Annotated in this window: 99 protein-coding genes, 1 tRNA gene, 2 pseudogenes and 1 riboswitch (1 of these 103 running past the window's edge); of the genes and pseudogenes, 60 read left to right on the forward strand and 42 right to left on the reverse strand. The window is 63.5% G+C overall.

Features of this window, described 5'->3' with window-relative positions; translation table 11 throughout:
- From AC56KW_RS19275 to AC56KW_RS19300, 6 genes are all read left to right on the forward strand, one after another.
- Positions 1 to 184 (forward strand): hypothetical protein (locus tag AC56KW_RS19275; protein WP_497172288.1); only part of this gene is annotated, 184 nt, incomplete at its 5' end.
- Between the two features lie 134 nt (positions 185 to 318).
- Positions 319 to 1,422, forward strand: a complete 1,104-nt coding sequence (locus AC56KW_RS19280; RefSeq protein WP_497172289.1) for a hypothetical protein — start codon at positions 319 to 321, stop codon at positions 1,420 to 1,422.
- A complete protein-coding gene (locus AC56KW_RS19285) occupies positions 1,419 to 2,045 on the forward strand; it encodes a hypothetical protein (protein WP_497172290.1) in 627 nt (208 codons plus the stop codon). Before AC56KW_RS19280 ends, AC56KW_RS19285 begins: the two co-directional genes overlap by 4 nt.
- Entirely contained in the window at positions 2,042 to 3,397 is a 1,356-nt protein-coding gene (locus tag AC56KW_RS19290) for a hypothetical protein (RefSeq protein WP_497172291.1), read from the forward strand. The genes AC56KW_RS19285 and AC56KW_RS19290 overlap by 4 nt, the downstream gene beginning before the upstream one ends.
- A gap of 665 nt (positions 3,398 to 4,062) precedes the next feature.
- Positions 4,063 to 4,542: a hypothetical protein gene (locus tag AC56KW_RS19295; RefSeq protein ID WP_497172292.1), complete on the forward strand. Its 480-nt coding sequence runs from the start codon at positions 4,063 to 4,065 to the stop codon at positions 4,540 to 4,542.
- Between the two features lie 110 nt (positions 4,543 to 4,652).
- Complete coding sequence (locus AC56KW_RS19300) at positions 4,653 to 5,411, forward strand: hypothetical protein (RefSeq protein ID WP_497172293.1); 759 nt, start codon at positions 4,653 to 4,655, stop codon at positions 5,409 to 5,411.
- A 380-nt stretch (positions 5,412 to 5,791) separates the two neighbouring features.
- Here the strand turns inward: AC56KW_RS19300 and AC56KW_RS19305 are convergent, their stop codons facing one another.
- A complete protein-coding gene (locus AC56KW_RS19305) occupies positions 5,792 to 6,280 on the reverse strand; it encodes a hypothetical protein (RefSeq protein ID WP_497172294.1) in 489 nt (162 codons plus the stop codon).
- Between AC56KW_RS19305 and AC56KW_RS19310 the strand changes: the two genes are divergently transcribed.
- The 5 genes from AC56KW_RS19310 to AC56KW_RS19330 all read left to right on the forward strand — a co-directional run bounded on the left by AC56KW_RS19310 (position 6,279) and on the right by AC56KW_RS19330 (position 11,529).
- Entirely contained in the window at positions 6,279 to 6,617 is a 339-nt protein-coding gene (locus tag AC56KW_RS19310) for a helix-turn-helix domain-containing protein (protein ID WP_497172295.1), read from the forward strand. The genes AC56KW_RS19305 and AC56KW_RS19310 overlap by 2 nt on opposite strands.
- 486 nt (positions 6,618 to 7,103) lie before the next feature.
- Positions 7,104 to 7,613, forward strand: a complete 510-nt coding sequence (locus tag AC56KW_RS19315; RefSeq protein ID WP_497172296.1) for a hypothetical protein — start codon at positions 7,104 to 7,106, stop codon at positions 7,611 to 7,613.
- A gap of 670 nt (positions 7,614 to 8,283) precedes the next feature.
- Positions 8,284 to 8,739, forward strand: coding sequence for a TadE/TadG family type IV pilus assembly protein (locus tag AC56KW_RS19320; RefSeq protein WP_497172297.1), 456 nt, complete (start codon positions 8,284 to 8,286; stop codon positions 8,737 to 8,739).
- 75 nt (positions 8,740 to 8,814) lie between these two features.
- A complete protein-coding gene (locus tag AC56KW_RS19325) occupies positions 8,815 to 9,114 on the forward strand; it encodes a TadE/TadG family type IV pilus assembly protein (RefSeq protein WP_497172392.1) in 300 nt (99 codons plus the stop codon).
- Positions 9,115 to 10,299: 1,185 nt separating this feature from the next.
- A complete protein-coding gene (locus AC56KW_RS19330) occupies positions 10,300 to 11,529 on the forward strand; it encodes a site-specific integrase (protein WP_497172298.1) in 1,230 nt (409 codons plus the stop codon).
- Between the two features lie 670 nt (positions 11,530 to 12,199).
- On the opposite strand, the gene AC56KW_RS19335 is transcribed toward AC56KW_RS19330, so the two are convergent.
- On the reverse strand, positions 12,200 to 12,424 hold the full coding sequence (locus AC56KW_RS19335) for a hypothetical protein (protein ID WP_497172299.1): 225 nt from the start codon (positions 12,422 to 12,424) through the stop codon (positions 12,200 to 12,202).
- Between the two features lie 465 nt (positions 12,425 to 12,889).
- On the opposite strand from AC56KW_RS19335, the gene AC56KW_RS19340 reads away from it, so the two are divergent.
- From AC56KW_RS19340 to AC56KW_RS19360, 5 genes are all read left to right on the forward strand, one after another.
- Positions 12,890 to 13,699: a hypothetical protein gene (locus AC56KW_RS19340; RefSeq protein WP_497172300.1), complete on the forward strand. Its 810-nt coding sequence runs from the start codon at positions 12,890 to 12,892 to the stop codon at positions 13,697 to 13,699.
- 587 nt (positions 13,700 to 14,286) lie between these two features.
- Positions 14,287 to 15,672, forward strand: a complete 1,386-nt coding sequence (gene dcm, locus AC56KW_RS19345; protein ID WP_497172301.1) for a DNA (cytosine-5-)-methyltransferase — start codon at positions 14,287 to 14,289, stop codon at positions 15,670 to 15,672.
- A gap of 171 nt (positions 15,673 to 15,843) precedes the next feature.
- Positions 15,844 to 16,350 (forward strand): very short patch repair endonuclease, encoded by a 507-nt coding sequence (locus tag AC56KW_RS19350; RefSeq protein WP_497172302.1) that lies wholly within the window; start codon positions 15,844 to 15,846, stop codon positions 16,348 to 16,350.
- 529 nt (positions 16,351 to 16,879) lie between these two features.
- On the forward strand, positions 16,880 to 17,227 hold the full coding sequence (locus tag AC56KW_RS19355; RefSeq protein ID WP_497172303.1) for a hypothetical protein: 348 nt from the start codon (positions 16,880 to 16,882) through the stop codon (positions 17,225 to 17,227).
- 137 nt (positions 17,228 to 17,364) lie between these two features.
- Entirely contained in the window at positions 17,365 to 18,534 is a 1,170-nt protein-coding gene (locus AC56KW_RS19360) for a hypothetical protein (RefSeq protein ID WP_497172304.1), read from the forward strand.
- Positions 18,535 to 18,750: 216 nt separating this feature from the next.
- On the opposite strand, the gene AC56KW_RS19365 is transcribed toward AC56KW_RS19360, so the two are convergent.
- On the reverse strand, positions 18,751 to 19,989 hold the full coding sequence (locus AC56KW_RS19365; protein ID WP_497172305.1) for a GTPase: 1,239 nt from the start codon (positions 19,987 to 19,989) through the stop codon (positions 18,751 to 18,753).
- A 38-nt stretch (positions 19,990 to 20,027) separates the two neighbouring features.
- Positions 20,028 to 20,393 carry a hypothetical protein gene (locus AC56KW_RS19370; RefSeq protein ID WP_497172306.1) on the reverse strand — a complete coding sequence of 122 codons (366 nt, stop codon included), beginning with the start codon at positions 20,391 to 20,393 and terminating at the stop codon, positions 20,028 to 20,030.
- A gap of 279 nt (positions 20,394 to 20,672) precedes the next feature.
- Between AC56KW_RS19370 and AC56KW_RS19375 the strand changes: the two genes are divergently transcribed.
- The 3 genes from AC56KW_RS19375 (at position 20,673) to AC56KW_RS19385 (ending at position 25,292) form a co-directional block, all read left to right on the forward strand.
- Positions 20,673 to 22,283, forward strand: a complete 1,611-nt coding sequence (locus tag AC56KW_RS19375) for a sigma 54-interacting transcriptional regulator (RefSeq protein WP_497172307.1) — start codon at positions 20,673 to 20,675, stop codon at positions 22,281 to 22,283.
- A gap of 213 nt (positions 22,284 to 22,496) precedes the next feature.
- Positions 22,497 to 23,132: a hypothetical protein gene (locus AC56KW_RS19380; RefSeq protein WP_497172308.1), complete on the forward strand. Its 636-nt coding sequence runs from the start codon at positions 22,497 to 22,499 to the stop codon at positions 23,130 to 23,132.
- A gap of 117 nt (positions 23,133 to 23,249) precedes the next feature.
- Entirely contained in the window at positions 23,250 to 25,292 is a 2,043-nt protein-coding gene (locus tag AC56KW_RS19385) for a Z1 domain-containing protein (protein ID WP_497172309.1), read from the forward strand.
- Between the two features lie 397 nt (positions 25,293 to 25,689).
- Here the strand turns inward: AC56KW_RS19385 and AC56KW_RS19390 are convergent, their stop codons facing one another.
- From AC56KW_RS19390 to AC56KW_RS19425, 8 genes and pseudogenes are all read right to left on the reverse strand, one after another.
- Positions 25,690 to 26,127, reverse strand: a complete 438-nt coding sequence (locus AC56KW_RS19390; protein ID WP_497172310.1) for an EcoRII N-terminal effector-binding domain-containing protein — start codon at positions 26,125 to 26,127, stop codon at positions 25,690 to 25,692.
- Complete coding sequence (locus AC56KW_RS19395) at positions 26,124 to 27,947, reverse strand: DEAD/DEAH box helicase (protein WP_497172311.1); 1,824 nt, start codon at positions 27,945 to 27,947, stop codon at positions 26,124 to 26,126. Before AC56KW_RS19395 ends, AC56KW_RS19390 begins: the two co-directional genes overlap by 4 nt.
- Positions 27,940 to 28,764 carry an HNH endonuclease gene (locus AC56KW_RS19400; protein ID WP_497172312.1) on the reverse strand — a complete coding sequence of 275 codons (825 nt, stop codon included), beginning with the start codon at positions 28,762 to 28,764 and terminating at the stop codon, positions 27,940 to 27,942. The genes AC56KW_RS19395 and AC56KW_RS19400 overlap by 8 nt, the downstream gene beginning before the upstream one ends.
- Position 28,765: 1 nt before the next feature.
- Entirely contained in the window at positions 28,766 to 30,397 is a 1,632-nt protein-coding gene (locus tag AC56KW_RS19405; RefSeq protein ID WP_497172313.1) for an ATP-binding protein, read from the reverse strand.
- Between the two features lie 1,217 nt (positions 30,398 to 31,614).
- Positions 31,615 to 33,492 carry a hypothetical protein gene (locus AC56KW_RS19410; RefSeq protein ID WP_497172314.1) on the reverse strand — a complete coding sequence of 626 codons (1,878 nt, stop codon included), beginning with the start codon at positions 33,490 to 33,492 and terminating at the stop codon, positions 31,615 to 31,617.
- Between the two features lie 18 nt (positions 33,493 to 33,510).
- Entirely contained in the window at positions 33,511 to 34,665 is a 1,155-nt protein-coding gene (locus tag AC56KW_RS19415) for a 3'-5' exonuclease (RefSeq protein WP_497172315.1), read from the reverse strand.
- Between the two features lies 1 nt (position 34,666).
- The gene (locus tag AC56KW_RS19420) at positions 34,667 to 37,687 is read right to left on the reverse strand and encodes an Hsp70 family protein (protein WP_497172316.1); all 3,021 of its coding nucleotides are present in this window, start codon (positions 37,685 to 37,687) and stop codon (positions 34,667 to 34,669) included.
- A gap of 1,071 nt (positions 37,688 to 38,758) precedes the next feature.
- Positions 38,759 to 39,738 (reverse strand): annotated as a pseudogene (locus AC56KW_RS19425) (IS3 family transposase); the annotation flags it as partial.
- Positions 39,739 to 40,072: 334 nt separating this feature from the next.
- On the opposite strand from AC56KW_RS19425, the gene AC56KW_RS19430 reads away from it, so the two are divergent.
- From AC56KW_RS19430 to AC56KW_RS19440, 3 genes are all read left to right on the forward strand, one after another.
- Positions 40,073 to 40,573, forward strand: coding sequence for a hypothetical protein (locus tag AC56KW_RS19430; protein ID WP_497172317.1), 501 nt, complete (start codon positions 40,073 to 40,075; stop codon positions 40,571 to 40,573).
- 123 nt (positions 40,574 to 40,696) lie between these two features.
- The gene (locus AC56KW_RS19435; protein ID WP_497172318.1) at positions 40,697 to 40,852 is read left to right on the forward strand and encodes a hypothetical protein; all 156 of its coding nucleotides are present in this window, start codon (positions 40,697 to 40,699) and stop codon (positions 40,850 to 40,852) included.
- An 87-nt stretch (positions 40,853 to 40,939) separates the two neighbouring features.
- Positions 40,940 to 42,097 (forward strand): hypothetical protein, encoded by a 1,158-nt coding sequence (locus tag AC56KW_RS19440; protein WP_497172319.1) that lies wholly within the window; start codon positions 40,940 to 40,942, stop codon positions 42,095 to 42,097.
- A 265-nt stretch (positions 42,098 to 42,362) separates the two neighbouring features.
- Here the strand turns inward: AC56KW_RS19440 and AC56KW_RS19445 are convergent, their stop codons facing one another.
- The 8 genes from AC56KW_RS19445 to petA form a co-directional block, all read right to left on the reverse strand.
- Positions 42,363 to 42,617, reverse strand: coding sequence for a hypothetical protein (locus AC56KW_RS19445; protein ID WP_497172320.1), 255 nt, complete (start codon positions 42,615 to 42,617; stop codon positions 42,363 to 42,365).
- An 8-nt stretch (positions 42,618 to 42,625) separates the two neighbouring features.
- Positions 42,626 to 43,252: a hypothetical protein gene (locus tag AC56KW_RS19450; RefSeq protein ID WP_497172321.1), complete on the reverse strand. Its 627-nt coding sequence runs from the start codon at positions 43,250 to 43,252 to the stop codon at positions 42,626 to 42,628.
- Positions 43,253 to 44,244: 992 nt separating this feature from the next.
- Positions 44,245 to 44,320: transfer RNA gene (locus AC56KW_RS19455), tRNA-Thr, on the reverse strand.
- Between the two features lie 26 nt (positions 44,321 to 44,346).
- Positions 44,347 to 44,835, reverse strand: coding sequence for a ClpXP protease specificity-enhancing factor (locus AC56KW_RS19460; RefSeq protein WP_497172322.1), 489 nt, complete (start codon positions 44,833 to 44,835; stop codon positions 44,347 to 44,349).
- A gap of 127 nt (positions 44,836 to 44,962) precedes the next feature.
- Positions 44,963 to 45,574 carry a glutathione S-transferase N-terminal domain-containing protein gene (locus AC56KW_RS19465; RefSeq protein WP_005663771.1) on the reverse strand — a complete coding sequence of 204 codons (612 nt, stop codon included), beginning with the start codon at positions 45,572 to 45,574 and terminating at the stop codon, positions 44,963 to 44,965.
- 98 nt (positions 45,575 to 45,672) lie between these two features.
- Complete coding sequence (locus AC56KW_RS19470) at positions 45,673 to 46,437, reverse strand: cytochrome c1 (protein WP_497172323.1); 765 nt, start codon at positions 46,435 to 46,437, stop codon at positions 45,673 to 45,675.
- Between the two features lie 28 nt (positions 46,438 to 46,465).
- Positions 46,466 to 47,878 carry a cytochrome b gene (locus AC56KW_RS19475; protein WP_497172324.1) on the reverse strand — a complete coding sequence of 471 codons (1,413 nt, stop codon included), beginning with the start codon at positions 47,876 to 47,878 and terminating at the stop codon, positions 46,466 to 46,468.
- A 2-nt stretch (positions 47,879 to 47,880) separates the two neighbouring features.
- Entirely contained in the window at positions 47,881 to 48,495 is a 615-nt protein-coding gene (gene petA, locus AC56KW_RS19480; RefSeq protein WP_497172325.1) for a ubiquinol-cytochrome c reductase iron-sulfur subunit, read from the reverse strand.
- Between the two features lie 225 nt (positions 48,496 to 48,720).
- Here petA and mscL point away from each other — a divergent pair, with 225 nt between their 5' ends.
- The 4 genes and pseudogenes from mscL to AC56KW_RS19500 all read left to right on the forward strand — a co-directional run bounded on the left by mscL (position 48,721) and on the right by AC56KW_RS19500 (position 51,442).
- The gene (mscL, locus tag AC56KW_RS19485) at positions 48,721 to 49,140 is read left to right on the forward strand and encodes a large conductance mechanosensitive channel protein MscL (RefSeq protein WP_497172326.1); all 420 of its coding nucleotides are present in this window, start codon (positions 48,721 to 48,723) and stop codon (positions 49,138 to 49,140) included.
- Complete coding sequence (locus AC56KW_RS19490; protein ID WP_497172327.1) at positions 49,137 to 50,327, forward strand: Do family serine endopeptidase; 1,191 nt, start codon at positions 49,137 to 49,139, stop codon at positions 50,325 to 50,327. Before mscL ends, AC56KW_RS19490 begins: the two co-directional genes overlap by 4 nt.
- Positions 50,328 to 50,355: 28 nt before the next feature.
- Positions 50,356 to 51,050 (forward strand): annotated as a pseudogene (locus AC56KW_RS19495) (DUF2461 domain-containing protein).
- 14 nt (positions 51,051 to 51,064) lie between these two features.
- Positions 51,065 to 51,442 (forward strand): cupin domain-containing protein, encoded by a 378-nt coding sequence (locus AC56KW_RS19500; RefSeq protein WP_497172328.1) that lies wholly within the window; start codon positions 51,065 to 51,067, stop codon positions 51,440 to 51,442.
- Between the two features lie 180 nt (positions 51,443 to 51,622).
- On the opposite strand, the gene AC56KW_RS19505 is transcribed toward AC56KW_RS19500, so the two are convergent.
- The 5 genes from AC56KW_RS19505 to AC56KW_RS19525 form a co-directional block, all read right to left on the reverse strand.
- Positions 51,623 to 52,654 (reverse strand): NAD(P)H-dependent glycerol-3-phosphate dehydrogenase, encoded by a 1,032-nt coding sequence (locus tag AC56KW_RS19505; protein WP_497172329.1) that lies wholly within the window; start codon positions 52,652 to 52,654, stop codon positions 51,623 to 51,625.
- 18 nt (positions 52,655 to 52,672) lie between these two features.
- The gene (locus AC56KW_RS19510) at positions 52,673 to 53,128 is read right to left on the reverse strand and encodes an SH3 domain-containing protein (protein ID WP_497172330.1); all 456 of its coding nucleotides are present in this window, start codon (positions 53,126 to 53,128) and stop codon (positions 52,673 to 52,675) included.
- Positions 53,129 to 53,208: 80 nt separating this feature from the next.
- Entirely contained in the window at positions 53,209 to 53,670 is a 462-nt protein-coding gene (secB, locus tag AC56KW_RS19515) for a protein-export chaperone SecB (protein ID WP_137172500.1), read from the reverse strand.
- A 135-nt stretch (positions 53,671 to 53,805) separates the two neighbouring features.
- The gene (gene grxC / locus AC56KW_RS19520) at positions 53,806 to 54,069 is read right to left on the reverse strand and encodes a glutaredoxin 3 (RefSeq protein ID WP_005663754.1); all 264 of its coding nucleotides are present in this window, start codon (positions 54,067 to 54,069) and stop codon (positions 53,806 to 53,808) included.
- 47 nt (positions 54,070 to 54,116) lie between these two features.
- A complete protein-coding gene (locus AC56KW_RS19525; RefSeq protein WP_497172331.1) occupies positions 54,117 to 54,518 on the reverse strand; it encodes a rhodanese-like domain-containing protein in 402 nt (133 codons plus the stop codon).
- Between the two features lie 86 nt (positions 54,519 to 54,604).
- On the opposite strand from AC56KW_RS19525, the gene gpmA reads away from it, so the two are divergent.
- From gpmA to AC56KW_RS19605, 16 genes are all read left to right on the forward strand, one after another.
- The gene (gpmA, locus tag AC56KW_RS19530; protein WP_497172332.1) at positions 54,605 to 55,351 is read left to right on the forward strand and encodes a 2,3-diphosphoglycerate-dependent phosphoglycerate mutase; all 747 of its coding nucleotides are present in this window, start codon (positions 54,605 to 54,607) and stop codon (positions 55,349 to 55,351) included.
- Between the two features lie 18 nt (positions 55,352 to 55,369).
- Positions 55,370 to 56,824 (forward strand): murein hydrolase activator EnvC family protein, encoded by a 1,455-nt coding sequence (locus tag AC56KW_RS19535; RefSeq protein ID WP_497172333.1) that lies wholly within the window; start codon positions 55,370 to 55,372, stop codon positions 56,822 to 56,824.
- Positions 56,825 to 56,847: 23 nt separating this feature from the next.
- Complete coding sequence (locus AC56KW_RS19540) at positions 56,848 to 58,320, forward strand: S41 family peptidase (RefSeq protein ID WP_497172334.1); 1,473 nt, start codon at positions 56,848 to 56,850, stop codon at positions 58,318 to 58,320.
- Positions 58,321 to 58,354: 34 nt separating this feature from the next.
- Positions 58,355 to 59,125: a HesA/MoeB/ThiF family protein gene (locus tag AC56KW_RS19545; RefSeq protein ID WP_497172335.1), complete on the forward strand. Its 771-nt coding sequence runs from the start codon at positions 58,355 to 58,357 to the stop codon at positions 59,123 to 59,125.
- Positions 59,126 to 59,319: 194 nt separating this feature from the next.
- Positions 59,320 to 59,757 (forward strand): type II secretion system major pseudopilin GspG, encoded by a 438-nt coding sequence (gspG, locus tag AC56KW_RS19550; RefSeq protein ID WP_497172336.1) that lies wholly within the window; start codon positions 59,320 to 59,322, stop codon positions 59,755 to 59,757.
- A gap of 8 nt (positions 59,758 to 59,765) precedes the next feature.
- Positions 59,766 to 60,245 (forward strand): GspH/FimT family pseudopilin, encoded by a 480-nt coding sequence (locus AC56KW_RS19555; protein WP_497172337.1) that lies wholly within the window; start codon positions 59,766 to 59,768, stop codon positions 60,243 to 60,245.
- Between the two features lie 11 nt (positions 60,246 to 60,256).
- On the forward strand, positions 60,257 to 60,649 hold the full coding sequence (gene gspI / locus AC56KW_RS19560; protein WP_497172338.1) for a type II secretion system minor pseudopilin GspI: 393 nt from the start codon (positions 60,257 to 60,259) through the stop codon (positions 60,647 to 60,649).
- The gene (locus tag AC56KW_RS19565; protein WP_497172339.1) at positions 60,646 to 61,305 is read left to right on the forward strand and encodes a PulJ/GspJ family protein; all 660 of its coding nucleotides are present in this window, start codon (positions 60,646 to 60,648) and stop codon (positions 61,303 to 61,305) included. Before gspI ends, AC56KW_RS19565 begins: the two co-directional genes overlap by 4 nt.
- On the forward strand, positions 61,305 to 62,294 hold the full coding sequence (gene gspK / locus AC56KW_RS19570; protein ID WP_497172340.1) for a type II secretion system minor pseudopilin GspK: 990 nt from the start codon (positions 61,305 to 61,307) through the stop codon (positions 62,292 to 62,294). Before AC56KW_RS19565 ends, gspK begins: the two co-directional genes overlap by 1 nt.
- Positions 62,295 to 62,310: 16 nt before the next feature.
- Complete coding sequence (gene gspL, locus AC56KW_RS19575; RefSeq protein ID WP_497172341.1) at positions 62,311 to 63,576, forward strand: type II secretion system protein GspL; 1,266 nt, start codon at positions 62,311 to 62,313, stop codon at positions 63,574 to 63,576.
- On the forward strand, positions 63,573 to 64,091 hold the full coding sequence (locus AC56KW_RS19580) for a type II secretion system protein M (RefSeq protein WP_497172342.1): 519 nt from the start codon (positions 63,573 to 63,575) through the stop codon (positions 64,089 to 64,091). Before gspL ends, AC56KW_RS19580 begins: the two co-directional genes overlap by 4 nt.
- Positions 64,088 to 64,861, forward strand: a complete 774-nt coding sequence (gspN, locus tag AC56KW_RS19585; RefSeq protein WP_497172343.1) for a type II secretion system protein N — start codon at positions 64,088 to 64,090, stop codon at positions 64,859 to 64,861. The genes AC56KW_RS19580 and gspN overlap by 4 nt, the downstream gene beginning before the upstream one ends.
- Positions 64,861 to 67,287, forward strand: a complete 2,427-nt coding sequence (gene gspD / locus AC56KW_RS19590) for a type II secretion system secretin GspD (RefSeq protein WP_497172344.1) — start codon at positions 64,861 to 64,863, stop codon at positions 67,285 to 67,287. Before gspN ends, gspD begins: the two co-directional genes overlap by 1 nt.
- A gap of 10 nt (positions 67,288 to 67,297) precedes the next feature.
- Positions 67,298 to 68,719 carry a type II secretion system ATPase GspE gene (gene gspE, locus AC56KW_RS19595; RefSeq protein ID WP_497172345.1) on the forward strand — a complete coding sequence of 474 codons (1,422 nt, stop codon included), beginning with the start codon at positions 67,298 to 67,300 and terminating at the stop codon, positions 68,717 to 68,719.
- Between the two features lie 31 nt (positions 68,720 to 68,750).
- The gene (gene gspF / locus AC56KW_RS19600) at positions 68,751 to 69,971 is read left to right on the forward strand and encodes a type II secretion system inner membrane protein GspF (protein WP_497172346.1); all 1,221 of its coding nucleotides are present in this window, start codon (positions 68,751 to 68,753) and stop codon (positions 69,969 to 69,971) included.
- Between the two features lie 19 nt (positions 69,972 to 69,990).
- Positions 69,991 to 70,716 (forward strand): hypothetical protein, encoded by a 726-nt coding sequence (locus AC56KW_RS19605; RefSeq protein WP_497172347.1) that lies wholly within the window; start codon positions 69,991 to 69,993, stop codon positions 70,714 to 70,716.
- A gap of 54 nt (positions 70,717 to 70,770) precedes the next feature.
- Here the strand turns inward: AC56KW_RS19605 and AC56KW_RS19610 are convergent, their stop codons facing one another.
- The 8 genes from AC56KW_RS19610 to AC56KW_RS19645 all read right to left on the reverse strand — a co-directional run bounded on the left by AC56KW_RS19610 (position 70,771) and on the right by AC56KW_RS19645 (position 78,344).
- Complete coding sequence (locus tag AC56KW_RS19610) at positions 70,771 to 71,502, reverse strand: helix-turn-helix domain-containing protein (RefSeq protein ID WP_497172348.1); 732 nt, start codon at positions 71,500 to 71,502, stop codon at positions 70,771 to 70,773.
- A gap of 148 nt (positions 71,503 to 71,650) precedes the next feature.
- On the reverse strand, positions 71,651 to 71,854 hold the full coding sequence (locus AC56KW_RS19615) for a hypothetical protein (protein ID WP_497172349.1): 204 nt from the start codon (positions 71,852 to 71,854) through the stop codon (positions 71,651 to 71,653).
- A 23-nt stretch (positions 71,855 to 71,877) separates the two neighbouring features.
- Entirely contained in the window at positions 71,878 to 73,218 is a 1,341-nt protein-coding gene (hslU, locus tag AC56KW_RS19620) for an ATP-dependent protease ATPase subunit HslU (protein WP_497172350.1), read from the reverse strand.
- 13 nt (positions 73,219 to 73,231) lie between these two features.
- Positions 73,232 to 73,768 carry an ATP-dependent protease subunit HslV gene (gene hslV, locus AC56KW_RS19625; RefSeq protein ID WP_482896899.1) on the reverse strand — a complete coding sequence of 179 codons (537 nt, stop codon included), beginning with the start codon at positions 73,766 to 73,768 and terminating at the stop codon, positions 73,232 to 73,234.
- 262 nt (positions 73,769 to 74,030) lie between these two features.
- The gene (locus tag AC56KW_RS19630; RefSeq protein ID WP_497172351.1) at positions 74,031 to 75,287 is read right to left on the reverse strand and encodes an STAS domain-containing protein; all 1,257 of its coding nucleotides are present in this window, start codon (positions 75,285 to 75,287) and stop codon (positions 74,031 to 74,033) included.
- Between the two features lie 213 nt (positions 75,288 to 75,500).
- Positions 75,501 to 75,950, reverse strand: a complete 450-nt coding sequence (gene dksA, locus AC56KW_RS19635; protein ID WP_497172352.1) for an RNA polymerase-binding protein DksA — start codon at positions 75,948 to 75,950, stop codon at positions 75,501 to 75,503.
- 262 nt (positions 75,951 to 76,212) lie between these two features.
- Complete coding sequence (locus tag AC56KW_RS19640; RefSeq protein ID WP_497172353.1) at positions 76,213 to 77,265, reverse strand: CobW family GTP-binding protein; 1,053 nt, start codon at positions 77,263 to 77,265, stop codon at positions 76,213 to 76,215.
- 173 nt (positions 77,266 to 77,438) lie between these two features.
- Positions 77,439 to 78,344: an alpha/beta fold hydrolase gene (locus AC56KW_RS19645; protein ID WP_497172354.1), complete on the reverse strand. Its 906-nt coding sequence runs from the start codon at positions 78,342 to 78,344 to the stop codon at positions 77,439 to 77,441.
- 154 nt (positions 78,345 to 78,498) lie between these two features.
- Here AC56KW_RS19645 and AC56KW_RS19650 point away from each other — a divergent pair, with 154 nt between their 5' ends.
- Positions 78,499 to 78,972: an autoinducer binding domain-containing protein gene (locus tag AC56KW_RS19650; RefSeq protein WP_497172355.1), complete on the forward strand. Its 474-nt coding sequence runs from the start codon at positions 78,499 to 78,501 to the stop codon at positions 78,970 to 78,972.
- Positions 78,973 to 79,011: 39 nt separating this feature from the next.
- Positions 79,012 to 79,200, forward strand: coding sequence for a LuxR C-terminal-related transcriptional regulator (locus AC56KW_RS19655; protein WP_497172356.1), 189 nt, complete (start codon positions 79,012 to 79,014; stop codon positions 79,198 to 79,200).
- A 10-nt stretch (positions 79,201 to 79,210) separates the two neighbouring features.
- Here the strand turns inward: AC56KW_RS19655 and xerC are convergent, their stop codons facing one another.
- From xerC to AC56KW_RS19675, 4 genes are all read right to left on the reverse strand, one after another.
- Positions 79,211 to 80,179, reverse strand: a complete 969-nt coding sequence (xerC, locus tag AC56KW_RS19660) for a tyrosine recombinase XerC (RefSeq protein WP_497172357.1) — start codon at positions 80,177 to 80,179, stop codon at positions 79,211 to 79,213.
- Between the two features lie 10 nt (positions 80,180 to 80,189).
- Positions 80,190 to 80,855, reverse strand: a complete 666-nt coding sequence (locus AC56KW_RS19665) for a DUF484 family protein (protein ID WP_497172358.1) — start codon at positions 80,853 to 80,855, stop codon at positions 80,190 to 80,192.
- Positions 80,856 to 80,974: 119 nt separating this feature from the next.
- Positions 80,975 to 82,255: a porin gene (locus AC56KW_RS19670; RefSeq protein ID WP_497172359.1), complete on the reverse strand. Its 1,281-nt coding sequence runs from the start codon at positions 82,253 to 82,255 to the stop codon at positions 80,975 to 80,977.
- A 218-nt stretch (positions 82,256 to 82,473) separates the two neighbouring features.
- The gene (locus AC56KW_RS19675; protein ID WP_497172360.1) at positions 82,474 to 83,523 is read right to left on the reverse strand and encodes a porin; all 1,050 of its coding nucleotides are present in this window, start codon (positions 83,521 to 83,523) and stop codon (positions 82,474 to 82,476) included.
- Positions 83,524 to 84,043: 520 nt separating this feature from the next.
- Here AC56KW_RS19675 and AC56KW_RS19680 point away from each other — a divergent pair.
- On the forward strand, positions 84,044 to 85,708 hold the full coding sequence (locus AC56KW_RS19680; protein ID WP_497172361.1) for a tetratricopeptide repeat protein: 1,665 nt from the start codon (positions 84,044 to 84,046) through the stop codon (positions 85,706 to 85,708).
- Between the two features lie 225 nt (positions 85,709 to 85,933).
- On the opposite strand, the gene dapF is transcribed toward AC56KW_RS19680, so the two are convergent.
- From dapF to AC56KW_RS19695, 3 genes are read right to left on the reverse strand one after another with little or no spacing between them, the layout of a single operon-like run.
- Complete coding sequence (dapF, locus tag AC56KW_RS19685; RefSeq protein WP_497172362.1) at positions 85,934 to 86,794, reverse strand: diaminopimelate epimerase; 861 nt, start codon at positions 86,792 to 86,794, stop codon at positions 85,934 to 85,936.
- Between the two features lie 3 nt (positions 86,795 to 86,797).
- Positions 86,798 to 87,661, reverse strand: a complete 864-nt coding sequence (locus AC56KW_RS19690; RefSeq protein ID WP_497172363.1) for an LpxL/LpxP family acyltransferase — start codon at positions 87,659 to 87,661, stop codon at positions 86,798 to 86,800.
- The gene (locus AC56KW_RS19695; protein ID WP_497172364.1) at positions 87,658 to 88,755 is read right to left on the reverse strand and encodes a lysophospholipid acyltransferase family protein; all 1,098 of its coding nucleotides are present in this window, start codon (positions 88,753 to 88,755) and stop codon (positions 87,658 to 87,660) included. The genes AC56KW_RS19690 and AC56KW_RS19695 overlap by 4 nt, the downstream gene beginning before the upstream one ends.
- Here AC56KW_RS19695 and metK point away from each other — a divergent pair.
- From metK to metF, 4 genes are all read left to right on the forward strand, one after another.
- Positions 88,708 to 89,874 carry a methionine adenosyltransferase gene (metK, locus tag AC56KW_RS19700; protein ID WP_497172365.1) on the forward strand — a complete coding sequence of 389 codons (1,167 nt, stop codon included), beginning with the start codon at positions 88,708 to 88,710 and terminating at the stop codon, positions 89,872 to 89,874. The two genes, AC56KW_RS19695 and metK, sit on opposite strands and share 48 nt — an antisense overlap.
- Positions 89,875 to 90,097: 223 nt before the next feature.
- A riboswitch (S-adenosyl-L-homocysteine riboswitch) is annotated at positions 90,098 to 90,170 on the forward strand.
- 29 nt (positions 90,171 to 90,199) lie between these two features.
- Positions 90,200 to 91,612: an adenosylhomocysteinase gene (gene ahcY, locus AC56KW_RS19705; protein WP_497172366.1), complete on the forward strand. Its 1,413-nt coding sequence runs from the start codon at positions 90,200 to 90,202 to the stop codon at positions 91,610 to 91,612.
- A gap of 113 nt (positions 91,613 to 91,725) precedes the next feature.
- Positions 91,726 to 92,082, forward strand: a complete 357-nt coding sequence (locus AC56KW_RS19710; RefSeq protein ID WP_497172367.1) for a phage holin family protein — start codon at positions 91,726 to 91,728, stop codon at positions 92,080 to 92,082.
- Entirely contained in the window at positions 92,069 to 92,899 is an 831-nt protein-coding gene (gene metF, locus AC56KW_RS19715; protein ID WP_497172368.1) for a methylenetetrahydrofolate reductase [NAD(P)H], read from the forward strand. The genes AC56KW_RS19710 and metF overlap by 14 nt, the downstream gene beginning before the upstream one ends.
- Positions 92,900 to 92,929: 30 nt before the next feature.
- On the opposite strand, the gene AC56KW_RS19720 is transcribed toward metF, so the two are convergent.
- The gene (locus tag AC56KW_RS19720) at positions 92,930 to 93,538 is read right to left on the reverse strand and encodes a 5-formyltetrahydrofolate cyclo-ligase (RefSeq protein WP_497172369.1); all 609 of its coding nucleotides are present in this window, start codon (positions 93,536 to 93,538) and stop codon (positions 92,930 to 92,932) included.
- Positions 93,539 to 93,570: 32 nt separating this feature from the next.
- On the opposite strand from AC56KW_RS19720, the gene AC56KW_RS19725 reads away from it, so the two are divergent.
- The 6 genes from AC56KW_RS19725 (at position 93,571) to AC56KW_RS19750 (ending at position 100,875) form a co-directional block, all read left to right on the forward strand.
- Positions 93,571 to 95,640 carry a lytic transglycosylase domain-containing protein gene (locus AC56KW_RS19725; protein ID WP_497172370.1) on the forward strand — a complete coding sequence of 690 codons (2,070 nt, stop codon included), beginning with the start codon at positions 93,571 to 93,573 and terminating at the stop codon, positions 95,638 to 95,640.
- Position 95,641: 1 nt separating this feature from the next.
- Positions 95,642 to 96,622, forward strand: coding sequence for a complex I NDUFA9 subunit family protein (locus AC56KW_RS19730; RefSeq protein WP_497172371.1), 981 nt, complete (start codon positions 95,642 to 95,644; stop codon positions 96,620 to 96,622).
- Between the two features lie 16 nt (positions 96,623 to 96,638).
- Positions 96,639 to 97,358, forward strand: a complete 720-nt coding sequence (locus tag AC56KW_RS19735) for a glutathione S-transferase family protein (protein WP_497172372.1) — start codon at positions 96,639 to 96,641, stop codon at positions 97,356 to 97,358.
- 2 nt (positions 97,359 to 97,360) lie between these two features.
- Complete coding sequence (locus AC56KW_RS19740) at positions 97,361 to 98,464, forward strand: tRNA nucleotidyltransferase/poly(A) polymerase-related protein (RefSeq protein WP_497172393.1); 1,104 nt, start codon at positions 97,361 to 97,363, stop codon at positions 98,462 to 98,464.
- A 107-nt stretch (positions 98,465 to 98,571) separates the two neighbouring features.
- Positions 98,572 to 100,191 (forward strand): diguanylate cyclase, encoded by a 1,620-nt coding sequence (locus AC56KW_RS19745; protein ID WP_497172373.1) that lies wholly within the window; start codon positions 98,572 to 98,574, stop codon positions 100,189 to 100,191.
- A gap of 33 nt (positions 100,192 to 100,224) precedes the next feature.
- The gene (locus tag AC56KW_RS19750; protein WP_497172394.1) at positions 100,225 to 100,875 is read left to right on the forward strand and encodes a GNAT family N-acetyltransferase; all 651 of its coding nucleotides are present in this window, start codon (positions 100,225 to 100,227) and stop codon (positions 100,873 to 100,875) included.
- 55 nt (positions 100,876 to 100,930) lie between these two features.
- On the opposite strand, the gene AC56KW_RS19755 is transcribed toward AC56KW_RS19750, so the two are convergent.
- Complete coding sequence (locus AC56KW_RS19755) at positions 100,931 to 101,440, reverse strand: Lrp/AsnC family transcriptional regulator (RefSeq protein WP_497172374.1); 510 nt, start codon at positions 101,438 to 101,440, stop codon at positions 100,931 to 100,933.
- A gap of 171 nt (positions 101,441 to 101,611) precedes the next feature.
- Here AC56KW_RS19755 and AC56KW_RS19760 point away from each other — a divergent pair, with 171 nt between their 5' ends.
- The 5 genes from AC56KW_RS19760 to AC56KW_RS19780 all read left to right on the forward strand — a co-directional run.
- On the forward strand, positions 101,612 to 105,187 hold the full coding sequence (locus tag AC56KW_RS19760) for an indolepyruvate ferredoxin oxidoreductase family protein (RefSeq protein ID WP_497172375.1): 3,576 nt from the start codon (positions 101,612 to 101,614) through the stop codon (positions 105,185 to 105,187).
- A 132-nt stretch (positions 105,188 to 105,319) separates the two neighbouring features.
- Entirely contained in the window at positions 105,320 to 106,942 is a 1,623-nt protein-coding gene (locus AC56KW_RS19765) for a S41 family peptidase (RefSeq protein ID WP_497172376.1), read from the forward strand.
- A 143-nt stretch (positions 106,943 to 107,085) separates the two neighbouring features.
- Positions 107,086 to 108,846 carry a M14 family metallopeptidase gene (locus AC56KW_RS19770; protein ID WP_497172377.1) on the forward strand — a complete coding sequence of 587 codons (1,761 nt, stop codon included), beginning with the start codon at positions 107,086 to 107,088 and terminating at the stop codon, positions 108,844 to 108,846.
- Between the two features lie 216 nt (positions 108,847 to 109,062).
- Positions 109,063 to 110,706 (forward strand): hypothetical protein, encoded by a 1,644-nt coding sequence (locus AC56KW_RS19775; RefSeq protein WP_497172378.1) that lies wholly within the window; start codon positions 109,063 to 109,065, stop codon positions 110,704 to 110,706.
- Between the two features lie 21 nt (positions 110,707 to 110,727).
- Positions 110,728 to 115,343 carry the 5' portion of a hypothetical protein gene (locus AC56KW_RS19780; protein WP_497172379.1) on the forward strand. It continues 889 nt past the right edge of the window, so 4,616 of the gene's 5,505 nt are visible here — the first part of the coding sequence; the start codon lies at positions 110,728 to 110,730; its stop codon lies off the right edge, out of view.

The following is a 115,343-nucleotide window of genomic DNA, read 5'->3' on the forward strand; positions in this document are numbered from 1 at the left end:
GAACGGGTACGCTGCTTTCTGTTTTTTGGGCTTCTTGGTGGTCATCACTTCGGTCATGGAACAGTCCTTTCGGCATTATTTCATGACCCCGTTCCACACAGAAAATCTGACAGGCTCACAGCGCACGTTCCCCGCAGATGCAGAAGCACTGACCAAGGTCCGTCGCGGCGGCACGCGACGCTAGCGCCGTCTACCCGGAAATTCAGCTTTCTGAAGCTCGAAAAATCTTGGTGGAAGCATTTCGAGCGCTTGTCTACAGTAAGCCCAACTCAACCGTAGCGCCTGTACTGCCGGCGCTTCATCCGAAAGGGCTTGCAAATGGAATCACTGTTCTCTAACTTTTTCTCTGCCGTGTCGGGCGTTTGCGGACACGAAGCGACATTGCATGCCAACTTCATGCATCAGCTGCTGCGTGCAGGTGTCCCAGGCCCCTGCATTGAGCGGGAACACCCGATTGGTGACAAGCGGGTCGATCTCGTCGTATCGGCGGTGTGTCACCACGGTACCTGGTCTGCCAGCGACGAGGTCGCCATGGCTTTTGAATTCAAGGGTGGAGCCTACAACGTGCGCAACGCATTGTCCGATGAGATCGGTGCGGACGGATATTGCGCCGACCTCGACAAGCTGGCACCGCTCGCAGTGCTTGGAGTGGAATGCTGGTTCGTGTGCACGGACATGGCCGAGCTCGGAATCGCGCTCTCGTCGGCCGCCACCCTGCGCGTCGCGGCCCAATGCGCTCGGCGCAAGATCCACTTCGCCTATCACGCTCAGGGCGAGGCTCACTGCCTTATCGCGCGCGCTGGCACCAATCCGGTACGCGTCCCGCTGACACACCCGGCACCAGCGACGCCAGCCGCATCGAGCTGGCGCGAGTGCCTGCCGCGCCTGGCGCCACTGCTGCGCCAGGCGCGCTTCACCGAAGACACCGCGACCGGCTTCGTGTATCACGCACTGCAGCAGGCCGGACTCGGGGCGACGCAGCTGTCGCTGGAGACGTATTTCCGCTGTGCGACGGGCGTGGGTCGCATGCAGAAACGCCCGGACATCTGCGTTTTCGATAACCGGGTGGCCGGACGCTTCAACCTGTACCGGGGCGGCGACCGAACTCGGTCGAACGACGGCATCAAGATCGGCAATCTGCGCGCGCTGATCGAAATCAAGGGCAGCAACGGTGCCAGCCGCGCCAGCGCACAGTCCTTCGCGTCGCAAATCGCGGCCGACATCGACAAGCTCGCCCAGTGGCGCGACCGATTCAGCGCAAGCGGTTATTTGCCGGGTGGCAGCTCGGCAGTGCATCCCGACTACGTTATGATTGCTTTTGATAATAGGAAGGTACCGTTGGCAGCGGTAGCGCTGGACGAGCTACGCGCCCATGCGGACAGGCACGCGGTCGATTTCCACTACATGAGGATTGCCCCATGATGCGCAAGCCCGAAACGCTGACGTCGCTGGAGGAACTGGGACGCATTCGCCTGTCGCGTTCGTTTTACATGCGCGAGTTCCTGTATAGCGAGATCGCGGCCATGCACGGCCTGGCGAATGTGCCCGACGATCCGGAATTGGCCGTCCACGTTGGCAGGTCGCTGTGCGAAAACCTGCTCGAGCCGCTGCAGGAACGCTTCGGCAGGATCGTAATCCGGTCCGCCTACCGTTCGTGTGCCGTCAACGAGTTCGGCAACAGCAAGGGACTGAACTGCGCTTCGAACGCCAGCAATTATGCGCGTCACATATGGGACCGCCCGGACGCGCACGGCCGCCACGGCGCCATGGCCTGCATCGTCGTTCCCTGGTTTGCCGATCGCTACGCAGAGGGCGAGGACTGGCGCGCGTTGGCCTGGTGGATCCATGACCACCTGCCATATTCGTCGCTGTACTTCTTTCCCAGGCTGGCGGCGTTCAACATCGGCTGGCATGAGGTGCCGGAACGACGTATCGACAGTTACGTCGCGCCGCGCGGTTGCCTGACCCGGCCGGGAATGCCCGGGCACGAAGGTAGTCATCGCGCGCTGTATGCGAATCTACTGGCCATGCGGGAAGCCACATGACCGGATTCGTCGAAACGTTGACCGACCCCATTCCCTTCTGGACTAAAGCCTGGCGTGACCACCTTGCGCGCAACCCCAGCGTCAGAGGTGCGACCAGCCTGGCACTGCTCAAGGAACACGCCCGAGAAAAGCTGGGCAAGGTCGACCGCGAGCGGCTGGCCTTGGGCCTGCACGCCGAAAGCGTGCGGCTGGCCGGGGCGTCCGCGCTGCGGCGAGCGTTCAGTAATGCGGAGTGGATGCGGGCAGCGCAGTTGGCTGACGAACCGGCCAACCCGACCAAACGCCTTGGTGACTACCTGCTGCGGCCGTACGGCGAAGTGAGTCCGGGCCGCTGGGATCCGGACATCTGGGAGCTGCGGGCAAGCAAACTTAACGCCAGCGCGCGCAATTTTGCGCTGCTCATCGATGCACTGCGCGAGTTCACCACTGAGGAACATGAACAGGTGTGCCGCCGCATCTTTGCCGGTACCTCCTTCGCTGCGACCGCCGCCGAAACCGCACGCCACGAGCGTCTGGCCGCCCGCCTAGACACCCTGGTCCGGCAGACCGACAAGCTGGTCGAGCGCGTGCTGTCGGGAACAAGCCTGGAGCATCTCTTTGCCCGCACCGCCGAGCTGAAGGAAAGGGCGTTGCGCGCGGGTCAGGTTTCTGCATGGTGGCCCTATTTCGACCGCAATGAAGCGCTTGCCAGCGACGCTCCGCTTCCTGATTCCTACTGGGATGTTCATTTCGACGGGCCTGCAACGACGTTGGATCCGGAAAACCCGGGCTATCGCTTCATGTCGTATCCGCCACTCAATTGGCTCGACGCCTTGGTTCATTTACCCCGCGCTTATCTGGGATGTGCAGCCTGGCTGCCATCGTGGGTAGGCGACCCAAGCACGGAGATTGAGAAGGTTGGACGGCTGATGTCCGAGCTGTTTCAGAACCAATCCACGCTCATCGAGGAGCGTGACCTGGCAGCGCGGGAAACCCGTATTGCAGCACGTGCGCTGCGGCAGACGCGGCCGGCAGCTGGCACAGTCGAAGAACATGGGCTGGACTACCGCTTTCCGGATGAAGAAGGGCACTGCTGGCTCGTGATCTACCCGGCTCAGGATCGCAGGGGGCTGTGTCCCATGCTTTACTGGAGCCACGGGGAGGGCGGTGTGCATGTCTGCAGCCTAGACCGTCATAGCATGCATGTCGCGTCACAGGTGCATCTACCCTATGAGCACGGCATCATGACGCTCGCAGACCGTGTCGAGCAGTTACTCGACGATCCGCGCCGACTGCTGGCCACGGAGTGGGCTCGGACGGCCTTCGACCTGCAGGACAATCCGGTTCTCGCTCGCGAGCGACTGGACCGGTAGGCCTTGCTCGACCATATCGAATGCGCTGGACCACTGCGCGAGGCATTTGAACAGCCATGACACCGACATGCACAGGTATCGCTGCCATTTTTGTTGGGAAATTATCCTGTGGCCAAGGCGCGCTGATATCATGAGCCACCTGGGATCGGTGCAGAATTATGATCACATTTCTAGTTCATAACTCGCTGACGCTCGGATCCGGCGCACGCGCTGCGGCCTACGCCGCCGCTTCACTTTTTTACATTTCACTCCATGCCCTTAAAAAAGTCGACTGACGGCAACTGCCCCTGCTGCAAGAGCACTGACTGGAAGACTTTGGAGGCGCTGGCGCTAATCCAGCGCACCCGATCCGAATCGACGACGACCGGAGTCCGTACGCAACAGCGGCGTGAGACTACGGGATCGACCACCACCGAGGCCGCCGCGCTGCATGCGCCGCCGCTGCGCCCTGCTAATTACCATCTGCTCGACATCTACCGCAAGAGCTGCAACAGCAACGTTGCGGCTGCCAAGAAGCGCTTGGCCGAGATCGACGCGGCCTCGGGCCAGTTTAAGGAAATGCTACCCGGCCTGTTGCGATCGAGCCCGGAGTCATACGAAAGCTCGTTCAAGCGCGACGCAGGCAAGCTTACAGCATTGCTCGAGTACGATGCCGAGCTGGCGGGATGGAAGGCTACGCGTATCTGCATGCGCTGCGCTGCGGCATTCATCGACAGCCGCGCCAGCATACCGACGCCGCCGGTCATGGCTTTTCGCTTTGCGGGCCAGGAGCGCCGTTGCCCGCATTGCCAGTCCTATTCTGGAAAGACCCTGCGGCGGTTGCCGACGGGCGCGAAGCGCAGGCCGAAGAGGCGCTGGCGCGCGCCAAGGAGCTGCTGCGTAATGCCGAGGAAACCGCAGCAAATACCGCCGCCGCGCCGCCCCCGACCGGCATCTTTAAACGCCTGGCCGCTTTCCTTACGCCGGCGCTGATCAGTCCCGAGCAGGCCCGAGATAATCTAAAGCATGCTGAGATGAGCTATCGCCGCGCGCTGCTCGGCATCCTCGACCTGCGGGCGCAGTTCGAAGGTCACGGCGACATGCGCTGGTGCGCCGGGTGTAAAGCTGTTTATCCTCCCATATTCGCGACGGCCGAACCTTGCTGACTGATGCAAGTACAGCATGGGCGCACAGGCGCTCGGGACTACAGTCGCGCCTTGTAAGCGCGACACACATCCCGGCGTGACATTACCAATCATTAAACAACCGAATAAACATGGAATATGTGCCACCCGCGCCTTGTGTCGACGTCACGGCGCCATTGATCTACATGTGGGAGATCCACGATCTGTCCGGCCAGCTGCTAGGCCGTTACATTGGCAAGGCCAACGGCGGAGAAAAGCGTCCGACGCAACATTACCCACGCAATGTCAAAAAATTAAGGCAGGGACTGCCATACAAGAACGGCAAGAATTACCGTCGAGTCCATTACGCCATGGCGGACGCGGTCGAGGCCGGTCACCGCATTTCCCTGACCTACCTTTGTAACGTGTCCGATGTCGAGGACATCTTCAAGGTGGAATCGCAATACATCAAGGAATACGGTTGCAATGCCGATGATGGTATCGGCCTCAACGGCAGATGGAAAGGCATGCCGCGGGAAGTTGTCGTGACGCAGCAGGTTATGCGGTCCCGCGCTGGTGCGGACGTGGACAAAGGGCGTGACGCGAACGCTGGCGGCGCGCCGTTGCCAATCGATCTGGACGACTTTCTCGAATATTTCGAAGACAAGCCTCGACAGGCGCTCGAGATCGTCGTCAACGGCAAAAGCTGTTCTGTGTGGAGCGACGGAAAGCGCATTTTGCGTGCAAAGCAAGACAGACCCGGTGCCAAGATTTGGATCAAGCTAGTTCAGAGCTCGTGGCAAACTAAGACGGTCGAGCTTGCGTGGGACGGAAGCGACAGCCAGATTGAACGAGCACTTGAGGCGGAGCGTACGGTACTCCGTGCCCGGGGCGGGGATCCCAAGTTCTAAAATGACATCGCGAACTTTATTTACTTCCAGCAACTTAATCGCCATGGCGTATGTAGGCACTCGAGAGCCGCTGAAGATAGTGCTTTGATCCGCTTAGATACCTGACGACCTTCATCGCCACCTTCATATCCTTGGGCGGGAGTGGAAGTTTGCTAAAGGTCGCTCCCACATCGAAACATCCCCGGGCTGGCTTCTTTTCGCCACGGGTATCGCTCTTGCGTGATCTGCTGTAGACGAAGAGCCATTGACGGCCCTTGTACACAGCTCCATCCTTTGTTCAGCAGCCCGCTCGTCCGATCCTCTTCGAGGCGCGCTGAGTGGAGTAGTCGCGTCAGTGAAGCTTTCGACGGCGAAGACTACACGTTTCCCGGCGCCGCAGGTCAAGCAAGATCACGGCGGGCCTTGTAGATCAATTTCATTTTCTGCTTTGTCTCTTCTGGAGTTAGCCCTACTGCTTCACCAGCATCAGTGATGTATACAGGATGTTCTGCAGAACCCTCCTCATAGAAACGAACTTCTGAGACCTTTGTCCAACGCCATGCTTGCTTTTTATCTCTTCTGAAGGGCTCCAGCAGACATACCTCCACTATTTTTACCGATTTATCGTTCTTAAAACGGCGGAAAAATTGGAGCACATCGTTACTATCCCAGAGGATTGATGTCTGATAAAACCAACTGCGGCCGTCCTTTTTGCCGAAATTGACAAAGACATACGGCATGCCGAAGGTAAGGGTGACAGTGCGCCAGGTTGCGAATCCAGACCCCATTGAGAACATCGGCGCCTCATGCGACTCATGCGTCGTAATCATTTGCTTCCCCAAAAAAATTAAAATGAACACTATAGATTGTAGTCCTAAAGTGTTCGTCATGAGTACATCGTATCTTTTGTCGGAGGTACGTGTGGTGTTGCTTAAGCGATTTGGGGTGGGGTTGCAGAGAGCACGGAAGAGTCGCGAACTTACTCAAGAAGACTTCTCGGTTGTGTCGAGTCGAACATATCTCAGCAGCTTGGAGCGCGGGATGAAAGCGCCGACGATCACAAAGGTTGACGAAATTGCCACAGTGATTGGAGTACATCCACTATCGCTGATAGCGTACGCTTACCTTCCATCTGACTCGGCTGAACGAGTTCAGTTTTGGGCAAGAATTGCTGCCGAAATAGAATCGTTTGATTACGCCCCAGTTGCTGCGGGCAAGACGCGCTGAAGGTTCGTCGGACTAGCTGCTGAATGCGGCAACCTATCCTCGTGTCATCGGCTGGTTTTAGCGCAGGGAGTAGCCGAGCCGAGGCCCACCGATTGGCACCACATTTTTCGAGTTGGAGCAGACCACCAAAACCTCGAGCTCAACCGTGATTTGTCGCTCGAGTTTTAATGCTGCAAGTTGCCTTGGTTCGTATGTGCCGTCTCGTTGGAGACAGCTCCCCAGGCAGCCAGTCAGGCGCGCCCACGTCTGCGCGGTGCACATGCCCCGGACGGGCGGCGAGGCGTCGTATCCGTCTCTCATCAAGAACAATGCGCACCCATCCCGCAACCGCGCTCATCCATAACCGCAAGGTGGAGATGCAAAACGCGGCCAATGCGGTAGCCCTAGCCGCGGCACTGAACTCAACGGTACGCAGACGGGGCTCACTAGAGCGAGTCAGAAAGCAGCTGAGCGCTTGTTACCCTGCCAGGAACTGTCGTTGGCGGGATGTCCTATCAATACTCGACCAGGACGATTGAGTGGTCAGACGAGGCCATCGAGTTTGGTTCAACTCTCAACGGCGCGTGGGTGAGATCCGGCACCGCGTTCATGCAGCCGGACAGGATGCTGTACGTCAGAGTAGATACACGCGGGCTTAACCCAGAGTATGGCGAAGTGCGCACCTTGCTCATCCATATCCTTAACCCGGATAACGCTCTTGTATCGGTCAGTGGACGGGCGGTCGCCGGGCCTTCCGCCATCAAGGTTACGCCATTCGGCGTCTGCGCCATGCGCCCAGAGGCAGACCGCGACCATGGCGGGGAGCTGGAAGAGTACGGTTTTCGACGTGGTGTCGCGTACGACCTGATGCGGCTCAATCCGGAAGCGACTACGCTTGCTCGTTCCTACCTGATCAATCCTTTTGTTCCACCCGGAGCAACCGGCGTGATCCAGTCCGCAGGGGTTCTTCGGTCAGGCCATTCATCTGCACGGGGACCATGGCCATGTCGAGGGTAACCGTGGGCGATATCGCAGTTGTACAGTCACCTTTCCCCCTGAGTAATCTGCACGGCAATTTCAACTCCTAGTTTGACACATATACAGCTCCTTGCAGGCCGGAAACAGCTCCGCCTGACGCCAATGTAAAAAAGTACACCTATAACGATACGACGGCTATTCCTTGGATAAATGGAGCGGTTGCTGGACAGGCTGCAGCTGAATCTCTCGCCGACGACAAGCTCTGGACGATAGCCGGTCCTGACCAAACCCCGACGGACGCGACCGCGGCGAAGTTTGGACCATTATGGTCATATGCGAAAGCAGCAAAGTACGCATCATACCTGGCGATGGGCGTCCCAGAGCCGGGCGCGGGCTATAGCACCTTTACCAAAAACGACTGGGACTCGTTGTATAACCCTGGAAAACCGAAAAATAAAAACTACCCGGCGACAACGCCGTAAGCACCAAATTCCGGCGCGAACTTCGAGAAACCGAACAATACAGGGGTGCGAGGTCAACGCGTACTCAACATTCCCTCGCTTGCCTGCCCAGTAAACGGCAACCGTGCACGAGTCCTAGCTGTCGGCAAATTTTTTATGACAGTACCGGCAAACGACACAGCGCTAGTCGGAGAATTTGCCAGACTGGCACCTGAACAATCCCTTGGTTCGCAAATGAAGATTTACCCATGAAAACACCACCGCTCACAGTTGCATCACCAAGGGAGCGGGGAGCCATCGCCGTCGAAATGGCGATCATTCTCCCGATCCAAGTTTTGCTTATAACCGTCCTGGTCTTGTTCGCCCAGATCTTCTTGTATTACGGCGCTATGCAAAAAGCAACCTATAACGCAGCCAGGATCCTGTCGACCGCGACACAGATTGAGATGACTACGCCCGGAGCGGGAAATGCGCCTGCTGCTGTCGCTCAACTTGCCAAAGCTATAGCTGAAGCAGAAACATCGATGATGGATCATATTGCAGAACTCAAGTTCATTGACATTCAATGCGATTTCCGTACCTGTGGGGCCAGCGTTCCGGCAACCATGCGCGTCTCCATCCAGATGCGAATGCCTTTCGCCATTCTCGGAGGACAGTCCTTGTTACTAACTACTGACGTTACGATGCGCTATGCAGGAAAATAACTCATTTTCGCGCGACCGCTTTCGGTTGCGAAATCAGACTGGTGCAGCTGCCGTCGAGTTCTCTTCGTTGCGATAATATTCTTCACACTATTTTTCGGAGTGGTCGAAATTGCGCGCGCTATCTATATCTGCAATACATTGCAGGAAGTCACGCGTCGCGCGCCGAATTGGCCACGAACACGGACTTTACTAGAGACGATGCCATTCAGGACATACGGGAAGCCGCAATCTTTAGATCGTCACCGGGGTTATTGGCCTTTGCTGAACCAGTTAGCGACGCCCACATCAAGATCGACTATATGTCAATCTCGCGTGATGGTGGCGCACTGGTGGTGGCGCCTATTCCAACGGGTTCCTTGCCATCCAGTCCTTTGAATAACCAAGAAATCTGTATGAGTGATCCGAATGATGCGAGGTGCATCCGCTTGGTGCGTGTTCGCGTATGCCAACCGGGCGGTAGCAATCAGTGTGATCCCGTCCCGTATCAGTCGCTCGTGTCACTAATCCCGATCCCGTTTCCGTTGCCGATATCGACAACGGTAAGTCTCGCCGAGACACTGGGAAGGCTTGCGGGGCTGCCACCGTGACACTGGTACCACCTGATAGCGCATCATTCACCCGCCCATGCGATCGGAAGTTCTTTAGCGAACGTCGGGACACTCGTCAACCGACAGAGCTTGCTTGTCTCCCGTGACGCACAGGACAAGGGCAGAGGACGACTGGTAAGGGGCAGGGCTTCCCATTTGCAACTTATGGTTGACTTTCGGCAACTGCTTAGGCATGATGATACCGTCGCCATGCGGCATATTTGGACCCTAAAATTTTTTCAGTTCCGCCGGAATTGAAAAGATTTCTGTTACCGCTTTTGCGGAACTCATTTGAAGCCGCTAGTTCAAACTGGCGCGATCTAAAGTCGTCAGTGCAAGCTGGCGCAATGCAATCATTCCCGTCATTCGATAGTGCAGCCTGGTGGCTGTTTTTTTTGTTCTATCGCTCTGAATCACGGTTGGATACAGAGTGTCGAGAAAACCCGATAACCATGCGGGTTTGCCGGCATTCCTGAACACAGCAATCCCACAGAACCGAAAGTACATTGGCCAAACGACGCCTGGCGTGATCGTCGGCCGCGCGCTTTCGACCATCCTGGCGTACCACGCCTCTACAACTGTACGGGAAAAAAGCAGACTCCGGCACCGACCGGACACAGGATGCGCTGGACCAACTGGCCCGGGCTACTGCTGACCTCTGAGCGCGTCTACGGGCGTGAAAAAACAATCATATCGGGTGCTAGCGCCGCCCAGAACTCGCCGAGATGGCGGGGAGCGCTACGCAAGAAACTGCGTCAATGTTCGAGTCCTGGCAGCGTCATGTCAGGCGATCGGTAGCCGGAAGGCGCTGGCGTGTTGTCGAAAGCCAATGAAGGCGGCAACGCGAAATCATTCTTCTTACGTTAGGGCCCTTCACCCCTGGCACACATCCGATTTGCCCCACGCCATTCTTAAGAACGTGGAGCGTGACGCAATAGGGCGTCGATCAACTTAGAAAGATGGAGTAATAAATATGGAAATTATCGTCCTACTAAACATTATCTTGGCCGCACACGCACATACGCGTGTGAATGGAAAGGTGGCGAGTGAGCGTACCGTTCAAGCAGCGGGCGAAGCTTTGCGCGCTATCTTCCGTCTGTTGGTGAAGTTGGGCTATAGGCTGGAAGACCCTAGAAATATTAACGAGAAACATATCAAGGCTCTCTGCGCCGAGTGGCACAGGCTTGAGCGATCGCCAAAAACGATTCAGGGCTACCTGTCGCAGCTGCGTACTTTTTGCGGTTGGATAGGGAAAAAAGGACTGGTAAAAGATGTTTATTACTACTTACCGAACGTGCCGAAAGGCGAACTGCGCGTAAAAACGGTCGCTATGAAAAGCAAAAGCTGGGCAGAAGTGGGAATCGACGTTGGTGCCAAGGCTTCTGAGGCGATGGCATTAGATTGGCGCTTCGGTTTGATGATCATGGCCCAAGCCGCGTTCGGGTTGCGCCGGATGGAAGTCTTGCAAATGCAGCCATGGAAAAACGATAAAGGGCACAAGTTCGCCGCTTATGCAACCAAAGGAGGCCGTCCACGCGACATCGATATCGACACGCCGGTCCAGCGTGCGGTATTGGACTTGATCAAGTCGAAGATCGGTAGGAAGGATCATTTAGGCTGGTCAATGAAGGCAGATGGTAGTGCCGGCTCACTGAAATATTCGAAGCGTCGCTACAATTATTTAATGGAAAGTATCGGAATCAACAAAGTGATGGCAGAGGTAACTGGTCATGGCCTGCGCGCGCAATTTGCTGAAAACGCAGCTTTGCTGAAAGGGCTTATTCCGCCAACATTGGGAGGCACACCAGGGCAAATGCCACGCGAGGATATTGACCATGCCCGGGAACAGGTTAGCGAGAAGCTAGGCCATTCGCGTATATCGATTACACCTCCGTATTATGGGAGTTTCGGTCGCGAAACGACATTGGACGGGCCAGGACGGGCCAAGGAAATGATCGAACAATGCTTTGCAACGATTGGGTCGGATCAGATGCGCTCGATCGCCCAAGACCGCCTAACGCACTGCGCCTGTCTCAATGCCGAGCTAATGGGTATTCAGGTTTACGACGATCCTAGAAAAGTCCAAGTTTTGTGGGGACACCACAGTCGGCGCCACGGTGTCGAATGGATACCTCCGACGTCCGACTGCAACTTGGCAGCGCTCGAGGCGGCGGCTATCTCCATTTTCCGTGCTGCGGGTTGACTTGCGCGACGCAGAACCGCGGATATGGTATTATTTAGTAGCATCAATAAAACGGTTAATTGAATAAAAATTCTTCATTTCTTGAACAACGTAAAAGAATCCTAGCCGTCGATACCAAGCTGCTCTTTGAGCCATATGTCTCTGTAGGCCGGGCAATTCGCTCGGCCTATACATTCATCAAACATAAAATTTCCGAGGGATTCAAATAGTCGTTAGACAAACAGAATGATCTGCACGGGTCATAGATGCTGCCGTGTGTTTCGCCGTGAGCGCTAGGAATGGTGAGGCGGGGTTTCCGGACAGAGCGATGCGCGTGCAGGTCGCGGGTCGGTCTTTTCCAGTATGGGATCGGTCAGTCAGTCGAACTTGTCCCGCACGCAATGGGTCGAGTCGGCCTTCACGCGAAAGCGGTTTTCGTTGCTGTTGACGATGCCGACTATACCAGTGGGGACCCTCTGCAAGGGTGCGGAAGAGACGTCCGGAAGGGCGACGTTGGAGTAGCTCACCCCGCCAGATGAGGATCTGGCTAAGGTCAGGTTTGCGCGACTGATCTTCGAGTTTTGAAAGCTATGCAGAGGGAAGGGCGACGGCCAATAGGCGCTTGAGCGGATCATCACCGAGACGCCGTAGGTCTTACATGCGGTCGATGCTCCGTTTTCGTGGGTAGCTCTTAGTAAGGTTTTGCACGTTCCTGCTTGAACGCTCGAACTGCAAACCTGAAAGGCTCAAAATAGAGGACCGTATCTTGGCGCGCCAGCTCTTTCAGGTGAGCCGCAAAGCTGGTGCGCTCAGGATCATAGACTGGCATCACCGTCTCGGTCTTCCACGAAAAGAACCCTCTGAGCGGCGCGGTTGCCAAGCGGCCGATGCGAATCAGTCTAGAAGTTAGGGACATGTTTCCTCCAATGCATGTGACTATTCTACCATCGAAAAACTGCATTTTATCGGCACCGAGCAGTGACCAAGGTTCCCTATCATCAGCAATTTTCACTAACTTGCGTAGCGCTGCCATGCGCTTGAGGTAGAAGGGGCGCGGTGTCGATAATCGAGCGAGCTGGACTGCATCACGGCACCGGTTCGCCTGCGCAGCTACGTCCGAGTTGGCACGATCTGTTGCAGCGTGCGACGACGGACGTTGCGCTCCGACGCATGCTACGCATTGTCAACTCAACAGTATTTAGTAGCTGTGATGGCGCTGGCGACGGGGCGTGCACGTTTCGCCCGCTCCTGTTAACCGACATAGAAGGACTAAAAGGCGTTTAGTAAAAGAGATTAAAAGTATGGTGTCGCTCCCGCTGTGTTGCTACTATTGTTGCTTTCCTAAATGCAAGAATTTAAGCGTACAGCGCGCTCCCCTCAAATGACCAATCGCCACCACGACCCGATCCATATCCGTACACTCCAGCTCACTAAAGCGGAGTCGCGATGGATGGGCAGGGGCCTGTGGCTTACGCTGACGCTGTTGTTGTGCGCGACGAACATCCTGACCTTGCTTGACGACGGGTTCCGAAGAAATGCGTACGAGGCGGTTACCCGCATCGCTCGCCCGGCCCTCGACGGGATCGGAATGGCCTCGAGCGCAAGGATTCTCATCGAGAACAGCCCGGCCGCCCTAGAAAAGAAGGCGGTTGAACGGGCAACCGCAGAGCTGGCAGCGCGCAGCGCGCTGCTTTTGCGGGACGTCCAGTTGCTCACGCAAGAACGCGACGGTCTTGTCGCGCAACGCACGAAGCTCGACAAGCAGCTACGCGCCAGCCAAGCAGTCGTCGCCAAGCATAAAGCCCGCGTATCGCAGCTCGGTAAAGCAGTGCTCGGCAGGGCTGCACGGAGCGTGATCAGGCACTTGGGCGCGCTGCCAGGACACGCATTACCCGTGCTCAGTGCAACCGTGGCAGTTGGCAGCGTAGTTTTCGATATCCGAGATGCCTGCGACAGCATTAAAGAGCTTGATGAGCTTAACCAAAGCGTTGGTTTGCCGCCAGCTGATCGATCACAGGTATGCGGACGCACCGTGCCCAGCGCACAGGAGCTGCTTGCCGGTGCGCGGGGCAATTGGGAAGCAATTTACCGAAACTCGGCTGCTGCTCTTAATACCGGCGCCACGATGATTCCGCAGACGCCACCGATCTCGGTGCAATCCGCGCGCAACTGGTTGTCCGGAATCTTTTAGCGATAGCCGGCGTCCCTTTCCTGCGCGAGCGACCGTCGTGCGAAGCTAGGTCAGCCACCAGGACGCAGGTCACCGCGCCAGCCCCGTCTGCTTCTTTCTTGTTACGTCCGCAGTGGCACCCGCTTTTCACAGGGGAAGCAGCCTGAAGGTTCCGTGTGACACCCTCCCGCCATACGGCCGTGCAGCCGGAAACAGCGGGGTGGCGGAGGACGCCGCCCGGGCAGCACCGGCGGTGCGTTGCGGAACGGTGGTTCTGTTGCCGGACCGAAGACGCATAAAAACGCCGGCCCCGGACTCCCGACTGCATTTCGCCACGGGAATTCCTGTACCATGTGCGCGTCAAGGCAGCCGGGGCTGCCCGGCGTTTGCATATGTGAAGCTGCATTGCTCCGGTCGCTGGACGGCAGCGCTGACAGGTCCATGTCTGCGCTGTCTGCTGACGTATATCATCCCCCGTTTCCGTTTTCAGGGTTGTACAGCATAGGCCCTGCCAGTGCTGTAGAGACTGTGTTAACATCCAGTATAATGTTGAGTTTTCGTCCGCCCGCCATCGATGCGGCTGCCGCCCGCCAGGAATCGAGCTTCAAATGTCCGAACTGAATACCTCGTCGCCCGAACGCGACAACCTGCGTCTTCTCAGAAAGACGCTGGAAAGCTATGAGCCGAAATTCGTAGCCGAACATCTCAACGGGGTTTCACCCGGTGCTTGGACACGCGAGCTCCTGAAGCGCTGTCTCGAAGGAAAACAGTCGCTCAAGTTCAGCGATGCGGAATTCCGTCACCTGCAGGCCCTTCTTCCGGAGGCACCACCTCCTGACCGGACGTACGACTTTGACTTTATTGACCTGTTTGCCGGCATTGGTGGCATCCGCAGGGGCTTCGAACAGGCGGGGGGACGCTGCGTGTTTACGAGCGAATGGAATCCGTTTGCAGTCCGCACCTACAAGGCGAACCACCATTCCGACGACAGCGTCCATACCTTCAACGAGGACATCCGTGAAGTGACACTGAGTGCGCGGCCGGAGGTTTCCGACGAAGATGCGTACCGCCATATCAACGAAAAGATCCCCGATCACGACGTGCTGCTGGCAGGGTTTCCATGCCAGCCGTTTTCGATCGCGGGCGTTTCCAAGAAGAACTCCCTTGGCCGCAAGCACGGGTTCGAGTGCGATACCCAAGGGACGCTGTTCTTTGACGTCGCCCGCATCATTGCTGCCAAGCGCCCGGTCGCGTTTGTGCTCGAGAACGTCAAAAACCTGAAAAGCCATGACAACGGCAAGACGTTCAGGATCATCATGGCCGCGCTCGAGGAACTGGGTTACTGGGTCTCCGATGCGAATGCAAGCGGGGTGCCGGACCCGAAGATCATCGATGGCGCGCATTTCGTTCCGCAGCACCGCGAGCGGATCGTGCTGGTCGGGTTCCGCAGGGACCTGAATGTGCATGAAGGGTTCACGCTCCGAAACATTGCACGGGAATTTCCCGAGAAAAGGCCTTCGCTGGGCGACATCCTCGACCAGGAAGTCGATCCATGCTATGTGCTGACACCAAAGCTGTGGGAGTACCTCTTCAATTACTCCATCAGGCACAAGGCAAAGGGCAACGGGTTCGGCTATGGTCTGGTCGGCGCCGGCCACGTGACGCGGACCCTCTCGGCGCGCTATCACAAGGACGGTTCCGAGATTCTCGTCGACCGGGGATTCGATCCCTCCCTGGAGCTTCACCACGAGCAGAACATAACCAACCGTCCGCGGCGGCTGACGCCGCGCGAGTGCGCGCGCCTGATGGGCTACGACGGACCGGGCGAGTCCGCTTTCCGCATCCCGGTGTCGGACACACAGGCGTACCGGCAGTTCGGCAACTCGGTCGTGGTGCCGGTATTTGCGGCAGTGGCACGTCTGATGAAGGACAGGATCGTTACCGGCAGACGCATTGCACGTGAGCAGGCTTCGCGGGGCAGACTGGCGGCCTGATTCCTGCCCGTGTCAGCAGGGGCGACCGGCGGACACCGCAGCTCCTTGCGGAATGGTCCGTGAACCGCGGACAGTGCCGCCTTCATGGGGGCAAAGACATGTGTGGCCATTCCTGCGCCCCCTGTTGCGGGGGCAGCGTATGATGGAGCAGTCCTGTTTCTGAAGCAGCCAATGGCCGATATCGTAGACAGCGCGACGCGCAGCCGCATGATGTCCGGCATCCGCAGCCGCGACACCAAACCGGAAAAGCTGGTCCGCAGTCTCCTGCACCGACGCGGGTTCCGGTTCCGTGTCAACCACCCTGACCTTCCTGGCAAGCCGGACATCGTGTTCCCCGGACTGCGCGCGGTCGTGTTCGTGCACGGATGTTTCTGGCATGGCCACGACTGTCCGCTGTTCCGCCTGCCCGGAACGCGCACGGAATTCTGGGCCACGAAAATAGGCAGGAACCGGGCCAACGACATGAAGGTGACGCAGGCTCTGCGTGATGCGGGCTGGCGCACTGCGACTGTCTGGGAATGCGCACTGCGGGGTCGCAACCGGGACATTCCTGGCACTGTTGACGCGCTGGCGCACTGGCTGCGCAGTAACCTTTCTGCCATCGAGCTGCGCTGTCCCGTCATCACCTCTGTCGTCCCGGACCGCGGAGACCCGCAGCCTGTTCCGGCCGCACTGTAGCAGGCATGCGGAAACCACGGACGGAAATACCCCGGTCCGGACCGGTGGCGGACTCAGGGAAGACCTGAAGGCGCGGCGGTCTTCCGGTACGTGCGGCGTTATCCTGGCATTCGGACAGACGGCGCGCGCTGGCATCCCCGCGCGTGCCATACACGCGCGAATTATTCCGTCAGCACAGGATGACGGTCAGCCTAGCAGGCAAAACCGGTGGTCCGCGGGTCCGGCACCTGCTCCCTGATGACACCCCGCATCGTTTCGACGGCGCCGGGCCCGGATGGCCGGGATCCAGCCGTGCCAGAACTGTCGTGTCGTGATAATGTACGTATTTCTTTCCATACTTCATCAGGTATCCTGTGCACGCTAGGCGGCCAATCCCGAAAGATGCTCCGTGCCCGGAAGGCCGGGATGGAGTACGGGAACCGCCGGTCAGATCCGATCAGCCAGCAGGAAGACAGAAATGGGTTTTTTACGGGACATAAGACGTACTCATGTATATCAGAATCAGGCGCGGACGCGGAGTTCCACCCACGTGATGCACCCGTTCCTGAACATGAAGGGGCCGAATCGCGACCATTATGAGGTCCTGCGCAGGCTGGCGCCGAAGCAGAAAAAATCTGCCCATGTGACCTACGCGGAACTTGCCGAAATGTTCGCGCACGGGTGTTTCGAAGAGTTCAACATCAGGCTGCGGATGAAGCCGGGTGACGGCGTCTATCCGGGCAGCCCGCCCGCGCTGCATCCAAGTGACGATGACATTGTTCCGGGATCCGTTTTTGCGGCTGCGGTGGTACAGGTCGATACACGCGCTCCCCTTTCGCCCGGCGTATGCGGCGTGCTGCGCCAGCTTGGTGTCGCGGCCGGGCCGGCCGGAACATAGGTCCGTCCGGACGGTACCCCGTCCGTCCCGCTTTTCACCTTCCTTCTCTGTCGCACCGGTTGGCGCTTGGTGCCGGGGAGGGATAACCCCGGGCATGCAGGCCCCGCGGCACAGCCGCAACGTACGCACCAGAGACCATGACAGCAGAAAAAGAAGGCCTGCTTCCGGGCAGCGCAGGGCAGCCGGAGCCCACGGATGACGCTACGGACTGCCCGCACGGCTGCGTCGTCATTGGCGACCAGCCCGGGAGGCCGGCAATCACCATCCAGCCCAGCACGGCGTTTTCAGACTATGGGGCCGGGCAGCGCAGGGACCCGGCGGATAATGCGCTGGGACGTCTTGGAGCGGTCCTGCAGTCAGTACCTTCACTGCTGGTGGCAGGCGAAGCGCACGGCAGGCAGCTGTACGAGGTCGTGATTAACGGAGAACTCGTGCGGGCTGCAGACGGGAACGGGCTGCGTGCATTTACCATGGGACCGAAAGGGATCCAGGAGCATGCGCGGCTGTTTGAAAATGGCAGACTCCAGAACATGATCAATGCTGCCGCCGTCTGGCAGGTCGCGTCGGTCGTGGTGGCACAGAAGCATCTTGCCGACATCAGCCGCAAACTTGACCGCATCGCCGAAGGGGTGTCAGCCATCTCTGGTTTCCTCGACAGCGAACGCGAGGCCAGAATTGCGGCTGCGTGGCGCTATCTCGGACAGGCGAAAGGGGTGCTCGCGGCGGGGGAGCTCCCGGTCAGCATGCGTGGGCAGCTTGAACAGTGTGAAAGGGACCTGATTGGCATGCAGCTCCATCTGCACAGGGAGTTCATACAGATCCTCGAAAAACCCGTGGTCCGTACGGAAACGCTCGGAACCGAAGCGCTGGCGCGGGACATTTCACAGAAGGTAACGACGCTTGGATCCGTCCTCGGGAGTCTCGAGCTCTGTCTGCAGACACGGATCGCCGCATGGCATGTGCTGTCCCTCTTTCCTGGCGAGCCCGGGCTGAAGGAAATCCGTCACCGCGACATCCAGCAGGCGGTCTACGACCTGGGCGCACTGGTACCCGTCTTCGACAGGGAAATGGACCGGGAAATCGGCGCGGTCGCCTCGTTCTTTACTCCCGGATCAAGGATCAGGCAGCGGCGCGACCTGCTGACCGAGGCGGCGGATGCGCTGGCAGGCCGGATTTCCGACGCCTGGTCGACGACTGACAGGGGCCTTCGCCACGCGGCGCGCCTGCTGCGCCGGCATGATGAGCCCGTGCGCCTGCTTCTGTGCTACGAAAACGGCAGGCTGGAGGAGATGAGACAGGCATTCTGACGCCGCAGGCGTCGCGCCATCCGCTGTCGCGCCGGCGGGGCGGGCCGCCGGTGGTGCGGACGCCTCGCGCCCGGCAATGCCTGCGCGGCTGCGCGCACCGTGCAGGGGCCGGTGGCATTGCCCTGATCCCGGTATTTCCCGCGGCGCCGCCGGCACGCCGGCCGGCGGAACCGGGTCACCATGACCGCTCTCCCGCCGCCAGCCATCCGCTTTCCTTCAGCCGTCGCGGCGCTTCGGGAGCGCGTCGGGATCCTTGCCTTCCCTGCGCATGCAGTCGGCGATCCAGCCGTACACCTCTTCGCACCCGATGTATTCCCCGCCGAGACGGTGATCCGGATCGAAAGCGGTCTCGATGATCGGATAGCCCTCGAGGCGCTCCTCGGCGGCGCGCAGGAGCTTTGCCCGGTCCGTCCCGCTGCGCGCTAGGTCGACCTTGTTCAGGCAGATCAGGATGTTGTTGCTGAAGCGCTTGATGTTTTCGAGGATCCGGGTTTCGGTGGCACTGATGCCACGCGACGAGTCCACAACCATTACGAACACGTCGGTATGGCGCAGATACTCGTCGATGTGCTGGTTGACTTCTGCGCGGTAATCATTGAATCCGGGGTAGTTCACGATCTGCGCATTGCCATGTTCGCCGATCGGGTAGATCATCGCTTCCTTCGTCGACCCCGATACCGGATCAATGTTGCTGTCCAGACCAAAGACGGCGTGGATCATCGAATCCTTGCCCGAAGAGCCGTCGCCCACCACGCCGATGGTGATGCGTTTCCTGATCATCTGGCGCAGCATGGCAACGTGTACGACCGCAGGCACGGTCTTGCGGAATGCCGGTCCCGCAAGATCGATCGCCAGCCACAGGCCACTGGCGATCCAGCCGATCGGACCGAGCATCACCCCGACCGAACGGGTCAGGGTCGCATTTGTGGCAAATGCCAAGCCATGTCCGAGCAGGGCCCGTGACACCATGTTGGCTACCACCAGTGACGTCCTGTATACGGCAAAACCGGAGTAGTTGCCGACGAGCTGGGCAACGATCGCCGCTGCCGAACCGGTAGGAAACTCCTTTTCCTTCAGGCCCATCGACTTGAACAGTTCGCGCTTCTCCCGGTCAGACATCTTTTCCAGGGCGCCTTCGAACATCTTGAAGAGAATCTGCTCCTCGTTTTTCTGCGTGCTGTAGTTGCTCTGGACCTTGGCCCTGAGCTTTCTGCCGACGTCGAGCACCACCTCGTTGTACGCGACGCCGTCACCGCGGAACAGTGTTGCGATATCGTTGCTGCCCATTTTCCGCAGATGGTCAGCCACCTTCACCGAAGCCTTCAGCAGTCCGCTGTCAGGCACGCCGAGCGTGGTTACGTCCATGTCCAGATACTTCAGCAGCGGCAGGACGTCCTCGCGGGAATACTGGGCGCTGCGGTAAATGATGTCGGTCAGATCAAGTGTTTTTGTCATGATGTTGGTAAGTGTGAATGTTGTCGTGCTACTTGACATTAAGCAATAGTAACCGTAGTGCCACCACCGGCGCCAGCTGGACTGATCATAATGGTGACGTGCGCCGCCGCGTAACCGGCAGCGGCACCAGCGAAGCCGGCGGCAATCAGTGGCCATATCGGAAGGCATGCGACCAGTCCCGCAGCCACTCCACAAGCGGCGCCTGCCGCCGTGCAGGCTGCCAGCTTTGCGCCATCCGGCTGCGTGAACTGCACGCGGATCTTCTTTTCCTTTGCCCATTTTCCGACGCGTTCGATCAGCTCGTGGAGGAGGCCTTCCCCAACACTGAAATTTCCCTTTGCGCCGACGGCCAGGAAGGCGAGCAGTTTTTCGATGTCGGCAATGCGGTTGATGCTGATGGTCATGGTGTCTCCTGTTGTACCGCGATGGTGCGGCTTTTTCCCTATAGCGAAGATCGTGCCAGCATTGCCATAGTGAAAAATGTCCCATGTTTTCAGTAGGTTACGGCGTGCTGATAAAATTAACAGATCGCAACAAATTTGCACTAGAATGCAGTTCTGTTCAGAAACTTTCAGATAGGTGTAGAATTGTCCGGTTTCAGGTCGATATCGCTGTGTGGTGTCCCTTCCGACAGGGCATGTTTCGATACCGGCTACGTCGCCGGAGCGGCATCCGGTGGCGCGTTGAATCCCGTCCTAACCGGCTCGTTCTGGCGCAACGCGCATGATCTGGCCGTGGAACGCGAGTGGGGCAGGGTGGTCGAGCGGCTGCTGGACGGGGATGGGAAGGGCCTGCGCAGTGCCCTGTACGGCTGGCTTGTCGAACAGGGGCCTGCCGGCATTCTGGGAAGCGATGGTCCCGGCAGCGGCCCGGGCGCAGCGCCACTGGCAGCACTCATGCCGCGCCTGAAACGCGGTGCGCAGGAAATCGTGGCGCGCCGCACGGTCTTTCTGCTGCCTGAAAAGGAGTCAGACCTCGGCCGCCTCGCCAGACACTTCGGAACGGGAACGCCGGAGCTCGTGAAAAAGCTTGCCGAGCAGCTCTACCAGCTGCTGGAACACGGACAGGCCGGCCAGTTCACGTTTGTCAGGGTCGGTCGTGCCAGTCCGGGAGAGGGCGTGCTGGACAGGATGATCGAATACCTGCACAGCAGGCTGACCGCCGGCATCCTGGACCAGGCCAGAATTGGCCGTGAAGGGCCGGTACTTTTTGTCGGTCCCACCGGGACGGGAAAGTCGTACGGCGCCCGCCTGCTGGCCAACATGATGGGCAGGCCGTATTTTCCGGTCAACCTGTCGGCGGTCGTCGAAACCATGCTCGAGTCACGCATTCATGGTTACGCTCCCGGCGCGTTCACCGGGGCCAGCCGGAATGGAAGCCCGGGCTGGTTCGAACTGGCCAGCGAAGGAATTCTTTTCCTTGACGAATTCCAGTCGGTACCCGTGGCTTACCAGACCCAGCTGCTTGACCTGCTTCATGCGGTCAGCGACAGGGTGGCCGTCGCGCGCATCGGCGACGATGGCCGGCGCACGCCATGGAATGTCAAGGTCATTCTGGCCGTGAACGAGGATGTTGGCGGACTGCTCCAGACAGGCAGGCTGCGTACCGACCTGTTCTACCGCATGAGGCATCTCGTACACTTCCCGTCGCTGCACGAGCGTCTGGCCGACCCGGAGAAGGGCCGTCTTACGCTGGCGATCCTGCTCAGGACGTACCGGTGGCGTCTTGCCCCGGTCATCGCGCAGGCTGCGGCCGTGCAGGATGACGCTATGGCGCCGGCCACGGACGAGCTGACAAAGGCGAGGCTGCGTTCCATGTATGCCGAGCTCGAGGAAGCCGCTACGGCGCGGCTGCTGGAACACCGGTGGCCGGGCAACCTGCGCGAGCTGGAGCGGGTCGCGAGCGACCTGTTCTGTGACTGTGACGGTACCGATGACCCGGTCATCCGCAGGGCTGCGGTGGACCAGGCCATCGGCCTGTTTTCGGTACCGGGGATGCCGCCGGCGGCGCCTGCCGGTGACGTGCGCGGTAATTCGCGCACCCTGCTGGCGGATGTCGAGGATGCGCTGCGAACGAGCGGATACGTGATCGAGCACACGATCGGCCGTCTGAAACGGTCGCATCCGATGTACAGGCTGCATTCGAGGCGGTCGCTGCGCCTGTTCCTTAGGCAGCACCGGGAAAGGCTGAGCGAGGATGTCCGCAGCAACCGGAGACTGGTCCGTTTTATGCAGGCCGAAGAGATGCCGGCTGGCGCGGCAGGCGCCGCCGGAGGATCCGCCGGCATGGCCTAAGGCAGTTTCCATTACGACGGATACTGTCGCCATCCTCACGCATACTCGACGTTACAGGCACGCCACGGCCAGCCGGATTGAATCCCCCGCCAGCTATGAAGCCCTTATATAGTTAATTTCTTACAGTCAATATTTTCAGGCGATTTCCGGTAGCGGCCGATACTGCATCCGGGATTCCCGTGACTTTTTCCGAAAGGCCTGTCGTGTCCGAATTTGATCAATCCCCAGTATGATCCTTACCGGAATCTCATTGACCGCATGCGCCGTGACCGGTGTGACTGGGACACGGTGGCTGCGGGTGACGTCCCCCCGGGTGAGCTCGACGGCATGCTGACGATGTCGGGGCAGTTCCTGAAATGGCCGAGTCTTGGCGATTCCGCCGCCACCCGCCGCGCGGTCTGGCCGGACATCGTGGCGGCCAAGCGGACGGCGGAGGAGGCGGCCGAATCGGTGACTGGTCCGGTTGTCGTGATTGGCGCTGAGGAAACCGAGCCGGACATCCAGGTTCCGGCCGACCAGTACTCGTCGTGGCAGCTTTACAGAAACCATCTGCTGGGCCAGCACTGGAACGCTGCGGCGGTTGGCAGCATCGAAACCTCGTCCCTGAAAATCCTCCGCCATCTGCGCAAAAACACCCAGGGGCAGCCGGCCGTGCGCGGGCTGGTGGTCGGGCACGTGCAGTCGCGAAAAACGGCGAGCATGGCGGGCCTGATGGCGATGGTGGCCGACCAAGGCTGGAACATGTTCATTGTCCTGAGCGGCACGCTGGAGAACCTGCGCAGGCAGACTAAAAAACGCCTGCTTGGCGACCTCAACCATAATGGCAACCTGCATTGGCGTGCCATCTAGCACCCCTTCGGAGACAGCACCGAAGGCGATCGCGCCCAGGATTACCATTTCAGCGCCGGCCACAGGGGACGGTATTTCACGGTATGCCTGAAAAACCCGTCCCGTTTGGACGGACTGGTGAACTGGATCACGGCCGACCGGCGCAGCCTCGACCAGATGCGGATCCTCGTCATCGATGACGAGGCCGACCAGGGCGGCATCAATACGGCCCGCATGTCGGACCAGGAGCGGACACGCATCAACCAGCTGATCATCAGTCTGACGAAGGTCCGGGCCTGCAGCGTCAACTACGTCGCCTACACGGCCACACCGGCCGCCAACTTCCTCAACGAGGGTCCGGGCGATGGACTCTATCCGGAAGACTTCATCGTCGCGCTACCCCAGTCCAGCGAACATTTCGGGCCGGTCCAGATCTTCGGCCTGCCGGAGGCTGAAAAGGACGCGCTTGACATCGTCAGGACCGTCAGTAAAAAGGACCAGGAAGCCGTGGCGGCACTGCACGACGACGGCCGTGCCCCGGTTCCCGACTCGCTCGAGGAAGCCGTACTCTGGTTTCTCTGCTGTACGGCCGCCATGCGGCATGCCGGTTTTGCCAGACCGGTGACGATGCTCATCCATACCAGCCAGCGCCAGGGGCACCACGAGAACATGGACGCGGCAGTGAAATCCCTGCTGGCGCGGGTCGGCAGGGATTTCAGGAAGCTCAGGAAAAAATGCGAGCAGATGTGGAACCGGGTCACGGCGGATCTGGACCTCGCAGCCTCCCGGGAGCGATTCCCGTCGTATGGCCGTCTCGACTCGGTCAGCGATTTCCCGGACTTCGGCGACTTCGCGGAAGGGCTGCGCGAGCTGGTTTCCGACGTCTCGTCGATCCGCCTCGACGAGGAAGGTGCACTGACCTACGGGCGGGGTATCCACCTGTGCGTCGACAACTGTGCCAACAACGGCGTCAACGACGAAAACGAGGTACGCCGGCTGTTCTATCCTGTCGCCGGCGAAGCGGACAGCCCGGATTTTGCGACCGCCTTCATCGTCATCGGCGGCAGCACGCTGGCGCGCGGACTGACACTGGAGAACCTCGTCAGCACGTATTTTTTCCGTGCATCGGCAGAGGCTGACTCCCTCATGCAGATGGGACGGTGGTTTGGTTACCGCAAGGGTTACGAACTGCTGCCGCGGATCTGGATGCCGAAAGCAACCCTCGAGAAGTTCCGGTTCATGACACTGGCGGAAGAGGACCTGCGCGACGACCTGAAGCGCTTCATGGATCTCGGCTGCCGGCCCTCGGACTACGGACCGCGTGTCCGCGTCCATCCGCGTGCCTCGTGGCTCCGTCCGACCGCGGCCAACCGCATGCAGGCAAAGACCGGCGCGAAATACGATTTTTCCGGCGTAAACCGGCAGACGACCGTCTTCGACGATGGCGCGGACGCGGGCAGCATCCACACGGCCAATCTGGCGCATACCGAACGCTTCCTGGAAAAGCTTGGCGCCCGGAAGGCCGAAAAGGGACGCCGCCATTCCGTCGTCTGGCGTGGCGTGAGGTTCGCCGACATCAGGAGTTTCCTTGCGGGTTTCTCGTTCCACGAGAATGCCCAGTTCTTCTCGGACCTGAAACCGTTCCTCGAGTGGTACGGCGCGAACGAGAACAGGACAGGCTGTGGCGCATGGAACGTGGTGGTCGCCGGGAACGAGCCGGACGCCAAACGCCGCTGGAACGTGCCCGGCGGTGCCGTCGGACGCGTCGACCGTACGCGCCTGCTGGCAAGGAGCAGGCCGGGTGTTTCGGTATCCGTCGGTGTACTGCGTGATCCGGGCGACCTGCTTGCGGACAGCCTCGCGGACGGACCGGTCTCGGAAAAACCGACCAAGGATACCATTTCGGCACTGCGCACCGAAGGCGGGGTAGGCAACGTGCCGCAGCTGCTCCTGTACCTGATCGACAGCAAAAGCAAACCGTCGCCGCACGGGAAGGACCGTGCCCCGCTCGATGCGCCGGCACACATCGTGGGTATGAGCATCTGGCTGCCCGAAAGCGGACGCGAGTCGGGACAGTTTGCCACGCATCTGACGGTGAAAATGCCCGCTGCCCTGGCCACGAAGCGGGCCGGACGACCTGTACGCAGGACTGGCGTCCCTAGCGTACAGACATGCCTTTAGGGTACGGAAGCGGCAGACCGTGTCGCGCCCTGCAGTGTGCCGGCGTGACCGGATAACGGTGGAGAGGTGATGACCGCGGCGGACTACTGTGTGCTGGAGCAGGATTTTCGGCGAATGAACGGGATGTGCCGCGCCGCCTCATCGCTTTTGCGGCTCCCGCATACCGCGTCGGTTTCCCGTGGCTGAAACCGGAAAATTCCCGGCGCCTGATGAAAACAGTGCGTGCGTGGAGCGGTCACAGGGCTGAACGGGGTTGGCATCACGCAGTTCCGGACTGAAGGCCTGCGGTGCATGCGACGGCACCGGCACATCCGGCCGTCTGCGCGGGCAGCTTGGACGATGGCATAAGTGACGCCGGCTCTGTGGTGCCTGATGAAGGCGGAATGCGTTACCGGAATCAGTGAACCCGACGCCAGCCGGCAGTAATTTTGATGCGCACCGGACCGTCCCCCGGTTCTGCCGCAGCCGCGGGTTTCCGTACGAGGCGGATGAAGTAGCCTGCAGCGCCATCCGCACGGGAGAACTCGAGCGCGTCGCCTTCCTCGGCTGCCATCTCCTTCAGGTACCTGGTCATGTAGGTCAGGCGGTACTCGTTCCTGGTTCCGTCCTGGTCGTGCAGCCTGTTGTTGTAGTAGACAAAACGGAATTTGCGCTGCTCCCCCTGCTCGTCGGTGCAATGAATCCAAGCATCCGGGTTCTTGACCCCCGCATCAAGGGAAGGAAAAAACGCAAGGAGTTCCTGTTCGCCTTTCGGAACCAGAATGCCGGCTTGGTGGGTCCCTGTCTTGCCGATATCGTTTGCGCTCAAGATCTTGCTAAAGGATTTCTTCGTCATGTTTTTCTCGGGTAAATTTCGAGGGCGCGCCTGATGTCCGCCGCGTCGCGCGAGGAGACCGGGACGGACTCGTTTGCAAGGGTGTTCTTCCAGACAGAGCGGTCAATCATCACTTCCTCAACCGTATCCCTGTAGAAAAGGCGATAGACCGTTACCGGTTCCGTCTGGCCCCGACGGTGTGCCCGGGCGCTGGCCTGGGCTTCCAGGGCCGGATTCCACACGGGCGTAAAATGGATTACAACCGTGGCCGCCGTGATATTGAGTCCGGCACCAGCCGCCCTCGGGTTCAGGACAAGACATGCCGGACCCACATGTGCAGCAAACCGGTCGACGATCTCTTGGCGCAGCGCTTGGTCAGTGGAACCGTTGATCGCCTCCCAGAAGAGACTGTCCCGCCGTCCCGTGGCTTCGAGCAGCAGTTCGCCGATCCGATTGAACAGGGCAAAAACGATGACTTTTTTGCCTGTCGAAAATGCCTCAAGCAGCAGGTCGCGCGCTCGTTCCAGTTTCGGGGTCATCAGTGGAATGGCGCCGGTGCGCGCGAGCGTGGCCTCGTCCGCCTCTTCCCCTTCCGCACCCGGTACCTGGGCCAGCCACGGGTGGGCGCAGAACAGCTGCAGCCGGAGTGTCGCAACAAGTGCGCCTGCCACGGGATAGCGGGCCAGGGTCTCGCGCCGCACCCTGATGTAGGCATCGACCAGCCCGTCTTCCAGATCGAGGGGGACGTCGATGTCGAGCCGCTCGGGCAGGTCGCCGGCAACGTCGGCCACCCGCCGCTTGAGTATGACGGGATCGGTTACCGGACGCAGGGCCTGGGCCGCCTCGATCGTGTCGCCATACGTCTTTTCGAAATCTTGGCGCGGGCCCAGCAGCCCGGGAATGGCAATGTCGGCAAGCGACCACAGGTCCGCGAGGCTGTTCTCGACCGGTGTGCCAGTCATCGGAATTGTCCTGCGCCGGGGCAGCGATGCGATGACCTGGCGCCGGTGGGAGTCCGGATTCTTGATTGCCTGCGCCTCATCGCAGATCACCCACGACCATTCGAACGACGAGAAGAGCGAGACATCGTTGACCACCGTGTCATAGGTCGCAATCACCACGTTGACCTTCTGCAGGCCACGGTAAACCCCGGTCCGGTTTGGTCCGCGGTGAACCAGTACCTGCACGCCCGACGCAAAGCGCGCGAATTCCCTCTCCCAGTTCGCGATCAGACTGGTAGGACAGACGATCAGGGCGGGGGACTCGGGGCCGGGAAGATCCATAAGAAGCAGGGCGATAATCTGCACTGTCTTCCCGAGCCCCATTTCGTCGGCGAGGATCAGACCTCCCGTCATGCAGACGGTTTCCCACATCCAGCGTACTCCGCGCGCCTGATAGGGGAAGAGGCGGGCGTTCAGGCCGGCAGGCTGCAGCTCCGGTGCCATCTGCTCGGCAGCCTGCCGGCCGTCTTCCGTGAACGACGGTGCCGGTATGGCACGCAGTTCCGGGCTTTCTTCGCGAATGAGCCGCACGGCTTCGCTGTAACGGAGGTCGTCCGGGTCGAGGCTTCCCAGCCGGTTTCTGAACACCCGCGCCGCATCGCGGGGCAGGGGCCTGATGGTCGTACCGTCGGCTACCCAGCCGTGCCTATGGGTGGGAGCGGCAACTGTGGTGGAAACGCCCCTGACGGTCCGGATACCGGCGAGCGTGGCCCGGATCTTCCCGCCGGCCCGCTGCACGAGCAGTACGGGCTCGACGACCCGTTCCGACAGCGTGAACCCGTCGGGGAAGCAGGCCAGCAGCTCCGCAAAACTCTCGGGCAGGACTGCGGGGTCAGTCACCGCCTGCTCCCATCAGGTCCCTGAGTTCTTCGGGAGAATAGGGCAGGGGACGCCGCGTGTGGACTGCCCGGTGGCAGGTCGGGCAGAGCGGCACCAGGTCGGTCCGCGGATCGTAGGCACGCGGCTGTCCCAGCGTGCACAGCGGCTGGCGGTGATGAACCTCGATCACACTGCCGGCGGCGCCATACCGGGCGCGGGGGGCTATTCCGCAGGCCGCACAGCGCTCGCCATGAATGCGGATGCAGAGGAGCCGGTTGCGCGGATTGCGTTCCCGCCTGCGCACGACGGAACGGAGCAGCGCGCCCTCGGAGATGTCGTCGCCGTCTTCTTCCGGGCTGTCGATCAGGTCGTAGCCGATCAGTTCTGCCATGGCTGCCATGAGGGGAACGATGACCTCACGGCAGGTGGCGGCGAGTGCCTGGTCGGAATGGGGCCCGTCGAGATTCCGCACCGTGGCGCTGATCCTGAAGGAACCGTCCCTGATGAGCCAGCTGGCAGGGTTCTGTCCCGGCATCTCCAGCACAACCCCGGGCCGGATCGAGGCCACCAGCGCGCGTGCCAGCTGGACATCTTCCTCCGCCGCCTGCTGCATCTGCCTGACGACCGCCGCGGAAAAATTTCCGAAACCGAGTTTGACATGGTGTCCCCTCAGCCCGTAGGGAACCAGCTCGGCAACCGGGCCATGCCGTTCGTCCAGATCCGCGAACCAGATCTTCAGGCTGCGCCGCAGCCTGTCATGGCGCACCGTTCCGGCAAAGGCCGCGCCCGTACCTTCCTGGAGCTCACCCAGGATGAGTTGGATCCGGTCGGTGATCATGTCACTCCACGTCGTCCTGGTCCGCCAGCTCGGCCGGCTCCGGTTCCGGCAGGTTGCGCAGCAGCTTGCGCAGGTTGCTGGAAATTTCTTCGCGGATGTCCTGGAAGATCGGTGCCATCTCTTCGTTCGTATTGTTCTGCTCGGCCACGGCGAACGCCCACAGCAGCAGATCCATGCCTTCCACGGCGTAGCCGTTCGCCGCGGCCCGCTTGTAGATCTTCTGGTAGAAGTCGTGATGCCTGTTGAGCAGGACTGCCGGAACGTAGCCTTCGGCGTCCGGGGCGCGCAGGGCAGGCTGCCACAGCTCGCCGCTGGTGATGCTGTCGACGGCTTCGACAAACATGGTGTCGGCATTCACATGGTTCTGGACCGGTACCCGCAGTCTGATCTTCGCACCGTGGTTGTTGGACACGATGGCTGACTGCGTCGCCGGGTCCACCGAGGCCACCTGCGGCTTTGCCGCGTTTCCGGTGTCGCCGATGTTCTTGTTGGCACTGGTATGGTCAACCGGCTTTGCACCATTCTGGTCGCGGTTTTTCCTGCGATACCGCAGGCTGGCCTCGCGGTAGATCGGCAGGAGCAGCCTGCGCAGGCCGTCTGCCAGCTCGGGATGGAACAGGATGCGGGACTTTTTTACGTCGATGCGGAATGCGTCGTCGAGCCGGTGACCGAAGTCGAATTCGATCCGCAGCAGGGAGTAGTGGGGCTCGGGCACGCCGAAAACGTCAAGCCATCCACCATCCTGAATCAGGCGCCCTTCCCGGTAAACATAGAATCCTTGGGCGCGGTTGGTGATGCGGGCATGCTGCCTTTCCTCATCCCTCGTCATGTCGAGACGGTGGGGCAGCAGCCACGCCCGCATTGTCGCGGTTTCGATGGACCCGTCCGGCATCTCGACCTCTAGACGCTGCATCTTTTCGGCGAGAACCTGCTCCGAGCGTGCAGGATAGAAGGGGTTCCACGGCTCGACGGGCTGCTGGTTGACCAGAATGTCGACGTTGCGTTCGCGCGCGTCCCCGCTGTCGAGAAAGCGGTGAAAGACCAGCGACAGGTGCTTCGACAGGCTTTCTGCCAGCCGCGCCACCGCGCCGCGCTCCTGCGTACTGCCGGGCTCGTACTCCTTGGTCAGGATCCGGTCGCATTTTTCCCAGATGACAAGTGTGCCGGTAGGACCGCACATCTCCTCGAACACGTCCTGCTCGTCTGCCGTGACCGGCTCTTTCAGCATCTCCCACGCCCGGGCGTCGGCTACGTGATCCAAGTCCCACGTCAGCTTGGCGAGGCCCTGGTCTGGCGAGCTGCGCGAGATGACCGTGTACCGCCGGCAGACAGAGCTCGACGCGGTCTTGAGACCCAGACCGAATTTTCCCAGGCTCTCCCGGTTCTCGCGCTCGGGGGCGCCATAGCGCATGGCACGGTGCACGCCTGCAGCGTCCATTCCCCTGCCATTGTCGCCAAAGTAGACAAACTTCCTGCCGTCAGCGTTCAGCACGATCTCGACGTAAATCCGGTCGGCCTCGGCGGCGATCGAGTTGTCGATGATGTCGGCGGCCGCGGTCTTGACGTTATAGCCGGTGTCACGCAGGCCGAAGATGAGCCGGGATGCATCCGGCTCGTTGATCAGGTCGTTCATGGATACTTCCGTACGGGGCAGTCAGCCGCGATGTGTTAGGTGGTTGGGATGCTAGGGATCTTTTGGGAAATTATATTTGAACGGGGGGAGAACAGTGGAACTTATTGTTTTGATCTGTCACGTAAAGACGGTACCCGTGTATTGCCGCCGTGCTGTCAGGCCCATGCCGAATGTGCACGAGTGACAACAGTGATCGATTTCTGCAGGTCCGCAGTTACGGACGCGTAAACGGCTGGCCGGGAACGGGAGACAGGCCGCAACGGATGACCGGAGGCCGCCGGACAGGGCGGGAGCCCTGGCAGAAGTCTGCAGCGGTTAGGATCGTGCGCTTCATCACCTTCGCACCGGCGATGCGGCTTCCGCCCATGCCGTCCACCGGTGCATGCCAGCCGCAGGGCGCTTCCGTTTCCCCTGCGCGGCAGGTAGCAGTAGCGGTACCGCACCCCGACCGGGCATACTGCTGTGCTTGACAGAAAATGGCTCCGTAACACCCGTTGCGCCGCCCGCCACCCTACACCTGACGACAATGACATGGAAGAGATTGAACAGCTGAGAAAACAGAATGCGGACCTACTGCTGGCCCTGCGCCAGGTCCGGGACACGGCGCTCGAGGAAGCGGCGCTGGCCTACGAACGAACATCCAGGCCCCGGGCACGGCGGACTGGCAGCGGCCATCCGGTCCATGAAAGAGGGGACGTGCGCTGCCGGCGCAGTTCCCGTCCTTCCGCGGATGGCCGGTGACTCACCCGCTGTCACCGGCACAGCCGGCCTGCCCGGTGACTGGCAGCTAGTTATGGACGAGGTTGTGCGGGCAACCCACAAGTTCCCGACCTGGCCGACCGACCCCCTTCATGCCGTCGCCATACTTGGAGAGGAATTCGGCGAACTGACGAAGGCCGTACTGCAAACGGTTTACGAGCCACACAGGGTAGGGGGAAGGCGACCTGCGCACCTAGGCGGTCCAGACGGCGGCGATGGCCCTGCGCTTCCTTGCCAGCCTGGACAGCTATGCGTTCGCCCCCGGCGCGCAGCACGTGCAGTCATGAATGGCCTTGTGGGCGTCATACCCCCACGGCAGGCTGTACACGGCTGAGCCGCTCCAGGCAGCCCTGCCATGCCCCAGGCTTTCACGGTCGGCGGAAGACCGGATCGGGCCGCCTGCCAGCGCGGGCAGCCGTATGCCACCAGGGCGTTTTTTGCGGCTGATACTGTCTGCGCTACCCGAGGTCCAGACCACCCTGTGCCGGAACGGCTTTTTCTGGTGCGCTTCGTTTCCGGCGTGCTTTAGGGCTGCCTTCCGTTTCTGCCGGATCACCAGGGGTTTCTTCCACCGCCGGTACGGTCACCGGCGCTTTCGCAGTGACGTTCGCCTTGTTGCCTATGTCGTTGCCCTGCCGTGCGGCTGCTTTCCTCGGAGACTTTTTGCCAGAATGCGCCGTCCGTGAACCTGTCTGCGACGGGTTTGCGTTTCCTGGCTCCTTGGCACCTTCAGACACGGGAGGCACAGCAGGCGGGGCCGGCTCTGTACCCCGTACGTCCGGTAACGCCGCGTCAGGCGTCGTAGCACCGCCGGTGACAGGAACTTCATTCGCCGGCAGGGCCGGTGCGGTCTCATCCGTCTGTCCTGGCGTTTCACTGGCTTCGTCATCTGTCCGGAGCACCTGCGCGGCGTGGAGCGTCCGTGCCTCTTCCGAAATCACAACGGTATTGCCTGCCGAGGGACCTTCGCCGGGAAGTGACGGGGCAGGGGACGGCCCGGCACTGTAGGGAACATGTTCCTGCGTGTCCTCCGTCTGCCTTGCCGCCAGGAGGTCCTTCATTTCCTGATCCCCTGCCTGCTGTGCGTGGCTGCTGGCCGCGCTGTCAGTCAGCGCGGGCCCGTTCGGGGCTGGTTTGGCCGCTCCGGCACCGCGGACTGGCACGGCGGCAGGTTCGTGTGCTGGCGGAGAGGCGGCGTCTTTCAGCTGCCAGGCAGGTACCGGTTCCAGACGCTCTTCCTGGCCCGCAAACAGCAGCGCAGGATACTTCTGTCGATGCAGATGGCGGTAGGTTGGTGCAATGTGTTCCATGCCAAGGTAGGCGCCCATCATCCAGAGCGCATTTGCAATCTGTTCTGGCTTCACAAGGCCGGCGAGGCTTTTTACATCATTCAGTACTGACGGCACATCGACCGTCGAGCGCTGGTCGTGAAAGGCAAGTTTCCAGTGTAGAAACAGGGCAAGTGTCACCAGACTGATCCTCGCAGTGACTTTCTGTGCAACGTCGAGGCAAATTTCCAGCCGGGACAATGCAGGATCGCCATAGACCAAAGCCAGAGAGGGTTCGGCACCATTTGTCTTCTCCCGCAGACCGTCCCAGACCGTACGGACTTCCGCGGTCTGATCGTTCACCGTGTCAGTGCCCGCCATGAGCACGCCCAGAACGTAAACGCCCCTGAGACTGGGTGGCATGCCGTTCAGGTTGACGGGCCTGTTGTTTCTGGCAGGCTTGGTGTCACCAAAGGCGCGTTCCACCCACGTTTCCGGGGCATCAACGGCCTGCTCGCGGAAGAGTTCCGCGATTTCATCCGGTTTTCTGTGTTCAGCGGCCATGAGGGCACGGGGCAGCGAGTCGGCGAAGTCGCTGTCCGCCACAAACCTGCGCAGACCATGGTCGATCAGCAGGTTCGCAAACAGATTCCCGGCGCCGTTCGAAGCGACGGCCTTCCGGCTGATCCTGAAATGAGTAAATTCGTGCTCGAAAATGGCTGGAGACAGGTTGACCATCCCGGCCAGATGCAGGGTCAGGGCTGTTCCTGCATCCTCCGAAAGCGGAATAAACTTTTTCACCCCGGACAACGGCAGACAGCGGATGCCGGGATTCTCGTCTTCCCCCCAGGTTCCCGGGCCGCTGATCTCGGCAATCAGTACCCCCGCCGGATCATCCGGCGCAAACGCCGGCAGGGTCCTGAACAGGCTTTCCGGCGACAGGCCTGATGAGGCCGCGCCGGCGTGCATTCGGCCGTGTGCAATCCTGCCTGTCAGCACTGGCAGCACGTCGTCTGCCAGCCACTGCTGAAGTTCGCTGACGGAAATACCGATGAAATATCTGTGCATGTGGGTCCCCAAATGAACCTAAAAAGTAAAGCCGCCGTCGTCGTTCTGGTCATCCCCGGCGGCTATCTCCATTTTGTGGAGCTCCTCAGCCGGCATACCCTGCACGTAGGGGTGAGGCTCGCTGCCATGATAGGACATGAAAAGATCGCGGCGGCTTCTCGTAGCGCCGACGAAGAACAGACGCCGGTCTATGTCCGGGTCTTTCCAGAACCTGGTTTCCGGGGTCAGCAGGGGTAAAAACACGGTGCGGAAATCCAGCCCTTTAATGCTGTGGTACGTCATCACATAGACGACGGGCCGTGCATCCGAATCCTCGAGGGAACCATGACCATTGCCCAGGTACTGGAGACACACGCCTGCGGCCGCATCAAGGAAGTCCTGATTCACGGCAGAGTAATCGTACTTTTTCCAGGCGTCGGGAGGAAAATGCGGTAGGGACCGCCCGTCCTGACCGGCAACAAAACGCATGAAGTGCTGGATTACCAGGTGGTCGGGCAACACGATGACACACGGATGTCCCGTTTCGGTGAACCGTTTCGCCTGGTGCCATACCCAAGTCATTTCCGCTTCCCACGAGTCCGCATGCGCAAGCGTCACCTGGATTTCCTCCATCCGTCCGGAGGTTGCGGTCACAATATTATTGTCTGGCAGTATGTTTCTGACCACATTGATGATTTTTCTGGTCAGCCTGTACACCATTGGCAGCTTCATCCTGTCGGGCTGCAGGATCGATTCGATCTTTCCGGCGCGGCTCCCGCTTTCATAAATGCTCTGGGCGTCATCCCCGCCCACTAGCAGTCTGTCCGCTTTTTTGCGGATGACGCCAAGAATGCTCGCGGGCACGTCCTGCACCTCATCGACCACCACGAGATCGTAGTGCCGGTTGTCCTTGTTGACGAAATGGAGGTAGGTCATGACCGGAATCCGCGGGCGGAATTCAGGGGCGAGCCCGGAGCGGATCAGGTCCACCAGGGCGCGCGTAAACACGACGATGCATACCCTGCTGTCCGGGTTTTTCTGCACGTAGCCCTGTATGGCGTGTACTAGCAGAACCGTCTTCCCCGAGCCGGCAAAGCCCTCGACCCATTTTGGCTGGTCGCCAATACTGGCACATTGCCGCAGTACGTTCTGCTGCGCCTCATCCAGCCTTCTGAGTGGCACCATCCATTCCATGTCAGTACTCCCCGGACGGGCCAGGCTGGTTATCGGGAGAACTGATGCTGCCGGCGAGGTTCTCGTAACGGAACCCGCGTGAAGCTTTCTTCGGCTGCGTCCTCTTCTCGAATTTTTCGATCGCGGAGAGCACGCTTTCCTTGCCAAGTGCATTTGCTGCGAGCCGGAACCGCGGGATGTCAGTGCTGTCCAGCTCCGCGTCTTCCATTTCCTGTCTGAAAATATCGAATGCACGCTGCAGATATTCGGCGCCCGTAGGATCGCCCTGCGCCATCAGGTGCCGGCCGTAGGCTACGAGGGCGGCCGTATAGTCGGGATCGTGCCCTAGGCATTCCAGCATCAGCTGCTCGTACGCGGGCATGTTCCGGATCCGGTGTTTGTCCAGCGCCAGGTTATACGAGGTTAATGCGGACGGTCTTCTTTCATATGCCGTTTCCGACCATTTATGCGAACTTTTCGTGTCGCCGTCCATCGAGTAGCAGTAGCAGATGGTGGTTGAATGGTCAGCCTCGCTGTCGAGGCGCTCCACCACTTCCAGCAGCTCGGCTGCAAGCCGCCAGTTCCCTGCGGCGATCGCGGCGTTGGCATATGCCAGAGTAACGGTGGCTGCCGGGCGGCCCTTCCCCTCAAGAACGGAAGTATTGAAAGCCTGCCTGGCTTTCAGCATCCTCAGGACTTCCTCGGTCATCTCCTCGTTGGCCAGCGGATTCTGGAACTCGCCAGTCTGTCTGACACCGTTCGCCTCGGCGACGACGCGCAGGATCTTTTCCCTGCTGACCGACCACTGGATACTGACGTACTCACCCTCCCGGAAGCCCTGGCTTCCCGCTGGTGCCCTTAGCTGCATGATTCCGACAGGCCTGCTTGCGTTCCCGGAAAAAAACGGCAGTTCGACTGTTTTCTGCCCGGACCTGATGACCCGCAGCTGCTCTTGGAGCAGTCCTTCGGAGGGGACGGGGGAACAGGCCCTAACCACAGGCTCGAGCCTCTCTCCGGCGGTCATGACATAGATGGTTTCGCTGGTGATCGGTCTGATTGGGTCGATCCCTGCGCCCCGTGTAAACAGGGTGTACAGGGCCGCTCCCTGCGAAACGTGGGCACGCAGATCCCTTGGAGTGATGCTTTCGACGTTACGTCCCAGATGCCGTGACACATAGTGGCGTATCACGGGGTTTTCACAGCTGCCCCCGATGAACAGCACCACATCGATGTCGTCCCTGGTCAGTTCCACCTTTTCCAGAGCGTTGTCGATCGGCTGCAGCACATCAATGATTTTGCTGGCGCCGGGCGGGCTGCCGGGCTGACCTGCGAACGCAGCCATGATGCCGGCGAACTGGTCCAGCCTGATCCGTGGCTCGCCGATATGCCACTCCTTCCCTGCAATACTGAAAGGCATGCCGGGTTTTGCCGTCACCGTGGTGCCCGCGTTTTTCAGATCCTCGACCGTTTTCCAGCCTTTTTGTTCAGCAAGTTCGCAGCAGGCGATTTTCAGCGTTTCGGCGATGGATTTCAGCCGCGGCAGTACCTGCTGTTCCAGCTGCGTTGTGGTAAAGAAGTACTTGGCCACGTTTTCGCCGCCGCAAAGCTGGGGCAGCAGCACCTGTTCCACAATGGCCCGGTCAATGTCATCTCCACCCAAGGCCCAGAACTTCGAAATACCCAGGTTGCGCGACAGGACGGATTCCCTTGAAACGCTTACTTCAAGGATGGAAATGTCGCAGGTGCCCGCACCAAAGTCGAACACGATCACATTGCGTTTTCTGGCCTGCACGGCATCGACCAGGCGTGCGCCCGAGCTGCGGCTTTCCATGTCGACGAGATAGCTCAGAAACGCCGCGTTGGGTTCGTCCATCAGGCAGATTTCGCTCTCCGGAATACCGGCAGACGCGAGGGCGGCAAACAGGTCCCGGCGCTGGTTGGCTTCAAAGGACGCCGGAACCGTCACCGTATAGTAGATCTGCGCGGGGAGACCATGCTTGCAGACATATTCCCTGATGCCGTCGCACAGGAGCCCAAGAAAAACGGCAGCGGCCTGCTGTGGCTTCTCGATGGTGTATGCAAACTTCCCGGCGGGCAGTGCGGTGCGGCTGTAGACCGGGCCCAGATCGACGCCCAGTCCCATCTTGAACGACGTCCAGACTGTCTCGTTACCGGCCAGCTCCTGCCTGAGCCTGGCGGCGCCGACACCGAACAGCAGCTTCCGGTTGTGCCAGGCCAGACAGGTATCCACAAGCGGCGAGTGGATCTCGCGTCCCAGCTCGTCCAGCTGCCTGATGTCGAGGGCGGTGGTATGCAGTCCTCGGCCATCCCTGCCCACTGCGGCAATGCTGGCAACGCTGGTTGAGGTGCCAAAATCGATGCCCACATAGGTAGCCGAACGCATCTTTCTAAGGACGTCCTCCTCGAGGATGGTGCCCGCCCGGAGCCAGTGGACGGGGACCCCAGTCTGCGGGTCATCCGTGTCCGCCCCGGAGGCTGCCGGCCCCGTCCCGTCTTCTTCACCCGGGCCTGTTTCACCGGATTCCACGGCATCCTGTTTGTCGCCGGCGCTCTGGCCGTTCTGTAAGCCGAGCATGCGCACCATCAGTTCACGGTGCAGCGCTTCTCCCTGCCCGATACGTGCAGCATCCGCGCCCAGCACCCTGAGGAGACGGATGATAGAGTCGACGTCCCGCAGCTGCTGTCCCAGCTCGGTGCCCGAGGTCGGCTCATGCGCGTAATGGTTGCGAATGTTCTTCAGTTCGATAATCAGGTTCAGGCCACGCCTGTAATCGAGCCCTAGCGTCCTGTCAGAGATTGCGCGCCAGTTTCGCTCAAGCAGGTTCAGCAGGGCAGCCAGATCAAAATCCCGCAGCACCGAAAACTGCCTCTGTTCCGCTACCCTGGTCTGCTGCACCGTCAGTTTCTCCATGACGGTTTTCTGCCACCATGACGCGCCACCGGTTGCGGGAAGCTCCTTTTCCAGAAAGTCCACGACACTCTGGGTCAACCGGGATAAATACTCCTGCACTGTCATCATCATAGCGCTTTCGTTTAATGCGGCTTCAGGTGCTGCATGCTAACTACGTCCCGGAATAAGCAGAATTCCGGCTCAAGCCCGTTCGGTTCCCGGCGGGAAACGGACGTTCGGCCCATATACTTATTATAGGTATTATTTTCATTGCGCAATATCGATTTCGCGGGAGTGGACACCGGCTTCAGCAAGGCGTGCCGGTTCGCAGCAGCCAAGGCCATTCGGGACTGAACGGCAGACGCGCCGGATTCGCCTGTTTTCGATGGGCTGTAAATACGGGTGTGACCGGTATCGCAATACCGGATTCGATTATCAGGATGCGATGGCTGCCCACCGGGCCTGCTGCGCACTCCCGGCCGGAATGCCAAAGCAGGCAGGGCCCTGGCCGGTATCCGCACATCGATGCTGGCCCGTGGGCGGTCCGGCGGCCGGACACGGGGACTCCATCATCTTCCGGCGGGGCGCCAGAGGGGGCCACGGCGGCAGCGTACGGACAGGCGGAGCATACGGTAACAACTGATGCCGCGTTCCTAAACGGATCGGGCAGCAGTGACGGCGTGACGCGCCGTAAGCAGAGATGCAGGTGAGGGTACGGTTCATCACGGGCATAAAGGAAGGGCGCGTGATCCCCTAGCCTCGCGGGCAATGGACGTTGCGTAATCGTGACGTCCAGCGACAGCAGCAGACATCCACGTGATTCTCGGTTATCCTGATCAAATCGTGCATGTTGGCAACATAATCAAATTGATGAGCTGGTTTTGCCGGACATCGCTATCGGAAAAGCCGAAAAGAAGCGGTAAATACAGGAGTGTCACAAGAATGTCAGAACTAGAAACCCGGGTGGACACAGTCAGTGGCATGCAGCTGTCGGGATCCACGCCACACTGGGCGGTTAACAACCGTATCTGGAAATACTCGCTCCGCGCTTCTTTTCAGGCGGTCGCGCTGCGGACTGGTCAGAGCTGCCGAAACGGGTGTCGAGACTGTTTCTGAAGGCGGAGAGCAGGTATTCGGTTCCTCATGTTGCCGAGGCGCGGGCCAGGGAAATAGCCGAAATTATCAGATTCGGCAGGCGTTCGAGCTCATCATAGACTGAGTGTCGTAACAGTTTCCCTTGCGCGACATGGAAGCCTGCATGCCGAACTGCGCAACCAGTTTGCGGTAATCATCTGAGCAGTACTGCGTGCCGCGGTTAGAGTGATGAATAAAGCCAGGCGCTGGGCGCTTGCTGCGCACTGCGCGCCACAATGCCTGTGCCGTCAGATCCTGCGTCATGCGCGGCCCCATCGCATACCCCACGAGTTCGCAGGTGAAGACATCCTTCACACCAGCAAGATAAAGCCATCCTTCATCCGTCATGACGTAGGTAATGTCAGTGACCCACACTTCATTCGGCCGTGTCGGCTCGAAGGTTTGTTTCAACAAATTGTCCGTTACCGGAAAGGCGTGGCGCGAGTTTGTGGTGGCCTTGAACCGGCGCTTCTGTTTGCAGCGAAGGCCAAGCTCCTGCCGCAGTCTGACGACTCTGTCCCGCCCTGTACTGAAGCCCCGGGCGACTAGCTCTGGTTGCAGCCGCAATGGCCCGTACGTCTCGCGGGTCTGCACATGAGTAGCCTTGATCGCAATCTTCAATCTCTCATCGTCTTGCGCGCGCTGCGATGGTGGACGATCGTGCGCTGCGTAGAACCCGCTGCGCGATACGTCGAAGACGCGGCACAACAAGCCAAGCGGGTAATCGAGTCGCACAGATTTTATGAACGCGTACCGGGCAGCGACTCCCTCGCAAAGTACGCGGTGGGCTTTTTTAGCACTTCCTTCTCCATGCGCTCGACGGCCAGTTCTTTGCGCAGTTTTGCCACCTCGGCTTCCAGCTCTGACACGCTTCGACTGCTAGGTGGCGCTGTCGGATCTGTACCTCGCTTAGCAGCGGCAACCCAATTCGCCAGCGTCCCTTTTGGCATGGCGATCCGCTTAGCCGCTTCGTCCAACGTGAGGCCCTGGGCCAAGACCAGCTTCACTGCTTCGGCCCGGAACTCCGGTGTGTATGTCGTCAATTTCATGCTTTCACTCCCCCTCGATGATTTTATCAAATGGAAGTGTCCGAAAAAGTTAGGTTACCTCACAGTAGACTGACCGTTAATTGCAGTTTTGGTGGCGGTCGCGCTGCTGGTGGAGGGAATGCAGGTCCACGCAGCGCGGCTTTGGCGCCGGCAGTCGGGTACACAGTGTACGTGAGCGGCGCGCGATACCAGTGCTGACGTCATGACCGACCGTTGATTGCAAGACTGATTGCTCCCTGGCGATCCTGGCGATCCTGGCGCTGCTGGCGGCTTGGCCTTGCTGACACGGCCGAGCCCACCTACACTGGTGTCCCCTCAACCTTACTGCCAGCCCATGCACGAGATCAACCGCCCTTACTGCCCTGACCCTGACACCGCTGACTTCCTCTACAAGAACTACCTGCTGCTGAGGACAGCGCCGCCGGCGATCTCGAAATGGGCACGCCAGCTAGCGCTCGAAAGCCTCGCCTCCTGCGAGCATTCCTGGCGCGTCATCGGAATCAGCGAGGAGGCGCTGCGCGAGATCGCCGAAGCCGGCAAGAGGACGACCCAGCAGCGTGGGCACTGGTACCCAAGGGAGACGCGCTACGGACGACTTTTCGGGGAAGAGCAGTTGGACCGCGACGCTTTCATCAAGTTCTTCTTCGAGCACGACACCACGGTGATCCTCACCAAGGCCCAGAACAACAAGGATGGCGACCACAGCACCTGGGGCAGGATCATCCCGGTCGAGGAAGGGTTCTTCCCGCTGCGGGGATACATCTTCGGGGTGCGCAAACGCAAGGAAGTGCCATGGGCCAGGGAGCGGGTGGCCGAACTCGACGCTGGCGGCTGAGCGGCTACCGGCGCCGTGGCGGCAAAATCCTGCCTTTCCGACTCGCGGCATAACGGTGGTGACGACCTCGCGGAGAATGTGTGCACCGCCGGAAGCGCCGGCGGCGACCACCAGGAGAATCTCATGCCAAAATCCGCCACCCCAGCTGCCAAGCGTCCAGCACCGAAGACGCCCGTGACCAAGGAAGCCGTCCAGCGCATCCAGCGCAGCACCGCTGCCGCTAATGGAGGCCAACAGGCACCATGGGTGAGGCGCCTGCAGAGCAAGGCTGACAAGTAGGGGCAGTAACGTCTCCAGCGCCGGCTGGCGCCGGCGGTGCCAGCCGGGGTATCCTTCCGGCTCAGCTCCTCGAACGGCCTTCATCCCATGATCATGACCATCATCCTCAAGGCTTTCGAGCGAATGCACGACCGGAAGATCGCGGGCGTCATCGCCACGGTAGGGCGCGAATTCGTCTCCGAGCGGACCGTGCGCAACTGGCTTGGTCGGGTGACAGCTCCCGACATCCAGGTGCTCAAGCAGATCGCGGCCGACAGTCGCGAGAAGCTGCGCACGAACCTCGATGGGAAAGCCTGGCCGCCCGAAGAGAGTCTGGCTTTCGTTGATGGGCTACAAGCCTGCCCCGGCTTCGTGAGCAGCTTTGCCTACGGCCTCCAGAATCGATGCGACCTGTACCCGGCGTTCGTGCAGCTCGCCGGCCAGATCGACCAGCTGGAGCAGCAGCTGGCCGAGCACCGCGCCAATGACGATGTCCGGGGCTGGACCCAGACGCTATTGGACGCAACATGGATCCGGGACGAGCAGCTGGAGGATCCGGATACCGGTGCCAGCGCCGAGTACACCCGGCAGCAGTTGCGCGAAGCGCGATCCTGGGGAGAGCTCGACCACCCAGCCGCGGTGTTCGTTCTCAACACACTGTTCCAGCTGCTCGCGACACTCGACTTGGAGTTCGGCTCGGTGTACTTGGCTGACTGGGAAGCCACGCCCTTCTTCGCGGCCCTACTCCCTCGCTTGAACCCTCGTGTCGACCTGTCCGGGGGGACATCAATCCGCACCACGCGTAACCTCTATCACTACCCCACCAGGCGCCTACTCGATGCGACCGCCTGCATGCGCATGATGCGTGAGAGCCCTTGCAAGAAGTGGCCCCAGCGAGTCCCGGCCGCGGACAAGATGGTTCAATGGCTCCAGCTGCGCGGCCGTGGAAATCTGGCGAGCAATGTGGGGAAGTGGCGCAGCGGGCGGCCGCTGACTGCCGAACGGTTCGACGAACTCTGGGATGCTTGCTTCGATTTCGGGGAAAAAGCTGACCGGCCGTCCGCGCCCATACCGATGCTGTTCGCTGCCACGCTTTTTACTGAGCTATTCGTCCAGGGAAGTCTGGCCAAGCGGAATATGATCTTCATCAGCCCAGACCCTGCGTTCTATCTGCACTGGTGGAAGATCCAGCGCCAGACGCTGGAAAGCGGCCCGCAGCCGCCCCGCTTCGGCAAGAAATCATGGATGCCTGCACTGTCGAAATAGCGGCGGAAAGGCTTGGCCGGACCAAGCACTTTCACGCGCGTGCCGGCAGCGCACAGCGACTGACCGCTAAATTGGAATTTTGTCCGTGTTGGGCCCGGCCGGACGCGACCGCTGCACGCAGACCAAGACAACGTCTGCAACCGGCCAAGACTGTGTAAAAGCGCTGGCCGGGGCGAAGTTCCTGCCGAACTCGGCCATCCAAAACGGCCGCCAGGGCATTTTCGGGGAGTCGGCAATAGCAAACCGACCCACGAAAAAGTACTGATTACGTGCCTATTCGCCCGGCCAAAAGGCCGACAATCCCCAGGGCTGGCGCAAATACCCAGGCGCCGCTGAATGCGGTGCCGAACATTGCGATGCCGACGCTAGCGCCGCCGAGTGCGCCAATCGAAGCAAGCGTGGCGCTCCCGGCAATGCCACGTTTCAGGTTGTATTGGCCCCTAAAGTCGGCAGGCGGGATCTCGACGGTTGCTATCGCCTCCTGCACGATCTTTGCCGCTGCCTTATCAAGTGAGCGCATGGTCGTCCCTATGATTTCCGGTAGTGTTCAGCCACCGAAATAAAAGCCTCGGCTGCGGATTCCATCAGTGTGGCCTGCTCGGCATCGTGCCTCTGCTGCATGTTGGTCGCTTCAGCCTGCATGTTCCCCAAGATGTTTGCGACCTCTGCACCGAACTCGGCCGAGGTCGATAAGGTTGCGGACTGGCCGACGCAGTCGCGTAATAGGGACTCGGACAGCCTGTCCATGACCGTTTCCGCACGGCTGACCATCGCGCGCTCATGTTCAAGATTCGCTTTAGCTTTCCCGACAATCCTGTCGCGGTGCGCGTACTCCTGCTCATATCCTTTTTTCGCACCCCACAACCTGCCAGCGAACTGCGACCGCGTCTCCTCGGCGGCCCCAAGCTCCCTGTGTGCCGAGGCCAACTCCGCTTCCGCCGCCACCAAGCTGCGCTGAGCGTCGCGCCAAGCCACCAAGCGGTCGGCATCGATTCCGGTTGCGGTGGCAAAACGATGCAGCATGGCCAGCGAGTCGCCTAGGGCGTGCGTCGTAAGGAGCGTACTCCACGAGGCGCACAGCGCTTTCATGCTCCTGCCAACCGCGTCGGCGGCGGCAGTAAAAAACGCGTGTTCCTTTTCCTGGGACGCCGCCATGGCCGCGCGCACTGCTTGGCGCGCGGCGAAAGTCTCTGCTTGCGGCATCCGACGGGGACGACTCGCTGTTTCGTGAGGCATTAGCATCGTTGCTGGGAGCGGTAGTTGGAGTAAGGAACCCCTTGGGGCGTAGCCTAGTGACACAATGGCCACAGAAGGTCTTATGGCATGGAACTATATCATGAGTTTCTAGTTAGAAAGATGAACCGGTTGTAGTCGCCCTTGCTCACGCGCCCGTTGATGGCCCCCCTAGAGCTTCAATTCGCCAGTATCCATGAACTTGTAAGTCTCGACAGCCAGCTCGACTGGTTTTTGCTGAGCATGGGCCGACACAGTCGCGTCAACCAAGCGTGTTTCCGTGATTTCACCGCGGTTAACTTTTCGCAGGTCTGGAGGAATTGGCTGCTGGCGGAAGTACTTTGCTTCTTCTCGTTTCGGAGATGCTCCCATACGTGCCGCGAAAACGGCACGGCGAGCTCCTCAAGGCTTACGAGCTATTCATGTCCAACTCAAGTAGCGATCTGGCTAGGGCGAACTTGTAGGAGGCGACATTGCGGCCGATAATGGCCCTCCAGTAGTTCTCGAGGATCGGCATCGTTTCCGTAAAAAATGAGCTTGTCATCGGTCGAGCCTGTGTTCGGCCGCGCAACCCGCAGCCACGGTCTGATGGAGGATGCCTAAACGAAAGCAAAATCCCTAGCATCCGGCAACGGCCGACCATATGTGGCACGGTCTCGGGTTCATTTAGGTGGCGTTCGAGCCGCATGTTTCTTAGTGAACCGAGACCGTCTGGTTTGGACCGACGGCGTTTGTCATTAGGCACCCTCTGTACATGAGCATAAGTGTTAATTCACCTTAAGCTTTACACATGCCCGCTAAGTCGATTCTGATGGCAGATGAATCGTCCTCGCAGATGGGTTACATAGGGGTTACACGGAGCACAGATAGCAAAAAGCCCAGCCATGAAGGCTGGGCTAAGTGCTTGATTTTATTGGTGCCGACTGCAGGACTCGAACCCGCCACCTGATGATTACAAATCAACTGCTCTACCTGATGAGCTAAGTCGGCATGTTCTTTAGAACAACGATTATACGCTATTTGATCCGAGTCAAGGTCGGACGTCCGCCTTTCTTGGGGGGCTCGTCGTCGCCACTTGGCGCAGGCGGCGGCACATCGGCCACCACTGGCGAATCCACACCCTTCGACGGCACTGCCGACAAGGCCGGCGCGGTTCCAGCGGTATCCGACGCTGGCGCGGAATCTTCAGGCGCCGCCCCTACCTCGAACGCCATCCCCTGACCATTTTCATTAGCATAAATTGCCAACACATTGTGCACCGGAATATAGATCTCTCGCGAGACGCCATTGAAGCGTGCACGGAAGTGGATCGCGTCATTGTCCATCTTCAGCCCCGACGTCGCGCCGTAGCTGATGTTCAGGATGATCTCGCCCTTGCGCACATACTCCATCGGCACCGTCGTTCCCCCATCGACCTTGACGGCGATATAGGGTGTGAAGCCGCTGTCCGTGCACCATTCATAGATGGCGCGCAGCAGGTAGGGTTTGGTGGAGATCTCTGCCATAGTGGTGTTGTCCAGGAATACAGGCTGTCACGCCAGTCTACCGGATCGCCACGAGGGCGTCCAAGGACCGGCGTTGTGAAACTATCAAGCAAACAAGGGCGGGAGAAACACATCCCGCCCAGGCACATCAACGGCGCATCACTTTCTCGGACGGGGTCAGCGCCTCGATATAGGCCGGACGCGAGAAGATACGCTCCGCATATTTCATCAGTGGCGCGGCGGTCTTCGACAGCTCGATGCCGTAGTGGTCCAGGCGCCAGAGCAGCGGGGCGATCGCCACGTCCAGCATCGAGAACTCGTCACCCAGCATGTACTTGTTCTTGAGGAACAGCGGAGCGAGCGTGGTCAGGCGATCACGGATTTCCGCACGCGCCTTGTCGTGGTTCTTGTCGTTCGCCTTGTTGCGCTCGCTTTCCAGCGTGTGCACATGGACGAACAGCTCTTTCTCGAAGTTGAACAGCATCAGGCGGGCACGGGCGCGCATCAACGGGTCGGCCGGCATCAGCTGCGGGTGCGGGAAGCGCTCGTCGATGTACTCGTTGATGATGTTCGATTCGTACAGGATGAGTTCGCGCTCGACCAGGATCGGCACCTGGCCATACGGGTTCATGGTCGAAATATCTTCCGGCTTGTTAAACAGGTCGACGTCGCGGACCTCGAAGTCCATGCCTTTTTCGAACAGGACGAGGCGGCAGCGTTGGGAGAATGGGCACGTGGTGCCGGAGTAGAGAACCATCATGGTTTATAGTTCCTTAAGAAACAAAGGGGTGTAGCGCAGAGCACTCACCCCAGAGAAATGATTGCCCGTATTATAGCCAACCGGGCAATGAAAGCGAATTACTTCACTTCTTTCCAGTACGATTCGTTCAAACGCCAGGTCAAGAAGACGAATACGGACAGGAACAGCAGCACGATCACACCAAGCCGTTTGCGGGTATTTTGCGCCGGCTCGGCCATCCACACCATGTAGGCGACCAGGTCGGCAGTGGTAGCGTCGAACTCTTGCTGGTTCATGGTGCCGGGGGATACCTGCTCGAAGCCGGCGAACTTGTGCACCATCTTGCCTGGCTCATGCGGATCGGCTTCCTCGGCGAACTTGGCGACCCGTACGCCCTGCTGCTGCCACATGGCATGCGGCATTGCAACATTCGGCACCACCATATTATTCCACCCCGTTGGGCGGGTTTCGTCCTGGTAGAAGGTGCGCAGATAGGTGTACAGGTAGTCGGCGCCCGAGCCGGCCGGCGAGGCTTTCGCACGCGCGATCACCGACAAATCCGGCGGCACCGCGCCGAACCAGGCTGCGGCATCTTTCGGGCGCATCGCCGTCGTCATCATGTCTCCGACTTTGTCGGCAGAAAACAACAGATTGTCGCGAATCTGGTCTTCCGACAGGCCGAGGTCGCGCAGGCGATTATAGCGCATCGACGTTGCGGAGTGGCAATTCAGGCAATAGTTGACGAAGATCTTGGCGCCATTTTGTAGCGACGCCAGGTCATTGCGCTCCGGCGCCCGGTCCAGCGGAATGCCGCCTTCGGCGGCGAAAGCCAGTCCCGGCACCAGCGCCAGGACTGCAATCAGTTTCTTTGCAAGCAATTTCATGTCGTGTCCTTGTGCTCTTGTCCGGTGATCAATGCGGGGTGAAGGTGACACGGGTCGGCACCGGCTTGAAGGTGCCCATCGTGCTCCACCACGGCATCAGGAGGAAGAACGCAAAGTAGGCCAGCGTGCACACTTGCGAGATCAGCGTGAAGGCGGCGGTCGGCAACTGGGTGCCCAGGTAGCCGAGGGTCACAAACACCAGCGCGAACAGGGCATACACCCATGTGTGCCAGTTCGGACGGTAGCGCAGCGACTTGGCCGGCGAGTGGTCGAGCCATGGCAGGCCGGCGATGATCATCACCGACGAGCCGAACAGGACCACGCCCCAGAATTTCGCATCCAGCACCTGCGGCAGCATGCCGATGATCAAGACCAGGCCGACCACGGCAATGACTGCCTTGGTGCGGAAGGCCAGGCGCGATTTGAGCCAGATGAAGGCGACATACAGGGCGATTGCGCCCATCAGCACGTACATGAAGTCGGCCGTGGTGGCGCGCAGCACCGAGTAGAACGGCGTGAAGTACCAGGTCGGCGCGATGTGGGCCGGGGTTTTCATCGAGTCGGCCGGCAAGAAGTTGTTGTACTCCAGGAAGTAGCCGCCCATCTCGGGTGCAAAGAACACGACCGCCGAGAACAGCAGCAGGAACACCGACACGCCGAACAAATCCTTGGTGGTGTAGTAGGGGTGCGACGGGATCGCGTCGAGCGGATGGCCGTCCGGGCCCAGGTGTTCCTTGACTTCGATGCCGTCCGGGTTGCTCGAGCCGACTTCATGCAGCGCCGTCAGGTGGGCGGCCACCAGGCCGATGATCACCAGCGGCAGCGCGATCACGTGGAAGGCGAAGAAGCGGTTCAGGGTGGCGTCCGAGACGACGTAGTCGCCGCGGATCCACAGCGACAGGTCTTCGCCGATCACGGGAATCGCGCCGAACAGGTTGACGATCACCTGGGCGCCCCAGTACGACATTTGCCCCCATGGCAGCAGGTAGCCGAAGAAGGCTTCGGCCATCAGGCACAGGAAGATGCCGAAGCCGAACAGCCAGACCAGCTCGCGCGGCTTGCGGTACGAGCCGTACATCAGCCCGCGCGCCATGTGCAGGTAGACCACGATGAAGAAAGCCGAGGCGCCGGTCGAGTGCAGGTAGCGCACCAGCCAGCCCCACGGCACTTCGCGCATGATGTACTCGACCGAGCCGAAGGCCAGCGCGGCGTCCGGCTTGTAGTGCATCGTCAGGAAGATGCCGGTGACGATCTGCAGCACCAGCACCAGGGCCGCCAGCGAGCCGAACAGGTACCAGACATTGAAATTCTTGGGGGCGTAGTACTTGCCCCATTGATCGTTCCACAGCTTCGAGGCGGGGAAGCGGTCGTCAACCCAGGCCAGGGCTTTCTCGGCCACCGGTGCGTCGGCGGGTAGCGTGGTCTCCTTGAATGCACCCATTTTTATGCCTCGCCTTTCTCGTCTTTGCCGATCACCAGCTTGTTATCGGAGAGATACATATACGGAGGGACATCCATATTCGTCGGCGCCGGCTTGTTCTTGAACACGCGCGCAGAGAGGTCGAAGGTCGAACCGTGGCAGGGGCACAGGAAGCCGCCCGGCCAGTCATTCGGCAGGTTCGGCTGCGGGCCGGAAGCGAGGCGCGAGGAGGGCGAGCAGCCCAGGTGGGAGCAGATGCCGACCGTCACCAGCACTTCCTTGTGCTCGGCGCGCGACCGGAACGGGTTCTTGGCGTATTCCGGCATCGGCAGCTGGAATATCTTGTCGGAGGCGGGATCGGCCAGTTCGCCCTGGTCCTTCTCGAGGGTGGCCATCATTTCAGGGGTGCGGCGCAGGATCCAGACTGGCTTGCCGCGCCATTCGACGACTTTCATTTCACCGGGAGCGACGTCGGAGATGTCGACTTCGACCGGGGCTCCCGCCGCTTTTGCGCGTTCGGAAGGCTGGAAGGTGCTGACCAGGGCTCCCGCCGTGGACACGCCGACCACGCCACCGGCCGCGCACGTCGCGACCAGCAATCCGCGTCGGCCCGAATCGACCTGCTTTTCATTACTCATACCAACCCCACTCCGTGAATATACGAATTTTAAGAATTAATAGCGAGCTTCCAGCATCCAAAATTATATGTGAACGGCAATACCTGAGGGAAAAAAATTGTCTGGGCTACATGCTTTAGAAAAAACGGTCTTTTGTGCTGTTGCAGCATTTGACTGAAAAACAGTCTCCAGAGCCTTCGGGTATCATGCAAAATGCTGTATCAACAACAATGAGGGAGCCCCAACATGGCGATGATGGAAGAGTTCAAGAAGTTTGCGATGCGCGGCAATGTAATCGACCTTGCCGTCGGCGTGATCATCGGCGGCGCCTTCGCGCGCATCACCGATTCGCTGGTCAAGGACATCGTGATGCCACCGCTCGGCGCGATGCTTGGTGGCCTCGACTTCGCCAATTATTATATTCCGCTCAACAACCAGGGCTATAACCTTCCCTTAGCGGAGGCGCAGAAGGCTGGCGCTGTGTTGGCATATGGTAATTTCCTGACCATCTTGCTGAATTTTATCCTGTTGGCATTTATCATTTTCCAGATGGTGCGCATCATTAACCGCCTGCGTGGCCCGGTCGAAGAGGCCAAGCCGGCTGCACCTGTCACGCCAGAAGATATTGTCCTGCTGCGCGAAATCCGGGATTCCCTCAAAAAGTGAAAGACGATATCGTCCGCGAACTCCGGCGTACGCACCCCGTACGGCGCTTCTGGTTGCTGTTCGCGCAGGCAGTAACGATTGCGCTGGCGGTCTGGTTCGTCGTGGCCGCCCTGCGTCCCGACTGGCTCGAACGCAAGCCCGAGTCGGTCGCGGTCGGCACGCCGGGCAACCCGGTGCCAATGCTGCAGGCACCGTCACGCGCGGCGGCCGGGAGCTTCCGCGACGCCGCCGCCAAGGCCATGCCGGCCGTGGTGAATATCTACACCAGCAAGGCGTCGCGCCAGTCGCATCCGCTGCTGAAAGACCCATTTTTTCGCCGCTTCTTCGGTGACCGTGCGCCGCCCGACGAGCAACTGGCGAGCCTGGGTTCCGGCGTCATCGTCAGCAGCGACGGCTATATCCTGACCAATTTCCACGTGATCGAGGGGGCCGACGCGATCGAGGTCGGCCTGGCGGACGGCCGCAAGGCTTCCGCGCGCCTGGTCGGCACCGATCCCGAGACCGATCTCGCCGTGATTCGCGTAAGCGAGCGCAACCTGCCGGTAATGGTGCTGGGCGATCCCGAGCAGGCACGCGTGGGCGACGTGGTGCTGGCGATCGGCAATCCTTTCGGTGTCGGCCAGACCGTCACCCTGGGCATCATCTCGGCCCTTGGCCGCAACAACCTGCATATCAACCATTTCGAGAATTTCATCCAGACCGATGCCGCCATCAATTTCGGCAACTCGGGTGGCGCGCTGGTGGATACCGACGGCCATTTGTTGGGCATTAATTCGGCGATCTATTCGCAGACTGGCGGCTCGGTCGGCATTGGCTTTGCAATTCCCGTTTCCACTGCCAAGATGGTGCTCGATTCGATCGTCACGCATGGCAGCGTGGTGCGCGGCTGGATCGGCATCGAATCGCAAGACATCACGCCCGAGCTGGCCGACAGCTTCGGCCTGGCCAAGCGCAGCGGCGCCATTATTGCCGGCGTCGTGCGCGGCGGGCCAGCCGACCGTGCTGGAATCTTGCCGGGCGATATCCTGGTGGCCGTGGGCGGCGAACCGGTCGCCGATACCAGCGAAATGCTGAACCTGATCGCCCAGCTCGCGCCCGGCGCCAAGGCGCAAATGACCATCCTGCGCAAGCAGCGCGAAACCACGTTCGCCGTGACGGTGGGCCGCCGCCCGCGTCAACCGCAATAAACCCCTGTTACCGAATCCCTGAACCACCATGCACTTGCGCGACCTGACCCGATACCTGACCGAACTGAGCGAAAACAATAACCGGCCCTGGTTTCTTGGAATAAGCCGCGTTACGACATCTTGCGTACCGAGTTCGAGGAAATGGTCACCGAATTGATCAAGGCCCTGACGAAATTCGACAAGCAGGTAGCCGCCTGCAATCCGAAGAAGGCGATGTTCCGTATCCATCGCGACACCCGTTTTTCGAAGGACAAGACACCGTATAAAACCCGCTTCTCGGCCGGCATTACCCCGCACGACAAGCGTCGTCCGAGCGCGGGCGGCGGTTCGACCTATTATTTTCAACTCGAGCGCGACGGTACGCTGGGCTTTGGCGTGGGCGAGTACCTGCCGCCGGCGCCGCGCCTGAAGGCGATCCGCGAGCATGTCGTCAACGATGCGACGGGTTTCGCCAAAGTATTGAAGAATAAGCATCTTCGCGCCACCTACAATGACATGCTGGAAGAGGACAAGTTGCAGCGTCCACCGAAGGGTTTCGATCCCGATCACCCGCATGTCGATTACCTGAAACTGAAAAGCTTTTTCGTGTGGACCGAGGTGAAACTGGACCTGAACGCACCGGATCAACTGGTGCCGCGGCTGGCGCAAGGATTCCAGGACGCCTACGCGCTGGTCAGCTGGTTGCGCAGCGTGCCCGAACCGCAAGACGAAGCGACAAGCTAATAGAGGAGGGCGACATGGCCTTGCATCACGCAGTATCCGGCGAAAAGATTGCTTTGCAACGCGGCGACGACGACATCGCCCATTTCACCTCGGTGGCCCTGGTCAAGACCGAGCATATGGAACTGATCCGGCTGGTGTTGCCGGTCGAACGGCCGATTCCCGAACACCGGGTCGATGGCGAAGTGACCATCGTGTGCCTGGAAGGCGAGATCGCGGTCGATGCGCATGACAAGACCACCAACCTGCAGCCGAGCGAGATGGTCTACCTGGCCGGCGGCGTGCCGCACACGATCCGCGCGGTGAGCGATGCGGTGGCCTTGATGACCATCCTGATGGGGCCCGTACGCTCGGGCGGGCCGAGCGACGACCCGAGCGGGGCGCCGCCTCAGTGACTGGAAGCGGTGGTTTGCGGCTGGACTTGGCTCCCCGCCTGCGCGGGGACGCCGTGCATCGGTAGCGGGGCGTTGTCAGGCCATAGTCCGCAGCATCCAGACGTCATCCCCGCGGGGGCGGGGATTCAAGTCAGCATGAACAGCCGCGTGCATTGACCGCAGCGACACACACACGCCAGATCATGCCAATTCCACCCGCGGATCGCGCGCCAGCAACTGCGCCGCCATCTGCGCCGCGTCGACGCCATCGAACAGCACGCTGGCCACCGCCTCGGTGATCGGCATGTCGACGTCCATCCGGCGCGCCAGTTCGCGCACCGCCTTGGCGCACGGCACGCCTTCGGCCACATGGCCCAGCTCCGTCACGATCGTGGCCAGCGCCTTGCCTTCGGCCAGCGCCAGGCCCACGCGCCGGTTGCGCGACAGGTCACCGGTGCAGGTCAGGATCAGGTCGCCCATCCCCGACAGCCCCATGAAGGTGCCCGGCTGCGCGCCCAGGGCCAGTCCAAGGCGGGTGATCTCGGCGAGGCCGCGCGTGATCAGGGCCGCGCGCGCGTTCAGGCCCAGGCCCAGGCCATCGGCGGCGCCGGTGGCGATCGCCATCACGTTCTTGACCGCGCCGCCCACTTCCACGCCGACCAGGTCGTCGTGCGAGTAGACCCGCAGGTTGTCGCCATGGGCCGCCGCCACCACGCGCTCGCGCAGTTCGGCATTCGCGGACGCCACCGTCAGCGCGCATGGCAGGCCGCGCGCCACTTCCTGGGCGAACGAGGGGCCGGACAGCGCCGCCCCCGGCACGCTGTCGCCCAGCACCTGCGCCACCACTTGGTGCGGCAGCAGGCCGGTGCCGGCTTCGAAGCCCTTGCACAGCCAGACGACGTTGGGGATGGCGCGCCCGCGCAACTGCTCCAGCAGCGGACGCAGGCCGGCCACCGGGCAGGCCAGGATCAGAAGAGGCGCGCCTGTGTCAAGTCCGGACGCCACGTGGGCCAGCGCCGCCTCGAAGTCGGCGCTCACGCGCAGCGACGCAGGCAGCGGATGGCCGGGCAGGTAGGCCCGGTTGTCGCGCGCCGCGTCGGTGTCCGCCATCTGCTGCGGATTGCGGCCCCACAGCAGCACGTCGTGGCGTGCTGCCAGCGCGATGGCGACGGCGGTGCCCCAGGCGCCGGCGCCGAGGACGGTGATCTTGGTAGTGGGTTTATTCTGTTGCATGAAACTCCTGGAGTGGATTTACAGGCCCCAGACGTCCGAGACCTTGATATAGCCGTCGACGCCATCGCGGTGGCGCACGCGCGCCCAGACGAGGGCCGTCGGATCGACCAGTTCAAGCAGGACGCCCTTGTCCGCGGTCATCAGGACGGTCGACGTCTCGGCGGGGCCCGCATGCACGCGGCTGCCGGGCTTGCGTACCAGCACATTGCGCCGCGCCGCCAGTGACTTCGCCGGGGTCCAGGCCACGTCGCCATTCGCATCGCGCACCTTGACCCAGTCGCCATAGGCGATCATGACCTCGAGCGGCATGCCGGGCGGCGCCTTGTAGAGCTTGTTGCCCTTGGCCGACGGCGTCTCGTACAGGATTGCCGTGGCGGTACCGACCGTCTTGAAATCGAAGGCGAACGCGTTCGGAGCGGCCAGCACTGTCAGCGCGAACAGCTGGGCACCTGCAAGAAGTCGGGGAGAAAGCATGGCGGGCCTGATGGTGGGTGAACCGCGACGCCGGAGGGCTGGCACGGACGCGGCCTTGGCCGCGTCCGTGAAGATGATGCTTAGTTTGCCGGTGCGGCGGCAGCTGCTTCGGCCATGGCCTGCGCGCGCTGCTGGTAGAACGCTTCGAAGTTGATCTCGGCCAGGTGCACTGGCGGGAAGCCGGCGCGGCTGATCACGTCGGCGATGTTCGCGCGCAGGTACGGGTAGATGATGTTCGGGCAGCCGATGCCCAGCAGCGGATCCATCTGCTCGGCAGGAATGTTGCGGGCTTCGAAGATGCCAGCCTGCTTGCCTTCCACCAGGAACGCGACCTTGTCCTTGACCTTGGCGGTGACGGTGATCGTCACGGTCGACTCGTAGATGCCTTCGGCGATGCTTTCGGCGCCGACGTCGAGCGACACTTCGATTGCCGGCGCTTCCTGTTCCAGGAAGATCGAAGGCGAATTCGGTTGCTCCAGCGACATGTCTTTCAGGTAGACGCGTTGGATTTGGAATACTGGTTGCAGAGTTTCGTCAGACATGGAACGCTTTCTAATAATAGTGAGGAACGGCTGGCCATCCCGGGTGCTTGGGTCAAACGCGACGACAATTGTAGCAAAACCAACTTGGAAGCAATAGCGGCTTCTCGGCCCGCCGCCGCGTTCAGCCCAATAAGCTTACTCGCCCTTGAGCATCGGGTCCAGGCGTCCTGCCTGGTCCAGCGCATACAGGTCGTCGAAACCGCCGACATGCGTGTCGCCGACATAGATTTGTGGAACGGTGCGACGGCCGGTGCGCTGCATCATGATCTGGCGCTGTTCCGGGTCGAGGTCGACGCGGATGCGTTCGATGTCATGCACGCCCTTGGCTTCGAGCAAGCGCTCGGCGCGCACGCAATAAGGGCAGGCTGCGGTGTGGTAGAGAACGACGTGGGCTGTCATGATGAATCCTTTCGTGTCTGCCGGGCCCGACAAGCGGGCCGGCGGGTTTACTTGGTGACCGGCAGGCCTGCAGCCTTCCAGGCCATCAGACCGCCTTCCAGGCTGTGGACGTCTTCGAAACCGGCCGCCTGCAACTGGCGCGCGGCCTTGTCGCCGCGTGCGCCGGTCTGGCACACCACCACGACGGTACGGTTCTTCGACTTGTCCAGTTCGCCGATGCGATTGCCCAAGTCTGCCAGCGGGATGTGTTTCGCGTCGCGCAGGTGGCCTGCCGCGAATTCTTCCGCGCTGCGTACGTCGACCACGGTGGTCTTGCCGCGGTTAATCATCTGCGTCACCTGCAGCGGCGTCGCGCGTTTTCCGCGCGGCGCCAGTGCCGGCCACAGCAGGGCGGCGCCGGAAATGACGGCGATCGCCACGATGAAAATATTATCGAGTATGAAATTCACAAGGGTTCCGTTGGTTGAAGTGAATCGGGGCATTATAAAATAGAAGAGGAACCGGACTTCAATCTGACTTTGCGAGAACAGACACCATGTACAAGATCGTATTCATGCGCCACGGCGAATCCACCTGGAACCTGGAAAACCGCTTCACCGGCTGGACCGACGTCGACCTGACCGAGAAAGGCGTGGCCGAGGCCAGAACCGCCGGCCGCGTGCTCAAGGAAGCCGGCTTCACCTTCGACGTGGCGTATACCTCGGTGCTCAAGCGCGCCATCCGCACCCTGTGGCTGGCCATGGACGAGATGGACGCGATGTACCTGCCGGTCAAGAACGACTGGCGCCTCAACGAGCGCCACTACGGCGCCCTGCAGGGCCTCGACAAGGGCGAGACCGCCGCCAAGTTCGGCGACGAGCAGGTGCTGGTCTGGCGCCGCAGCTACGACACCCCGCCGCCGGCGCTGGAAAAGGACGACGAACGCACCTCGTTCGGCGACCCGCGCTATGCGGCACTCACCGACGACCAGATCCCGCTGACCGAATGTCTGAAGGACACCGTGGCGCGCGTGATGCCGGCCTGGGACGAAGAAATCGCCCCGGCCATCCGCGCCGGCAAGAACATCCTGATCTCGGCCCACGGCAACAGCCTGCGCGCCATCATCAAGATGCTGGACAACATCAGCGACGCCGACATCGTCGGCCTGAACATCCCCAACGGCCAGCCGCTGGTGTATGAGCTGGACGCCGACTTGAAGCCGATCAAGCATTACTACCTGGGCGACCAGGAAGCGATCGCCGCCGCCATGGCGGCCGTGGCCAACCAAGGGAAGGCAAAGTAAGTCTTGCGTTTGCCATCCATGAAGGGAGCTGGTAGCGCGCTGCTGTGCACGCTGCTGGCGGTCGCGCTGTCCGGCGCGTTCGCAACGGACGCCTGGGCCCAGCGCCAGACCGAGCGCAGCCGCCAGAAAGTGGCGGCTGAGAAGCAGCGCGCCGGCATCCAGCAAAAGCTACAGGCGATCAAGCGCGACATCAGCCAGACCGAAAGCGCCAAGGAAGACGCGGCCGACACGCTGGCCGAGTCCGAGGCCGCCATTTCCGACGCCAACCGGGCGCTGCGCGAACTGCAGGAAGAGCAGGGCAGCACCAACACGCGCCTGCAAGACCTGGCCGCGCAACAGGAACAGCTCAACCAGACCATTGCTGCACAGCAAAAGCAGCTGGCCAAGCTGCTCCGCGAACACTATGTGGCTGGCAACGAAGACCGGATCAAGCTGCTGCTGTCGGGCGACAACCCGAACCGCATCAGCCGCGACCTGCAGTTGATGGCCTATGTTTCGCAAGCCCAGGCGCGCCTGCTCGGTTCGCTGCGTGGCAACCTGGCCCGGGTCGAGGCCAACCGCGACCAGGTCGAGAACGCCAAACTGGAGCTGGAAGAAATCGCCCAGGAACAGCTCGACCAGAAGGCCTTGCTCGAAAAGGAAAAAGCCAGGCGCGCGGCGCTGCTGAGTAACCTGTCGAGCCGCCTGGCCGACCAGCGCAAGCAGGCCGACCGCCTGGAGCGCGACGAAGAGCGCATGTCGGGGCTGGTCACCCGCCTCGAGCGCCTGATCCGCGAGCAGGAAGAAGCCGAGCGCAAGCGCCAGGCCGCGCTGGCCGCGGCGCGCGCCAAAGCCAAGGCCGCGGCCGAGGCAAAAGCCAAGGCCCTGGCGGCGGCGCGTGCGAAGGCGGCCGCCGAGAAGGCCGAGCGCGACCGCGAACGCGAGCGCATCGCGCGCGAGAACGCCAAGCCGGGCGCCAAGCCGCAGAAGATGCCCGAGCCGATCAAGGAAGCGCCGATCCTGGCCCAGGAACCGGTCCAGGAAGATCCGAGGGTGAACGAACCGCCACCGCCGGTTCTGGGGCCGGCCGCCGCGTCCGGTTCCTTCACGGCGCTCAAGGGCCGCATGGCAAGTCCGGTCAACGGCAGCGTCGTGGCCCGCTTCGGCGGGCGCCGCGGCGACGGCCCGACCTGGAAGGGCAATTTCATCAAGGCTCCGGAAGGCGCCGAGGTGCGCGCCGTAGCCCCGGGCCGGGTGGTGCACGCCGACTGGATGCGCGGCTTCGGCAACCTGATCATCATCGACCACGGCGACGGCTACCTGTCGATCTACGGCAACAACCAGTCGCTGCTCAAGCGCCCGGGCGACAGCGTGCGCGCCGGCGAGGCGGTGGCCAGTGCGGGCAACACCGGCGGCAACGAGGAATCGGGGCTATACTTTGAGCTCAGGCATCGCGGCAAGGCCATCGATCCGGCGGGCTGGGTCAGGTTCTAGGTCGGACCATAACAAGGTACAACATGGGCATGAAAGCAAAGCATTTCGGGCTGGTCGGGGCAGGCGTCCTGGTCGGCGTGGCGGCATCGTTCCAGTTGTCGGCCCATGCGCAAAAGACTGGTGCGCCATTGCCGCTCGACGAGCTGCGCCAGCTCGCCGATGTGTATGGCCTGATCAAGACCGACTATGTCGAACCGGTCGAGGACAAGAAACTGCTGTCCGAAGCCATCGGCGGCATGGTCGCCTCGCTCGACCCGCACTCGGTCTACCTCGACCAGAAGGCGTTTCGCGACATGCGCGAGGCGGTGCAGGGGAAGTTCGTCGGCGTCGGCGTCGAGATCTCGAACGAGGACGGCTATATCAAGGTGGTGTCGCCGATCGAGGACACGCCCGCCTTCAAGGCCGGCATCAAGCCAGGCGACCTGATCACCCGCATCGATAACGTCCCGGTGCGCAATATGTCGTCCGACGAGGCGATCAAGCGCATGCGCGGCAAGGTCGGCAGCAAAGTCACCCTGACCATTGCCCGTCCCGGCGAAGACAAACCCTGGGTGGTGCCGATCGCGCGCCAGGAAATCAAGGTAGTGAGCGTCAAGGCCAGGATGGTCGAGCCGGGATACGCCTGGCTGCGCATCAGCCAGTTCCAGGAGAATACCCTGGACGAGCTGGCCAAAAAGACCAAGGAACTGTACGCCGAACAACCCGATATCAAGGGCCTGGTGCTGGATCTGCGCAATGACCCGGGCGGCTTGCTGCCGGGCGCGATCGGGGTCTCGGCCGCGTTCCTGCCGCAGCCAAACCAGGTGATCGTGTCGACCAAGGGGCAAGTAGCCGATTCGAACCAGGCCTTCTATGGCCGGCGCGAGTTCTACGCCCAGCGCGGCGACCCACTGGCCGGCTTGCCGGCCGGCCTCAAATCGGTGCCGATGGTGGTGCTGGTCAACGGCGGCTCGGCTTCGGCGTCCGAAATCGTGGCCGGTGCGCTGCAGGATTACCAGCGCGCCATCGTGATGGGCAGCCGCACCTTCGGCAAGGGTTCTGTGCAGACCTTGCGCCAGCTGTCCGAGGACACCGCGATCAAATTGACCACGGCGCGCTATTACACGCCCAAGGGCCGGCCGATCCAGGCCACCGGCATCGAACCCGATATGCGGGTCGACGAGACGCTTGAAGGCGATCTGCTGAACGCCCTGCGCGTGCGCGAAGCCGACCTGCAACGCCATTTGATGGCCGAGGGCGAGAAGAAAGAAGCGCCTGCCAAGGACCAGAACGGCAGCCTGGCGCAGCAGCAACGCGCGCTGGCCCTGCTGAAAGACCGCAAGCCGATCGAGTTCGGCGGCCAGGACGATTTCCAGCTGGCGCAGGCGATCAGGCACTTCAAGGGTCAGCCGGTGCAATTGGCCAAGGACGTGCCCGATGAAGACAAGCCCGCGCCGGCGCCGCTGCCGGGGTCGGAGCACAAGCCGCCTGAACTGAAGGCGGCGCCGAAGAAGTAAGGTTACCGGACCGGCGCATGCCGGCCCGCATTACATGAACGACAACCAACTCCTGCGCTACTCGCGCCACATCCTGCTCGACGACATCGGCATCGAAGGCCAGCAACGCCTGCTGGACGCCCACGCCCTCGTGATCGGCGCCGGCGGCCTCGGTTCGCCGGCCGCGCTGTACCTGGCCTCCGGCGGCATCGGCCGCATTACCCTGGTCGACGACGACATGGTCGATCTCACCAACCTGCAGCGCCAGGTCATGCACACCACCGCACGCATCGGCCAGCCCAAGGTCGATTCGGGCCGCGACGCCCTGCTGGCGATCAATCCCGAGATCGAGGTCGTCGCCCTGCGCGAGCGGGCCGGCCCCGAACGCCTGCTGGCGCTGGCCCGCACCGCCACGGTCGTGCTCGACTGCAGCGACAACTTCGCCACCCGCCACGCCGTCAATCGCGCCTGCGTGGCGGCCGGCGTACCGCTGGTGTCGGGAGCGGCGATCCGCTTCGACGGCCAGCTATCCGTGTTCGACCCGCGCCAGCCGGACGCGCCCTGCTACGCCTGCCTGTTCCCCGAAGACAGCGGTTTCGAAGACGTGGCCTGCAGCACCATGGGGGTGTTCGCGCCGCTGGTCGGCATCGTCGGCGCGGTCCAGGCCGCCGAGGCGATGAAATTGATTGCAGGGATAGGCGAGCCCCTGGTCGGCCGTCTCCTCATGCTGGACGGAAAAGCGATGGAATGGACCGGGGTCGGGGTGGGGCGCAATGCCGCCTGTCCGGTGTGCGCCATGCAGGGCAGCAAGCACGATCCGGTTTGATGAAGCCCGCCTTAAGGGTGCGGATCCAAAGTGTCGTGATGGGCGTAGGTAGCTTACAATTGCATACTCGCCGCCGTAGCGATGGTCGCGATTCGCACAGTTTGTACGCAGTTTCATCCGTAGTATGGTCCTGTCATATTTCGGACTTATACTATCCCGGTATCACCGATTCACCAGCCTAACCCACTAAGCATATGGATTTCCAACGCACACAACGTCGCGCCCGCGGCTTTACCCTGGTCGAGATCATGGTCGTCGTGGTGATCATCGGCATCCTCGGCGCCCTGGTCGTACCCAAGCTGCTGGGCCGTACCGGCGAGTCGCGGGTCACCGCCGCCAAGGTCGACATCGCCACCATGATGCAGGCCCTCAAGCTCTATAAACTCGACAACCAGCGCTATCCGACCACCGAGCAGGGCCTGAATGCGCTGATCGCCAAGCCGACCGGCGGCCCAGCCGCCAATGGCTGGAAAGACGGCGGCTATATCGAAAAGCTGCCGAAGGATCCTTGGGGTAACGCCTACCAATACCTGTCTCCTGGCGTGAAAGGCGAGATCGACGTGTTCTCGTATGGCGCCGACGGCCAGCCGGGCGGCACCGGCGAAGACGCCGACGTCGGTTCCTGGCACTGAGTTTCCCCATGCCCGCCTGGCGCGCACGGGGCTCATCCACCGGCTTCACCCTGGTGGAGCTGCTGGTCGTGATGGTCATCATCGGCATCACGCTGGGCCTGGCCACGCTGAACGCCATCCCGAGCCCGCGCCAGGACCTCGAGAACGAGGCCAAGCGCATCGCGTTGCTGCTGCAACTGGCGCGCGATGAAGCGATCGTGCGCAACCGCCTGGTCGCCTTCGAGGCGAATGGCGAGCGCTACCGCTTCATGGTGCGCGGCGACACCGGCTGGGTCCCGGTCACGCGCGACGATTTGTTGCGCGAACGTAGCTTCAAGAATCCGCCGCTGCGCCTCCTGCTCGAGCCGTCGGGCACCAGCGGCCCGGATATGCTGCGCATCACGTTCGGCCGCGAGCCGGTCGACCGTCCCTTCGTGCTGACCCTGGCGTCGGGCGCGAATGCGGTCGCGATCCGGGCCGATGGCGTCGGCCACTTTACCGTCGAATGAACCGAACCATCATGTCCATGCGCCGCGCCTCCCGCCATGCCTGCGGCTTTACCCTGCTCGAAGTGCTGGTGGCGCTGGTCATCGTCGGCACCGCGCTGGCCGCCGGCCTGCGCGCGGTGGGCAGCCTGACCTCCAACAGCGCCGGCCTGCGCGCCTCGATGATGGCGACCTGGTCGGCCGAGAACCGGCTGGTGCAGATCCGTCTCGGCCGCGAATTCCCCGAGATCGGCAAGCGCAGCTTTCCTTGCCCACAAGGCGACCTGAACCTGTTGTGCGAAGAGGAAGTCCTGACCAGCCCCAATCCGCTGTTGCGCAGGATCGAAGTCTCGGTGTTCGACGCCGACAATCCGGGCCGCCGGATTGTCAAACTCATCCAACTGGTCCTGAGGCCTTCCCCGATATGAACGCCAGGTCGCGCCGTGCAGGCTTCACGCTGGTCGAACTCCTGGTGGCGATCGGCATCCTTGCCATGGTGGCCGTGCTCGGCTGGCGCGGGCTGGACGGCATCGTGCGCGCGCGCGTCGCGCTCACGCAAGACATGGAAACCACGCGCGGCATGCAGCTGGCCTTCGCCCAGATGCAGAACGATTGCGAGAACGCGGCCGGCAACGACATCATGCGCGGCCGTCCGGCGCTGTTGTGGGACGCCGATCGCCTGACCCTGGTGCGCAAGGTCTATGTCGAACATGAGCCGTCGCGCCTGCAGGTGGTGAGCTACCGGGTCGTGGGTGGCCAGCTGGTCCGGCGCGAATCGCCCGGCACGCGCGACCTGAACCAGATCGGGCAATTGTGGCAGGCGATCGCATCGGATGCGCCGGCCGACAATTCGCCGTCGGTCGTGCTGCAGGTGGGTGTGGCCGGCATGCAGGTACAAGGTTGGCAAAACAATGCCTGGCGCAATGAGCCGACCGGAATTGGCAATGCCAGCCAACAACTGCCGCCCGACGCCACGCCGCCGGTCGCTGGCCGCTCGCTCGAGCCGACCGGCGTGCAGGTGGCGCTCACGGTGCAAGGCCTGAGCCAGCCGATGGTCAAGGCATTCCTGCTGGGAGGCACTTGATGCGGCGCCGAACTCATATCCGCGCAGGCCGCCAGCGCGGCGTCGCCGTGGTCACCGCGCTGCTCCTGACCACGCTGGCGATCTCGATCGTGGCCAGCCTGTTCTGGCAGCAGCAGGTGCAGGTGCGCTCGATGGAGAATCAGCGCCTGCAATTGCAGACCAAGTGGATCCAGCGCGGCGCCCTCGACTGGGCCAGCGTGATCCTGCGCCAGCCCTTCGGTGGGCGCATCTCGCTCGAGCAGGTATGGGCCACGCCGCTGGCCGAAACCCGGCTCGACCAGTACATCGAACGTGAGCGGGTGCAGGGAGAAAACTTCGATGCATCCCTGTCGGGGCAGGTTTTCGACGCCTCGGCGCGTTACAATCTGAACAACCTGGCAAGCGGCGGCATGCGTGACCAGGCCGAGACCGAGGTGCTCGGGCGGCTGCTGACCAATCTGCGCCTGGAAGCGCGGCTGGCGCGGCCGATCGCCGACTTCGTCGCCGCCGGCCAGCCGCTGGCCGCGCCCGACCTCGAGAATCCGGTCAAGGTACCGCAGGCGCCGCGCACCGGCAACCCGATGCCGATCATGCGGGTGGACGACTTGCTGGCGGTGCCGGGCGTCAAGCCCGAGACCGTCGAGGCCTTGCGCCCGTTCGTGATCGTGTTCCCATCGGGCGATACGAAAGTGAACGTCAACACGGCGCCAGCCGAGGTGTTGGCGGCGGTCCTGGCCGAGTGCTCGGTCGCCCAGGCCACTGCCATGGTCGAGCAGCGCAAGCGGGTGCCGTGGAACGATATACAGCAGTTCAGGAGCGAATTCACGTGTGCGCAACAACAGCAGTCGCCGCAGGGGGAAGCGCAGATCGACGTCACCAGCAATTACTTCCTGGTGCAGAGCCGCATCCGGCTCGACCGCGCGGCGCTGGATGCCGAATCGCTGGTGGAGCGGGGCGGCAACCTGGTCAACCGCGGCAGTATCAATGTGATCTGGACCCGCCAGAACTAGAAGAAAGCGAGACAGTTTGACTACTCTTTATATTCGGCATCCGGCCCGGAACGAGGGCGAAGGCGCCTTGTCGCGGTTCGCGATGGTGGGCGACAACGGCGCCATCGGCCAGCAAGGCGAGGGGCTGCTGCGCAACCTGGGCGATGTGGTCGCGGCCAGCCGGCGCGTGGTGCTGATCCTGGCCGCCAGCGACGTCACCCTGCTGGCGGTGCAGGCGCCGCCGCTGGCCGGCGCACGCCTGCGCGCGGCGCTGCCGGCCCTGGTCGAAGAATATATCCTGGGCGACCCGCTCGATTGCGTGCTGGTGGCCGGCCCGGCCATGGCCGACGGCCGCCGCCCGGTGGCCGTGGTGCAGCAGGCCTGGCTCGAACCGCTGGTGCGCAGACTCCTGGAAATGGGTGCGCGCGCGGTGGTGGCCGTACCCGAGCAATTGTGCCTGCCGCTGCACCCGGGCAGCGTGAGCGCCGCCTTCGGCAAAGGAGAACTGATCCTGCGCCAGAGCCAATACGAAGGCCTCGGCCTGGCGCTGGACGGCAGCCCGGTAGTGGCCCTGCAGACCGCGCGCGCGCTGGCGGGCGATGCGCCGCTGGTGCTGTACGTCGAGCACGAGCAACTGGGCGAATACCAGGCGCTGCTGGCCGAGGCCGGCCCTGGCGTCACCCTCGAGAGCGATAACTGGGCGCACTGGATCTCCGGTGCCAGGGGCGGCAGCAATGGTGGCGGCGCCGTCGGCCCCGCGCTCGACCTGGTGCCCGGCCTGGGCACGGCCGGCGTGGCGCGGCGCGACTGGCGCCGCTGGCGCTGGCCGATCCGGCTGGCCCTGGCCGCGCTGGTGGTCAACGTCATCGGCCTGAATGTCGAGTGGCTGGGCCTGAAGCGCGAGGCCGATGCCGTGCGCCAGCAGATGAGCCAAACCTTCCGCTCGGTCTATCCGAACCAGCCGGCGATCGACCCGGTCGCACAGATGCAGCAAAACATCGCGCGCGCCAGGGCCGGTAGCGGCGAGGTGGGTGGCGACGAGTTCACCTGGATGGCGGCGGCCTTCGGCGAAGCCGTGGGCGGCATCGGCGCGCCACCTGCGATTGCATCAATCGAGTTCCGCGAACGCGCTCTCACGGTGCGCGTCAAACCTGAATCCGCCAATCCCGGCGCGGCAGACCAGCTGCGTCCGGCCCTCGCGGCACGCCACCTCAGCCTGGAGGCGCCCGACGCCACCACCTGGCTGATCCGCAGCACCGGCGCCACACAATCGTCAGTCACGCCATCGGGAGGCATGCAATGAATATTGCCGCCACATTCAGCGGTCTGCGTGAGCGCGCAACCGCCTACTGGATCGCGCGTACGGAGCAGGAACGCAAGTTCCTGCTGGTCGGCGGCCTGGTCGCCGCGCTGGCGCTGTTCTACCTGGTCTTGCTCGAGCCGGCGCTCGATGGGCGCGAACAATTGCGCAGGTCGCTGCCCGAGCTGCGCCAGCAAGCGGCCCAGCTCGAGGCGCTGGCCGGCGAGGCCCGGGCCGTCGCCGGCCAGGCGGCGCCCGCCGTCGCGCCGGTCACGCAAGCGTCGCTCGCGGCCAGCATGTCGGCGCGCGGCCTCAATCCGGCCTCGCTGTCGGTGAGTGGCGAATACACAAAAATCCAACTCAACAATGTTTCCTTCGCCAACCTGATGGCCTGGCTCGACGCCCAGCGGCGCGAAAGCCGCCTGATGGTGCAAGACGCGCAATTCTCCGCCCAGACCGCGCTGGGCCAGGTCGACGCCACGCTGACGCTGCGCCAGAGCGGCGGTCCGGCTTCATGAGGCGAGCGCTGACGTGGGGCCTGCTGGTCATCCTGGCGGTCGTGGCGACGGTGCTGGCGTTCCTGCCAGCATCATGGTTGGGGCCGATGGTCGAACGCCAGACCGGCGGTCGATTGACGCTGGGGGATGCGCAGGGTACGCTTTGGCGCGGCTCGGCCTTTATCGGCGGCGCGCCGGGACCGGGCGGGTCGGTGACGCCCTTGCTGCCAGGCCGTTTTGCCTGGACCTTGTCGCCGCTGGTGGTGCTGGGCCGGGTGAGCATGACGCTGGAGAATCCGCAGGCGCTGGCCAACCCGGTACGGGTCGAGGGCAGCTGGTCGCAGTGGCAGGTCAATGCCGGCGAACTGCTGTTGCCGGCCGAAGGGCTGTCCGGCCTCGGGGCGCCGCTCAATACGCTGACGCCAAGCGGGCGCATCCGCCTGTCCTGGAATACACTCGACCTGCTGCGCCAGCAGAACGCCGTCACGGTGCAGGGGCGCACCGTCCTGTCGATGAGCGATATGGGTGCGCGCATGTCGCCCATCAAGCCGCTCGGCAGTTATGAAATGATCATGGACTGGCGTGGACCGCAGGCCGATTTGACCCTGCGCACCGTGCGTGGCGCTTTGCTGCTGTCGGGCGCGGGGGTACTGCAAAATGGACGCCTGCGCTTTTCGGGCCAGGCCAGCGCCGCCGATGGCTATGAAGACCAGCTCGGGACCATGTTGAACCTGCTGGGCCAGCGCCGGATGGTGAACGGCAAAAACGTAATCGCACTCGAGTTCAGATAATGAAGAAAACAGACCGCTCCACCTTCGCGCACGCCGAACGTTCGGCCCTGCAGCTGCCGGCCCTGCGCCGCCTCGCCGCCGGCGCCATGCTGTGCTGCGCCGCCACCATGGTCGCGCTGCCGCTGCCCGCGCTGGCGCAAGAAAGCGCGAACGCCGCCGCCCTGAGCTTCGTGAATGCCGACATCGAATCGGTGATCAAGGCCATCGGTCACTACACCGGCATGACCTTCATCATCGATCCGCGGGTCAAGGGGACGCTTACCCTGGTGTCCGAGAAATCGCTGAGCAAGACCGAAGCCTTCGGCCTGCTCACCTCGACCCTGCGCCTGCAGGGCTTCGCGGTGGTCACCAGCGGCGACGGCTACGCCAAGGTGGTGCCCGAGGCCGAGGCCAAGCTGCAATCTTCCCCGACCCAGGTCGGCGGCGTGCGCTCCAGCAAGGCTACCGGCGACCAGATCGCGACCCAGGTGTTCTATCTTTCCTACGAGTCGGCTGCCAACCTCACCGCTGTGCTGCGGCCGCTGATTTCGCCCAACAATTCCATCATGGCGAACCCGGGCAACAACACCCTGGTCGTCACCGACTACGCCGACAACCTGCGCCGCCTGGCGCGCATCATCGCCGCGCTCGACGCGCCGGTGGCGGCCGACCTCGATGTGATTCCGATCCGCAACGCGATCGCCAGCGACATCGCCACGCTCGTCACGCGCCTGATGGAGCCCGCGGCCGGCGGCGATTCGGGCCGGGTCACGGTGCTGGCCGATCCGCGCACCAATGCGGTCGTGATCCGCGCGCCGTCGCAGGCGCGCGCCAACCTGGCCAAGAGCCTGATCGCCCGTCTCGACCAGGAGAGCTCGAGCAAGGGCAATATCCATGTCGTCTACCTCAAGAATGCGGAAGCCACCCGCGTGGCGCAGACCCTGCGCGCCGTGGTGTCGCAGGATTCCTCGGCGCTGCAGGTCCAGCAGGGAACCCAGGGCAGCTCGATCCAGTCCGGCACCGGCAGCCAGGGCGGGCAGGGCGGCCAGGGCGGTCTCGGCGGTCTCGGCGGCCAGCAGGGCCTGCAGGGCAGCACCGGGATCGGCGGCGGCGGCAACGGCTTCGGCCAGCAAGGCCAGCAGGGCTCGCAGGGCGGCGCCGGCGGCGGCCAGGGCTCGGGCTTCATCCAGGCCGATGCCTCGACCAACAGCCTGATCATCACCGCGCCCGACGCCGTGTACCGCAACCTGCGTTCCGTGATCGACCAGCTCGACGTGCGCCGGGCCCAGGTCTATATCGAGGCGCTGGTGGTCGAGGTGTCGTCCAATAAAGCGTCCGAATTCGGCGTGCAGTGGGTCGGCGCCACCGGCGACTCCGACAGCAAATACCGTTTCGGCGGCTTGCAGAACTACAATGGCGGCGGCTCCGGCAACAGCATCGTCAACCTGGCGCTGGCCGCCAGCCAGGGCACCAGCGGCACCACCGCGCCGACCCTGCCGACCGGCCTGACCTTCGGCCTGTTCCGCCAGGTAGGCGGCGAGCTGGGGCTGGGGGCGGTCGCCCGCGCGCTGGAAAACGACGGCAACGCCAACATCCTGTCGACGCCGAACATGATCACGCTGGACAACGAGCTGGCGACCATCAAGGTCGGCCAGAACGTCCCGATCATCACCGGTTCGTATGCGACCAATACCACCACCGGCGGCGGCAACCCGTTCCAGACCATCGACCGGCAAGACGTCGGCCTGCTGCTCCGGGTGCGACCGCAGATCTCGGAAGGCGGTACCATCAAGATGGCCATCTACCACGAGAATTCCAGTGTCGACGCGTCAACCCGTCTCTCGGCCTCGGGCCTGACCACGAATGTGCGCGCCATCGAGAGCAATGTGCTGGCCGACGACGGCCAGATCATCGTACTGGGCGGCCTGATCGAGGACAGCGAAGGTGATGGCGAAGAGAAAGTGCGCGGCCTGGGCGACATCCCGGTGCTGGGCAACCTGTTCAAGTACCGTACCCGCAGCCGCATCAAGACCAACCTGATGGTGTTCCTGCGTCCGGTCGTGGTGCGCAGCAAGGACGCCTCGAATTCGATCGCGATGGACCGCTACGAATACATGCGCGCGGCCGGCGCCGCGTCCCAGCCCGAATCGTCGGCGTTGCTGCGCGACCTGGGGGCACCGCAACTGCCGCCGCTGGTTGATGGCCAGCCGCCGGCCGGTGGCGGCATGGCGACCGTGCCGCCCCAGCGCCCGCCAGCGCCGAACGCGGCGCCGGGCGCATCCAACGATGGCGCCGCATCACGCCACCAGGGCACCCTGGGTACGCCGCAGGGTGCACCACGGGGAACGGCGCCGGGGACGGGCGTGTCTGAGTCAGGACCGACCCCCGATCCGGCCTCGCAATTCCGTCCGGTGACCCAACCGACCCCGAGCTTGAATCGACAGTGAGCACGACATCATGAACAATCTGCTGCCCTACGCCTTCGCCCGCGACCACGGCGTGCTGGCGCGCGGCAATGGCGAGCCGGGCCAGAGCGTCGAAGTGCTGGTCTCCAGCGCCACGGCACCTGCCGCCATCGCCGAAGTGTCGCGCCGCTTCGGCCGCATCCAGCTGCGCCGCCTCGACCGCGACGAGCTCGACGCGGCCATCGCCAGCGCCTACGCGGGCGGCGGCGGCGATGCGTCGCAGGTGGTCGACGAATTCGACGCCGATCTCGACCTGACCAAGCTCCTGCAAGACGTGCCCGCCATCGAAGATTTGCTGGAGTCGTCCGACGATGCGCCGGTGATCCGCATGATCAATGCGCTGCTGACGCAATCGCTGCGCGAAGGCGCATCCGACATCCACATCGAACCGTTCGAGCAGACCTCGGTCGTGCGCTTCCGTATCGACGGCGCGCTGCGCGACATCGTGCGGCCAAAAAAGGCGATCCACGCCTCGCTGATTTCGCGTATCAAGATCATGTCGCAGCTCGACATCGCCGAGAAACGCCTGCCGCAAGACGGCCGCATCACCCTGCGCGTCGGCGGCAAGCCGGTCGACGTGCGCGTCTCGACCCTGCCGACCGGCCACGGCGAACGCGCCGTGCTGCGCCTGCTCGACAAAGAAGCCGGGCGCCTCGACCTGTCGCACCTGGGCATGGCCGAGGCCATGCTGCCGCAGTTCGACCGCCTGATCAACCAGCCGCACGGCATCGTGCTGGTGACCGGGCCGACCGGTTCCGGCAAGACCACCACCTTGTACGCGGCGCTGTCGCGCCTGAACGCGTCCACCACCAATATCATGACGGTGGAAGACCCGATCGAATATGACCTGAATGGTGTGGGCCAGACGCAAGTCAATGCCCGCATCGACATGACCTTCGCCAAGGCCCTGCGCGCGATCCTGCGCCAGGACCCGGATGTCATCATGATCGGCGAGATCCGCGACCTCGAAACGGCGCAGATCGCCGTACAGGCATCGCTCACGGGCCACCTGGTGCTGGCAACCCTGCACACGAACGACGCCGCCTCGGCCGTTACCCGCCTGCTGGACATGGGGATCGAGCCGTTCCTGCTGTCCTCGTCGCTGCTGGGCGTGATGGCCCAGCGCCTCGTGCGCAAACTCTGTTCGCAGTGCAAGACCTTCGACGGCTCCACCTGGCACGCGGTCGGCTGCGAGCGCTGCGGCCATACCGGTTACCACGGCCGGGTCGGTGTCTACGAGCTGCTCGAGACCACCGAGCAGATCCGCTCCCAGATCCACAACCGCGCTTCCGAAGCCGAGATCCGCGATGCGGCGCTGGCAACCGGCATGAAGACCATGCGCGACGACGGCGAACGCTGGCTGGCGGACGGCACCACCACACGCGCCGAGCTCGTGCGCGTGACGAAGGACTAGCGATGGGAACTGCAAGGATGGGACCTGACTGATGCCGGCATTCCGATACGAGGCCGTCGACGCCGGCGGCGCCACCCGCAAGGGCGTGGTCAACGCCGATAGTCCGCGCGCTGCGCGCGCCGACCTGCGCACGCAAGGCCTCACGCCGCTCTCGGTCGAGGCCATCGCGGCCCAGGTCGACGCTTCCGGCGCCACCCGCGCGCGCGGCCTCGGCGAGCGCCTGTCGCAGAACGAGCTGGCGCTGTTCACGCGCCAGCTGGCCAGCCTGCTCGAAGCCGGCCTGCCGCTCGAGCAAGCATTCACGGCACTGCTCGAGCAGGCCGAGCGCGCCTATATGCGCGACCTGATCGCGTCGATCCGCTCCGAAGTCATCGGCGGCTCGCCGTTCTCGACGGCGCTGGCCCACCATCCGCGCGACTTCGCCGAGATCTACCGCGCGCTGGTCGCTTCGGGCGAGCAGATCGGGCAGTTGTCGCGTGTGCTGTCGCGCCTGGCCGACTACATCGAGCGCCGCAACGCCCTGGTGCAAAAAGTGCGCCTGGCGTTCACCTATCCGGCGATCGTGACCGTGGTCGCGTTCGCGATCGTGATCTTCCTGCTCACCTATGTGGTGCCGCAGATCGTCTCGGTATTTGCCAACACCAAGCAGAAGTTGCCGTTCCTTACCATTGTCATGCTGGCCGTGTCCGACTTCGTGCGCGCCTACGGCATCTATTGCGCGATCCTGATCGCCGGCGCCTTCTGGCTGTGGCGGCGTGCGCTGCGCAATCCCGACCTCAAGCGGCGCTGGCATACCTGGCTCCTGACCGCCCCGGTGTACGGCAAGTTCGAGCGTAGCCTCAACACGGCGCGCTTCGCCAGCACGCTGGCGATCACCACCGGTTCCGGCGTGCCGATCCTGCGCGCGCTCGACACCAGCCGCGAGACCCTGTCCAACGTGGCAATGCGCGAGCTGGTCGAGCAGGCCACGGGCAGCGTGCGCGAAGGCGTGAGCCTGGCGCGCGCGCTCTCGGCGCAAAAACATTTCCCGCCGATGCTGGTGCACATGATCCGGGCCGGCGAGATCACCGGCGAACTGCCGGCCATGCTCGAGCGCGCCGCCAATTCGCAGCAAGCCGACCTCGAGCGCCGCACGCTGACCATCGCCGGCCTGCTCGAGCCGGTGCTGATCCTGGCCATGGGCCTGGTGGTGCTGCTGATCGTGCTGGCGGTGCTGATGCCGATCATCGAAATCAACCAGCTGGTGCAGTAAAACAATGGCACTAAATAATATGAACAAGCGTTTGCCTCTTCTCATCAGCCTGCTTGCCCTGATCCTGCTGGCGGCGTCGATCGCCTACTGGGTGCTGCAGCTGTACAAGCCAGAGCAGCGGCCGCTGGCGGCCGCGCCGGTGGCAACCCAGCCGCCACCCAACCCCGAGGCTGCCGCGAGCCTGTTCGGCGGCCAGCCAACCGCCGTGATTTCCAATTTCCAGCTCACCGGCGTGGTGTCGGCCGGGGCCGACAGCGCGGTGATCCTGGTGGCCGACGGCCAGCCACCGAAGGCCGTGCGTATCGGTCGCGAGATCGCGCCCGGCGTAACCGTGACCGAAGTGCACCGGCGCTATGTAATGTTGTCGGATGGCGGCGTGATGAAGCGGGTGGAACTGGCGCCCGATGCCGGCCAGTCGACAGCGATCATGCCGCCCGAGCCGCGCATGCTGCCGCAGCAGATGCAGCAACCGATGGGAGCGCCGCCGCCGATGGAACCGCAGAGCGCGCCGGGCGTGGTCAGCGTGCCGCCCGCGATGCAGAGCCGGCCACCGCCGGGGGGCGGTCCGCAGGGCGTGCCGACCACGCCAGAGAATGCGCAGGTGGTGGCCGAACCGCAGATGGATCCGCAAACCGATCCGAACGTACCGCCACCTGGCGTCATGAACCAGCCGCAAACCAATCAACCGCAAATGCCGCAGAACGTGGTGCCGGTCAACCAGACCGAGCAGCCAATCACCCAATAATTTCGCCGCCGCGCCGCCACGCCGCAGCCGAGCGCATCGCGGCTGGCAGCCGCTTCATCGCCGCAGCGCCGTGAAGGCGGCGAATTCCCACGACCTGAACCCCAGCAGCAAGGTATAACCGTCTCGCTCGCCGGCCGGCAGGCGCCGGTCATTCAGGTGCAGCCGCGCCAGTTCGGCCGCCAACTGCTCGATCTTGAGCGACAGCTCTTGTGCGCTGGCGGGAGACAACCGGGCCGGCAAGCACATCAGCGCCTCGCCCGCGCCATCGAAGCGGCCTGCGAAATAATCTTCCACCACATGCGCGCGGAAGAACTGCTGCACCGGGCCATCCGGCAGCCAGCGGAACGCGTTCGAGACCCGTAGCTGATACCGGTTCAGCGGCTTGAGTTCGATCAGTCCCAACCGGTCGAGTTCGGCGAGCAGGGTGATGCATTCGGCTTCGCCCAGTTGATAGGTATCGATCACTTGCTCCACGTTCCAGTGGCCGAGGCAGCAGATCGCCATCAGCAGCAGGCGCGGATTGGCCACCAGCGAGCGCTCCTGCGGCAGGCTCAGCGCGTCGAGCCGGGGCCGGTTGTCGAGGGCGCCGCGCAGCAGTTCTTCCAGCGGAATATTGGTCGCCTGGCAGATCTCGGCCAGCCGAGAGAGCGCCATGTCCTTTTGCCCGAACATGCGCTTCACGCTCGATTCGCTCACGCCGATGCGTTCGGCCAGCAGCTTGTAGGTGATGCCGGCCGCGCGCAGCCGGGCGCGCAGGACGTCGAGGATCAGGTCGGGTGAGCTCATGGGTTCCGTGATGGTTGACGACGACTGACTCTACCGTCGAATGGTGATGTGGACAAGATGCGTGCGACGAACGGCATGCCACGCCGACAGACGAAAAAAGCGGGCACCGAAGTGCCCGCGAAGGAGAAAATTTCAGAACGCTGACGGCTCAATCATCCTCGTCCGGCACCAGCCTGGCGTGCTTGAGCGCCCGCTTGGCCTCATGCCGCTCGCTCGACAGCGGCTTGGCATGCGGCCCGGCCGCGCGCGCCTTGGCCAGCGCGGCGATGGGATTGCGCGGCTTGCCGAACTGCTGCGACGGCTCGACCCGCAGCCGCATCTTCTGCCGTGTCGCCAATGCCTTGTTCGCCATGCGGGCCTCCGTCGGGATGGTAGTTACAACACGTAGCGCGACAGGTCTTCGTTGACCGCCAGCGCGTCGAGCCGTTCGTTGACATAGGCCGCGTCGATCCGCACCACCTGGTCTTTCTCGGAGCCGGCGCTGAACGAGATCTCTTCGAGGAGCTTCTCCATCACCGTGTACAGGCGGCGCGCGCCGATGTTCTCGGTGCGCTCGTTGACCGAGAACGCGATCTCGGCCAGGCGGTAGATGCCTTCGTCCACGAACTCGATCTTGACGCCCTCGGTCGCCAGCAGCGCCTCGTACTGCTTGGTCAGGCTGGCGTGGGTCGAGGTCAGGATGCTCTTGAAATCGTCGATCGACAGCGATTCGAGTTCGACGCGGATCGGGAAGCGGCCCTGCAGTTCCGGAATCAGGTCCGATGGTTTCGACAAGTGGAACGCGCCCGAGGCGATGAACAGGATGTGGTCGGTCTTGATCATGCCGTACTTGGTGTTCACCGTCGTGCCCTCGACCAGCGGCAGCAGGTCGCGCTGCACGCCGGCGCGCGAGACGTCGGCGCCGCCGTGTTCGGAACGGGTCGCGATCTTGTCGATCTCGTCCAGGAACACGATGCCGTTCTGCTCGACGTTGGCGATCGCCTTCTGCTTCAGTTCGTCTTCGTTGAGCAGCTTGCCCGCTTCTTCATCGATCAAGAGCTTCATCGCGTCCTTGATCTTGAGCTTGCGCGGCTTCTTGCGCGCATTGCCGACGCCTGCGAACATCGACTTGATCTGCTCGGTCATTTCTTCCATGCCCGGCGGCGCCATGATTTCCATCTGCGGGGCGGCGTCCGCTACTTCGATCTCGACCTCGCGGTCATCGAGCGCGCCTTCGCGCAGGCGCTTGCGGAAGGTCTGGCGCGTGGCTTCGCCTTCCTTCGAATCGGTATTGCCGCTGCTGGTGTTGAAACCGAAGTCGCGCGCCGGCGGCACCAGGATATCGATGATCCGGTCTTCGGCCGCGTCCTCGGCGCGCTGGCGCACCTTCTTCGCCTCGCTGGCGCGGGTCTTCTTGACGCCGATATCGATCAGGTCGCGGATGATGGTGTCGACGTCGCGGCCAACATAGCCGACCTCGGTGAACTTGGTCGCCTCGATCTTGATGAAAGGCGCATCGGCCAGCTTGGCCAGGCGCCGCGCGATCTCGGTCTTGCCGACGCCGGTCGGGCCGATCATGAGGATGTTCTTGGGCGTGATCTCGTGGCGCAGCGTCTCTTCGACCTGCTGGCGCCGCCAGCGGTTGCGCAGGGCGATGGCGACGGCCTTCTTGGCCTTACCCTGGCCGACCACATGCTTGTCGAGTTCGGAAACGATTTCGGGTGGGGTCATGTTCATGAAGCTGCTCATATCAATCCAGAGTCTCGATGATGTGGGACATATTCGTGTAGATACACAGTTCGCCGGCGATGGTGAGCGCCTTCTTGACGACTTCGGCGGGCGGCATGTCCGTATTTTCATACAGTGCCTTGGCGGCCGACTGGGCGTAGATGCCGCCCGAACCGATGGCGCCGATACCGTCTTCCGGTTCCAGCACGTCGCCGTTGCCGGTGATGATCAGGGTCGACTCGCGGTCGGCCACCAGCAGCATCGCTTCCAGGCGGCGCAGCACGCGGTCGGTGCGCCAGTCCTTGGCCAGCTCGACCGAGGCGCGCAGCAGGTTGCCCTGGTGTTTTTCCAGTTTTCCTTCGAAGCGGTCCAGCAGCGTAAAGGCATCGGCGGTACCGCCGGCGAATCCGCACAGGACCTTGCCCTGGTACAGCTTGCGCACCTTGCGCGCCGAGCCCTTCATGACGACATTGCCCAGCGTGACCTGGCCATCGCCACCCAGCGCAACCTGGTTGCCGCGCCGCACACTGACGATGGTTGTACCGTGAAATTGTTCCATTTTGACCTCGTGATGTTCTAGCCAACCGCAGGTGGGGATTGTGCGCGGGATTGCAAGATTAGCTCTGCCTTAAATGCCAACGGCCAAGTGTGCGCCTGGCGCGGGCGGCGCTCTGTACGCTGTCGGTACGTCATGTACTGGAACGTCAACGATGTTTTTCTTCTTCTCCAACAAGCTCGGCTGCCTTGGGTCGATCCTGGTCTCGCTGGTCGTGACCTTGCTGCTGTTGCTGGCCTTCGGCTGGCTGTAGGAAACTGGCGAGCTAATAACGGTGCGGGTAAAGCCGCACGGCATCGCCGACGCCGAGCAGGCGTAGCAGCGTAGCGACGAGGTGGTTCAGCTCGCGCAGCTCGACCGCGCGTCCGGCGGCGCCATGCGCGTCGAGCCGCGCCAGCAGGCTGCCAGCGCCGGCATAGTCGATGCGCGCCAACCGCGAGCAATCCAGCACCAGCGTTTCGCGTTCTTGTGCGTAAGCATCGATGGTCGCCAACAGGCCACCGTCCGGGCCGCTCACGAGCGCCGGCAGCATGAAGCGGTCGCCATGACTCGGCGCCGGCGCCGCGGTGGAGACGCGCAGCGGGGTGTCGAAGGAGGGGGGCGATACCTCGTAGGTGACGCAGTAATCCATCGCCGCTTCTTCGAACTGTTTCTCGTGATTGGTCAACAGCAGCAGCTCGAGCAGCAGCAGCCAGGGCGCCGGGCTGGCGTCGCGCCGGCCGATGACCAGCATCGGGCGCAAGGTCGCCAGCAGGGTATCGGCGCCGGCCAGCACCAGTTCGCGGCCGCTTCGAAGGCGCAGGCCTTGCAGCGCCGCCAGCAGGCAGGCGGCGCCGTCGGCATCGATCGCCGTCACCCGGCCAAAATCCAGGCGCACGACCGGCGCCGTCGCTGCCAGCACCCGCGTCAGGCGTGCGGCCACGGTGGCATCGATCAAGGGGCCGAAGGCCTCGGCAGTGGCCAGGCCGGCGTGGGAACCGGCACGGCTGGCATCCAACGCGGCCGGCAGCGGCTTCCAGGCCGGCGGCGAGGTCTCGAAATGGCTGGCGTAGTCGATGGCCACGCTTTCGAAGGCTTCTTCGCGGCCGTCGGCCTGGTACAGGTCGAACAGCATCCACCACGGCAGGCGCTCATGGCGGCCCAGGGTCGTCAGCGACACGCGCAGCAAGTGCTCGGCGGCGTCGGATTGACCGTTGGCGTACAGGATGGCGCTTTCCTCGACCGCCGGCGCACTGGCCGGCGCCGCGGCCTGGCCGGGGATCTCGGTGTCGTGCGCGATGCTGCCGGCCGGGCGCCTGGCGCCGCTGCCCCAGGCGGGTTCGTCGTTGAACATGTCGGACGCGAATTCGAGCTCGATCTCGTCGATCTTGGCGGCGGTGGCGCGTGCGATCTCGCGCTGGCGCTCGCGTTCGGCTTCGGTGTCCAGGCGCGAGGGCTCGCCGCGCAGGCGTGACTCGGGCGGCGGCCAGTTGCGGCCGTCCACCACGTCGTTCTTTCTCTTCAGGAAGGAGAAAAGCCCCATGCTCACCATTGTCAGTTAGGCCAGCCGTGCCAGACCTTAGCACGAGCCTTCGTCATGCATGCTGTGCGCACGCTGTCGGGGTTAGTGTATCCGAACGGAAACGAGCCGGTATGCATGGCGGCTGAACCGTGCGCGACCCCGGGGGCAACGGACGCGCAAACAAAAAAAGCATGCGACGGGGCGCATGCTTTTTTCGGTGAGTGCGGCGATAAATCAGTCGCCGTACAGTTTTTGCTTCAGCTCACGACGCTGCTGGGCTTCCAGCGACAGCGTGGCGGTCGGGCGGGCGATCAGGCGCGGAATGCCGATCGGTTCGCCGGTTTCTTCGCACCAGCCGTATTCGCCGCCGTCGATCGACTGGATCGACTGCTGGACCTTCTTGAGCAGCTTGCGTTCGCGGTCGCGCGTACGCAGTTCCAGCGCATGCTCTTCCTCGATCGTCGCCCGGTCGGCCGGGTCGGGAACCAGGACGGTTTCGCGCAGGTGTTCCGTGGTTTCGCCGGCGTTCTTCAGCAGTTCCTTCTCGAGTTCCTGCAGGCGGTTCTTGAAGAACGCGAGCTGGGCCGGATTCATGTAGTCGTCATCGCTCATCGCCCGAATCTCTTCTTCCGTCAGGAGGCGTTCTTCGGGCTGGGCGGTATTCGGTTTCGTTGTTTTAGTCATGATGCCTTCGATACGACAGAGGTTTTCATTTTATCAGCTTGCCAACATTACACCGATAATGGTGTGTGTGTGAGGCAAGCTTCCTTGATGGCGACCTGGCGCCATCCCATCTCTGGCCGCGCCGCATTTGCAGCAAGGACAGTTCGCTACAGCAGGCTGGCGGCTAGTATATAGCGCACCGGTCCGTCCGGCGAGTCAGCTGCGACAAACTGTCGCAGCGGTCGTCATGCGGCCTTGGACAGGCCGGCCAAACCGATGTAGTTTATACCAAACATTGTTCAAGTCCGCGGATAAATACGTCTTTTGGTAAATTTTTACCAATAAAGACCATCTTGGTCGCCGGTGTTTCGCTGTCACCCCACTTTGGACCGACGTCGCTCCCCATGATCTGGTGCACGCCCTGGAATACGACCTTGCGGTCCACGCCTTCCATCCGCAGCACGCCTTTATAGCGCAGCATTTGCGGGCCGAAGACCTGCACCAGGCTGCCGAGGAATTGTTCGAGGCGCTCGGGATCGAACGCGCGCTCGCTCTTGAACACGAAGGCGGCGATGTCGTCGGTATGGTGGCCGTGGTGATGGTCGTGGTTGCAGGCTTCGCCGGGCGCATGGTCGTGGCCGGAATGATCATGATCATGGTCGTGACCATGGTCTTCCTCGACTTTCAGGAAATCCGGATCCAGTTCCAGCTTGTCGTTCAAGTTAAAGCCGCGCAGGTCGAGCACGTCGGAAATCGGCGCCCGGCCGAAGTCGCTGGTGGTGATCGGCGCACGCGGATTGATGCGGTGCAGGCGGGCCTTGAGCGTCTCGACGGCGGCGGCGTCGACCAGGTCGGTCTTGGACAGCAGGATCTTGTCGGCGAAACCGACCTGGCGCTGGGCTTCCTCGTTCTGGGTCAGCTGGTCCATCGCGTGCCGCGCATCGACCACGGTCACCACGGCGTCGAGCAGGTAGTTGGCGCCTACTTCTTCGTCGACGAAGAAGGTCTGGGCGACCGGGCCCGGATTGGCCAGGCCGGTGGTTTCGATCACCACGCGGTCGAACTGGATCTCGCCGGCGGCGCGTTTTTGCGCCAGGTTGTTCAGGGCCACGATCAGGTCGCCGCGCACGGTGCAGCAGATGCAGCCGTTGTTCATCTCGACGATCTGCTCGCTTGAATCCTGCACCAGGATTTCGTTGTCAATATTCTCCTGGCCGAATTCGTTCTCGATGACGGCGATGCGCATGCCGTGCTCTTCTTGCAGGATGCGGTTGAGCAGGGTCGTCTTGCCCGCGCCGAGGAAGCCGGTCAGGATGGTGCTGGGGATCAGGTCCATTGGTTCGCTACTCGTGTTGGTGGTCAAGGTTGGACAAAAGAACCGGGGGATTATGCCGCAATTCTTGCAAGCTCACCATCAAGCGTGTTCGGTGTTGATCGAGTTCAAACCAACTATTGGGCAGTCAGGCCTGGATGGCGCCTGCGCCGGTGCGCCATCCTTGCGCCACGAACTTATTTTTTGCCGGCCGGTTCTTTCTCGCGCGCGGCACGGGTGGTCTCCGCCGCCGCAATCACTTGTTCGACAGCATCAATCACGAGTTGCGGCTGTTCCTGGTGAATATTGTGGCCGCTATGCGGCGTCACCACATGCACGCCGTTCCTGAACCCGCGCAAAAAACGGGCATGCAGGTCGCGCCAGACCTCGACCGCGGCTGGCGTCTCCAGGAACAACTCCGGCTTTTCGCGCCGCTGGCTCGAGGTCAATACCGCCACCGGCACGTCCGGCAGCGGTCCGGCCAGGTCCAGCTTGCCGCGGTCGAGGATGGCCTGCACCTGGTTTAGTTCAGGCTGGAGCTTGGACGGCATGAATTGCGTGAGCAGGCGGGTATCGCTGTCGACCCCGGCCGGGTTGAGCTTGCGTAATTCCACGTTCTGGTGCTCGTCGCTGGGATCGACGAAGACCATGCCCGCCACGTGCTGCGGATGGCGCGCCGCATAGCTGCGGATCAGGAAGCCGCCGTAGGAATGACCGACAAGGATGAAGGGAGGCGTGAGGCCTGCTGCTGCGATTAATTGCTCCAACTCGTCGGTGCGGCTGGCCAGGGTCGGCACGCCGGGACGCGCTTCCGAGGCGCCGTGCCCGGTGCGGGAATATGTCATCACCTTGTGCGACTTCGCTACTTCCGGCGCGACCTTGCGCCACACATTCAAGTCGCGCCCGAAGCCTGACTCGAAAATCACGGTGTATCGGCCGGAACCGACCGTCGACACGTGCATATTGTGGTCGCCTACCCGCAGCAGTGCAGGGCTGTGCCCCTGGGCGCTTGTCGTGGGCGAAGCAGAGGCAATCTGCAGATTGCAAGAGGCGGTGAGGGCAAGCACGGCCGCGCCGACAGCCAGGGACAGACGGTGGAACATGGACACTCCGTGATAGTTGTTGTCATCTTGTCCCGCTACAGGGACAATCAGGTCGGAGGCAATATTCTATGAAGCCAGGCAATATGACGATACTGTCAATTATGTCAGTCGGGTCAATGGTGGCGCGAAAAAAGGTGGTGCGGTGAACGACACGGTGACCGACTGGCGCGGCCGCCATCTGGAAGCGATGGAGGCGGCGGCTGATGCCGCCGGCCTCTTCCGCGTTCTAAGCGCGGCTGCGCGCGAACTCGGGTTCGATTACTGTGCCTATGGCATGCGCATGCCGCTGCCATTGACGCAGCTTGCGACCTTCATGGTCAATAATTATCCGGCCGAATGGCAAGCCCGCTACGCACAGCAGGGCTATCTTGAAAACGATCCAACGGTCAAGCACGGCATGACTTCACTATTGCCGCTGGCATGGAGCGAGTCGCTTTTTGCCGGCGCACGGCCTCTGTGGGAAGATGCGCGCGCTTATGGATTGCAGGTCGGGTGGGCCCAAGCGTCGCGCACGCCCGATGGCGCGGCCGGGCTGTTGACATTGGCGCGCTCGCATGAGCCACTGTCCGAGTCCGAGCTGCGCCGCAGCGAAGCCACCATGTCGTGGCTGGCGCATGCGGCGCACTAGGGCTTGTCCCGGATGCAGCGCCGGGATTGCCCGGCACCGGTGCTCAGCGCACGCGAAACCGAAGTGTTGCGCTGGATGGCCGATGGCAAGACTTCCAGCGAGGCAGCGGCGATCCTCGACCTGTCCGAGCGTACCGTGAATTTTCACGTCGCCAATGCACTGGTCAAGCTGGGCGCCGCGAACAAGACGGCCGCCGTGGTCAGGGCTGTGTTGCTCGGTTTGCTGTAAACGTGTGCGCTTACTTGGCCTTGGCGCGCGGATGCGCCGCGTCATACACCTTCGACAAGTGCTGGAAGTCCAGCGCCGTGTAGATCTGGGTCGACGTAATGCTGGCGTGGCCGAGCAATTCCTGCACCGCGCGCAAGTCGCCCGACGATTGCAGCAGGTGCGAGGCGAAGGAGTGGCGCAGCACGTGCGGGTGCACGTGGACCGGGGTGCCGGCGCGCAGCGCGTGCTGCTTGAGCCGGCTCTGTACGACGCGCGGCGAGATGCGGGTATCGCGCGCCGACAGGAACAGGGAGGCGCTGCCGTCGCGCGCGGCGGGACGCACCGCCAGCCAGGCCGCCAGCGCCTCGCGCGCCGGCCCGCCCACCGGCACCCGGCGCATCTTGTTGCCCTTTCCGGTGACCACCACTTCGCCAGCCTGCAGGTCCAGCCAGCCGAGCGAGGCCGGCTGGCCGGCGCGCGCATCTTGCCAGGCGACGTCCAGCCCGGACAATTCCGATACCCGCAGCCCGCTCGAATAGAGCAGCTCGAACATGGCGCGGTTGCACAGTTCGAAGGGTTCGGCGTGACCTCGCGTGTTCGCTTCCATCAATTGCACGGCATCGTCGACAGCCAGCGCCTTGGGCAGGCTGCGGGGACGCTTCGGGGCGTGCACGCCATCCACCGGGTTGGCGGCGAGCAAGGTCTGGTTCGACAGCCAGGCATAAAAGCCGCGCCAGCCGGACAGCTTGCGCGCGATCGTGCGCGCCGACTGGCCGCCGGCATGCAGCTTCGCGGCGTAGCGGCGGATATCGACATGGGTCAGGCGGGTCCAGTCATCGGGGTTGGCCAACTTGGCCAGCTCGGCGAGCTCGGCCAGGTCACGGCGGTAGGCCTCGACCGTGTGCGGCGACAGCTGGCGTTGGGTGCTCAGCTCGGCCAGGTAGCGCGCTGCCCAATCCCGGCCGGGAGCGGGCTTGGCGTCGCGCGCGGGCGTTTCCATGGCCGTGGGCTCAGGCGCGCAGCGGCGTCAGCGCGGTGGTCGAGGTGGCGGCGATGTGGACCAGGAAGTCGGTCGACATCGAAGTCGTGAAGCGCGCCGGATCGGGCGAACCCAGCACCAGCAGGCCGAAGCTCTGGCCCGGCTGGCCCAGCGGCAGCATCACGGTCGAGCGGATCGATTCCGCGTCTTCCAGCCAGCGCACGGCTTCGAAATCATTGTTTGGGCCGCAATATGGCGCGCGCAGGCTGTTGGCGAAGATGCGCGCATCGTCCGACACGCCCTGCGTGAACCATTCGCCGGCGAATTCTGGCGCCACATTCCACAGGCGCAGGGTGACTTGCGGCACGATGAAATGGGTGCGCAGGCCGTCGGCCAGGTCGCGCGCCATTGCTGCCCCGCCCTTGGATACCAGCAGGGCCTGGGTCCAGGCGTGGAAGCGGTTGGCGATACCGGCGTTTTCCTCGGCGCGACGCGACAGGTCCGACAGGCGCAGTTCGAGCGCGCGGAATTTATCGCGCATCACTTCCATCTGCCGCTCTTGCAGCGATACGGCGCGGCCGGTGAGAGGGCTCGACAGTTTCACCTCGCCCAGCAGGCCGGCGTGCTCCTGGAAGAATTGCGGGTGGTCGATCAGGTATTGCGCGACAGTGTTGGCGTCCAGCGGTGCGATGCTCATGGAGAATTGGCTATTGGAATGAATCGAACCATTTTACCCGACACGGGAATGGTGCCGAAGTTTTAAGCGATGACAAAAAAAAGACGCCCGCAGGCGTCTTCGGGGTGAGCGGGAAGCGCTCAGAAGCGGTGGCGGATACCCAGCTGCAAGGCGCGGCCGTCGGCGCCCGGCGTTTCGGTGAAGCCGCCCGGGTTGCCCGAGGTGCCCGGCGAATACTGCGCCTCGTTGTCGTTCTTGATGAAGGCCAGCGCCGTGTACAGGTCGGTACGCTTGGACAGGTAGTAGTTGTAGCCCACCGCGTACAGGTTGGCGTCGCTGTTGGACGCGGTGCGGTCGTTCTGGTGCGCGTACGAGGCGACGAAGCGGCCGTTGCCGATCTTGTAGTGCGCGCCGACCTGGTAGCTGTTGGCGTCCTGCTGGGTGTTGGCCCTGATATTGGTCTGGAAAATGCCGAGCAGGGCATCCCGGGTGCCCTGGGGCACGCCTTGCGCGATCAGCGCAGGCAGCACGGCCTGGTTCCAGCCGCCCAGGTAATCGGGCAGCAGCGCCGAATTCTGGTTGCGCTGGCTGTGGAAGCCGGCAAAGAATTTCCAGCTGTCACCCAGGGTATAGGAACCGCCGACCGTCAGGGTGCGCAAGCTGGGACGGTTCTGCATGTCGTAACCGTGGTTATAGCCGATGCCGACGTCGAAGCCATTGGCCTTGTAGGTGATGGCGCCGGCGCGGAATTTCTTGTAGCGGCCCAGGTAGCCGGAATTGCGCGCGCCATACATGACCGAGCCGCCCAGGCCGTTGGGCAGGGCGATACGGTACTGGATCGCTTCCTGCGAACGGATGTCGGCGCCCAGCGCGGTGAAGCCGGCGGTGCCGCCGGTGACGTGGCCCCAGGTGCCGGCGGTGCCCGATTCGAAGGCGTCGGCCATGTTGAACACCTCGTAGCCCGGGGTGTACATGCGACCCAGCATGACTGCGCCGATCGGGGTGATCAGGCCGACCATCGCGGTGCGGTCGAACAGGGCTTTTTCCTGGTTGACGGCCGGCGCGCCTGGCGGCTGGATGGCTTCTTGCAGGCGGTCGCGGATGGCTTGCGGAATCTGGTTCATGCCGCGCAGCAGGTAGCGGCCGGGATTGTCGTTCATCAGGGCCGGCTGCTGCGAGCCGTTGTCGAGTTCGACCCGGGCTTCGAGATTGAAGATGGCCTTGTAGCCGTTGCCCAGGTCTTCGCTACCCCGGATGCCAAGGCGGGAGCCATCGGCGCCGCCACTGTAGATCTTGGTTGGTCCACCTTTTTGCCACATCACGCCGGCATCGGCGATACCGTAGATCTGGACACTGGTCTGAGCCAGGGCGGAGCAGGCAAACGTAGCGCCGAGCAGGGCGGCGATCAGGCTTTTCTTCATCGTGTCTCCATTATGTTCTTGTTGCGATGCATGCGCTCGCAGCACAATATGCCATTGCCGTGGCGCACTGTACAGAACGCTCGTTCGCGAACACGCCAAGGAGAAGCTGGCGTTGTGAAAACACTACATCGATGAGCAATATCAAGGACTGTAGTCGTGGCTTGCATGACGCCCCATGCAGGATGGGTAGTAGGCGGATCCTGCTTTGGTGAGACTCGTCAGAAGGTGTGGTTGATGCCGATGTCGTACTGGTTCATGCTGGCCGGATTGGTCGGCAGCCCCTTTTTGCGAGAGACATCGATATACAGATAGGTGCGCTTGGACAAGCTGTATTCATAGCCTAGCGATAATTGCTTCACCTTTTCCAGGCCGTCGGTGTCCTTCTGACCATACCCCGCCAGGAATTTGCCGGGACCTAGCGTGTAGTTGGCGCCCAGCACCCACGATCTGGTATCCGTATTGAACAGGCGGGTATGGTCTTCATCCAGCCTCGTGAACGTGCCCATGAGCTTGAGTTCCGGGGTCGGCTTGACCGAGGCGCCGACCGACCAGACCTTCGATGCGACCGCATTGCGTTCGTAGGCCGCCATCAGTGCGGCCGGCCCGTTGTTATAGGTGGCCGAGACCGAGAACGGATTGGCCGAGGCCTCGGCGCCGGCCGGGTATTGCGGCGCGCCGGCGCTGCCGCGGCCGATAATGGCGGCGCCGCCATTGTTTTCCTTGGTCGCCAGGGCGGTGTTGAACTGGAAGCCGTTGACGACCGGCGAGTTGTACCAGACGGCGTTCGACCAGCGGTTGCCGGATGCGCCGATCGGGTCGAGCGGCTGCGAGCTGTAGCCGGCGACGCTCAGGTCGGTATAGAAGCCGCCGTCGGTCGGGATTGCGTGGAAAGGTTCGAAGTTGCCGATGGTTTCGTGGAACGGCGTCAGTCCGCGGCCGATGCGCAGCATGCCGAAGCCGCCCTGCAGGCCGACCCGGCTCTGGCCCTGGAACAGCTGGCGTTGATTGCCGCCAGGACCGATCTCGCTGCTGCCGGTATCCGGCTCGTAGCGCATCTCGAGGTGGAATAGGGCCTTGAAACCATTGCCCAAATCTTCAGCGCCGCGGAAGCCGAGGGTGTTGGCGGCGCGCTTGCCGATGCTGACGTCCTGGCCACTGCGCTTGACGATGCCGGCATCGAGGTTGCCGTAGATCTGCACCGAGCCCTGCGCATGGGCCGCACCGGCACAAGCGCCAAACAGTGACACCGCCACAAGGAATTTCTTCATTTTATGGTGTTCCCGGGATCAAGATGACGCATGTATCCAGGGCGTCGAGACGACACTGGACGCGTTGAAACGCCACCCTGGTTGTGTCAAAACGTCAGGACTGGTTATTTAGTCAATTATCAGCGGCGTGCTTGGTAGATCGCCAATAATTCCAATCGTGCTGTTGTATTTTTGAAACGCGTGTCAGCGGGTGTGGGACAAATTCGGCGTTTCGGCATCCGCAATGCGAATGGGAAACGTTATTGGATGCGGCAGCCTCGAGCGATCGCCATTGAGGTATAGCCGGGAGGGACGGTTTCATCCGTTTGACTCTCTTTTGTGCCGCCTCAACTCAGCCCAGAATCGCATCGAATCGCCGGCTGCTGAGGCTTAGACTTTGGCCACTACACATGGGGGACGACAGGCCTTGTCAATACATTGTATATTGGCAAGCTTCGCCAGGCCGGCTAGCCACGGGGCCGACCGGCCATCAGCCGTCGCCGCAACGTGTTGCCGATTCACTTTTTTACTGTATCCAACGATGGCTAACCGCGAAGAACTGGCGATCATTCGCAACGCCCGCGCCGGGCAGGTGGCGGCCCAGCTCGAGCTGGGCAAGCTGTATTTGTTCGGTAGCGCCGGACTACCGCAGAGCCTGCCGACGGCGCTGCACTGGCTCGAACGGGCAGCCCGACAAGACTGTCCATCAGCATGGCAATTGATCGGCAACCATATTCCACTTGAACTGGCCCAGCGTAACGCAGCCGCCGTCGCCCAGTGGTATGAGCGCGCCTATGACGACGGCAGCCTGCATGCCGGGCTGGTCTTCGCCCAGCTGGTGCTCGATGCAGCGCCGGCGCCCCAATCGCCACCCAAGGCGATGCAGGCGCTCGAGGACGCGGCGCGTGCCGGCTTTCCTCACGCGCAATGGATGCTGTCGCAACGCCAGGACAAGCGAACCCCGCCGGTTGCACGGCTGGCGACCGGCGCCGCGACGCTGGCTGCAAACGCCCCCGACCCCGGCGAACGCATGCCGGCGCGTCCGCTGGCGCCCGATGTACGGCGCCGTGCACATGGCGCCAGCATGGCGCAGTCCGGCGCACTCGACGAGGCATGGACGGCGCAGCGCCGGGACGACTACCTTGGCCGCGCGCTGCCACAGGCGCGCGCGCTGGTGAGCGAGCGTGGCGAGCAGGGCGAGATGCGCAGGTTCACGCCGGACGAAATCACCCTGCTGTCACGCTGCGCGCGGCTGCTCGATCCGGCGCTCGACGGTGTGAGCGGCCTGCAGGTGCTGGATGCCGATGCCGCGGCTGCGTATTGCCGGCCAGGCGAACCCGCCGTGTTCTGGGAACTCGCCGCGGGCGAACACGACTGCCATGCCCAGCTGGCGCTGGGCCTGCGCCACGCGCGCATGCGGGTCGATGGCAGGCGGTGCACCAATGGTGCTTGCCCGACCAATGCAAGAGTGGCGAACACACAGGTTGCCAACTTCAAGAAAGCGATCCGCTGGCTGACGCTGGCGGGAGAACAGGGACTGGCCGAGGCCTGGTATGCGCTGTCGCGTATCTATATCAAGCCCGAATTTTCGCAGCGTAATGTGGCCGATGCCCAGCGCTACCTCGAGCGGGCCGCCGAGATGGGATATCGCGACGCCCAGCTCGAATGCGGCCACAATGCCTGGCGCGCGCGCCGCGAGAACGAAAACAACGACGTGCGCGCCGTGTACTGGCTGCAAAAAGCGGCACATCAACACTCGCCCGAGGCCGTGGAACTGCTGCGCAAGATCGCACCGCGCGCCAGCACCGCGCCGTACACCGATACCGGCCGGCTGCTGGCCAGCCACACCGACGCGCTGGCGGCGCACCCACTGCTGGCCGCCCGCATCGAGCTGGCAGCGCTGTTCGACCTGTCGCGCGCCGAGGCGCTGCTGCTCGACGTGGGCGCCGCCGACCAGGGCCATTGCCTCGTGATCGATATCCGCGCCAGCTATGGCCGCAGCAAGCGCCGGCTGGTGATGGTGGAGTCAGAGAATGAGCGCAAGGCGCTCGACCGCATCGTGCGCCAGTTCGAACAGGTCGATTGCGGCCCGGCCGGGCCGGAAGGCAATTACCGGCAGCGCCTGTACCGGCTGCGCACGCTGCTCAATGTGACGATGCCGGGCAATGATGATGATGGCGGCGCCGATATCGGGCTGGCGGCGTGAACGCATCAAGAAAATAAGGAGGCGCGCTTCGCCCCGCTGCCGTTCAGTCAAGCAAACTTATTTTATCGTTGGCCCTGAAGCGTCGTCCCCGCGCAGGCGGGGAACCAATCCTGCAAGCCTTTTGACGGCCTGGGCAGAACGTGGCCCCGCCTGCGCGAGGACGACGTGCAGTCAACTGAACGGCATTAGCACGCTTGCGCCCGTTTTGATGCGACCGCGGCCCGATCAGATCTCGACTTCGCCCTCGAACACCGACACCGCCGGTCCGCTGAGGTAGACCGGCTGGCCCGCTCCCGCCCAGGCGATGCTCAGCTCGCCACCGCGGGCCGACACGCGCACCGGCGAATCGAGCAGGCCGCGCCGGATCCCGGCCACCACCGCCGCGCATGCCCCGGTGCCGCACGCCAGCGTCTCGCCGGCGCCGCGTTCATGCACGCGCAGGCGGATATGCTGGCGGTCGACCACCTGCAGGTAGCTGGCATTGACGCGCTTCGGAAAGCGCACATGGTGCTCGATCAGCGGGCCGGTCTGTTCCACCTGCGCCGTATCGACGTTGTGCACCACCTGCACCGCATGCGGATTGCCCATCGAGACCACCGAAATCTGCACGGCCTCGCCGCCGACGGGCAAGGGCCACAGCGTGTCCTCGCCCTCGGGCCTGCCGTTCAAGCCCTCGCTGTCGAACGGCACCTCGGCCGGGTCCAGGCGCGGCTCGCCCATGTCTACCGTGATATTGCCATCGTCTTCCAGGCGCGGGTTGATGATGCCCGACATGGTTTGAACGCGGATGCTGCGCTCCTGGGTCAGGCCTTTCTCGACCACGAAGCGGACGAAAGCGCGCGAGCCGTTGCCGCATTGCTCGACTTCGCTGCCATCGTTGTTGAAGATGCGGTAGCGGAAATCGACGCCTTCTTCGAGCGGGCGTTCGACGACCAGGATCTGGTCGGCGCCGATGCCGAAACGGCGATCGGCCAGGCCTTGCCACTGGTCGGCTGTCATGGCGTCGACGTCGATCGCCTGGTTGATGGCGTCGATCACGACGAAGTCGTTGCCCGCGCCGTGCATCTTGGTGAATTTCAGTTTCATGAATCAATCATACAGCGAAGGTTCACCCGGCGGCCGGGTCTTGAAGCGCTTGTGGGTCCAGAAATACTGCTCGGGCGCCTCGCGCACGCGCTCTTCGATGAAGGCGTTCATGCGGCGGGTCGCTTCGACCATGTCGTCGCCCGGATAGTTTTCCCACGCAGGATAGAAGCGCACGCGCCAGCCCTGGTAGTTCGGCAGGTAGGTGGCGATCACCGGGATCACCTTGGCGCCGGTGGTCGCGGCAATGCGGCCCAGCGCGGTGAGGGTGGCCGCCTGCACGCCGAAGAAGGGCACGAATTCGGCGTCCTTCTCGCCAAAATCCATGTCCGGCAGCATGAAGTAGGGCAGGCCGTCGCGCAGCGCGCGCAGGATCGGCTTGATGCCTTCCTTGCGCGTCACCAGGCGCACCGGACCGTAGCGCTCGCGGCCATGGCGCAGCAGGCGGTCGAAGGCTTCATTCTTTTGCGGCACGTACATGCTGCACACCGGGATCACGCGCGAGGCCACGCCGGCCACATCCAGGCACACGAAGTGCGGGCACAGCAGGATCGTGGGGCCGGCTTCCATCTCGGCCTGCGGCACCGCCGGCTCGACCTGGATCAGGCTGCGCACGCGTTCTTCGGGCGCCCACCACAGGATCGAGCGTTCGACGATGCTGCGCGCGTAGGCACGGAAATGGCGGTGCGCGATATCGCGCCGTTCTTTCTCGTCGCGTTCGGGCATGGTCAGGCGCAGGTTGGTCAGCGCGATATGGCGGCGCCGGCCCATGATCATGAACATCAGGCTGCCGATCGCTTCACCGATGCGACCCAGGATGGGTAGCGGCAGGAAATGCAGCAGCCACAGGACACCAAGCAGGATCCTCATGCCGCCACCTCGCTGTCGGGACCGGCCACCCCGTCCGGCTGCTTGTAGCGGTTATAACTCCAGAAATACTGGCTCGGCGCGCGCGCAATCAATTGCTCCATCGCGCGGTTGATCGCCGCCGCCTGCTCGGCCGCCGTGCCTGTCAAATCGCCGTCAAACGGCACGAAGCGCACGATGTAGCCGGCGCCGTTCGGACGGCGTTCGGCGTACACCAGCAGGATGTCGGCCTTGCCCAGCTGGGCCAGCTTGGCCGGCAGGGTCATCGTATAGGCGTTGCGGCCGAAGAAGGGCGCCCACACGCCTTCGCCTTCCTGCGGCACCTGGTCGGGCAGCAAGCCGATCGGCTGGCCGCTCTTGAGGGTCTTGGCCAGGATGCGCACGCCGGACAGGTTGGCCGGCGCCAGGTGCAGGTTGTGGCGCGCGCGCGCGCCTTCGACCAGCGGCCTGAGCGCATCCTTGCGCGGCGGACGATACATGACCGTCAACGCGGTCTTGAGCGCGATCTGCTGCGCCGTCATTTCGAAGCAGCCCAGGTGTGGCGTCAGGAACACGATGCCGCGACCGGCGTCGAGTTTTTCCTGGACCAGTTCCCAGTTCTCTACCGTGGCATGCCTGGCAACGCGCTCCGGCCTGGCGCACCACACGAAGGCGAGCTCGATCGCGGCCTTGCCGGCCTCGGACACGGCCTGTTTCCAGTGCGCGTCATAGCCGGCCTGCGCCAGGTTGGCGCGCAGGCGGCGCTTGTACGACGGCGACAGCCAATACACCAGCCAGCCCAGCGCCGCGCCCAGGGCGTGCAGGAAAGGCAAGGGGAAAAAAGATAATATTCGGAAAATTACTACTAGCATGTCGATTGATGGGTGTCGAAGCGCGTCCGCATCAGCGCGTGCGTTTCCACACCAAAATTCCAAGGAAGCGTAAAATACCACTTTATGCTGGATCCGCCGAGTTAACAGACAACTTGCGAAGCGGAATACAAATTTCGCTAAAGCGTCGCAGGCAACAGTTTGCTGCGGCAATTCATGTAAACAGTAACTGGAGCCTACATGTCGAACGACTACCTCTTCACTTCCGAATCCGTATCCGAAGGCCACCCGGACAAGGTCGCTGACCAGATTTCCGACGCCATCCTCGACGCCATCCTCGAGCAAGACCCGGCTGCCCGCGTCGCTGCTGAAACCCTGTGCAACACCGGTCTGGTGGTGCTGGCCGGCGAGATCACCACGCACGCCAATGTCGACTATATCCAGGTCGCGCGCAACACCATCAAGCGCATCGGCTACGACAATACCGATTTCGGCATCGACTATAAAGGCTGCGCCGTCATGGTCTGCTACGACAAGCAGTCGCCTGATATCGCGCAGGGCGTGGACGAAGGCGCCGGCATCGATCTCGACCAGGGCGCGGGCGACCAGGGCCTGATGTTCGGCTATGCCTGCGACGAAACGCCAGAACTCATGCCGGCCGCCATCTACTACGCGCACCGCCTGGTCGAGCGCCAGTCGCAGCTGCGCAAGGATGGCCGCCTGCCGTGGCTGCGTCCCGATGCGAAATCGCAGGTCACGCTGCGCTACGTCGATGGCCGTCCGGTCGCGGTCGACACCGTCGTGCTGTCCACCCAGCACCACCCGGACGTCACCCATTCGCAGATCGAAGAAGCCGTCATCGAAGAGATCATCAAGCCGACCCTGCCGCGCGAGTGGCTGGACAAGACCCGCTTCCTGGTCAACCCGACCGGCCGCTTCGTCATCGGCGGCCCGCAGGGCGATTGCGGCCTGACCGGCCGCAAGATCATCGTCGACACCTACGGCGGCGCCGCCCCGCACGGCGGCGGTGCGTTCTCGGGCAAGGATCCATCCAAGGTCGACCGTTCGGCCGCCTACGCCGCACGCTATGTCGCCAAGAACATCGTCGCCGCCGGCCTGGCGCGCCAGTGCCAGGTGCAGGTCAGCTATGCGATCGGTGTGGCGCGTCCGATCAATATCACCGTGTACACCGAAGGCACCGGTGTGATCCCGGACGACAAGATCGCGGCTCTGGTCAACGAGCACTTCGACCTGCGCCCGAAAGGCATCGTGCAGATGCTCGACCTGCTGCGTCCGATCTATTGCAAGACCGCGGCCTACGGCCACTTCGGTCGCGAAGAGCCGGAGTTCAGCTGGGAACGCACCGACAAGGCGGCCGAACTGCGCGCCGCCGCGGGTCTGGCGTAATTCGTTCTTGCGCCGTCGCCGCCCAGCAGTCGCCTGGACGGCGCGGCGCGCCTGGTTCCCTGCCCAGGCGTGGGGCGAGGGCGGCAACGACGTGCCTGCCGTGTGTCCGAAGCCGGTTGATCGATGATCCCCACCCATCGATCGATGTCGTCCCCGCGCAGCCGGGGACCCAAGTTCGCCGCACACCCCATCGCCACACGGCACCAAGCGTGCTAAACTAGCCCGTTCCGAGGAGCGTTGCGACAAAGTTCCCACTTTGCCAGGCTCGGATATCAATGCAACTGCGCTCACGTTACTTTTTTCTAAACATTGAAAGGAGGGCGTGATGAACGCCGTACTCAAAGACTCCCAAGACTACATCGTCGCCGACATCTCCCTGGCTGCCTGGGGCGAGAAGGAAATCCGCATCGCCGAAACCGAGATGCCGGGCCTGATGGCGATCCGCGAAGAATACGCCGCCACGCAACCGCTGAAAGGCGCGCGCATCGCCGGTTCGCTGCACATGACCATCCAGACCGCGGTCCTGATCCGCACCCTGGAAGCCCTGGGCGCCACCGTGCGCTGGGCATCGTGCAATATCTACTCGACGCAAGACCACGCCGCCGCGGCCATCGCCTCGGTCGGTACGCCGGTGTTCGCCATCAAGGGCGAAACCCTGGACGAGTACTGGGAATACACGCACCGCATCTTCGAATGGCCGGGTAGCGAGCACGCCAACATGATCCTCGACGACGGCGGCGATGCGACCCTGCTGCTGCACCTGGGTGTGCGCGCCGAAAAAGACATCTCGGTGCTCGACAAGCCAGGCTCGGAAGAAGAAATCTGCCTGTTCAACGCGATCAAGGGCCGTCTGGCGCGCGATCCGTCGTGGTACTCGAAGCGCCTGCCTGAAATCAAGGGCGTGACCGAAGAGACCACCACCGGCGTGCACCGCCTGTACCAGATGCACCAGGAGGGCAAGCTGGCCTTCCCGGCAATCAACGTCAACGACTCGGTCACCAAGTCGAAGTTCGACAACCTGTACGGCTGCCGCGAATCGCTGGTCGACGGCATCAAGCGCGCGACCGACGTCATGGTGGCCGGCAAGATCGCCGTCATCGCCGGCTATGGCGACGTGGGCAAGGGTTCGGCGCAGGCCATGCGCGCGCTGTCGGCGCAGGTGTGGGTCACCGAGATCGATCCGATCTGCGCACTGCAGGCGGCGATGGAAGGCTACCGCGTCGTGACCATGGACTATGCTGCCGAACACGGCGACATTTTTGTCACCTGCACCGGCAACTACCACGTCATCACCGAGCAGCACATGCTCAAGATGAAGGACCAGGCCATCGTCTGCAATATCGGTCACTTCGACAACGAAATCGAAGTCGCCGCGCTCAAGAAGTACGAGTGGGACAACATCAAGCCGCAAGTCGACCACGTCATCTTCCCGGATGGCCATCGCATCATCCTGCTGGCCGAAGGCCGCCTGGTGAACCTCGGTTGCGGCACCGGCCACCCGTCGTACGTGATGAGCTCGTCGTTCGCGAACCAGACCATCGCCCAGATCGAGCTGTTCATGAACACCGCGCAGTATCCGGTGGGCGTGTACACGCTGCCGAAGAAACTGGACGAGAAAGTCGCGCGCCTGCAGCTCAAGAAGCTCAACGCCCAGCTGACCACGCTGACCGAAGAGCAGGCGAACTACATCTCGGTGAGCCAGGAAGGCCCGTACAAGCCGGAACACTATCGTTACTGATCGATAGCCGCTTGTAGTCATGTGAAACGTCCTTCGGGACGTTTCGCTTATCCACTAGCCGGATGCCGCGTTCCTGACGAGGCGGCGTCCGCGTACCGCGAAAGTCTGTACCGATGCGCTTGCTGATTACCTGGCTGATCAATGCCGCGGCCCTGATGGCCTTGCCTTACCTGATGCACTCCGTCGAAGTTTCCAATATCGGCACCGCCCTGATCGCGGCGCTGGTGCTGGGGTTGGTCAATACCCTGATCCGTCCCGTGCTGGTGATCCTGACCCTGCCCGTCACGTTGATCTCGATGGGCCTGTTTATCCTGGTGATCAACGCCTTGCTGTTCTGGCTGGTGTCGAATGTGGTCGACGGCTTCCAGGTAGCGGGCTTCTGGTCGGCCTTCCTGGCAGCCATCCTGTACAGCATCATTTCGTGGACGCTTTCTACCCTGCTTCTTTCCGACAAAGATGGAAACTCCTGATTTCAGTATCGAGTTCTTCCCGCCCAAGACGCCGGAAGGCGCCGAAAAACTGCGCATCGCGCGCGCGAAGCTGGCTGACCTCGACCCCAAGTATTTCTCGGTGACCTTCGGCGCCGGCGGCAGCACCCAGCAGGGCACGCTGGCGACGGTGCGCGAGATCCAGGCCGCCGGCCATGAGGCCGCGCCGCACCTGTCGTGCATCGGCGCCACGCGCGACTCGATCCGCGACGTCCTCAAGCAATACCAGGACAGCGGCATCAAGCGCGTGGTGGCCTTGCGCGGCGACCTGCCGAGCGGCTACGGCGGCGCGGGCGAGCTGCGCTATGCCAGCGAGCTGGTGGAATTCATTCGCCAGGAAACCGGCGACTGGTTCCATATCGAGGTCGCGGCCTATCCCGAGATGCACCCGCAGGCACGTTCGCCGCAAGACGACTTGCAGGCCTTCGCGCGCAAGGTGGGGGCCGGGGCGAATGCCGCCATCACCCAGTATTTCTACAATGCCGACGCGTACTTCCAGTTCGTCGACAATGTGCGCAAGCTGGGCGTCGATGTGCCGGTCGTGGCCGGCATCATGCCGATCACGAACTATATGCAGCTGATGCGTTTCTCGGAGATGTGCGGCGCCGAGATCCCGCGCTGGGTGCGCCTCAAGCTGGCCAGCTTCGGCGACGACAGCGCCTCGATCAAGGCCTTCGGGCTGGACGTCGTGACCGGCTTGTGCGAACGCCTGCTGGCGGGCGGCGCGCCGGGCCTGCATTTCTACAGCATGAACCAGGCGGCCCCGACGACGGCGATCTGGCAGCGGCTGCGTGCCTGACGCCATGGCGGCCGGGTCCGGGCCCGGCCGTCATTCCTCGGTAATCACCCGATCAAGCGGCACGTCGTGTGCATCGCCCGCGAAGTCCACGCGCTGGCATCCATACGCGATCCCGACCGTACATGGTCTCGGCTCCGGTGCCAGCGTCCGGTCATAAAAACCGCCTCCATACCCTACGCGATATCCCCTTGCATTGAATCCCAGGCAGGGCACCAGCAAGGCTGGCGGCCGCGCCATCATGCGCAGATCGCTCGGCACCGCTACCCCCAGCCGGTCCGTGACCGTCGGCTCGCCCGGTATCCACTCGGCGAATCCCAGCGCCGCATCGCGCTCGACCACCACCGGCAATGCCAGCCGTACGCCTGCTTGAGCCAATTGCGCGTAGGCTGGGCGCAAGTCCGGCTCGCCCGCCAGTGGCCAATACACGCCCAGCGTCGCGTGGGGATGCGCCTGCCACCAGGCGAATACCCGCGCGCCGATGCGGTCGTCCCAAGCATGTTTGGTGATCGGATCGATCGCGCGCCGCAGCGCCTTGAGGGAGTGACGCAACTGGGTTTTTCCCTGGTGCGCTGGAACATTGCTTGTTGCCGTGTCTGGCGGGGGCGCAAAGGCGCGTGGTATTCTTGGATCGCCGGTCATGGTGTCAATGCAGCGTAATGTGAGAGTTGTGGATGTTTCAATCGAAATTGTCAGCCGGCCTGTTGCCGACCGCTATTGCCCTTGTTCTGTCCTTTGCGCCGCCAACTGGCGCCCTGGCCCAGGAAGACCCCGATGCACCCGCGCCCGAGGTGGCGCTGCCGCCGATCCCTGCCGGCGCGCCATCCGTTCCCGGCGCCGGCACGGTCGGCGTTCCCGCTGCCGGCGGGCCGACGCTGGTGGCCGACAGCCGCGCCGATGACGACAATTTCCTGCTATTGCGGGCAGCGGCGCGCGAGAACGACGGTGCGCGCACCAATGCGATCGCGTCGCGCCTGCCGTCAAGTTACTTGCTGGCCTCCTATGTCGACTATTATCGTCTGAAACCACGCCTGCGCGATGCCATCCAGGACGAGGTGCTGCAGGTGCTGCGCCGCCACGACGGCACGGCCGTGGCCGAACAATTGCGCGCCGAGTGGCTGCTCGAACTGGGCAAGCGGCGCGAATGGAATACCTTCGAGCGCGAGGCGGGTACGCTGGCCCAGTCCGGCAGCCTGCAGATCCGCTGCTATGCCTTGCTGGCGCGCGCCGAGCGCGGCGAGCCGGTGGCCGACGACGCGCGCGCATTGCTCAAATCCCCGGCCGGCTATGGCGACGCCTGCAGCGGCCTGATCGCGCAACTGGCCGGCAATGGCCAGTTCTCCCAGGCCGACCTGCTGTGGCAGTTGCGTATTGCCGGCCTGGACAACACCACGGGCCCCGCGCGGCGCGTCGGCGTGCTGCTCGGCCTGCCCGAGACCCGCGTCGCCCAGGCGGTCGACATGCCGGCCGTGGCCCTGGCGCGCGGCGTCGGCAATAGCCGCGCCGAACGCGAACTGTACCTGGTGGCGCTCGGCCGCATGGCGCGCACCACGCTCAGGATCGCCGTCGCCAGCCTGGAAAAGAACGGTCCGCAGCTCACCAGCGAAGAGCGCGCCATCGGCTGGGCCAATGTGGCGCTGGCGGCCTCGATCGCGCTGGCGCCCGAGGCGCACGGCTACTGGGACCGCGCCAAGGGCGCGCCGCTGACCGAATTCCAGATGCAGTGGAAGACCCGCATGGCGCTGCGCCGTGGCGACTGGAAGGACGTGCGCGCGACCATCGAGGCGATGCCGCCGAATCTGCGCGCCGATTCGACCTGGATCTACTGGCTGGGCCGTGCCATGCAGGCCGAAGGCCGCACGCAAGAAGCGCGCGCGCTGTGGCAGGGCATCGCCGCCCAGACCACCTTCTATACCCAGCTGGCCCATGAAGAGCTGGGCAACCAGATCGTGGCGCCGCCGCCGGTGGCGCCGATCACGGCCGCGGAACTGTCCCAGGCGACCAATAATCCGAGCCTGCAGCGGGCATTGAAGTTCTATCGTTTGAGCCTGCGCGCGGAAGGTAACCGCGAATGGAACTGGGGCTTGCGCGGGCTGTCTGAACGTCAGTTGCTGGCCGCCGCCGAGCTGGCGCGCCGCCACGAGCACCTCGACCGCATGGTCGAGACCTCGCTGCGCACGCGCACCGAACTGAGCTATGACCAGCGCTTCCCGGCGCCGCATCTCGAGGTTCTCAAGCCCACCGCCCAGGGTCTGAGCCTGGATAAAGCCTGGGTGTATGGCCTCATCCGGCAAGAGTCGCGCTTCATCCGCGACGCCCGTTCGGGCGTCGGCGCCTCGGGCCTGATGCAGGTGATGCCCGCCACCGGCAAGTGGGTGGCGGCCAAGATTGGCCTGAATAACTTCGTGCATACCATGCTCAACGACCTGCATACGAATATCACGCTCGGCGCCAACTACATGAATATGGTGCTCGAGAATTTCGAGGGCTCGCAAGTGCTGGCCACGGCCGCCTACAATGCCGGCCCGGGCCGCTCGCGCACCTGGCGCGGCCGGCTCGATGCACCGATGGAAGGCGCGATCTTCGTCGAGACCATTCCGTTCACCGAGACGCGCGGCTATGTGCGCAACGTCATGGCCAACGCCACCAACTACGCCTCGATCTTCGAAGGCAAGCCGCAATCGCTGAAGGCCCGCCTGGGCACGATCAGCCCGCGCCAGGGCCTCACCTCGGTACTGGACTGACATGAGCGCGCGGCCCTCGAACGTGGTGCTGATCGGCGGCACCGGCTTCATCGGCGCTCACCTGGCTGCGCGGCTGTCCGACGACGGCGTGGGCGTCCTGGTGCCGGTGCGCCACTACGAAAGCGCCAAGCAACTGACCATGCTGCCGGGCGTCGACGTCGACGTGGCCAATATCCATGACGATGCCACCCTGCGCCAGTTGCTGGCCGGGCGCGACGCCGTGATCAACCTGGTCGGCGTGCTGCATGGCGGCCACGGCCGGCCCTATGGCGAGGGCTTTCGCCACCTGCACGTGGAGCTGCCGCGCCGCATCGCTGCCGCTTGCGCGGACGCCGGCGTGCCGCGCTACCTGCACATGAGCGCGCTCGGCGTCGATTCGACCAATCCTTCGGCCAGTCCCTCGATGTACGGTCGTTCCAAGGCCGATGGCGAAAACGCCGCGCGCAGCCAGCCGCAGGTCGCGGTCACGGTGTTTCGCCCCTCGGTGGTATTCGGTCCCGGCGACCATTTCCTGACGGTGTTTGCGCGCCTGCAGCGCCATTTGCCGCTGGTGCCGCTGGCGGCCAGCCGCGCACGCTTCCAGCCGGTGTACGTGGGCGATGTCGCCGCCGCCTTTTCCATCGCCCTGGCCCGGCCCGATATGCGCAACGCCACGATCGAGCTGGGTGGTCCGGCCGTCTATACGCTGGGCGAGCTGGTGCGCCTGGCCGGCCGCTTCGCCGGCCGCGAGCGCCACGTTATCGGCTTGCCCGACTGGGCGGCACGCCTGCAGGCGGGGCTGTTCGAGCTGCTGCCGGGCGACCCCGTCGTCAGCCGCGACAACCTCGACTCGATGCTGGTCGATAATGTCGTGGCCGCCGACACCCATGCCTTGACAGCCGAGGCGCTGGGGATCAAGCTCACGGCGATCGAATCGGTCGCCCCGCACTATCTCACGCGGCACGACCGCCTCGACGCCCACCGCACCCACGCCGGACGCTGAAAGCCAACGACAAACCATGCAGACCATCGAACGCGACCCCATCCTCGCCCGCACCCTCGACGCGACCCGTCATCCCGGTTTAACCCTCATCATCGGCAACAAGAACGTGTCTTCATGGTCGATGCGGCCCTGGGTCGCGGCGGTCGCCTTCGGCATCCCGTTCACCGAGGTGAAGGTCTTGCTCGACCAGCCCGATACCGCCAACCAGATCGCGCGCTATTCGCACGCGGGCCGGGTGCCGGTGCTGATGTCGGGCGACATGACGGTATGGGACAGCCTGGCCATCACCGAATACCTGGCCGAGCAATTCCCTGATAAACACATGTGGCCGCAAGACGTCGCCGCGCGCGCGCTGGCGCGCTCGATCGTGGCCGAGATGCATTCCGGCTTTGCCGAGCTGCGCACCAGCATGTCGATGAACATCCAGGCGCGCCTGCCGGGCCGCGGCCGTACGCCCGGCGCCCAGGCCGATATCGGCCGCATCTGTGAAATCTTCGAGGATTGCCTGTCGCGCTTTGGCCACCACCAATACCTGTTCGGCGATTTCTCGATCGCCGACGCCTTCTATGCCCCCGTGGTATGCCGCTTCAAGACCTATGGCGTGACACTGGCCCCGGCCCTGCAAGCCTATTGCGACCGCGTGCTGGCGCACCCGGCGGTGGCGCGCTGGGTAAGAGAGGCCATGGAAGAAACCGATCCAACCCCGATGCACGACCTGGACTTGCCGGGCGAATGACGATGCGCAGCTATGTCGTCGGCGGCGCCGTGCGCGACGCCCTGCTCGGCCTGCCGGTCAAGGACCACGACCACGTGGTGGTGGGCGCCACGCCCGAGCAGATGCTGGCGGCGGGCTTTCGCGCCGTCGGCAAGGATTTCCCGGTGTTCCTGCATCCGCGCACGCACGAGGAATACGCACTGGCGCGCACCGAGCGCAAGACCGCGCCCGGCTACCACGGCTTTGTGTTCCATGCCGCCCCCGACGTCACGCTGGAGCAAGACCTGGTCCGGCGCGACCTGACCATCAATGCCATGGCCCGGGCCGAGGACGGCAGCATCGTCGACCCCCACAACGGCCGGCAAGACTTGCAGGCGCGCTTGTTCCGCCATGTATCGGACGCCTTTGCCGAAGACCCGGTGCGCATCTTGCGCATCGCCCGCTTCGCCGCGCGCCTGCCGGACTTCACGGTCGCGACCGAGACCAATGCCCTGATGCGCAAGATGGTCGAGGAGGGCGAGGTCGACGCCCTGGTGCCCGAGCGCGTCTGGCAAGAGCTGGCGCGCGGCCTGATGGAGCGCCAGCCATCGCGCATGCTGGAAGTGCTGCGCGACTGCGGCGCGATGGCGCGCATCCTGCCCGAGCTGGACGCGTCGTGGAGCGCGGCCCTGTTGCAAACGATCGACCACGCCGCCGGACGCGGTCACCCGCTCGAGGTGCGCTTCGCCGTCCTGGTGCTGGGCTTGAAAGGCGTTGACATCATCCAGGCCATCTGCAAGCGCCTCAAGGTGCCCAATGAGTGCCGCGACCTGGCCGTGATCGCGGTGCGCGAGCAGGGAGAAGTCGGGCGCGCAGCGGCGCTGTCCGCCGAAGCCGCCGTCACGCTGTTCGAGCGCTGCGACGCCTTCCGCAAGCCCCAGCGCTTCGCCCAGATGCTGCTGGCCGTCGCCTGCGGCGCAGGCGAGCAGTCCGGTGGCGGCATGCTGCTGCAGGCCCTGGACGCTGCGCGCGCCGTGAATGCCGGTGAAGTGGCGGCGCGCCACGCCGAGCGCAAGGACCAGATTCCAGGGGCCGTGCATGCCGCGCGCGTCCACGCCGTGCATGAGCTGTTGCACCAAACCAACTAAAGTGCCTGTAAATACGTAATTTTGTTACATGTAGTAACACGCTACGTACAGTGCGCTTCACCGTTTTGCTATCCTTCAACTGTTAATTGTTGCGTTGGAGAAAAACGATGTTCACCTTGCTGGCACGGCGTTTCGCGAGCTGGAGCCGCCGCCGCCGCGTGCTGCTGGCCAGCCTGGCGGTCCTGTTCATGAGCGCGGTGCTCGTTTTCCTGTATGTCCGGACCGAGTCGGTCGATCCGGAAATCCGCAACAGTGTCATGCTCAACCTGCGCGAACTGGAAAAGCTGGACGCTGAATGGGACGCCAATATCCTGCGCGCGCATACGGGCCGCGCGACCACGTCGCTCAAGCTGAATTCACAATTGCCGCGCATGCACGACCTGATGGCGCGGCTGGGCGACACCCTGCCGCTCACCGGCGACAGCGCCGCCCAGGCCGCCTATTCCCAGCTCGAGGACGCCCTGCACAACAAGCAACAGCTGGTGGCCCAGTTCGCCAGGCACAATCCGCCGCTGCGGGCCGCGCTGCTGGCCATGCCGCCGGCAGTGGCCGACCTTAAGACCGAGCTGTCCGGCATCGAGGGCGCGCTGGCGCCGGCCCGCATCGTGGTGCGGCTCGACACCACCCTCAACGCGCTGCTGACCGAGACTCTGCGCTACAACATCGCGCCGAGCGCGCCGCTGGCAGCCCGCATCGATGAAATCCTCGGCGACGTTGCGGCCCAGCAAATCGCTTTCTCGCCGGCCGTGATCGACAAGATGGACGCCGTGATCGCCAGCAGCCGTGTGATTCTTGAAAAACGCCCGCTGCAAAACCTGCTCGAAGTGCAGATCGCCGCCGCCGGCAGCGACCTCGCGCTCGACCGCCTGGAGCGCGAGCTCGATCGTTCCTTCGACGCCGTGCTGCTCGAGCGCCAGCGCTTTCGCGGCTATCTGTTCGCCCACAGCGCCGTGTTGATGGTGCTGCTGGTGTATGCCGGCGCGCGCCTGCGCCGCAGCTACCGTATCATCGGTGTCGTCAATCGCCGCCTGCAGGCCGCCAACGAGACGCTCGAGCAGCGCGTGGCCGAGCGCACCGCCGAGCTCGAGTCGCAGTCGCGCCAGCTCGAACGCCTGGCCCAGCACGACAGCTTGACCGGCCTGATCAACTACCGCCAGCTGACCCGCCTGCTGGAACGGGCGCTGGCGCGCGCCGACCGCCGCGACAGCGTGGTGGTGCTGATGTTCATCGACCTCGACGGATTCAAGGCGGTCAACGACACCTGGGGCCATGCCGCCGGCGACCTGGTGTTGCAGATGGTCGCGCGCCGGGTCGGCGCGAAACTGCGCGCCGAGGATGCGCTGGCGCGCCTGGGCGGCGACGAATTCGTGATCCTGCTCGAAGACGTGGCTTCGCTCGAGGGCGCGCTGCGGGTGGCGCGCCTGGCGCTGGAGGAAATCGAATCGATCACCGAGGCCGACGGCCACCCTGTAACGATCTCGGCCAGCATCGGCATCGCCAGCGCGCGCGGCCAGATAGGCGCCGCGCGCGGCCAGGAAGCCCTGCTGGCGGACGCCGACAAGGCCATGTATGCGGCCAAGCAGGCCGGGAAGGGGCGGTTCGTGGTCAGTCCGCAATCGCAATGGCTGGGCCAGGACCTCCCAACGCCGCTGGCGCCCGAGCATGCGCCGCGCCACAATATGGAAGGCAGGCTGTCACACGCTGCAAGCGCCGATCCGATCGGCTAGAATGCGAATGTTGCAGTGCACAAAGGTATCGACATGCTGGACAATCCGTTACGCCGCTGGATCCAGGGCCTGAGGGGCAAGAAGGGCCAGCCGCCGGTGCTGGTCAAGGAGCTCGGCGAGCGCGACCGCCGCCGCGTGCTGCGCCACCTGCTGGCGCTGGACAGCAATGACCGCCTGCTGCGCTTCGGCAGCATGATCCCGGACGAGCAGATCGCCGCCTACGTCGGCAGGCTCGATTTCTCGCGCGATATCGTGTTTGGCGTGGTCAACAATGTGTTCCAGCTGGTCGGAATGGGACATCTGGCGTTCGCCTCGGCCGACGGGCGCCAGTCGACCACCAAGGAGCAAATTGCCGAGTTCGGCGTCTCGGTATCGAAGTCGGCGCGCGGACAGGGCGTTGGCACGCGCCTGTTCCAGCGCGCTGCGATCCACTGCCGCAATTCGGACGTCGACACCCTCTATATGCAGTGCCTGACCTCGAACCAGACGATGATGCACATCGCCAAGAAAGCCGGCATGCGCATCAAGCGCGAGTATGGCGAGGCCGACGCCCATCTCGAATTGCCGCCGCCCAGCCCGGGCAGCGTGATGGCCGAGGCGCTCGAAGAGCAGTTCGCCGCGATCGATTACACGGTCAAGGCCAACGCCCGGGCGGCGGTGAAGTTCTTCACACCCAAAAAGTAGTCACGCCGCTTGGCCGGCCAAGCGCCGGTCAATGAGCCGCCACTGAGCCGGCCAGTCACACCAGCGGCATTGCCGTCGTTTCCTTGATACGCTGCAAGGCAAAGCTCGACTTCACGTCAAGCACCGCCGGGTGCTTGAGCAGCGTGCCCATCATGAAGCGCGAGAAGTGATCCATGTCCTCGACGTGTACGCGCAGCAGGAAATCCATGTCGCCGGTCATCGCATAGCAGGCCACCACTTCCGGCCACGTTCCCACCGAGACCGCGAAATCGTTGCGCGGCGACGTCGCCGGCAACCCCGGCTGGCGGGTAGTGCTGGCCACTTCACTATGCTTTTCCAGGCGTACGTTCACATACGCCAGCAGCCCCAGGCCGATCTTGTCCGGGTCGAGCAGTGCGACATATTGGCGGATGACGCCCGCTTCTTCCAGGCGCTTGATGCGGCGCAGGCAGGGCGAGGGCGACAGGTTGACCCGTTCGGCCACATCCTGATTGGACAACCGGCCATCGCTTTGCAAAATCTCCAGGATCTTGCGGTCTGTTTTATCCAGTTCTATCTTCGACATACCCACCCTTGATCGACTTATATATGGCAATTTTATTGCGCATTTCGAGAGGATGGGGGAATTGTTTGGAATTTAATGCTTGGGGGGCAGGACTATACTGGCTCACATACGGCAGGCGAGATGCAGGAAATGCGCCGCTGCGGTATCCGACATGAGAATCTTGGAGACACCATGAACGCACCCACGGATCGCGCCCACCTGGCGCTGCCGGAACAATCCTCGCCTTCCCAGCCACAGCAAGACATCACGCTCGACGACAAATGGACGCTCGAGCGCGGTCGCGCCTTCATGACCGGGACCCAGGCCCTGATCCGGCTGCCGATGCTGCAGCGCGAGCGCGACCTGAAGGCCGGCCTGAATACCGCCGGCTTCATCACCGGCTACCGTGGTTCGCCCGTCACCGCCGTCGACCAGACCGCGATGAAGGCCAAGAAGCACCTCGACGCCCACCACGTCAAGTTCCACCCCGGGATGAACGAAGACCTGGCGGCGACCTCGGTCTGGGGCACCCAGCAGACCAATCTGTATAAAGACGCCAAGTACGACGGCGTGTTTGCCATGTGGTACGGCAAGGGCCCGGGTGTCGACCGCTGCGGCGATGTCTTCAAGCACGGCAACAACGCCGGCTCCGCCAAGCACGGCGGCGTGCTGGTGCTGGCCGGCGACGACCACGCGGCCAAGTCGTCTTCCACCGCGCACCAGTCCGACCACATCCTGACCCACTGCGGCATCCCGGTGCTGTATCCGTCCTCGGTCCAGGAATACCTGGATTTCGGCCTGCACGCCTGGGCCATGAGCCGCTACACCGGCCTGTGGGTGTCGATGAAGTGCGTGACCGACATCATCGAATCGGGCGCCGTGGTCGACCTCGACCCGGAGCGCGTGCAGATCGTCATCCCGACCGACTTCCAGCTGCCCGAAGGCGGCCTGAATATCCGCTGGCCGGACGCCGTGCTGGACCAGGAAGTGCGGATGAGCAACCACAAATGGTATGCGGCCCTGGCCTATGCCCGCGCGAATAAACTGAACCGCATCATCTGGGACAGCCCGCAGCCGAAGATCGGCATCATCACCGCCGGCAAGAGCTACCTCGACACGCGCCAGGCGCTGGCCGACCTCGGCATCGACGAGCAGGCCGCGCGCGACATCGGCCTGCGCCTGTACAAGGTCGGCATGACCTGGCCGCTCGAGGCCGAAGGCGTGCACGAATTCGCGCGCGGCCTGGACGAGATCCTGGTGGTCGAGGAAAAGCGCCAAGTGATGGAGTACGCGCTCAAGGAAGAGCTGTACAACCTGCCGGACGGCGAGCGTCCGCGCGTGGTCGGCAAGTTCGACGATACCGGCGAGTGGAGCAACAAGAACCGCATGGGCCATGGCGACTGGCTGCTGCCGGCGACCTATGAACTCAATCCCGCGCAGATCGCGCGCGCCATCGCCTCGCGCATCTCGCACTATTGCGCGGGCCACCCGGTCGCCGAGCGGGTCAAGGAGCGCATCGCCTTCCTCGAGGCGAAAGAACTGGTGCTCAAGAGTATCCCGGCGAAGCCGAATCCAGAGACCGACCGCATCCCGTACTTCTGCTCGGGCTGCCCGCACAACAGCTCGACCAAGGTGCCGGAAGGCTCGCGCGCCATGGCCGGCATCGGCTGCCACTACATGGTGTTGTGGATGGACCGCGAGACGTCGACCTTCACCCACATGGGCGCCGAGGGCACGACCTGGATCGGCCAGGCGCCGTTCACCGACGAGAAGCACGTGTTCGTCAACCTGGGCGACGGCACCTATTTCCACTCGGGCATCCTGGCGATCCGCGCCGCGGTGGCTGCCAAGGTCAACATCACCTACAAGATCCTGTACAACGACGCGGTCGCGATGACGGGCGGACAGAACGTCGACGGTCCACTCGACCCGGGCATGATCAGCCGCCAGATCGCGGCCGAAGGTGTGACGCCGATCATCGTCGTCACCGACGAACCCGACAAATACCCGAGCGACTATGCCTGGGCCCCGGGCACGACGGTGCGTCACCGCGCCGAATTGATGGACGTGCAGCGCGAGCTGCGCGAGATGCCGGGCGTATCGGCCGTGATCTACGACCAGACCTGCGCGTCCGAGAAGCGCCGTCGCCGCAAGAAGGGCGAATTCCCCGACCCGGCCAAGCGCGTTGTGATCAACGAAGCCGTGTGCGAAGGCTGCGGCGACTGCTCGGTGCAGTCGAACTGCCTGTCGGTCGAGCCGCTGGAAACCGAACTGGGACGCAAGCGCCAGATCAACCAGTCTTCGTGCAACAAGGATTATTCTTGCGTGTCGGGCTTTTGCCCGAGCTTTGTCACCGTCGAAGGCGGCGGCCTCAAAAAGCCAAGGAAAGCAGCGGCTTCCGAAGCGGCGCCGCCTGCATTGCCGCTGCCGATGATCCCGTCGGTCGAGACGCCGTATGGCATCCTGGTTGCCGGCGTCGGTGGCACCGGCGTGGTCACGGTGGGCCAGATCCTGGCCGTGGCGGCCCACGTCGAAGGCAAGGGCGCCATCGTGCTCGACCAGAGCGGCCTGGCCCAGAAGGGCGGTCCGGTGATGTCGCACGTGCGCCTGGCCGAACGCCAGGCCGACCTGCACTCGACCCGCGTCGGCACCGGCAGCGCCGACCTGGTGATCGGCTGCGACCAGATCGTCACCGCCAGCCGCGATGCGCTGAGCCGCATGGGCGAGGGCCGTACCTGGGCCGCAGTCAACGCCAGCGGCTCCACCACCGCGGCCTTCGTCAAGAACCCGGACTGGCAGTTCCCGGCCGAGGGCTCGCGCGGCGCCATCCAGCAGGCTTGCGGCAAGGACAACGTCGAATTCATCGACGCCGGCCAGATCGCCACCGCCTTGCTGGGCGACTCGATCGCCACCAATATGTTCATGCTGGGCTACGCCTTCCAGAAGGGCCACGTGCCGCTGCAAGAGAGCTCGCTGCTCAAGGCGATCGAACTCAATGGCGTGTCGGTGGCCTTCAACAAGGCCGCCTTCAACTGGGGCCGTAGCGCGGCGCACGACCTGGCCGCGGTCAGCCGCGCCGCCATGCCAGCCAAGGTGATCGAGTTCAAGCGCAGCCAGACGCTGGACGACATCGTGGGCCGCCGCATCGAGCTGCTCACCGCCTACCAGGACGCGGCCTACGCCAGCCAGTACAAGGCCTTCGTGGACCAGGTGCGGGCCGAGGAAGCGAAGCTGGGCAAGGGCACCCGCCTGGCCGAAGCCGTGGCGCGCTACTACTACAAGCTGATGGCCTACAAGGACGAGTACGAGGTCGCGCGCCTGCATACCGATCCGGCCTTCCGCGAAAAGATCGGCGCCATGTTCGAAGGCGACACCAAGCTCAAGTTCCACCTGGCGCCTCCCTTGATGGCCAAGCACGACAAGGAAGGCCGCGCCATCAAGCGCGAGTATGGTCCGTGGATGATGAGCGCCTTCGGCGTGCTGGCCAGGTTCAAGGGCCTGCGTGGCACCGCCTTCGACGTGTTTGGCTATACGGCCGAGCGCAAGATGGAGCGTGCGCTCATCAAGCAGTACCGCGACACCGTGGCGGCGCTGCTGCCGAAGCTGACGCTCGACAACCTGGCGCAGGCGGTGGCGATCGCCAGCATCCCGGAAGACATCCGTGGCTACGGCCACGTCAAAGAGCGTCACCTGAAGGCGGCCAAGGAGAAAGAGGCGGCGCTGGTGGCGGCGTATCACGCGCCGGATGCGACGCCAAGGGCGGCTTGATAATGAAGGCGCGGACGACTTGACGTGTGCGCGCCTTGATTCATTGACCGCTTGATATCACCCGTTGTCCGCTAGCCTCAAACGTGACAGTTCGATGTATTCGCCCCCGATTTCGGGGTCTATAATCGGCGCATGAGTACGCCATTCACGCCCCGTCGCACGACCCTCCCATTGCGTTTGATTTCCAGCTCGCTCGCCGCGCTGTTCGTCCTTGCCGGTTGCGGCGGCGGGAGCGGATCGCCGAGCGTCGGCGCGCCGCCGGTGGCGCAAGAGCCGCCTCCGGCCACGCCGACCACGCCGACCAATCCGGCGCCCCCCACCGGCAACCAGCCGACCCCGGAAGACCTGAACCCGAACCTGCTGGGCGACGCTTATGGCACGTATGCCAACAAGTGCGCCGTCCCGCGTACCGGCCTGGATGCGAGCGGCAAGCCTTATCCGGACACGCAAGGCACCCTGCTCGACGAGCTGAAGTTCCTGCGCGCCTGGACCAACCAGTACTACCTCTGGTACAACGAAGTCCCGAACACCTACAAGATGGCCGACTTCACGAGCGCGCTCGATTACTTCGAGGTGCTTAAGACGCCGCTTCTCACCGCCAACGGCCAGCCGAAAGACCGTTTCCACTTCACCTACACGACCGCCGAATGGGAAGCGATGCAGACCCGCGGCGTCGACCTCGGTTATGGCATCACCTGGTCGCGCAGCACCAATGAAGGCGCGCCCCGCACCTGGCTGGTCACGGCGGTCGAACCGGGTTCGCCGGCCGCCGCCGCCGGCCTGCTGCGCGGCGACATGCTGCTCAAGGTCGACGGTATCGATTTCGTGAACACCGAAGACGAAGCCGCGGTCGACAAGATCAATGCCGGCCTGTTCCCGGACAAGGTTGGCGCCACCCACGGGCTCACCCTGCAGCGTGCCGGCGTGCAGTTCGACGTAACGCTGACCGGCGCCGAAGTGGTCGAGGCGCCGGTCAAGAACGTCAAGGTGATCGAGACCGCCAGCGGCAAGGTCGGCTACCTGACCTTCGACAGCTTCAACGCGGTGTCCGAGAAACAGCTGTACGACGCCTTCACCACCTTCAAGCAGGCCGGCGTCAACGACCTGGTGCTGGACGTGCGCTATAACGGCGGCGGCCTGCTGTACGTCGCCAGCCAGCTGGCCTATATGATCGCCGGCCCCGAATCGACGAGCGGCAAGGTGTTCGAGCGCTCGCGCTACAACGACAAGACGCCGGCTTACCAGCCGATCATGTTCCGCTCGACCGCGTGGGGTTTTGCGTCGAGCAACCCGCTGCGCACCGGCACCCCGCTGCCCACGCTGGGCCTGAAGCGCGTGACGGTACTCAGCACCGAGGGTACCTGCTCGGCCAGCGAATCGGTGATCAACGGCCTGCGCGGAGCCGACATCGAAGTGATCCAGATCGGTGGCACCACTTGCGGCAAGCCATACGGCTTCACGCCGGTACCGAACTGCGGCACGACCTATTTCTCGATCGAGTTCCAGGGCGTGAACCACAAGGGCTTTGGCGACTTCACCGACGGCTTCAAGCCGACCTGCCAGGCAAGCGACGACCTGTCGCGGCCCGTGGGCGACCAGAGCGAAGGCTTGCTGGCCACGGCCCTGGCCTACCGCGCCAGCGGCGCCTGCCCGGTGTCGACCACGGCGCGCGCGCGCCAGGTGCCGATGCGGATCGTGCGGCCGGAAGCGAAGGAAGTCCTGATCCATACTACGCCGGGCGCGCCGCCGCGCTGAGCGCGGCGCGGGGCACAGCAGCTGTATTGACGGGCGGTCGGAGGGGTCTCTGGCCGCCCCTTGTCTTTCCGGTCCTGAACTGTTGCATGTAGAACACGTCTATAATCACCGGCTTCCTTCCTCGTTTCTGCCGGAGCTTTTCGATGATCCGTTCTGCGTTACTGCTGGCCCTGTTGTCGGCCATTCCCTTGTCCCATGCCGCCCCCGACCTGAGCACCGTGTCGGAGCGCTCGGGCTTCACCGCCACCGGCCGCTACGACGAGACGATCGCGCTATGCGCCGCATTCCAGCAGGCGTATCCGAAACAGGTGCAGTGCATCGACTTCGGCATCACGCCGGAAGGCCGCCCGATGAAGGCGCTGGTCGTCAATGGCAAGGGCGTGTTCACGCCGCAGGCCGCTAAGCAGCAGGGCCTGCCCGTGACCCTGATCCAGGGCGGCATCCACGCCGGCGAGATCGACGGCAAGGATGCCGGCTTCCTGGCGCTGCGCGAGGCGCTCGAAGGCCGCGCGGCCAAGGGTGCGCTCGACAAGCAGGTGCTGCTCTTCGTCCCGGTGTTCAACGTCGACGGCCACGAGCGTTTCGGCAAGTGGAACCGCCCGAACCAGCGCGGCCCGGTCGAGATGGGCTGGCGCACCACCGCCCAGAACTTCAACCTCAATCGCGACTACCTGAAGGCCGACGCGCCCGAGATGCAGGCCATGCTCGGCCTGGTGAACGCCTGGGACCCATTGGTCTACGTCGACCTGCACGCGACCAACGGCGCCAAGTTCCAGCACGATATCTCGATCCAGGTCGAGCCGGTGTACTCGGGCGACGCCGAATTCCGCAAGGCCGGCCTGGCACTGCGCACCAACGTCATCAAGGACATCGCCAAGGAGGGCTCGTCCCCGCAGTCCTACTACATGTCGTTCGTGAAGCACGACGATCCGATGTCGGGCTTCATGGACGGCGTGTCCGATCCGCGTTTCTCGACCGGCTATTTCCAGTTGCGCAACCGCATGGCGATGCTGGTGGAAACCCACTCGTGGAAGGAATATCCGGTGCGCGTGCGCATCACCCGCAACACCGTGGTGTCGGTGCTCGACCAGGTCGCGAAGAACGGCAGGCAATGGCAGCAGGCGGCCTACGCGGCCGACGCGCGCGCCGCCAGGCTGGGCAACCAGCCGGTGGCGCTGTCCTACAAGGCCAGCGACAAGAAGGAGATGGTCGACTTCAACGGCTATGCCTACACCCGCACGCCGTCGGAAGTCTCGGGCGCCCTGATGACGCGCTACGACGAAACCACGCCCCAGGTGTGGCATGTGCCGCTGTGGCAGGACATCGTGGCCGACGTCCAGGTCACCGCGCCGCGCGCCGGCTACATCGTCCCCGCCGCCTATGCCGCGATCGTGGGCGAGAAGCTGCGCCAGCACGGCGTCGTGTTCCGCACGCTGGACAAGGAAGTCGTGCGCTTTGAGGCCGAGACCTTCCGCGCCGACAAGGCCACCCTGGCAGCCGCTTCGGTCGAAGGCCACCAGCGCCTGACGGTCGAGGGTAAGTGGAAGCCGGAGCAGCGTTCGATCGCGCCAGGTTCGCTGTTCGTGCCGATCGCGCAGCCGAAGGCGCGCCTGGTGGTGGCGATGCTCGAGCCGCAGGCGCCGGATTCGCTGCTGGCCTGGGGGGCGTTCAACAACGCCTTCGAGCGCAAGGAATACATGGAAGACTACGTGGCCGAAGAAGTGGCGCGCGAGCAGATGGCGGCCGATCCGGCGGTGGCGAAGGCGTTCCAGGAGCGTCTCGACAGCGATCCGGCCTTCGCCAAGAACCCGCAGGCGCGCCTGGAGTTCTTCGCCAAGCGCCATTCGTCGTACGACGAGCGCCTGAACCTGTATCCGGTATTGCGCGCGAATACTGCGCTGTAATCGCGCCGTCGGTCGTCAAGCCGTCACCCCGCCAAGGCTCCCGGCAGGGGGCGGCGCCCGGCCTGGCCGATCGATGACCCTGCCATTGGGTGTCGAATGGGTAAATACGCAAATGATCTTTCGGACAGAATATTGTCCACCGTTCCCCAATTGGGGAATGGTTGTTGAAAAGGAAATCCCTTAGTCTCGCTTGCATCGCGCCCGGAGAGACTAACCATGCCAACCCCCCCTTCGCCCCAACGCACCACGCTGGCCCTGACCGTCGCCCTCGCCTTGGGAGGCTGCGGCGGTGGGGGCAGCGATCCCGTGCCACCCCCGCCGGGTCCGATCGTCCAGCCGCCCCCGCCGCCCAGCGCCATCGTGACCGGCGTCGTCGTCGACGGCTACCTGGCCGGCGCCAGCGTCTGGCTCGACCAGAACAACAACGGCCTGCATGACGCGGGCGAACCGTCGGTCCGGACCGATGCCGGCGGCAAGTACATTCTCACAGCGGCCTTGACGCCGGCCCAGCTGAACGGATTGCGCCTGCGCGCGATCGGCGGCATCGATGGCGCGACCGGCCTGCCGTTTGCCTATGCGCTGGGCGCCATCATCGAGGATGCGGCCAGCAAGCCGGTGGTGGCGGTAACGCCCCTGAGCACGATCGTCGAGGCGATGCTCGCGTCGAACGCGGCCACCTCGCAGGCGCAGGCGCGCCAGGCGGTGGCGCGCGTGTTCGGGCTGTCGTCGGTGCAGGCGCTCGACCAGGATCCGCTGACCCTGGCCGTGCGCGAACCGGCGCTGCTGCAAAAGATGATCGCGCTGCAGATGGCGATGGAAGTGATGGCGCGCGCCGAGCAGGGCCTGGACGCCAGTCCGGTCGCCGCGTATGGCCGGGTGGCGCAAGCCGTGGCCGCCGAGGTGGCGCGCCTGGGCGCCGCCCAGGATGCCGGGCCGGCCAGCGTGGCTGCGCTGGTGCAGGGCGCCGTCGCCCGCCACGACCGCTTGCTGAACCGGCGCGCCGAGGCGCATGACGTCGTCGCGCTGGCGGCCGACGTCGCGCGGCTGGCCGAAGCCAGCCTGGCGCTCGCGGTCGGCCGCGTGATGCAGGCCGCCCCGGAGGCCGCCGGCGCCGCGCTGCAGGCTGCGCTGGCGCAGCACGTCGATCCGGTGATCCGCTTCGTCGACACGGTCCAGTACCAGGCCGAACATGCCGCCGCCACGGCATCGGGCACGCTCCCGCGCCTGGCGCAGGTCGCGCGCACGGCCGGACTGGCGCCCGCGCTGCTGGCGCTGGTGGACGCCGCCGTCATGCTCGACGCGATCCCGGCGGCGTCGGCCCAGCCCGCGCCGGAGCTGGCCGGCGTGCTGGCGGCCCTGCAAATCCTGTCGGGAGCGCCGCCGACGCCCGCACCGACGCCGGCGCCGACTCCAGCACCGACGCCGGCGCCGACTCCAGCGCCGACCCCCGCGCCGACACCCGCGCCGACACCCGCGCCGACACCCGCGCCGACACCCGCGCCGACACCCGCGCCGACACCCGCGCCGACACCTGCGCCGACGCCCGCTCCGACGCCAGCGCCGACACCTGCGCCGACACCCGCGCCGACACCTGCGCCGACGCCCGCTCCGACGCCAGCGCCGACACCTGCGCCGACACCTGCGCCGACGCCCGCTCCGACGCCAGCGCCGACGCCTGGGCCGACACCAGCGCCGACGCCTGCGCCGACACCAGCGCCGACGCCTGCGCCGACACCAGCGCCGACGCCTGCTCCAACACCTGCGCCGACCCCAGCACCTACCCCGGCGCCCACTGCGGCCCCGACGCCCGCACCGACTGCCGCGCCAACCCTGCCACCACCTGTCTTCCCAGGCTCCTGACCGCCCCTGCAAGGATAGAACATGCCCACTACCCCTACCGTCACGCTCAACGAGATCCCGGTCGACCCGCGCGACCCCACCAAGGCTGCCTGGGGCCCTGACCTCGCCACCCAATATTTCTTCGTGCTGGCCAACGGCACCGTGGCCGCCGAACAATTCGACCCGGCCGACATCCCGGCCGCCACCCGGGCGCTCATGGCGCAGTACGGGCGCGGCATCTCGGTCGTGCTCGGCGGCGGCGGCGACACCGCGGCCGGTTCCAACTGGGGCGACGCGTTTACTGCCGGCATAGGCGTCAACCGCATCGATGGCGGCGCGAACCTGGGCACCGCCCCTGACGGCGGCCAGGCGCGCGACGTGCTCAATGTGCTCGTCGCATCAAGCGAGGCGGCGGCAGCGCTGTGGGTAACGGCGCTGGAAGCGGATGCCGGCGGCGCCGACGGCGAAGCCTATGCGGCCGGCTACCGCGTCAAGGTGGGCAACGGCGCCGAGACCGACTACCTCAGGAACGTCGAGCAGGTAAACGTGTTTCGCAGCGACGCCGGCAACGCCTTCTACCGCAGCTTCCTGCTGGCGCCGGAAGCACGCACGATCGACCCGCAGGCCGACCTGGCCGCAGCGACCCACTTCGCCTGGGTCGCCGGCACCCAATGGTTCGACGCCTTCGACGCCGGCACCGACATCCCTGCCGCCACGCGCGCGCTGATGGCGCAGCATGGGCGCGGCGTCTACATCGACATGGGCCCGGGCGGCGACAAGGTCGTCGGCTCGGCGTATGGCGACGCCATCGTCGCCGGCAGCGGCGCCGACCATGTCGACGGCGGCGCCGGGCACGACGTGCTGTACGTGCGGGTCGCCACCGGCGAAGAGGCCGCCGCGGTGCGGGTGGAACTGCTGGCCGCCGATGCCGGCGGCGCCGATGGCGCGGCCTTCGCCGACGGCTATACGCACAAGGTGGTGGCCGCGGGCGTCGCCGACTATGTCCGCGATATTGAACGCGTCGTCGTCCAGTTGCAGGCCGAGGCGGCCAGCGGCGGCGTGACGCGCGAGATCCCGCTCGCGGTGTCCGTCCGCGAGGCTGGCGCGGGCGAGGACGGCTTCGCCCACCTGGCCTGGATCGATGGCGGCGCCGGCGCCGACACCATCCGCGCCGGCGACCTGGTATCAAGTGCGCTCGCCGCGCGCATGCGCGACACCGGCAAGGGCGCCTGGATCGACGGCGGCGCCGGCGATGACGTCATCGCCGGCAGCGGCCAGGCCGACACCATCCGCAACGGCGCCGGCAATGCCCGCATCGACGGCGGTGCCAACGCCGGCGGCAAGGACGTGTTCGAGATCGCCGTCGCCTCGCGCGAGGCCATGGATGCGGTCCAGGTGAGCGCCTCGGACGATCCGGACTATGACTGGATGGTGAGCTATGGCGCCGGCAGCCAGAAGGATTACCTGCGCAACGTCGAGACGGTGCTGGTCACGGCCGGGGAAACCGGTCGCTGGATCGCGCTCGACGACGTGCCGCCGCCGAACAGCGCACCCACTTTCGCCGGCGCGCCGGCCGGGGTGGCGATCGACCGCACCGGCGTCGATCATTTCCTGGTGGGTGGCACGGTGCTAAACGACGGCAAGCTACTGTCGCTGCGCGGCATCCTGTTCGAGAACGGCCGCTATGAGGTGGCGCTGGTGCGCAACAACGCCGACGGCAGCCTGGATACCACCTTCGGCGGCACCGGCCGCGTCGCACTGCCGACCCAGACCATCGCCAATACCAGCCCGGTGCAGCAGGCGGACGGCAAGATCCTGGTGACCGTGGCCACGCCTGGCGCCAATTTCAATGTGCAGGTGCTGCGCCTGAATCCGGACGGCAGCCTGGATACGGGCTTCGGCGATGGCGGCGCGGTAGTGGTGTCGATCGGCCCGAACAGCGATCTGCCGACCGACATCCTGTTGATGGCGGACGGGCGCATCGTGATCACCGCGACCGACCTGGTCAATGGGGGCATGGGCTTCGGCGTCATGCGCCTGCTGGCCGACGGCAGCCTCGATACCAGCTTCGACGGCGACGGCACGCTACAGTTCAGCCCGCGCCCCGGCCAGGCCGCCTCGGTCAGCCACGCGACGCTGCAGGCCGACGGCAAGCTCCTGCTGGTGGGCCTGGCCCAGGGCGGTGGTACGGGCCTCGATTTCGCCATTTCCCGCGTTGGGGTCGACGGCCTCCTGGACACGGGCTTCGGCAGCGGCGGCACGGTGGTGCTCCCGGTCGGCCCCGGCACCGACAATGCGCGCGCCGTGGTGGCGCTGGACGACGGCAAGGTGCTGGTCGCCGGCACCACCCGCTCCGCGAACAACGACGTCGACGGCGCGCTGGTGCGCCTGAACGCCGACGGCTCGCTCGACGCCAGCTTCGGCAACGGCGGCGTCGCGATCGGGCGATTCACCGCCGGCCACGACCTGTTCTCGCAGATGGCGGTGCAGGACGACGGCAAGATCGTGGTGTTCGGCAGCATGAACGGCGGCCTGACGAGCAGCACCGGCGCCGAGCTGATGGTGGCGCGCTACCACGCCGACGGCCGCCCGGACACCGCCTTTGGCGATAACGGTATGGTGCACATCCCGGGCCAGGGCATCGGCACCGGGATGGATCCAGGCGCACTCGCGATCGTCGACGGCCAGATCGTCGTGTTCGGCAATACCCTCGACGATCTCGTCTCTGGCAACGTCAGCACCGTGCTGGCCCGTATCGATGCCGACGGCCGCCTGGACCCCAGCTTCAATCCCGATCCCGTGCCGTCGGTCGGCGGCAGCCTGGCGACCGACGGCGGACGCCCGGTGGTGCTCGACCCGGATGCCGCCATCCACGACGCCGAACTGGCGGCGCGCGGGCATTACGGCGGCGCCAGCCTGACGCTCGCGCGGCAGGGCGGGGCCGCAAGCAGCGACCGCTTCAGCGCGCTCGGCGAAGTCAGTTTCGCGGGCGGCGTGCTGGCCGTCGACGGCGTCGCCATCGGCCGCGTGACGCAGTCCGGCGGCGCCCTGACGCTGGCCTTCGATGAGGCGGCCACCCAGGGCCTGGTGAACCGCGCCATGCACGGTATCGCCTACGCCAATACCAGTACCGCGCCGCCGGCGTCGGTACCGATCGCCTGGACCTTCAGCGATGGCGCGGTGCAAACGGTCGCCGTGACCGAGGTGCGGATCGGCGCCGTGGTGCAAGAAGTGCTGCGCAATCCGGCCGATCCGGCCCGCGCACTGGACGGTACGCCGCTGGCGAGCCTCGACTACCTGGCGCAGGTCAGCGGCAGCGCGCGCGGCGAGATGTTCGACAGCACGCAGGCGCTGTCGGCCGCGAACCAGGCGCTGATCGCGGAACTGGGCCGCGGCGGACGCTTCGACCTGGGCGGCGGCGACGACACCCTGGTCGGCACCGCCGGCGCTGACCTGGTCAATGGCGGCAATGGCGTCAACCGCATCGACGGCGGCGCCGGCAATGACACGCTCGAGATCGTGGTGCGCTCGCAGGCCGAGGCCGATGCGGTGACGCTGACCGCGCTGGCCGGCGCTGCCGGCCGCGCCACCAGCCCCGAAGAGGACGTCGCCGCCTACGATGCCGGCTACCGCTTCAAGGCGGGCAATGGCGACGCCGAGGTGAGCTACCTGAAGGACGTCGAACACGTGAGGGTCGTGCTGTGGAACGACCGCGACGGCGATGGCGTGCGCGGCGCCGGCGAAATAACCGAGGTGCGTACGATCGCCGTGACCGACGAGCCGGCGCCGGCCAATACCGCACCGACTTTCGCCGGCGTGCCGGCCGGGGTCGTGGTCGATAACATCGGCGCCTATTACACGCAGCTTGCCGGGAGCGTGACCGCCAGCGGCAAGCTGCTGTCGGTGCGCGGGCTCGTGGACGACGAGGACCAGTTCTCCGTCGTGCTGGCGCGCCACAACGCCGACGGCAGCATCGACACCGGTTTCGGCGATGGCAATGGCCGCGTCGTGCTGGACACCGGCGGCGTCAACCTGAACCCGGCGCCGCTCGAGCTGCCGGACGGGAAGATCATGCTGGCGGTGTCGACGCCGGGCGCCCTGTTCGATTTTCGCATCATGCGCCTGAACGCGGACGGCAGCCCGGACACCAGCTACGGCGATGGGGGCTCGGTGGTGGTGAACGTCGATCCCGGTTCGGACCTGCCGACCGAGATACTGCTGCAGCCTGATGGCAAGGTCATCGTGGCCGGCGTCCGGAGCGTGAACACCGGGGGCGGTTTCGTGGTGGCGACCCGGCTCGACCAGAACGGTGCGCTCGACACGCGCTTCGGCGATGGCGGCAAGCTGGCATACTCGCCACCCGGCGTGGGTGCGTCGCCCAGCCACGTGGCGCTGCAGGCTGACGGCAAGCTGCTGGTGGTCGGCTTTATCGGCGTCAGCCTCGGTGAGGATCTGGACGTCGTCGTGGTGCGTTTCGGCGCCGACGGCGCCCTCGATACCGGTTTCGCCGATGAGGGCATCCTGATCCATGCGGTCGGCGCGGGCACCGACAATGCGCGCGCGGTCCACGCGCTCCCGGATGGAAAGATCCTGGTGGCCGGCACCACGCGCTCCCCGGCCAACGACGTCGACGGCTTCCTGATGCGCCTGAATCCGGA

This window comes from Telluria sp. RT2P19 (assembly GCF_059685725.1).

What these genes read in the sequence shown, in the direction of transcription:
- AC56KW_RS19280 (WP_497172289.1), top strand. Translation starts at nt 319, where the DNA reads ATGGAATCACTGTTCTCTAACTTTTTCTCTGCCGTGTCGGGCGTTTGC.
- AC56KW_RS19285 (WP_497172290.1), top strand. Translation starts at nt 1,419, where the DNA reads ATGATGCGCAAGCCCGAAACGCTGACGTCGCTGGAGGAACTGGGACGC.
- AC56KW_RS19290 (WP_497172291.1), top strand. Translation starts at nt 2,042, where the DNA reads ATGACCGGATTCGTCGAAACGTTGACCGACCCCATTCCCTTCTGGACT.
- AC56KW_RS19295 (WP_497172292.1), top strand. Translation starts at nt 4,063, where the DNA reads ATGGAAGGCTACGCGTATCTGCATGCGCTGCGCTGCGGCATTCATCGA.
- AC56KW_RS19300 (WP_497172293.1), top strand. Translation starts at nt 4,653, where the DNA reads ATGGAATATGTGCCACCCGCGCCTTGTGTCGACGTCACGGCGCCATTG.
- AC56KW_RS19310 (WP_497172295.1), top strand. Translation starts at nt 6,279, where the DNA reads ATGAGTACATCGTATCTTTTGTCGGAGGTACGTGTGGTGTTGCTTAAG.
- AC56KW_RS19305 (WP_497172294.1), bottom strand. Translation starts at nt 6,280, where the DNA reads ATGACGAACACTTTAGGACTACAATCTATAGTGTTCATTTTAATTTTT.
- AC56KW_RS19315 (WP_497172296.1), top strand. Translation starts at nt 7,104, where the DNA reads ATGTCCTATCAATACTCGACCAGGACGATTGAGTGGTCAGACGAGGCC.
- AC56KW_RS19320 (WP_497172297.1), top strand. Translation starts at nt 8,284, where the DNA reads ATGAAAACACCACCGCTCACAGTTGCATCACCAAGGGAGCGGGGAGCC.
- AC56KW_RS19330 (WP_497172298.1), top strand. Translation starts at nt 10,300, where the DNA reads ATGGAAATTATCGTCCTACTAAACATTATCTTGGCCGCACACGCACAT.
- AC56KW_RS19335 (WP_497172299.1), bottom strand. Translation starts at nt 12,424, where the DNA reads ATGTCCCTAACTTCTAGACTGATTCGCATCGGCCGCTTGGCAACCGCG.
- AC56KW_RS19340 (WP_497172300.1), top strand. Translation starts at nt 12,890, where the DNA reads ATGACCAATCGCCACCACGACCCGATCCATATCCGTACACTCCAGCTC.
- dcm (WP_497172301.1), top strand. Translation starts at nt 14,287, where the DNA reads ATGTCCGAACTGAATACCTCGTCGCCCGAACGCGACAACCTGCGTCTT.
- AC56KW_RS19350 (WP_497172302.1), top strand. Translation starts at nt 15,844, where the DNA reads ATGGCCGATATCGTAGACAGCGCGACGCGCAGCCGCATGATGTCCGGC.
- AC56KW_RS19360 (WP_497172304.1), top strand. Translation starts at nt 17,365, where the DNA reads ATGACAGCAGAAAAAGAAGGCCTGCTTCCGGGCAGCGCAGGGCAGCCG.
- AC56KW_RS19365 (WP_497172305.1), bottom strand. Translation starts at nt 19,989, where the DNA reads ATGACAAAAACACTTGATCTGACCGACATCATTTACCGCAGCGCCCAG.
- AC56KW_RS19370 (WP_497172306.1), bottom strand. Translation starts at nt 20,393, where the DNA reads ATGACCATCAGCATCAACCGCATTGCCGACATCGAAAAACTGCTCGCC.
- AC56KW_RS19390 (WP_497172310.1), bottom strand. Translation starts at nt 26,127, where the DNA reads ATGACGAAGAAATCCTTTAGCAAGATCTTGAGCGCAAACGATATCGGC.
- AC56KW_RS19400 (WP_497172312.1), bottom strand. Translation starts at nt 28,764, where the DNA reads ATGATCACCGACCGGATCCAACTCATCCTGGGTGAGCTCCAGGAAGGT.
- AC56KW_RS19405 (WP_497172313.1), bottom strand. Translation starts at nt 30,397, where the DNA reads ATGAACGACCTGATCAACGAGCCGGATGCATCCCGGCTCATCTTCGGC.
- AC56KW_RS19410 (WP_497172314.1), bottom strand. Translation starts at nt 33,492, where the DNA reads ATGCACAGATATTTCATCGGTATTTCCGTCAGCGAACTTCAGCAGTGG.
- AC56KW_RS19415 (WP_497172315.1), bottom strand. Translation starts at nt 34,665, where the DNA reads ATGGAATGGATGGTGCCACTCAGAAGGCTGGATGAGGCGCAGCAGAAC.
- AC56KW_RS19420 (WP_497172316.1), bottom strand. Translation starts at nt 37,687, where the DNA reads ATGATGATGACAGTGCAGGAGTATTTATCCCGGTTGACCCAGAGTGTC.
- AC56KW_RS19430 (WP_497172317.1), top strand. Translation starts at nt 40,073, where the DNA reads ATGCACGAGATCAACCGCCCTTACTGCCCTGACCCTGACACCGCTGAC.
- AC56KW_RS19435 (WP_497172318.1), top strand. Translation starts at nt 40,697, where the DNA reads ATGCCAAAATCCGCCACCCCAGCTGCCAAGCGTCCAGCACCGAAGACG.
- AC56KW_RS19440 (WP_497172319.1), top strand. Translation starts at nt 40,940, where the DNA reads ATGATCATGACCATCATCCTCAAGGCTTTCGAGCGAATGCACGACCGG.
- AC56KW_RS19445 (WP_497172320.1), bottom strand. Translation starts at nt 42,617, where the DNA reads ATGCGCTCACTTGATAAGGCAGCGGCAAAGATCGTGCAGGAGGCGATA.
- AC56KW_RS19450 (WP_497172321.1), bottom strand. Translation starts at nt 43,252, where the DNA reads ATGGCGGCGTCCCAGGAAAAGGAACACGCGTTTTTTACTGCCGCCGCC.
- AC56KW_RS19460 (WP_497172322.1), bottom strand. Translation starts at nt 44,835, where the DNA reads ATGGCAGAGATCTCCACCAAACCCTACCTGCTGCGCGCCATCTATGAA.
- AC56KW_RS19465 (WP_005663771.1), bottom strand. Translation starts at nt 45,574, where the DNA reads ATGATGGTTCTCTACTCCGGCACCACGTGCCCATTCTCCCAACGCTGC.
- AC56KW_RS19470 (WP_497172323.1), bottom strand. Translation starts at nt 46,437, where the DNA reads ATGAAATTGCTTGCAAAGAAACTGATTGCAGTCCTGGCGCTGGTGCCG.
- AC56KW_RS19475 (WP_497172324.1), bottom strand. Translation starts at nt 47,878, where the DNA reads ATGGGTGCATTCAAGGAGACCACGCTACCCGCCGACGCACCGGTGGCC.
- petA (WP_497172325.1), bottom strand. Translation starts at nt 48,495, where the DNA reads ATGAGTAATGAAAAGCAGGTCGATTCGGGCCGACGCGGATTGCTGGTC.
- mscL (WP_497172326.1), top strand. Translation starts at nt 48,721, where the DNA reads ATGGCGATGATGGAAGAGTTCAAGAAGTTTGCGATGCGCGGCAATGTA.
- AC56KW_RS19500 (WP_497172328.1), top strand. Translation starts at nt 51,065, where the DNA reads ATGGCCTTGCATCACGCAGTATCCGGCGAAAAGATTGCTTTGCAACGC.
- AC56KW_RS19505 (WP_497172329.1), bottom strand. Translation starts at nt 52,654, where the DNA reads ATGCAACAGAATAAACCCACTACCAAGATCACCGTCCTCGGCGCCGGC.
- AC56KW_RS19510 (WP_497172330.1), bottom strand. Translation starts at nt 53,128, where the DNA reads ATGCTTTCTCCCCGACTTCTTGCAGGTGCCCAGCTGTTCGCGCTGACA.
- secB (WP_137172500.1), bottom strand. Translation starts at nt 53,670, where the DNA reads ATGTCTGACGAAACTCTGCAACCAGTATTCCAAATCCAACGCGTCTAC.
- grxC (WP_005663754.1), bottom strand. Translation starts at nt 54,069, where the DNA reads ATGACAGCCCACGTCGTTCTCTACCACACCGCAGCCTGCCCTTATTGC.
- gpmA (WP_497172332.1), top strand. Translation starts at nt 54,605, where the DNA reads ATGTACAAGATCGTATTCATGCGCCACGGCGAATCCACCTGGAACCTG.
- AC56KW_RS19535 (WP_497172333.1), top strand. Translation starts at nt 55,370, where the DNA reads ATGAAGGGAGCTGGTAGCGCGCTGCTGTGCACGCTGCTGGCGGTCGCG.
- AC56KW_RS19540 (WP_497172334.1), top strand. Translation starts at nt 56,848, where the DNA reads ATGGGCATGAAAGCAAAGCATTTCGGGCTGGTCGGGGCAGGCGTCCTG.
- AC56KW_RS19545 (WP_497172335.1), top strand. Translation starts at nt 58,355, where the DNA reads ATGAACGACAACCAACTCCTGCGCTACTCGCGCCACATCCTGCTCGAC.
- gspG (WP_497172336.1), top strand. Translation starts at nt 59,320, where the DNA reads ATGGATTTCCAACGCACACAACGTCGCGCCCGCGGCTTTACCCTGGTC.
- AC56KW_RS19555 (WP_497172337.1), top strand. Translation starts at nt 59,766, where the DNA reads ATGCCCGCCTGGCGCGCACGGGGCTCATCCACCGGCTTCACCCTGGTG.
- gspI (WP_497172338.1), top strand. Translation starts at nt 60,257, where the DNA reads ATGTCCATGCGCCGCGCCTCCCGCCATGCCTGCGGCTTTACCCTGCTC.
- AC56KW_RS19565 (WP_497172339.1), top strand. Translation starts at nt 60,646, where the DNA reads ATGAACGCCAGGTCGCGCCGTGCAGGCTTCACGCTGGTCGAACTCCTG.
- gspK (WP_497172340.1), top strand. Translation starts at nt 61,305, where the DNA reads ATGCGGCGCCGAACTCATATCCGCGCAGGCCGCCAGCGCGGCGTCGCC.
- AC56KW_RS19580 (WP_497172342.1), top strand. Translation starts at nt 63,573, where the DNA reads ATGAATATTGCCGCCACATTCAGCGGTCTGCGTGAGCGCGCAACCGCC.
- gspN (WP_497172343.1), top strand. Translation starts at nt 64,088, where the DNA reads ATGAGGCGAGCGCTGACGTGGGGCCTGCTGGTCATCCTGGCGGTCGTG.
- gspD (WP_497172344.1), top strand. Translation starts at nt 64,861, where the DNA reads ATGAAGAAAACAGACCGCTCCACCTTCGCGCACGCCGAACGTTCGGCC.
- gspE (WP_497172345.1), top strand. Translation starts at nt 67,298, where the DNA reads ATGAACAATCTGCTGCCCTACGCCTTCGCCCGCGACCACGGCGTGCTG.
- gspF (WP_497172346.1), top strand. Translation starts at nt 68,751, where the DNA reads ATGCCGGCATTCCGATACGAGGCCGTCGACGCCGGCGGCGCCACCCGC.
- AC56KW_RS19605 (WP_497172347.1), top strand. Translation starts at nt 69,991, where the DNA reads ATGAACAAGCGTTTGCCTCTTCTCATCAGCCTGCTTGCCCTGATCCTG.
- AC56KW_RS19610 (WP_497172348.1), bottom strand. Translation starts at nt 71,502, where the DNA reads ATGAGCTCACCCGACCTGATCCTCGACGTCCTGCGCGCCCGGCTGCGC.
- AC56KW_RS19615 (WP_497172349.1), bottom strand. Translation starts at nt 71,854, where the DNA reads ATGGCGAACAAGGCATTGGCGACACGGCAGAAGATGCGGCTGCGGGTC.
- hslU (WP_497172350.1), bottom strand. Translation starts at nt 73,218, where the DNA reads ATGAACATGACCCCACCCGAAATCGTTTCCGAACTCGACAAGCATGTG.
- hslV (WP_482896899.1), bottom strand. Translation starts at nt 73,768, where the DNA reads ATGGAACAATTTCACGGTACAACCATCGTCAGTGTGCGGCGCGGCAAC.
- AC56KW_RS19630 (WP_497172351.1), bottom strand. Translation starts at nt 75,287, where the DNA reads ATGGGGCTTTTCTCCTTCCTGAAGAGAAAGAACGACGTGGTGGACGGC.
- dksA (WP_497172352.1), bottom strand. Translation starts at nt 75,950, where the DNA reads ATGACTAAAACAACGAAACCGAATACCGCCCAGCCCGAAGAACGCCTC.
- AC56KW_RS19640 (WP_497172353.1), bottom strand. Translation starts at nt 77,265, where the DNA reads ATGGACCTGATCCCCAGCACCATCCTGACCGGCTTCCTCGGCGCGGGC.
- AC56KW_RS19645 (WP_497172354.1), bottom strand. Translation starts at nt 78,344, where the DNA reads ATGTTCCACCGTCTGTCCCTGGCTGTCGGCGCGGCCGTGCTTGCCCTC.
- xerC (WP_497172357.1), bottom strand. Translation starts at nt 80,179, where the DNA reads ATGGAAACGCCCGCGCGCGACGCCAAGCCCGCTCCCGGCCGGGATTGG.
- AC56KW_RS19665 (WP_497172358.1), bottom strand. Translation starts at nt 80,855, where the DNA reads ATGAGCATCGCACCGCTGGACGCCAACACTGTCGCGCAATACCTGATC.
- AC56KW_RS19670 (WP_497172359.1), bottom strand. Translation starts at nt 82,255, where the DNA reads ATGAAGAAAAGCCTGATCGCCGCCCTGCTCGGCGCTACGTTTGCCTGC.
- AC56KW_RS19675 (WP_497172360.1), bottom strand. Translation starts at nt 83,523, where the DNA reads ATGAAGAAATTCCTTGTGGCGGTGTCACTGTTTGGCGCTTGTGCCGGT.
- AC56KW_RS19680 (WP_497172361.1), top strand. Translation starts at nt 84,044, where the DNA reads ATGGCTAACCGCGAAGAACTGGCGATCATTCGCAACGCCCGCGCCGGG.
- dapF (WP_497172362.1), bottom strand. Translation starts at nt 86,794, where the DNA reads ATGAAACTGAAATTCACCAAGATGCACGGCGCGGGCAACGACTTCGTC.
- AC56KW_RS19690 (WP_497172363.1), bottom strand. Translation starts at nt 87,661, where the DNA reads ATGAGGATCCTGCTTGGTGTCCTGTGGCTGCTGCATTTCCTGCCGCTA.
- metK (WP_497172365.1), top strand. Translation starts at nt 88,708, where the DNA reads ATGTCGAACGACTACCTCTTCACTTCCGAATCCGTATCCGAAGGCCAC.
- ahcY (WP_497172366.1), top strand. Translation starts at nt 90,200, where the DNA reads ATGAACGCCGTACTCAAAGACTCCCAAGACTACATCGTCGCCGACATC.
- AC56KW_RS19710 (WP_497172367.1), top strand. Translation starts at nt 91,726, where the DNA reads ATGCGCTTGCTGATTACCTGGCTGATCAATGCCGCGGCCCTGATGGCC.
- metF (WP_497172368.1), top strand. Translation starts at nt 92,069, where the DNA reads ATGGAAACTCCTGATTTCAGTATCGAGTTCTTCCCGCCCAAGACGCCG.
- AC56KW_RS19720 (WP_497172369.1), bottom strand. Translation starts at nt 93,538, where the DNA reads ATGACCGGCGATCCAAGAATACCACGCGCCTTTGCGCCCCCGCCAGAC.
- AC56KW_RS19725 (WP_497172370.1), top strand. Translation starts at nt 93,571, where the DNA reads ATGTTTCAATCGAAATTGTCAGCCGGCCTGTTGCCGACCGCTATTGCC.
- AC56KW_RS19730 (WP_497172371.1), top strand. Translation starts at nt 95,642, where the DNA reads ATGAGCGCGCGGCCCTCGAACGTGGTGCTGATCGGCGGCACCGGCTTC.
- AC56KW_RS19735 (WP_497172372.1), top strand. Translation starts at nt 96,639, where the DNA reads ATGCAGACCATCGAACGCGACCCCATCCTCGCCCGCACCCTCGACGCG.
- AC56KW_RS19740 (WP_497172393.1), top strand. Translation starts at nt 97,361, where the DNA reads ATGCGCAGCTATGTCGTCGGCGGCGCCGTGCGCGACGCCCTGCTCGGC.
- AC56KW_RS19745 (WP_497172373.1), top strand. Translation starts at nt 98,572, where the DNA reads ATGTTCACCTTGCTGGCACGGCGTTTCGCGAGCTGGAGCCGCCGCCGC.
- AC56KW_RS19750 (WP_497172394.1), top strand. Translation starts at nt 100,225, where the DNA reads ATGCTGGACAATCCGTTACGCCGCTGGATCCAGGGCCTGAGGGGCAAG.
- AC56KW_RS19755 (WP_497172374.1), bottom strand. Translation starts at nt 101,440, where the DNA reads ATGTCGAAGATAGAACTGGATAAAACAGACCGCAAGATCCTGGAGATT.
- AC56KW_RS19760 (WP_497172375.1), top strand. Translation starts at nt 101,612, where the DNA reads ATGAACGCACCCACGGATCGCGCCCACCTGGCGCTGCCGGAACAATCC.
- AC56KW_RS19765 (WP_497172376.1), top strand. Translation starts at nt 105,320, where the DNA reads ATGAGTACGCCATTCACGCCCCGTCGCACGACCCTCCCATTGCGTTTG.
- AC56KW_RS19770 (WP_497172377.1), top strand. Translation starts at nt 107,086, where the DNA reads ATGATCCGTTCTGCGTTACTGCTGGCCCTGTTGTCGGCCATTCCCTTG.
- AC56KW_RS19775 (WP_497172378.1), top strand. Translation starts at nt 109,063, where the DNA reads ATGCCAACCCCCCCTTCGCCCCAACGCACCACGCTGGCCCTGACCGTC.